Origin of the sequence: Exiguobacterium sp. s160, assembly GCF_018617575.1 — a bacterium.
GTDB classification, from domain to species: Bacteria; Bacillota; Bacilli; order Exiguobacteriales; family Exiguobacteriaceae; genus Exiguobacterium; species Exiguobacterium aestuarii_A.
In genome coordinates this window covers 1-89,665 of sequence record NZ_JACSKK010000009.1, presented here as the reverse complement: position 1 = coordinate 89,665, position 89,665 = coordinate 1, and the positions used below count along the sequence as shown (strand labels likewise).

At 47.0% G+C, this 89,665-nt stretch carries 113 protein-coding genes, 2 tRNA genes, 1 rRNA gene and 1 pseudogene; 81 read left to right on the top strand and 36 right to left on the bottom strand.

Going from position 1 to position 89,665, the window contains the following annotated elements; translation table 11 throughout:
* From rrf to KNO86_RS13455, 4 genes are all read left to right on the top strand, one after another.
* A 5S ribosomal RNA gene (rrf, locus tag KNO86_RS13470) occupies positions 1-87 on the top strand; the annotation flags it as partial.
* Positions 88-189: 102 nt separating this feature from the next.
* Entirely contained in the window at positions 190-1,032 is an 843-nt protein-coding gene (locus tag KNO86_RS13465) for a GNAT family N-acetyltransferase (RefSeq protein WP_214697102.1), read from the top strand.
* Positions 1,032-1,970: a coiled-coil domain-containing protein gene (locus KNO86_RS13460; RefSeq protein ID WP_214697100.1), complete on the top strand. Its 939-nt coding sequence runs from the start codon at positions 1,032-1,034 to the stop codon at positions 1,968-1,970. The genes KNO86_RS13465 and KNO86_RS13460 overlap by 1 nt, the downstream gene beginning before the upstream one ends.
* 81 nt (positions 1,971-2,051) lie before the next feature.
* A complete protein-coding gene (locus KNO86_RS13455) occupies positions 2,052-2,243 on the top strand; it encodes a hypothetical protein (RefSeq protein ID WP_214697098.1) in 192 nt (63 codons plus the stop codon).
* Positions 2,244-2,326: 83 nt separating this feature from the next.
* On the opposite strand, the gene KNO86_RS13450 is transcribed toward KNO86_RS13455, so the two are convergent.
* Positions 2,327-2,704: an HIT family protein gene (locus tag KNO86_RS13450; protein ID WP_214697096.1), complete on the bottom strand. Its 378-nt coding sequence runs from the start codon at positions 2,702-2,704 to the stop codon at positions 2,327-2,329.
* A gap of 50 nt (positions 2,705-2,754) precedes the next feature.
* On the opposite strand from KNO86_RS13450, the gene KNO86_RS13445 reads away from it, so the two are divergent.
* Complete coding sequence (locus tag KNO86_RS13445; RefSeq protein ID WP_214697094.1) at positions 2,755-3,396, top strand: uridine kinase family protein; 642 nt, start codon at positions 2,755-2,757, stop codon at positions 3,394-3,396.
* Here KNO86_RS13445 and KNO86_RS13440 read toward each other — a convergent pair.
* Positions 3,381-4,163, bottom strand: a complete 783-nt coding sequence (locus tag KNO86_RS13440; protein ID WP_214697092.1) for a sporulation protein — start codon at positions 4,161-4,163, stop codon at positions 3,381-3,383. The two genes, KNO86_RS13445 and KNO86_RS13440, sit on opposite strands and share 16 nt — an antisense overlap.
* A gap of 138 nt (positions 4,164-4,301) precedes the next feature.
* Here KNO86_RS13440 and KNO86_RS13435 point away from each other — a divergent pair.
* From KNO86_RS13435 to KNO86_RS13405, 7 genes are all read left to right on the top strand, one after another.
* Positions 4,302-4,378, top strand: a tRNA-Met gene (locus KNO86_RS13435).
* 25 nt (positions 4,379-4,403) lie between these two features.
* Positions 4,404-4,480: transfer RNA gene (locus KNO86_RS13430), tRNA-Met, on the top strand.
* A 103-nt stretch (positions 4,481-4,583) separates the two neighbouring features.
* Entirely contained in the window at positions 4,584-5,033 is a 450-nt protein-coding gene (gene tsaE, locus KNO86_RS13425; RefSeq protein WP_214697091.1) for a tRNA (adenosine(37)-N6)-threonylcarbamoyltransferase complex ATPase subunit type 1 TsaE, read from the top strand.
* Entirely contained in the window at positions 5,030-5,686 is a 657-nt protein-coding gene (gene tsaB / locus KNO86_RS13420) for a tRNA (adenosine(37)-N6)-threonylcarbamoyltransferase complex dimerization subunit type 1 TsaB (protein ID WP_214697083.1), read from the top strand. The genes tsaE and tsaB overlap by 4 nt, the downstream gene beginning before the upstream one ends.
* Positions 5,679-6,140 (top strand): ribosomal protein S18-alanine N-acetyltransferase, encoded by a 462-nt coding sequence (rimI, locus tag KNO86_RS13415; protein ID WP_214697075.1) that lies wholly within the window; start codon positions 5,679-5,681, stop codon positions 6,138-6,140. The genes tsaB and rimI overlap by 8 nt, the downstream gene beginning before the upstream one ends.
* Positions 6,137-7,159, top strand: coding sequence for a tRNA (adenosine(37)-N6)-threonylcarbamoyltransferase complex transferase subunit TsaD (gene tsaD, locus KNO86_RS13410; protein ID WP_214697073.1), 1,023 nt, complete (start codon positions 6,137-6,139; stop codon positions 7,157-7,159). Before rimI ends, tsaD begins: the two co-directional genes overlap by 4 nt.
* Positions 7,160-7,173: 14 nt before the next feature.
* Positions 7,174-7,740, top strand: coding sequence for a hypothetical protein (locus KNO86_RS13405; RefSeq protein WP_214697071.1), 567 nt, complete (start codon positions 7,174-7,176; stop codon positions 7,738-7,740).
* A 42-nt stretch (positions 7,741-7,782) separates the two neighbouring features.
* Here KNO86_RS13405 and KNO86_RS13400 read toward each other — a convergent pair whose 3' ends face one another.
* Positions 7,783-8,766, bottom strand: a complete 984-nt coding sequence (locus tag KNO86_RS13400; RefSeq protein ID WP_214697064.1) for a zinc-binding dehydrogenase — start codon at positions 8,764-8,766, stop codon at positions 7,783-7,785.
* A 113-nt stretch (positions 8,767-8,879) separates the two neighbouring features.
* On the opposite strand from KNO86_RS13400, the gene KNO86_RS13395 reads away from it, so the two are divergent.
* Positions 8,880-9,743 carry a LysR family transcriptional regulator gene (locus KNO86_RS13395; protein ID WP_214697062.1) on the top strand — a complete coding sequence of 288 codons (864 nt, stop codon included), beginning with the start codon at positions 8,880-8,882 and terminating at the stop codon, positions 9,741-9,743.
* 32 nt (positions 9,744-9,775) lie between these two features.
* Here KNO86_RS13395 and KNO86_RS13390 read toward each other — a convergent pair whose 3' ends face one another.
* The 4 genes from KNO86_RS13390 to KNO86_RS13375 all read right to left on the bottom strand — a co-directional run bounded on the left by KNO86_RS13390 (position 9,776) and on the right by KNO86_RS13375 (position 13,276).
* Entirely contained in the window at positions 9,776-10,066 is a 291-nt protein-coding gene (locus tag KNO86_RS13390) for a putative quinol monooxygenase (protein WP_214697060.1), read from the bottom strand.
* An 86-nt stretch (positions 10,067-10,152) separates the two neighbouring features.
* The gene (locus KNO86_RS13385; protein ID WP_214697058.1) at positions 10,153-10,815 is read right to left on the bottom strand and encodes a type 1 glutamine amidotransferase domain-containing protein; all 663 of its coding nucleotides are present in this window, start codon (positions 10,813-10,815) and stop codon (positions 10,153-10,155) included.
* Between the two features lie 155 nt (positions 10,816-10,970).
* Positions 10,971-11,378: a hypothetical protein gene (locus KNO86_RS13380; RefSeq protein WP_214697056.1), complete on the bottom strand. Its 408-nt coding sequence runs from the start codon at positions 11,376-11,378 to the stop codon at positions 10,971-10,973.
* Entirely contained in the window at positions 11,375-13,276 is a 1,902-nt protein-coding gene (locus KNO86_RS13375; RefSeq protein ID WP_214697054.1) for an ABC-F family ATP-binding cassette domain-containing protein, read from the bottom strand. Before KNO86_RS13375 ends, KNO86_RS13380 begins: the two co-directional genes overlap by 4 nt.
* Positions 13,277-13,426: 150 nt before the next feature.
* On the opposite strand from KNO86_RS13375, the gene KNO86_RS13370 reads away from it, so the two are divergent.
* The 5 genes from KNO86_RS13370 to KNO86_RS13350 all read left to right on the top strand — a co-directional run bounded on the left by KNO86_RS13370 (position 13,427) and on the right by KNO86_RS13350 (position 17,366).
* Positions 13,427-14,083 (top strand): redox-sensing transcriptional repressor Rex, encoded by a 657-nt coding sequence (locus tag KNO86_RS13370; RefSeq protein WP_015880579.1) that lies wholly within the window; start codon positions 13,427-13,429, stop codon positions 14,081-14,083.
* Complete coding sequence (gene tatA, locus KNO86_RS13365) at positions 14,083-14,301, top strand: twin-arginine translocase TatA/TatE family subunit (RefSeq protein ID WP_034770678.1); 219 nt, start codon at positions 14,083-14,085, stop codon at positions 14,299-14,301. Before KNO86_RS13370 ends, tatA begins: the two co-directional genes overlap by 1 nt.
* A 3-nt stretch (positions 14,302-14,304) precedes the next feature.
* Positions 14,305-15,093 (top strand): twin-arginine translocase subunit TatC, encoded by a 789-nt coding sequence (gene tatC, locus KNO86_RS13360; protein WP_214697052.1) that lies wholly within the window; start codon positions 14,305-14,307, stop codon positions 15,091-15,093.
* A 462-nt stretch (positions 15,094-15,555) separates the two neighbouring features.
* The gene (locus tag KNO86_RS13355) at positions 15,556-15,846 is read left to right on the top strand and encodes a hypothetical protein (RefSeq protein ID WP_214697050.1); all 291 of its coding nucleotides are present in this window, start codon (positions 15,556-15,558) and stop codon (positions 15,844-15,846) included.
* Between the two features lie 173 nt (positions 15,847-16,019).
* Complete coding sequence (locus tag KNO86_RS13350) at positions 16,020-17,366, top strand: FAD-dependent oxidoreductase (RefSeq protein WP_214697048.1); 1,347 nt, start codon at positions 16,020-16,022, stop codon at positions 17,364-17,366.
* A 36-nt stretch (positions 17,367-17,402) separates the two neighbouring features.
* On the opposite strand, the gene KNO86_RS13345 is transcribed toward KNO86_RS13350, so the two are convergent.
* Both KNO86_RS13345 and KNO86_RS13340 read right to left on the bottom strand, forming a co-directional pair.
* Positions 17,403-17,585 (bottom strand): PspC domain-containing protein, encoded by a 183-nt coding sequence (locus KNO86_RS13345; protein ID WP_214697046.1) that lies wholly within the window; start codon positions 17,583-17,585, stop codon positions 17,403-17,405.
* A gap of 84 nt (positions 17,586-17,669) precedes the next feature.
* Positions 17,670-18,602 carry an ABC transporter substrate-binding protein gene (locus tag KNO86_RS13340; protein ID WP_214697045.1) on the bottom strand — a complete coding sequence of 311 codons (933 nt, stop codon included), beginning with the start codon at positions 18,600-18,602 and terminating at the stop codon, positions 17,670-17,672.
* A 122-nt stretch (positions 18,603-18,724) separates the two neighbouring features.
* Here KNO86_RS13340 and KNO86_RS13335 point away from each other — a divergent pair, with 122 nt between their 5' ends.
* From KNO86_RS13335 to KNO86_RS13315, 5 genes are all read left to right on the top strand, one after another.
* Complete coding sequence (locus KNO86_RS13335) at positions 18,725-19,705, top strand: FecCD family ABC transporter permease (protein ID WP_214697044.1); 981 nt, start codon at positions 18,725-18,727, stop codon at positions 19,703-19,705.
* Positions 19,702-20,748 carry a FecCD family ABC transporter permease gene (locus KNO86_RS13330; protein ID WP_214697043.1) on the top strand — a complete coding sequence of 349 codons (1,047 nt, stop codon included), beginning with the start codon at positions 19,702-19,704 and terminating at the stop codon, positions 20,746-20,748. The genes KNO86_RS13335 and KNO86_RS13330 overlap by 4 nt, the downstream gene beginning before the upstream one ends.
* Positions 20,745-21,551, top strand: coding sequence for an ABC transporter ATP-binding protein (locus tag KNO86_RS13325; protein ID WP_214697042.1), 807 nt, complete (start codon positions 20,745-20,747; stop codon positions 21,549-21,551). Before KNO86_RS13330 ends, KNO86_RS13325 begins: the two co-directional genes overlap by 4 nt.
* A 95-nt stretch (positions 21,552-21,646) precedes the next feature.
* Complete coding sequence (locus KNO86_RS13320) at positions 21,647-22,120, top strand: hypothetical protein (RefSeq protein ID WP_214697041.1); 474 nt, start codon at positions 21,647-21,649, stop codon at positions 22,118-22,120.
* A gap of 3 nt (positions 22,121-22,123) precedes the next feature.
* Positions 22,124-22,702 carry an NADPH-dependent F420 reductase gene (locus KNO86_RS13315; RefSeq protein WP_214697040.1) on the top strand — a complete coding sequence of 193 codons (579 nt, stop codon included), beginning with the start codon at positions 22,124-22,126 and terminating at the stop codon, positions 22,700-22,702.
* 38 nt (positions 22,703-22,740) lie between these two features.
* On the opposite strand, the gene KNO86_RS13310 is transcribed toward KNO86_RS13315, so the two are convergent.
* Positions 22,741-23,076 (bottom strand): TM2 domain-containing protein, encoded by a 336-nt coding sequence (locus KNO86_RS13310; RefSeq protein WP_214697039.1) that lies wholly within the window; start codon positions 23,074-23,076, stop codon positions 22,741-22,743.
* Positions 23,077-23,180: 104 nt separating this feature from the next.
* Between KNO86_RS13310 and KNO86_RS13305 the strand changes: the two genes are divergently transcribed.
* A complete protein-coding gene (locus tag KNO86_RS13305) occupies positions 23,181-23,339 on the top strand; it encodes a hypothetical protein (protein ID WP_015880595.1) in 159 nt (52 codons plus the stop codon).
* The gene (locus KNO86_RS13300; RefSeq protein WP_214697038.1) at positions 23,336-23,734 is read left to right on the top strand and encodes a hypothetical protein; all 399 of its coding nucleotides are present in this window, start codon (positions 23,336-23,338) and stop codon (positions 23,732-23,734) included. The genes KNO86_RS13305 and KNO86_RS13300 overlap by 4 nt, the downstream gene beginning before the upstream one ends.
* Before the next feature lie 36 nt (positions 23,735-23,770).
* Here the strand turns inward: KNO86_RS13300 and KNO86_RS13295 are convergent, their stop codons facing one another.
* Complete coding sequence (locus tag KNO86_RS13295; RefSeq protein ID WP_214697037.1) at positions 23,771-25,006, bottom strand: MDR family MFS transporter; 1,236 nt, start codon at positions 25,004-25,006, stop codon at positions 23,771-23,773.
* 99 nt (positions 25,007-25,105) lie between these two features.
* Here KNO86_RS13295 and KNO86_RS13290 point away from each other — a divergent pair, with 99 nt between their 5' ends.
* Both KNO86_RS13290 and KNO86_RS13285 read left to right on the top strand, forming a co-directional pair.
* Positions 25,106-26,731, top strand: coding sequence for an ABC transporter substrate-binding protein (locus KNO86_RS13290; RefSeq protein ID WP_214697036.1), 1,626 nt, complete (start codon positions 25,106-25,108; stop codon positions 26,729-26,731).
* 11 nt (positions 26,732-26,742) lie between these two features.
* Positions 26,743-27,144 (top strand): hypothetical protein, encoded by a 402-nt coding sequence (locus KNO86_RS13285; protein ID WP_214697035.1) that lies wholly within the window; start codon positions 26,743-26,745, stop codon positions 27,142-27,144.
* A gap of 14 nt (positions 27,145-27,158) precedes the next feature.
* Here KNO86_RS13285 and KNO86_RS13280 read toward each other — a convergent pair whose 3' ends face one another.
* The gene (locus KNO86_RS13280) at positions 27,159-27,368 is read right to left on the bottom strand and encodes a YdiK family protein (RefSeq protein ID WP_214697034.1); all 210 of its coding nucleotides are present in this window, start codon (positions 27,366-27,368) and stop codon (positions 27,159-27,161) included.
* 16 nt (positions 27,369-27,384) lie between these two features.
* Positions 27,385-28,080 (bottom strand): CPBP family intramembrane glutamic endopeptidase, encoded by a 696-nt coding sequence (locus KNO86_RS13275; protein ID WP_084156048.1) that lies wholly within the window; start codon positions 28,078-28,080, stop codon positions 27,385-27,387.
* 213 nt (positions 28,081-28,293) lie between these two features.
* Between KNO86_RS13275 and groES the strand changes: the two genes are divergently transcribed.
* Both groES and groL read left to right on the top strand, forming a co-directional pair.
* Positions 28,294-28,578 (top strand): co-chaperone GroES, encoded by a 285-nt coding sequence (gene groES / locus KNO86_RS13270; RefSeq protein ID WP_074032569.1) that lies wholly within the window; start codon positions 28,294-28,296, stop codon positions 28,576-28,578.
* Between the two features lie 39 nt (positions 28,579-28,617).
* The gene (gene groL / locus KNO86_RS13265) at positions 28,618-30,252 is read left to right on the top strand and encodes a chaperonin GroEL (protein WP_214697033.1); all 1,635 of its coding nucleotides are present in this window, start codon (positions 28,618-28,620) and stop codon (positions 30,250-30,252) included.
* Between the two features lie 115 nt (positions 30,253-30,367).
* Here the strand turns inward: groL and KNO86_RS13260 are convergent, their stop codons facing one another.
* The 3 genes from KNO86_RS13260 to KNO86_RS13250 all read right to left on the bottom strand — a co-directional run bounded on the left by KNO86_RS13260 (position 30,368) and on the right by KNO86_RS13250 (position 33,620).
* Complete coding sequence (locus KNO86_RS13260) at positions 30,368-31,972, bottom strand: ABC1 kinase family protein (protein ID WP_214697032.1); 1,605 nt, start codon at positions 31,970-31,972, stop codon at positions 30,368-30,370.
* A gap of 114 nt (positions 31,973-32,086) precedes the next feature.
* The gene (locus KNO86_RS14850) at positions 32,087-32,422 is read right to left on the bottom strand and encodes a DUF1516 family protein (RefSeq protein ID WP_214697031.1); all 336 of its coding nucleotides are present in this window, start codon (positions 32,420-32,422) and stop codon (positions 32,087-32,089) included.
* A 28-nt stretch (positions 32,423-32,450) separates the two neighbouring features.
* Positions 32,451-33,620 (bottom strand): MFS transporter, encoded by a 1,170-nt coding sequence (locus tag KNO86_RS13250; protein WP_214697030.1) that lies wholly within the window; start codon positions 33,618-33,620, stop codon positions 32,451-32,453.
* A 119-nt stretch (positions 33,621-33,739) separates the two neighbouring features.
* Between KNO86_RS13250 and KNO86_RS13245 the strand changes: the two genes are divergently transcribed.
* The 8 genes from KNO86_RS13245 to KNO86_RS13210 all read left to right on the top strand — a co-directional run bounded on the left by KNO86_RS13245 (position 33,740) and on the right by KNO86_RS13210 (position 40,461).
* Complete coding sequence (locus KNO86_RS13245; RefSeq protein WP_214697028.1) at positions 33,740-34,279, top strand: PadR family transcriptional regulator; 540 nt, start codon at positions 33,740-33,742, stop codon at positions 34,277-34,279.
* Between the two features lie 264 nt (positions 34,280-34,543).
* The gene (locus KNO86_RS13240) at positions 34,544-35,527 is read left to right on the top strand and encodes a DNA/RNA helicase domain-containing protein (protein WP_214697026.1); all 984 of its coding nucleotides are present in this window, start codon (positions 34,544-34,546) and stop codon (positions 35,525-35,527) included.
* Entirely contained in the window at positions 35,514-36,557 is a 1,044-nt protein-coding gene (locus KNO86_RS13235; RefSeq protein ID WP_214697024.1) for a 3'-5' exonuclease, read from the top strand. Before KNO86_RS13240 ends, KNO86_RS13235 begins: the two co-directional genes overlap by 14 nt.
* Before the next feature lie 292 nt (positions 36,558-36,849).
* Positions 36,850-37,797 carry a sugar-binding transcriptional regulator gene (locus KNO86_RS13230; protein WP_214697022.1) on the top strand — a complete coding sequence of 316 codons (948 nt, stop codon included), beginning with the start codon at positions 36,850-36,852 and terminating at the stop codon, positions 37,795-37,797.
* Between the two features lie 4 nt (positions 37,798-37,801).
* A complete protein-coding gene (gene rpiA, locus KNO86_RS13225; protein WP_214697019.1) occupies positions 37,802-38,491 on the top strand; it encodes a ribose 5-phosphate isomerase A in 690 nt (229 codons plus the stop codon).
* Positions 38,488-39,456, top strand: coding sequence for a Gfo/Idh/MocA family protein (locus tag KNO86_RS13220; RefSeq protein ID WP_214697018.1), 969 nt, complete (start codon positions 38,488-38,490; stop codon positions 39,454-39,456). The genes rpiA and KNO86_RS13220 overlap by 4 nt, the downstream gene beginning before the upstream one ends.
* Positions 39,440-39,961 (top strand): VOC family protein, encoded by a 522-nt coding sequence (locus KNO86_RS13215; RefSeq protein ID WP_214697016.1) that lies wholly within the window; start codon positions 39,440-39,442, stop codon positions 39,959-39,961. The genes KNO86_RS13220 and KNO86_RS13215 overlap by 17 nt, the downstream gene beginning before the upstream one ends.
* A gap of 179 nt (positions 39,962-40,140) precedes the next feature.
* A complete protein-coding gene (locus KNO86_RS13210) occupies positions 40,141-40,461 on the top strand; it encodes a nucleotide pyrophosphohydrolase (RefSeq protein ID WP_214697014.1) in 321 nt (106 codons plus the stop codon).
* Positions 40,462-40,659: 198 nt separating this feature from the next.
* Here the strand turns inward: KNO86_RS13210 and KNO86_RS13205 are convergent, their stop codons facing one another.
* Positions 40,660-41,103 (bottom strand): DUF4279 domain-containing protein, encoded by a 444-nt coding sequence (locus KNO86_RS13205; protein ID WP_214697012.1) that lies wholly within the window; start codon positions 41,101-41,103, stop codon positions 40,660-40,662.
* Positions 41,104-41,182: 79 nt separating this feature from the next.
* Here KNO86_RS13205 and KNO86_RS13200 point away from each other — a divergent pair, with 79 nt between their 5' ends.
* Positions 41,183-41,650: a hypothetical protein gene (locus tag KNO86_RS13200; RefSeq protein ID WP_214697010.1), complete on the top strand. Its 468-nt coding sequence runs from the start codon at positions 41,183-41,185 to the stop codon at positions 41,648-41,650.
* A gap of 131 nt (positions 41,651-41,781) precedes the next feature.
* Entirely contained in the window at positions 41,782-42,975 is a 1,194-nt protein-coding gene (locus tag KNO86_RS13195) for an MFS transporter (protein ID WP_214697008.1), read from the top strand.
* Positions 42,976-42,994: 19 nt separating this feature from the next.
* On the opposite strand, the gene KNO86_RS13190 is transcribed toward KNO86_RS13195, so the two are convergent.
* Entirely contained in the window at positions 42,995-43,576 is a 582-nt protein-coding gene (locus tag KNO86_RS13190) for a cysteine hydrolase family protein (protein WP_214697006.1), read from the bottom strand.
* Positions 43,577-43,720: 144 nt separating this feature from the next.
* On the opposite strand from KNO86_RS13190, the gene KNO86_RS13185 reads away from it, so the two are divergent.
* Positions 43,721-44,143: an Lrp/AsnC family transcriptional regulator gene (locus KNO86_RS13185; RefSeq protein ID WP_214697004.1), complete on the top strand. Its 423-nt coding sequence runs from the start codon at positions 43,721-43,723 to the stop codon at positions 44,141-44,143.
* Between the two features lie 88 nt (positions 44,144-44,231).
* A complete protein-coding gene (locus KNO86_RS13180; RefSeq protein ID WP_214697002.1) occupies positions 44,232-44,876 on the top strand; it encodes a DUF3841 domain-containing protein in 645 nt (214 codons plus the stop codon).
* Between the two features lie 25 nt (positions 44,877-44,901).
* Here the strand turns inward: KNO86_RS13180 and KNO86_RS13175 are convergent, their stop codons facing one another.
* Positions 44,902-45,126 (bottom strand): hypothetical protein, encoded by a 225-nt coding sequence (locus KNO86_RS13175; protein WP_214697000.1) that lies wholly within the window; start codon positions 45,124-45,126, stop codon positions 44,902-44,904.
* Positions 45,127-45,253: 127 nt separating this feature from the next.
* Between KNO86_RS13175 and KNO86_RS13170 the strand changes: the two genes are divergently transcribed.
* Together KNO86_RS13170 and KNO86_RS13165 are read left to right on the top strand one after the other, a co-directional pair.
* A complete protein-coding gene (locus KNO86_RS13170) occupies positions 45,254-45,790 on the top strand; it encodes a DUF3841 domain-containing protein (protein WP_214696998.1) in 537 nt (178 codons plus the stop codon).
* Positions 45,787-46,530, top strand: coding sequence for a nucleotidyltransferase domain-containing protein (locus KNO86_RS13165; RefSeq protein WP_214696996.1), 744 nt, complete (start codon positions 45,787-45,789; stop codon positions 46,528-46,530). The genes KNO86_RS13170 and KNO86_RS13165 overlap by 4 nt, the downstream gene beginning before the upstream one ends.
* Here the strand turns inward: KNO86_RS13165 and KNO86_RS13160 are convergent.
* Positions 46,527-46,811: a hypothetical protein gene (locus tag KNO86_RS13160; RefSeq protein ID WP_214696994.1), complete on the bottom strand. Its 285-nt coding sequence runs from the start codon at positions 46,809-46,811 to the stop codon at positions 46,527-46,529. The two genes, KNO86_RS13165 and KNO86_RS13160, sit on opposite strands and share 4 nt — an antisense overlap.
* Before the next feature lie 82 nt (positions 46,812-46,893).
* Here KNO86_RS13160 and KNO86_RS13155 point away from each other — a divergent pair, with 82 nt between their 5' ends.
* From KNO86_RS13155 to KNO86_RS13100, 12 genes are all read left to right on the top strand, one after another.
* On the top strand, positions 46,894-47,922 hold the full coding sequence (locus tag KNO86_RS13155; RefSeq protein WP_214696992.1) for a flavin monoamine oxidase family protein: 1,029 nt from the start codon (positions 46,894-46,896) through the stop codon (positions 47,920-47,922).
* Between the two features lie 107 nt (positions 47,923-48,029).
* The gene (locus KNO86_RS13150; RefSeq protein ID WP_214696990.1) at positions 48,030-48,479 is read left to right on the top strand and encodes a hypothetical protein; all 450 of its coding nucleotides are present in this window, start codon (positions 48,030-48,032) and stop codon (positions 48,477-48,479) included.
* A gap of 13 nt (positions 48,480-48,492) precedes the next feature.
* The gene (locus tag KNO86_RS13145; protein ID WP_214696988.1) at positions 48,493-48,951 is read left to right on the top strand and encodes a hypothetical protein; all 459 of its coding nucleotides are present in this window, start codon (positions 48,493-48,495) and stop codon (positions 48,949-48,951) included.
* Between the two features lie 9 nt (positions 48,952-48,960).
* Positions 48,961-49,137, top strand: coding sequence for a hypothetical protein (locus tag KNO86_RS13140; protein WP_214696986.1), 177 nt, complete (start codon positions 48,961-48,963; stop codon positions 49,135-49,137).
* 323 nt (positions 49,138-49,460) lie between these two features.
* Positions 49,461-49,961, top strand: coding sequence for a hypothetical protein (locus tag KNO86_RS13135; protein WP_214696984.1), 501 nt, complete (start codon positions 49,461-49,463; stop codon positions 49,959-49,961).
* Complete coding sequence (locus tag KNO86_RS13130; RefSeq protein WP_214696982.1) at positions 49,936-50,418, top strand: hypothetical protein; 483 nt, start codon at positions 49,936-49,938, stop codon at positions 50,416-50,418. Before KNO86_RS13135 ends, KNO86_RS13130 begins: the two co-directional genes overlap by 26 nt.
* 107 nt (positions 50,419-50,525) lie before the next feature.
* Positions 50,526-51,464: a DMT family transporter gene (locus tag KNO86_RS13125; RefSeq protein WP_251127021.1), complete on the top strand. Its 939-nt coding sequence runs from the start codon at positions 50,526-50,528 to the stop codon at positions 51,462-51,464.
* Positions 51,465-51,476: 12 nt separating this feature from the next.
* Positions 51,477-51,902, top strand: coding sequence for a DMT family transporter (locus tag KNO86_RS13120; protein WP_214696978.1), 426 nt, complete (start codon positions 51,477-51,479; stop codon positions 51,900-51,902).
* A gap of 12 nt (positions 51,903-51,914) precedes the next feature.
* Positions 51,915-52,574: a Crp/Fnr family transcriptional regulator gene (locus KNO86_RS13115; RefSeq protein WP_214696972.1), complete on the top strand. Its 660-nt coding sequence runs from the start codon at positions 51,915-51,917 to the stop codon at positions 52,572-52,574.
* Positions 52,575-52,586: 12 nt separating this feature from the next.
* Complete coding sequence (locus KNO86_RS13110; protein WP_214696970.1) at positions 52,587-53,060, top strand: DMT family transporter; 474 nt, start codon at positions 52,587-52,589, stop codon at positions 53,058-53,060.
* A 129-nt stretch (positions 53,061-53,189) separates the two neighbouring features.
* The gene (locus KNO86_RS13105) at positions 53,190-53,675 is read left to right on the top strand and encodes a hypothetical protein (protein ID WP_214696968.1); all 486 of its coding nucleotides are present in this window, start codon (positions 53,190-53,192) and stop codon (positions 53,673-53,675) included.
* A complete protein-coding gene (locus KNO86_RS13100; protein WP_214696967.1) occupies positions 53,668-54,132 on the top strand; it encodes a hypothetical protein in 465 nt (154 codons plus the stop codon). The genes KNO86_RS13105 and KNO86_RS13100 overlap by 8 nt, the downstream gene beginning before the upstream one ends.
* A 120-nt stretch (positions 54,133-54,252) precedes the next feature.
* On the opposite strand, the gene KNO86_RS13095 is transcribed toward KNO86_RS13100, so the two are convergent.
* The 3 genes from KNO86_RS13095 to KNO86_RS13085 all read right to left on the bottom strand — a co-directional run bounded on the left by KNO86_RS13095 (position 54,253) and on the right by KNO86_RS13085 (position 57,326).
* Positions 54,253-54,981, bottom strand: a complete 729-nt coding sequence (locus tag KNO86_RS13095; RefSeq protein WP_214696959.1) for an ATP-binding cassette domain-containing protein — start codon at positions 54,979-54,981, stop codon at positions 54,253-54,255.
* A 9-nt stretch (positions 54,982-54,990) separates the two neighbouring features.
* Positions 54,991-55,716 carry a hypothetical protein gene (locus KNO86_RS13090; protein WP_214696958.1) on the bottom strand — a complete coding sequence of 242 codons (726 nt, stop codon included), beginning with the start codon at positions 55,714-55,716 and terminating at the stop codon, positions 54,991-54,993.
* Positions 55,717-55,829: 113 nt separating this feature from the next.
* Entirely contained in the window at positions 55,830-57,326 is a 1,497-nt protein-coding gene (locus tag KNO86_RS13085) for a phytoene desaturase family protein (protein ID WP_214696956.1), read from the bottom strand.
* Between the two features lie 186 nt (positions 57,327-57,512).
* Between KNO86_RS13085 and KNO86_RS13080 the strand changes: the two genes are divergently transcribed.
* The 6 genes from KNO86_RS13080 to KNO86_RS13055 all read left to right on the top strand — a co-directional run bounded on the left by KNO86_RS13080 (position 57,513) and on the right by KNO86_RS13055 (position 62,461).
* Positions 57,513-57,896, top strand: a complete 384-nt coding sequence (locus tag KNO86_RS13080; protein WP_214696954.1) for a hypothetical protein — start codon at positions 57,513-57,515, stop codon at positions 57,894-57,896.
* 92 nt (positions 57,897-57,988) lie between these two features.
* Positions 57,989-58,630 carry an efflux RND transporter periplasmic adaptor subunit gene (locus KNO86_RS13075; protein ID WP_214696952.1) on the top strand — a complete coding sequence of 214 codons (642 nt, stop codon included), beginning with the start codon at positions 57,989-57,991 and terminating at the stop codon, positions 58,628-58,630.
* Positions 58,630-59,316 carry an ABC transporter ATP-binding protein gene (locus tag KNO86_RS13070; protein ID WP_251127020.1) on the top strand — a complete coding sequence of 229 codons (687 nt, stop codon included), beginning with the start codon at positions 58,630-58,632 and terminating at the stop codon, positions 59,314-59,316. Before KNO86_RS13075 ends, KNO86_RS13070 begins: the two co-directional genes overlap by 1 nt.
* On the top strand, positions 59,313-60,467 hold the full coding sequence (locus tag KNO86_RS13065; protein ID WP_214696950.1) for an ABC transporter permease: 1,155 nt from the start codon (positions 59,313-59,315) through the stop codon (positions 60,465-60,467). The genes KNO86_RS13070 and KNO86_RS13065 overlap by 4 nt, the downstream gene beginning before the upstream one ends.
* Positions 60,468-60,491: 24 nt before the next feature.
* Positions 60,492-61,166, top strand: coding sequence for a response regulator transcription factor (locus KNO86_RS13060; RefSeq protein ID WP_214696949.1), 675 nt, complete (start codon positions 60,492-60,494; stop codon positions 61,164-61,166).
* Positions 61,163-62,461 (top strand): HAMP domain-containing sensor histidine kinase, encoded by a 1,299-nt coding sequence (locus KNO86_RS13055; protein WP_214696947.1) that lies wholly within the window; start codon positions 61,163-61,165, stop codon positions 62,459-62,461. The genes KNO86_RS13060 and KNO86_RS13055 overlap by 4 nt, the downstream gene beginning before the upstream one ends.
* An 11-nt stretch (positions 62,462-62,472) precedes the next feature.
* On the opposite strand, the gene KNO86_RS13050 is transcribed toward KNO86_RS13055, so the two are convergent.
* Positions 62,473-63,081, bottom strand: coding sequence for a TetR/AcrR family transcriptional regulator (locus KNO86_RS13050; protein ID WP_214696945.1), 609 nt, complete (start codon positions 63,079-63,081; stop codon positions 62,473-62,475).
* A gap of 171 nt (positions 63,082-63,252) precedes the next feature.
* Between KNO86_RS13050 and KNO86_RS13045 the strand changes: the two genes are divergently transcribed.
* Positions 63,253-63,981 carry an ABC transporter ATP-binding protein gene (locus tag KNO86_RS13045; protein ID WP_214696943.1) on the top strand — a complete coding sequence of 243 codons (729 nt, stop codon included), beginning with the start codon at positions 63,253-63,255 and terminating at the stop codon, positions 63,979-63,981.
* The gene (locus tag KNO86_RS13040; protein WP_214696941.1) at positions 63,974-64,987 is read left to right on the top strand and encodes an ABC transporter permease; all 1,014 of its coding nucleotides are present in this window, start codon (positions 63,974-63,976) and stop codon (positions 64,985-64,987) included. Before KNO86_RS13045 ends, KNO86_RS13040 begins: the two co-directional genes overlap by 8 nt.
* Before the next feature lies 1 nt (position 64,988).
* On the opposite strand, the gene KNO86_RS13035 is transcribed toward KNO86_RS13040, so the two are convergent.
* Positions 64,989-65,462: a DedA family protein gene (locus KNO86_RS13035; protein ID WP_214696939.1), complete on the bottom strand. Its 474-nt coding sequence runs from the start codon at positions 65,460-65,462 to the stop codon at positions 64,989-64,991.
* Positions 65,463-65,627: 165 nt separating this feature from the next.
* On the opposite strand from KNO86_RS13035, the gene KNO86_RS13030 reads away from it, so the two are divergent.
* Positions 65,628-66,320, top strand: a complete 693-nt coding sequence (locus KNO86_RS13030; RefSeq protein WP_214696937.1) for a response regulator transcription factor — start codon at positions 65,628-65,630, stop codon at positions 66,318-66,320.
* Positions 66,317-67,387, top strand: coding sequence for a HAMP domain-containing sensor histidine kinase (locus tag KNO86_RS13025; protein WP_214696935.1), 1,071 nt, complete (start codon positions 66,317-66,319; stop codon positions 67,385-67,387). The genes KNO86_RS13030 and KNO86_RS13025 overlap by 4 nt, the downstream gene beginning before the upstream one ends.
* 237 nt (positions 67,388-67,624) lie before the next feature.
* On the opposite strand, the gene KNO86_RS13020 is transcribed toward KNO86_RS13025, so the two are convergent.
* Complete coding sequence (locus tag KNO86_RS13020; RefSeq protein WP_214696933.1) at positions 67,625-68,248, bottom strand: glucosaminidase domain-containing protein; 624 nt, start codon at positions 68,246-68,248, stop codon at positions 67,625-67,627.
* Between the two features lie 141 nt (positions 68,249-68,389).
* The gene (locus tag KNO86_RS13015) at positions 68,390-69,886 is read right to left on the bottom strand and encodes a DHA2 family efflux MFS transporter permease subunit (RefSeq protein WP_214696931.1); all 1,497 of its coding nucleotides are present in this window, start codon (positions 69,884-69,886) and stop codon (positions 68,390-68,392) included.
* A 164-nt stretch (positions 69,887-70,050) separates the two neighbouring features.
* Between KNO86_RS13015 and KNO86_RS13010 the strand changes: the two genes are divergently transcribed.
* The 8 genes from KNO86_RS13010 to KNO86_RS12975 all read left to right on the top strand — a co-directional run bounded on the left by KNO86_RS13010 (position 70,051) and on the right by KNO86_RS12975 (position 78,439).
* Entirely contained in the window at positions 70,051-70,923 is an 873-nt protein-coding gene (locus KNO86_RS13010; protein WP_214696929.1) for a TetR/AcrR family transcriptional regulator, read from the top strand.
* A gap of 139 nt (positions 70,924-71,062) precedes the next feature.
* Entirely contained in the window at positions 71,063-72,151 is a 1,089-nt protein-coding gene (locus KNO86_RS13005; RefSeq protein ID WP_214696927.1) for a hypothetical protein, read from the top strand.
* 194 nt (positions 72,152-72,345) lie between these two features.
* Positions 72,346-73,359, top strand: a complete 1,014-nt coding sequence (locus KNO86_RS13000; RefSeq protein ID WP_214696925.1) for a LacI family DNA-binding transcriptional regulator — start codon at positions 72,346-72,348, stop codon at positions 73,357-73,359.
* A gap of 169 nt (positions 73,360-73,528) precedes the next feature.
* Complete coding sequence (locus tag KNO86_RS12995) at positions 73,529-74,836, top strand: ABC transporter substrate-binding protein (RefSeq protein WP_214696923.1); 1,308 nt, start codon at positions 73,529-73,531, stop codon at positions 74,834-74,836.
* A gap of 59 nt (positions 74,837-74,895) precedes the next feature.
* Complete coding sequence (locus KNO86_RS12990) at positions 74,896-75,798, top strand: carbohydrate ABC transporter permease (RefSeq protein WP_214696921.1); 903 nt, start codon at positions 74,896-74,898, stop codon at positions 75,796-75,798.
* A gap of 3 nt (positions 75,799-75,801) precedes the next feature.
* Positions 75,802-76,731: a carbohydrate ABC transporter permease gene (locus tag KNO86_RS12985; protein WP_214696919.1), complete on the top strand. Its 930-nt coding sequence runs from the start codon at positions 75,802-75,804 to the stop codon at positions 76,729-76,731.
* A 24-nt stretch (positions 76,732-76,755) separates the two neighbouring features.
* Positions 76,756-78,108, top strand: a complete 1,353-nt coding sequence (locus KNO86_RS12980) for a GH1 family beta-glucosidase (RefSeq protein ID WP_214696917.1) — start codon at positions 76,756-76,758, stop codon at positions 78,106-78,108.
* Positions 78,109-78,193: 85 nt separating this feature from the next.
* Positions 78,194-78,439 (top strand): hypothetical protein, encoded by a 246-nt coding sequence (locus tag KNO86_RS12975; protein WP_214696915.1) that lies wholly within the window; start codon positions 78,194-78,196, stop codon positions 78,437-78,439.
* A gap of 33 nt (positions 78,440-78,472) precedes the next feature.
* Here KNO86_RS12975 and KNO86_RS12970 read toward each other — a convergent pair whose 3' ends face one another.
* The 8 genes from KNO86_RS12970 to KNO86_RS12935 form a co-directional block, all read right to left on the bottom strand.
* Positions 78,473-79,435: a quinone oxidoreductase family protein gene (locus KNO86_RS12970; RefSeq protein WP_214696913.1), complete on the bottom strand. Its 963-nt coding sequence runs from the start codon at positions 79,433-79,435 to the stop codon at positions 78,473-78,475.
* An 86-nt stretch (positions 79,436-79,521) separates the two neighbouring features.
* On the bottom strand, positions 79,522-80,091 hold the full coding sequence (locus tag KNO86_RS12965; protein ID WP_214696912.1) for a hypothetical protein: 570 nt from the start codon (positions 80,089-80,091) through the stop codon (positions 79,522-79,524).
* A complete protein-coding gene (locus tag KNO86_RS12960) occupies positions 80,088-80,414 on the bottom strand; it encodes a hypothetical protein (RefSeq protein WP_214696910.1) in 327 nt (108 codons plus the stop codon). The genes KNO86_RS12965 and KNO86_RS12960 overlap by 4 nt, the downstream gene beginning before the upstream one ends.
* A gap of 74 nt (positions 80,415-80,488) precedes the next feature.
* On the bottom strand, positions 80,489-81,817 hold the full coding sequence (locus KNO86_RS12955; RefSeq protein ID WP_214696903.1) for a PTS sugar transporter subunit IIC: 1,329 nt from the start codon (positions 81,815-81,817) through the stop codon (positions 80,489-80,491).
* Between the two features lie 12 nt (positions 81,818-81,829).
* Complete coding sequence (locus KNO86_RS12950) at positions 81,830-83,236, bottom strand: GH1 family beta-glucosidase (RefSeq protein ID WP_214696901.1); 1,407 nt, start codon at positions 83,234-83,236, stop codon at positions 81,830-81,832.
* 15 nt (positions 83,237-83,251) lie between these two features.
* On the bottom strand, positions 83,252-83,560 hold the full coding sequence (locus KNO86_RS12945) for a PTS sugar transporter subunit IIB (protein WP_015880671.1): 309 nt from the start codon (positions 83,558-83,560) through the stop codon (positions 83,252-83,254).
* Positions 83,557-83,904 (bottom strand): PTS lactose/cellobiose transporter subunit IIA, encoded by a 348-nt coding sequence (locus tag KNO86_RS12940; RefSeq protein ID WP_214696899.1) that lies wholly within the window; start codon positions 83,902-83,904, stop codon positions 83,557-83,559. The genes KNO86_RS12945 and KNO86_RS12940 overlap by 4 nt, the downstream gene beginning before the upstream one ends.
* Before the next feature lie 153 nt (positions 83,905-84,057).
* Positions 84,058-84,768 carry a GntR family transcriptional regulator gene (locus tag KNO86_RS12935; RefSeq protein ID WP_214696897.1) on the bottom strand — a complete coding sequence of 237 codons (711 nt, stop codon included), beginning with the start codon at positions 84,766-84,768 and terminating at the stop codon, positions 84,058-84,060.
* Between the two features lie 205 nt (positions 84,769-84,973).
* On the opposite strand from KNO86_RS12935, the gene KNO86_RS12930 reads away from it, so the two are divergent.
* The 7 genes from KNO86_RS12930 to KNO86_RS12900 are packed head-to-tail and all read left to right on the top strand — an operon-like array spanning position 84,974 to position 88,457.
* Positions 84,974-85,408 (top strand): hypothetical protein, encoded by a 435-nt coding sequence (locus tag KNO86_RS12930; RefSeq protein ID WP_214696895.1) that lies wholly within the window; start codon positions 84,974-84,976, stop codon positions 85,406-85,408.
* A 25-nt stretch (positions 85,409-85,433) separates the two neighbouring features.
* Positions 85,434-85,829, top strand: coding sequence for a hypothetical protein (locus tag KNO86_RS12925; RefSeq protein WP_214696893.1), 396 nt, complete (start codon positions 85,434-85,436; stop codon positions 85,827-85,829).
* Positions 85,830-86,279, top strand: coding sequence for a hypothetical protein (locus tag KNO86_RS12920; RefSeq protein WP_214696891.1), 450 nt, complete (start codon positions 85,830-85,832; stop codon positions 86,277-86,279).
* Positions 86,263-86,733 (top strand): hypothetical protein, encoded by a 471-nt coding sequence (locus tag KNO86_RS12915; protein WP_214696890.1) that lies wholly within the window; start codon positions 86,263-86,265, stop codon positions 86,731-86,733. The genes KNO86_RS12920 and KNO86_RS12915 overlap by 17 nt, the downstream gene beginning before the upstream one ends.
* Positions 86,712-87,230 carry a hypothetical protein gene (locus tag KNO86_RS12910; RefSeq protein WP_214696888.1) on the top strand — a complete coding sequence of 173 codons (519 nt, stop codon included), beginning with the start codon at positions 86,712-86,714 and terminating at the stop codon, positions 87,228-87,230. Before KNO86_RS12915 ends, KNO86_RS12910 begins: the two co-directional genes overlap by 22 nt.
* On the top strand, positions 87,217-87,687 hold the full coding sequence (locus KNO86_RS12905; RefSeq protein WP_214696881.1) for a hypothetical protein: 471 nt from the start codon (positions 87,217-87,219) through the stop codon (positions 87,685-87,687). The genes KNO86_RS12910 and KNO86_RS12905 overlap by 14 nt, the downstream gene beginning before the upstream one ends.
* Positions 87,688-87,713: 26 nt before the next feature.
* Entirely contained in the window at positions 87,714-88,457 is a 744-nt protein-coding gene (locus KNO86_RS12900; RefSeq protein WP_214696879.1) for an endonuclease/exonuclease/phosphatase family protein, read from the top strand.
* A 29-nt stretch (positions 88,458-88,486) separates the two neighbouring features.
* Here the strand turns inward: KNO86_RS12900 and KNO86_RS12895 are convergent, their stop codons facing one another.
* Positions 88,487-88,822 carry a hypothetical protein gene (locus KNO86_RS12895; protein WP_214696877.1) on the bottom strand — a complete coding sequence of 112 codons (336 nt, stop codon included), beginning with the start codon at positions 88,820-88,822 and terminating at the stop codon, positions 88,487-88,489.
* Positions 88,823-89,234: 412 nt separating this feature from the next.
* Between KNO86_RS12895 and KNO86_RS12890 the strand changes: the two are divergent.
* Positions 89,235-89,665 (top strand): annotated as a pseudogene (locus KNO86_RS12890) (glutamine--fructose-6-phosphate transaminase (isomerizing)); the annotation flags it as partial.

Here is an 89,665-nt window from a genome sequence, read left to right as displayed (position 1 = left end):
GTTCCCATGCCGAACACGGAAGTTAAGCGTCTCAGCGCCGAAAGTAGTTGGGGGATCTCCCCCTGTGAGGATAGGACGTTGCCAGGCAACAACAGAGAGGACGACCGAGCATATGCTCGGTCGTTTTTTTATTTCATTGAAACTTAATCCCTTCTTTTTCGTACTAAGTATGAGAAAGAGGGGATTGTTTTGTATATTCGTTTAGCCACTTTAAAGGATATTTCGAGGATTACAGAAGTTTCAACTGCAAGCTTTCGACAAGAGGCAGACACCTTGCAGTTACCAGTAAGAGATTTGAATGTCGAGCCTCCTGGATACGACAATGAACCAATGACACACTATTTGATCGAAGAGTTGACAACCTATGTGACGGAGCAAGACGGTAAACTTGTAGGTGGCATTGTGCTTACATTGACAGGGGAAGACTATGCACGAATCGATCGTGTTTTTGTACATCCTGATGTTCAAGGGCAAGGAATCGGCAAGGCATTGATTCATTACGTGGAAGCTGAGTATCCACATGTACGAATTTGGGAGCTAGAAACATCAACTCATCAAAAGAGAAATATTCGCTTTTATAAACAGTTAGGATTCCAAGTCGTGTATGAGTCGGATGATGAAGTATGTTTTGTCAAACGAACAAAAGCAAAACCGAGTACACATTGCTTTGAAGAACGGTCATGTGAAGGATGGCAGGCGTACGGGGTAAACGCGAGTCATTTGGCAGTGACGAACAGTAACATTTCTTTATTTGATGCGAGTAACTGTAATTTCAGTCAAAGTCGTTTTCGGAACATTAATTTCCGCGACAGTAAGTTCAGTGACTTGAATTTGTCAGGTTCACAATTCAATTTTGTAACGATGCAAGAGAATGAACGTACTATTCAAATGCATCATTCGAATCTGAGAGGTGCTACATTTAATCAATGTGACCTGACGAATGCGACGTTAACAGGATGTGACATCAAAGGTATGAAGATAAATGGTATTTCAATTGACACCTTGATCAGTACAAAGAGAGGAGAAATGTAATGGAAAACCTTGAACAACTCCAATTAGACCTACAACAACGTATCGCCGAACGCGATCGACTTGTTCGCAAACAAAAGACACTTGAAAAACAATTAAAGGAACATGAAGCGGTACGGAAAGAATTGTTGAATACATTTACGAAAGAACAGCGTGATGTTTACGATCTTGAAAATTTTTCGCTCGTCAATACGTGGCGGAAGTTACGAGGCACGTTTGATGAGCAACGCATAAAGGAAGTAGAAGAAGCTGCTCGTGCCGAACTGAAATTGCGCGAACACGAGAAGATGATTGATGAATTGACGCTCGAGCATCGAGATTTACAAGAACAGCTCGAGAGATATGAAAGCATCGATACGGAGTGGGAGACTTTCCTCGAAACAAAAGAAGCTCACCTCACAAAAGATCCAGTTGTTCGCCGAGACCTACATGATCTCACCAATCAACAAGCTAAGACGAATGAACTTCTCATCGAATATCGAGAAGCCATTGTTGCGGGTAAAGCAGCACGAGCAACGATTACGAGGACGCTAAAGCACTTAGACAGCGCCAAAGGTTGGTCGACATATGATACGTTCTTCGGGGGAGGTTTGTTTGCGACGGCAATGAAACATGATGCGCTAGATGCTTCCGAGCAAACGATGCATGAATTACAATCTGCATTAGAACGTTTCTCCCGTGAATTAGCAGATGTCCAAGAAATTGTTCAAGAATTGCATGTCGATCGAGGTTCACTCATTCAGTTCGCAGATTACTTTTTAGATGATATTTTTTCAGAATGGACGATGCATGGGCGAATCAATGATTCATTAGATCAAGTGAACGGACTGGATAAGGAAATCAGTCAGCTGATTGCTCGTATGACGATACAAGTGGAACAGTTAGAACAGAAACTTGAAGAGACTGAAGAAAAAAGAAGACAGCTCATCCTAACGCGATGAGCTGTCTGTCGTAAGAGAACAAACTGAAGAGGTTCATGATGTAGCAGATTCGTTTTCTTACTTGAAAGGAGAAACGCACGGATGAATAAATCAATCGCATTTCTCATTAGAGGAATGGGAATCACAGGTGCCTTACTCGTATTATCGATTCCTTTTTTCTTTAACCCTCCTATATCGACCACACTTAAAGTGGTCAGTCTTGGATTATTGATGATTTTCATCATTTTCGCTGCATCAACCATCAGACTTCGGAAACGGATGGAAGATGAATGACGCGTTCTATCGTTACAGGTGATCCAAAGTAGGCGCGAGCGTTTGATTCACCTACATGAGGTCAGCTAATTCGGAGTGCTCGTTCATTCCGGTCGTTTTAGCCAATGCCGTAGTCCTTTCCCTGCGTGAGGACCTGCCTCATAACGCGGAATGACGTGCAGATGGGCATGAGGAACAGTTTGGTTTGATGCCGTGCCGACGTTCCAACCGAGCGTGTATCCATCAGGTTGAAACGTTTGATCAAGATGTTCCTTCGCCTGATGAAGTAATTCGTATGTATGTTGCCACTCTAAAGGCGTTAAGTCGAATGTCGTCGCGCGGTGTGCTTTCGGGACAATCACACCCGAGCCAACGAGGACATCTTGCTCGTGGTCATGCATAAGAAAGTAACAAGAGTCATTCTCGGCAATAATAGTTTGATGTGGATCTAGTGTCGGGTGACAAAATGGACAAGTAGACATGAGATAGGTGCACTTCCTTTCTATATTAAGTGTACCAAAGGGGGAGAATCATGGAACGACTCATCAATGAAATCGTGCAAAATGTGCAAACAGGAAAACGAACGCTGATTGCGATTTCCGGACATGGGGCAGCAGGAAAATCGACGTTGGCCGAAACATTACGGGAACAACTCGGTGATATAAACCTGCTTCACACAGATCCATACATCATCGATTCACAGTTACGGAAACAAACGATCCTCACATATCAACACGATGGAAAAACCCATCATTATAAGATGACGGCGTGTCATCCGGCTGCGCATCATCTGCTGTCACTCGAGCGTGACGTTCTTATGATTCGAGAGGGAATCGGCTTTTACACCATCGATGTCTCATATTTAGAACGTACGTGGATTGACCCGAAAAAAATGATTACGATTATTGAGGGCATGAGTGTCGCATTTTTGGATCTCTCTTCTTTTGACCAGTCGATTTATCTTTATACGGACGGAGAGACAGAATTTAGACGCAGAGCGAATCGTGATATCCAGGAACGAGGAATGGAAATGGATTACTTACGCGCTTCGCATGACGAGCGACGTCTTCAATATGAGTTGTTCATGCATCCGTATCGACATCACTTCCAAACCATCGTCAATATGAGTGGGAATATGATTCAAATTGAAAAAACCGCTCACGAGGAGCGGTGACTGCGTAGCGTATCTTGAATACCGAGACCGAGCTGTTCTTGCTCACGTTCGAGTTGTTCCCATGTGAGGGAGCGGTGGCGCAATTCGACGTCAGTCGCCATCGACTCGAGCGTTCGCTGTGTTTCGATGTTGTCGAGCCAGTAGTAGAGGTCAATCCCGTCTTCATGCAGACGCCAAAATGATTTGACGACCTCAAACTCATCGGCCCACTCACCGACCGGTTTGAACCCATACTTTTCGACGAACGGATAAGGACGCTCTTCTCCGAGCGGGTCAATCACGTTCCGAACAAACATCGGTTCAAGTCCAGCATGAGCCGTTGCGTCGAGCAATCGTTTCAGTTCAGGTATTGGTTCGATTTCAATATGTTCAATCACGTCAAACCAGACACGTTTCATGTCCTTGTCCCATAACGTCGCTTCCACGCTGTATGGGGCTCCAGCAGACGAAGGGGCATACATCGTCAATTCGAATGAGAACGGAACGTCTTCCTTCGCACCAGGTTCTAGTACGACAGTGAGTGGAATCGGAATTTCTTGAATGTCGGCTTCTCGATTGAATTCATTTCCTTCCATAGTGATGTCTTTAAATGTCGTCAAAAAGTTGAGTGTCAGTTCTTGTAACCGGACGACAGTCGTCGTCGGGTTGGATACGTGCAGGGTCCCGGTCACTACCTGCTTCGGAATGAGTGATGTCGGGTCAAACGTGATGTCGGCTTCGATCTCCGAAAAGAACCATTTCTTGAATCGGTTTCCCCATTTGGACATGGCGGTCGCGCCCCTTTTCTCTAAATTCTATGCTGTTATACCTGTTCCCGATTCTATTTTTCAAAAAACATTGAGAAAAAGGTTGCTTTTTATAACTGTCTCACTTATTATAGAGGATGTCGAAACAATTCAAACCATCGCGGGGTGGAGCAGTCTGGTAGCTCGTCGGGCTCATAACCCGAAGGTCGTCGGTTCAAATCCGGCCCCCGCAACCAATTTTTATTTAATTTCATATGTCGTCGCGGGGTGGAGCAGTCTGGTAGCTCGTCGGGCTCATAACCCGAAGGTCGTTGGTTCAAATCCAGCCCCCGCAACCAATTTTTAAATGAGATAGCGAAACGATAGCGTTTCGTGTTTTTTTTTGCTTAAAATGAAGTGTACAATGAGTACGTATGAGAAGTGATAAAAGGAGAACCATTCATGTATACATTGATTACGCATTCTGCGGTGGAAACGCAGGCAGTGGCAGAACGTTTGGCTACGCTCGTCGAAGCAGGAACGGTCATCACGTTAAACGGTGACCTTGGTGCCGGCAAGACGACGTTCACACAAGGGTTCGCAAAAGGACTCGGTGTCACACGGAACGTCAACAGTCCGACATTCACCATTATGAAACAATACAAAGGGCGCTTGCCGCTCTATCATATGGATGTCTATCGACTCGAGGATACGGGGGATGACATCGGTCTTGAGGAATATATCAACGGTGACGGTGTGGCCATCGTAGAGTGGTCGAACTTGATCGAGTCTTCTCTTCCGGAAGAACGCTTGGCGATTACGATTGAACGAGTCAGTGATGAAGAACGAAAATTGACACTCGCTCCAACGGGTGAGCGTTACGTTCAAATCGCCAAGGAGGTGCTCGCATGAAGCAATTGATGATTGATACCGCGACGACACGTTTATCTGTCGCATTAAGTGAGGCTGGAGAAATTCAAGCCGAAGCGACGGTCATGGTCTCGAAAAACCATGCGGTCACACTCATGCCGATGATTGAACAACTCATGGCAGCTGTGAAATGGACTCCGAATATGCTCGAACGCATCGTTGTCACGACAGGTCCTGGGTCGTACACGGGAATTCGGATCGGGGTGACGACAGCGAAGACACTTGCTTATACGTTGAACATCCCACTAATCGGCGTGTCCGCCCTTCAACTCATGGCAGCAGCCCCGAATACGGACTTGCCCGTCGTCTCGTTGATTGACGCGCGACGCGGCAACGCCTATATCGGATATTATCAACAGAACAAGGCACTGACACACGATCAACATGCGTCTGTCGCCGACTGGCTACGACTGAATATCCAAGGACGTTTCCTCGTCGTTGGAGATGTTGAACCGTTCCGTGACGTGTTGAGTGAATATGAGTATGTCGAAGCGCCGGCTGCACATCGTTACGGCCGCGCGAGTGATTTGGTCGTCTTTAGCGATGAGACGAGCGATGTCCATGCGTTTGAGCCAGAGTATTTGCGACTCGCTGAAGCGGAAGCGAAATGGTTAGAGGGTCAAAACAATGGCTGACGTTAAAATTCGTCGAATGACGTGGCTCGATGTCGAAGAAGTGACGAAAGTCGAAGAAGCGTCGTTCTCCATTCCGTGGACAAAAGAGGCGTTTATGAACGAGATGCTTCGAAATGAACAGGCAATTTATTTTGTCGCGGTCCATGACAAACAGGTCGTCGGTTTTGTCGGAGTATGGCAAATCGTCGACGAAGGACATATCACGAACATTGCTGTCTTACCTGAATTTCGTGGGCAAGGGATCGGTAATCAACTGTTAGCGGAACTTGTCGCGTTTGCCAAGTCAAAGGGGCTTGTCGGATTGACGTTAGAAGTCCGCGTGTCGAATGTCGGGGCGCAAAAACTATATGAACAGTTTGGGTTTATGCAAGCCGGACGAAGAAGACGCTACTATCAGGATAATAATGAAGACGCCTATATTTATTGGGCGAAGTTAGGAAGTGACTCAGAATGAACACATCACTGATTCTCTCAATCGAGTCGAGCTGTGACGAGACGTCTGTTGCGCTCGTCAAAGACGGGAAGACGCTATTGTCGAACGTCGTCTCTTCTCAAATTGAGAGCCATAAACGATTTGGTGGCGTCGTCCCTGAAGTGGCGTCTCGTCATCACGTGGAGCGCATCACGTATGTCATTGACGATGCGTTGAGCGAAGCAGGCGTGACGATGGAAGATGTCGATGCGGTCGCGGTCACACAAGGACCGGGTCTCGTCGGTGCCCTTCTCGTCGGCATCAGTGCGGCCAAAGCATTGGCGTTCGCCCATCAAAAACCGCTCATTGGCGTCCATCATATCGCGGGACATATTTACGCGAACGAACTCGTCGAAGAGATGGAGTTCCCACTCGTCTGTCTCGTTGTCTCAGGTGGACACACGGAGCTCGTCTATATGCCAGAACACGGTGTCTTTGAAGTCATTGGTGAGACACGTGATGACGCGGCGGGTGAAGCGTATGATAAAGTCGCACGCACGCTCAGCCTCCCATATCCGGGTGGTCCGGCAATTGACCGCTTGGCAGCGGTTGGGGAAGATACGTACAACTTCCCACGCGTTCGCCTTGAACCGGGTAGCTTCGACTTCAGTTTTAGTGGATTGAAATCATCGGTCATCAACGCTGTACACAATGCAGAGCAACGCGGGGAGACGGTCATTCCTGAAAACTTGGCAGCGAGTTTTCAAGCAAGTGTTGTCGAAGTGCTTGTTGAGAAAGCGATTCGCGCTGTGAAAGAAAAAGGAGCGAAGCAATTGCTCGTTGCCGGTGGTGTCGCGGCAAACCGTGGACTCCGAGCCGCGCTTCAAGAAGCCACTGCTGCTGAAGGAATTCAACTTGTCATTCCACCACTCGATCTTTGTGGAGACAATGCCGGCATGATTGGGGTCGCGGCACATCACGCGTATGTGCGCGGGAAGCGCGATACACTAGCGATGAATGCGGTTCCTGGGTTATCCTTAGAAGAGAGCATGACAGTCTAGGGGGAAATAGAGACATGACAAAACGCATCATCATTGGAGGACTCATCGTACTACTCGTCGTCGCGACGTTTTTACAAGTACGAGAAATCATCCGCGCTTACAATATCGCCTATCAAGAGGAAATTGTGCCAGAAGAGACACGAGTGAAGTCGTTGACTGGAGAAGAGTCATTAAAGGGTATTGGTCGTGTGACCGGAGAGAATACGCTCATCGAGTCATTGTATGGTTACACAAGTGTCATCGACCAAGAACCAGAGCGTGTGATCGTCGTTGATCGCAATCTCGGTGTTCAGCCAAAAGCGAGCGATGCTTACTATGAAATTGAGCGGGGTCGCGAGGCAACAGAAGAAGAGGCTGCGAAGTTTGATGATTTGATCGATGAGCTCGACGAACAGCAACTGTTCGCACAAGTCATCTCGACACACGAGGCACGCTATGTGACGAATGACGAAAAACCGATGACATTCTATAAAGTGTTCACACGTGACGTCGATACGAACGAGGCGGTCTTCTTTATCGCCGAGGACGGGACGAAGCTCGATTTCCATACGGTGGGATTCCAACCGTTACGATACTTCTAATAAAAAGAGAGGCCAGCGTATTAAACACGCTGACCTCTTTTTTCATGCCTTCAAATTGGCAACGATCTTCCCGACGACATGTCGGTCCGAGAGTTCGACCAACTTCTTCGGGATATCCGCAAATGGAATTGTCTCTTGAATCATCGGTTGAATCTCACCCGCTGCAAGCAGTTCGAGCATGTGCGTACCGATGCGGACGATGTTTGCTTCGCTCACACGGTCTTGTTGATGATGAATCGCATTAAGTGCGACCTCATGGTAGGAGATGACACGTGTGAACGGTTTGATGACACTCATGTCAGGGGCTCCTGCGATATGGGCGATGTGTCCGTTGTAGGCGATGACTTGGAGGGAAGCGGTCGCCGTCTCCCGACCGACGGGATCGATGACAGCATTGACACCGTGACCGCTCGTCAGTTCCATCACCCTTTGTTGCCAGTCTTCTGTATTGTAGTCAATCGCCTCGTCGGCTCCGAGCTGTTTGACCCAGTCATGGTTACGCGCTGAAGCGGTCGTGATGACACGTTTTCCAAGATACTTCGCCAGCTGAATGGCAAAGCCACCGACACCACCGGCACCCGCGTGAATGAGGATTGTATCGATTGCATTCATCGGAAGTTTTTCAAAAATGGCTTGGTACGCTGTGAATCCAGCTGTCGGTAAAGCGACCGAATCAGCGAACGAGATCGATTCTGGAATCGGGACGACCATGTGCGCTTTGGCACGTGTGAACTCGGCGAAGCCACCCCATTCATTCCAGTTGCTGTGGTAGAGGACACGGTCACCGATCTGTACGTTCGTCACGTCATCCGCGACAGCGGCAATCGTACCCGCGACATCGAGCCCGAGGACGTGAGGGTATGACCATTCGGGTTTGCCGTTAGTCGCCGTTTTATAGTCGACGGGGTTGAGCCCTGCATATTCTCCCTCAATCAATACCTCACCGGAACGAAGCGTCGGTGTATCGACCTCCTCGATTTGCATCGTCTGCCATGTGTTCGGTTCATGTAGTAATAAAGCTTTCATCTAACATCCACTCCTTATAAATTTATTTATCGATTGATGATTTAAACGTTATTTGTCTTATGATTTACTGCCTTTTATACTGAAGGTAACGAATACAAAAGGAGTTTACACAGATGATTGATTTTGAATGGTATCGCAGTTTTATCCACGTGTACCAGCAACGTTCCGTGTCGGCAGCGGCGCGTGTTCGCTTTTTGACCCAACCGGCTGTCAGCCAACATATCGCCGCACTCGAAGCAGAACTCGAAACGTCCCTCTTCACACGGGCACCACGTCAGATGATTCCGACGGATGCGGGGAAGGAACTATACACGCAAGTGGTCGGCTTGATCGACCGTCTTGAAGAACTATCGCTTGAGATGAAATATGTCTCAGGGGAGCAACCACGTCCCGTCCTCAAGTTCGGTGGACCGACCGAGTTCGTCACACATGAGATTATACCCGCTTTGCCGCTTGATGCTGCACAGTACATCGCAGATTTTGGAATGACAGCAGATTTAATCAAACGCTTAGCGGACGGGGAGCTCGACTTTGTCATCGCGACGAAGCGAATGGAGGAGCCAGGGATTCAATACGTCCCGATTGCCGACGAATCGTTTTTGTTAGTGGCACCGAACGATTGGGAAATCCCAACCGATGAGTTAAAAGATTGGATGGATCGTCAGCCGTGGATCAGTTATGGATTGGAGCTTCCCATCATCCGTCGTTACTATCAGACGCAGTTCGGGGAACGCCCAGACATCCGTCCGGAGATGATCTTACCAAACGTCGACGCGATTCTTGCGGCAATCGAATCGAAGTGTGGGATTAGTATCTTACCGAACTATTTGATTCGACACGCACTCGAGCGAGGAAGCGTTCAAATCGTAGCACCGGAGCGTTTTGCAACGAACGTCATTTATCTCGCGCATCGGACCGAGTCGAAGCATGACCCCGTCATCAACCAAGTCATCCAAGCGCTACAGGATGCAAAATGAAGTAGGACCCATGAGGGCCCTACTTTTTTCGATTAATGTACATTAAGGTCTTCTAAAAATTGGACATCGCGACTAGCGAGAAGTGCCTCTGCTTCTTTGCGATACGTTTGATAGTGGGGTGAGGCGATATGCGCATCGAATGCCTCCTTGTCGGCCCACTTTTCGTAAAAGACGAATGCGTCCGGGTTGCCTTCGAAACGGTGTAACGTATAGAAGACACAACCTGCCTCCGCGCGTGATGGGGTGACGACTTGACGTAAGTGTGTCTCGAGCGCGGGCCCGAGACCAGGCTTCGCTTGAATCTGAGCTAAGATGGTAATCATCTTCATTCCTCCTCATCTATAAAACCCGCCTGTTCTCAAACAGGCGGGTCGTTCTCTTTCATCGATTGGCAACGAGAAAGAATTGATTAGTTTAACGTGTTGATGACGGCTTTTGCGACAGCAACGGTCGATTGTGGATTTTGGCCTGTTACCAAGTTTCCATCGACTTGAACGTTTTCTGTGAAGTTGTCTGCGAGCACGATGTTCGCACCGAGTTCACGAAGACGCGTTTCAAGTAGGAACGGCATGTAGATATCAAGACCTGTCGCACGTTCTTCTTCATCCGTGAACGTCGCAATCGTTTTACCGTTCACGAGTGGTGTGCCGTCAGACAATGTCGCACCGACAAGACCAGCGGGACCGTGGCAGACGGCAGCAACCGTTTTACCTGCTTCAAATAGTGAACGAATCGCAACATTCAACGCTTCGCTTTGTGGAAGGTCGAACATCGTTCCGTGACCACCTGGCATGAAGATGGCATCAAATTGATTGAAGTTGGTGATTGTCTTCAAATCGATTGTATCTTCGAGAAGGGGAGCCGTCGCTTGAATGTCAGCCGGTACTTCTCCTTCTAAACTGCGTGCGTCGATTGGAGATTGACCACCGTTCGGGCTAGCGACCGTGATGTCATATCCTTGTTGTTTGAACTCGACGTATGCCTCGCCAAACTCGGACAACCAAAGTCCAGTCGTGTGACCGTCCTTCATTTCTTTTGCGTTCGTCACGACCATTAATACATGTTTACTCATCTGTCATTCCTCCTAAGAAATAATCCGTTGTTTCGGTACGTGACTAGAATAACGCGCGCTCTAACGAAAAACAAATTAAGAAAAAACACCTTATCTATAAATAAATTTATACATAAATGAAAAAGCCGTCCCCTTCAAAAAAGAGGACGGACTGTTCAGGCTTTCGGTTGTCGATAATTCTCTCGGTGCCACGTATTGACGCGGCTCACGATGAACACAAGGAGGGCGAGGATCCACATGAAGAGCGTCTCTTCATAGAAGTGGGCCCACACGGATCCCGGCGCATAGAACGTATGAACGGTCACATCGACCGGCCAGACGACGATACGGATGAAGAGTGTACTCATGAGCAGGCCACTGAAAAGGCTGAGTAGAATCCCTGGCCACGTCTGAATGATGAAGCCGATCACGACCGGTAAAAAGTAAAAAAGAATAGAAGGGACGATCGTCGGCTCCCCGCGGATGAGTTCAGATACGAACTCGGTCCCGGTTGGTACGATATAGGCCAGTCCCGTGAGAAACGCTTGAATGAACTCGATTCGCATGGCACGTGTACGCATCATGTATGGAGTTCCTCCCATTCCGCATAAAGTGCGGTGATGGATTCTTTCGCTGCGTCCGATTCGGTCGACAACTCCTGAGCACGGGCGAAGTCGTTGAAGACGTCCGGCTCACAAAGCAACTGTTCAATCTCGTCGAGGCGATTTTCATGTTGCTCGATTGCCAGCTCAATCTCTTCGATGCGCTGTTTGATGCGGCGCTCTTCCCGTTGTTGTTCCTTATCGGCACGCTGTTTTTTCACGACGACCTGCTTCGTCTCTTCACGGGCGAGTCGCGCGAGTTCTTCGAGTTCTTCTTTCTTCTCGACGTAGTACGAATAGTCACCGAGATACTCGTCGATGCCGTTCGGCGTGATTTCTAACACACGCGTCGCGAGACGGTCGATGAAGTAGCGGTCGTGCGAGACGAAGAGAATCGTACCTGGATAGTCGAGAAGGGCGTTCTCTAAGATCATCTTCGAGTCGAGGTCCAAGTGGTTCGTCGGCTCGTCCAGGATGAGGAGGTTCGGTTGCTCGAGCTTCAGCTTGGCCAACGTGAGTCGTGCGCGTTCGCCACCTGATAATTCATGGACACGCTTCATGACGTCATCGCCGCTGAAGAGGAACTGTCCGAGAAGACTCCGCACTTCTTGCTCGCGCATAAGTGGCCAGTCGTTCCAAATCTCGTCGATGACACGGTTCGCGTCCGACAAGTTCTGCTGCTCCTGATCGTAGTAGCCAATCTCGACGCCGGTCCCGTAGCGGATATCACCGGTAAGAGCGGCTTGTTGTTTCGTCAACACTTTGAGGAGGGTCGACTTCCCGACCCCGTTCGGACCGACGAGAGCGACGGATTCCCCGCGCTGTAGCTGGAAACGGAGATTTTGGGCAATCGGTTCTTCATACCCGATGGCGAGGTCACTCGCGCTCAATACATCGTTCCCGCTCTGTCGTTTGATGGAGAACGAGAGGACAGCACTGCGTTCGTCACCGTCCGGAGCATCGAGACGGTCGACTTTCTCCAGACGCTTCCGTACGCTTTGCGCCCGTTTCGTCGTCGTCGCTCGGGCGATGTTTCGCTGAATGAAGTCCTGCATTTTGGCAATCTCTTCTTGCTGCGACTCAAACTGCTTCTTCTCTTGTTCGTAGAGAGCGGCCTTCTGTTCGAGATACTTCGTGTAGTTCCCGACGAAGCGGCGGCTCCGATGACGCGATAACTCATAGACGACCGAGACGACGCGGTCGAGGAAGTAGCGGTCGTGGGAGACGATGAGGACGGCACCTTTATAGCCGCTCAAGTACTTCTCAAGCCAGGCGAGCGTCTCGATGTCCAAATGGTTCGTCGGCTCGTCCAAGATGAGCAGGTCAGGACTTTGAAGGAGCATCTTCGCCAAGGCGAGACGCGTCCGTTGTCCACCAGAGAGCGTGTCGATCCGACGCTCGAAGTCGTCCGGATAGAAGCGCATCCCGTGAAGGACCGAGCGGATCGTCGCTTCATACTGGTAACCGCCGCGCTCTTTAAACGTGTGCTGCTCTTCATCGTAAGAGGAGAGGAGACGTTCGTAAGCCGCAGCGTCATTTAGGATTCGTTTGGAGCCCATGTCAGCTTCCATGCGACGGAGCGTCTTCTCTTGCTCAATCAAGTCCGTGAAAACGGTGAGCATCTCGTTCCAGATCGTCTCGTCGGATTCGAGCCCTGAGTCTTGGGCGAGATAGCCGATGGTGACGTCTTTTGGCTTCATGATGTCCCCGGAGTCATAGTTGTATTCCCCGGCGATGACTTTCAAAAGCGTTGACTTCCCAGCCCCGTTTCGGCCGACGAGGGCGACGCGTTCGCCTTCTTGGATTTCGAGTTTGACGTTTTCTAAAATCGGCTCGACGCCGAAGGATTTGGATAAGTTATTGACTTGCAGTAGGATCAAGTGAAAAAACCCCTTTCTCTCTATTTAGTATACTGTATTTTTCAGCGATTTTAGGTATATTCGTTGAGTGGTCATGTGAATTCGTTTACAATCAAGGTGTATGAAATTCAGATTCGTTTGTAACGTGTCGTAAAAAGGAGGCTCTTTCCGTTGAGTCAAAACGAACCAAAGATTCCACAAGCGACAGCCAAACGGTTGCCACTATACTATCGATTTATTCAAAGCCTGCACGCGTCAGGTAAACAACGTGTCTCTTCAGCAGAACTGAGTGAGGCGGTCAAGGTCGATTCGGCTACGATTCGCCGTGATTTCTCGTACTTCGGTGCGCTCGGTAAAAAGGGATATGGCTATAACGTGCAGTATCTGTTAGACTTTTTCCGAAAGACACTGAATCAGGACGAGATTACGAATGTCGCCTTGGTCGGGGTCGGTCACCTTGGGACGGCATTCGTCAACTATAACTTCCTTAAAAACAATAACACACATATCGTCGTCGGGTTCGACGCAGACGAGACAAAAGTCGGCACGACGATGTCAGGCGTCCCAATTCATCACGTCGATGAGATGGAACAGATTATGAAGCAAAACAAGATTGACGTCGCCATTTTGACGGTACCTTCTGCCTATGCGCAGTCCGTCGCAGACGACTTGGTCCGTTTCGGCATCAAGGGCATCTTGAACTTCACACCGGCACGACTCACCGTACCGGACACGGTTCGCGTCCATCACATCGATTTGTCGATTGAGCTGCAGTCACTCATTTACTTTATGCAACACTATCCAACCGCTGAGGGGGTCCATCAATAATGGAATTACTAGCATCATCACTCGTCGTCGGGATTCCGGGTGGGGCGAGTCTATTCATCATCGCCATCATCGCGCTCATCATCTTCGGACCGAAGAAATTACCGGAGTTTGGTCGCGCGGCCGGACAAACGCTTCGTGAGTTCAAAAATGCAACGAACGGCATGATGAACGAGCACGACGAGAACGACAAGAAAGCTATCGAAAAGAAAGAGCAGTAAGCCATGAATCATCAACCTGATCAAGAGCGGGAACTCACCGATCACTTGACAGAGCTGCGGAGACGACTGATGCTATCTGCATTTGTCGTCTTTGCCTTCTTTTTGATGGCTTTGCCGAGTGTCAAATATGTACTCGCGTACTTGCAAGAAGATCTCGTCGAACGCGGGCTCGAACTGAACGCCTTTGGGGTCGCGGACCCGCTCATGATTTACTTGAACTTGGCGCTCATCATCGGCCTGATTGCGGCGAGCCCATTCCTACTGTATCAAGTGTGGGCGTTTGTCGCACCCGGTCTGCATCCGAATGAACGAAAAGGTACCCTTGCTTATATCCCAATCATCTTCGGATTGTTCTTGCTCGGCCTTGCGTTCGCCTACTACTGGTTATTCCCGCTCGTCCTCGATATCTCGACGGACCTCGGGCAAGACCTCGGACTCGAACAAATCATCGGGGCGAACAATTACTTCACGTTCTTGTTGCAACTGACGATTCCGTTCGGTCTATTGTTCCAATTGCCAGTCGTGACGATGTTCTTGACCCGAATTGGTGTCGTGACACCATACTTCTTATCGAAGATTCGTAAGTATGCGTACTTCGCGCTATTCGTAGTCGCGGCATTCATCACACCACCGGATTTGACGTCGCACCTTATGGTGTCATTGCCACTCTTCTTCCTATATGAAATCAGTTTATCGATTTCACGCGTCGCCTACAAAGGGGTGTTGCGCCGGGAGAAAGAAGCGATGGTGCAAGAACAGATGGATTTAATGAAACAGATGAATGAGAAATAAGCATCGTTCCGTAAATGGGACGATGCTTTTTTTGTCGTTTCAAGCTGATGTCATGCGATATGAGTAATTGAGATAATTTTCCATTTTATGTGTTACAATAAAATGAGTCGCACAGTGAAGAGGGAGACACGATGATTCGAGAGTACAATGGAGAAGTCCTTGTATTGCTAGGCGCTATGACAACCATCCTACTGTTTTTCTTATTTTTCTCTATAAAATCTCGATTACGACGTCAATCCATCGTCTCGTCGTTGCTACTCGTAACTGGCTATATCTTATTTCTTGTCGGAATGAAAATTGTACGTGGTTGGGATGCACTCGGTTGGCTTGCACTAGGGCTGATCTTGTACCTACTTGGTATGATTCTTCACGTTGGCATTGTCATTTATCAGAAGCTGAAAATAAGACGTTAGGGACAGTTTTGAAAGCGTCTTTCCAATCAAGTTATGGAGGTAAATAAGGATGAATGACATCATCATTTTGCTCATACTGCTGTTTGGACTCACACTGGGAGTCATCATTTCAACGTATCAAATAATCCGAACGAAGAAACAAAGGCCTTTTCCATTCATCTTAAATACAGGATTGGCCGTAAGTGGCTATATGCTACTAATTGGTAGTCTGACGTTTGGGTACGGCTGGGGAGCATTGTGGTGGGCGGTCGTCGGGCTCGCTATGAACGTCTTCAGTTTGATCGTACATCTATTTGTAATAAGCTATCATCTATTGAAAAAGCGACGAGTCCGGTCATGAGAATGTGCGGATTTTTTCCTGTTCAAAATTTAGACACTTTTACGTGAAATAGTGAGCATAGTCATTGAACCTTACATTGTGAAATAGTACACTAAGGTCAAGGAATAAATGTGATATTTATCACAATATAAAAATGAAACGTACTGTCTAACATAAAAGGAGAGACGACTCATATGAAAATCGCAGTCATCGGATGTACACACGCAGGAACAGCAGCAGTCAAAGGATTACTCGCCAAGCACGACAATCTCGACATCACCGTTTACGAGCGTAACGACAACGTCAGCTTCCTCTCGTGTGGGATTGCGCTCCACGTCGGTGGGGTCGTCCAACGTGCAGAAGAATTATTCTACTCCTCTCCACGTGAGCTTGAAGAGCTCGGAGCAACCATGCGCATGAAACATGATGTCTTGTCGATTGACGCCGAAGCGAAGACGGTCCACGCCAAAAATCTCGAGACGGGGGAAGACGTGCATGACACGTACGACCGCTTGATCGTTACGACGGGTTCATGGCCAATCGTCCCAACGCTTCCGGGGATCGAGATGAACGGAATCGAGCTCTGTAAAAACTATGCACACGCACAACGCATCATCGAGCGTGCGACAGATGCGACGAAGATTGCCGTCATCGGGGCGGGTTATATCGGAGTCGAACTCGTCGAGGCGTTCGAAGCATACGGTAAACATGTTACGTTCATCGATAGTGCCGACCGCATCTTGAACAAATATCTCGATAAGTCGTTCACGGATCCATTAGAAGCAGACATGACAAGTCGCGGGATCGACCTCGAACTCGGTCAGACGGTCGAAGCATTCCGTGGTACAGAAGGAAACGTCACACATGTCGTGACAGACAAAGGCGAATTCGAGGCGGACCTCGTCATCTTGTGCGTCGGATTCCGTCCGAACACAGGACTCCTCGAAGGGCAGGTCGATATGCTCGGAAATGGTGCAATTATCGTCGACGAATACATGCGCACGAGCAACCCAGACATCTTTGCGGCAGGGGACAGCTGTGCCGTCTACTACAATCCGGCACGCACACATGCCTACATCCCGCTTGCAACGAACGCTGTCCGTATGGGGACACTTGTCGCGGAAAACATGATGCAACCACGTGTCCGCTATCAAGGGACGCAAGGAACGTCAGGACTTCGACTCTATGACTGGAACATTGCGTCGTCTGGTTTGACAGAAGAAGCGGCAGCTCTATTCGGACTCGACGTAGAAAGTGTCGTCATTGAGGATGCGTATCGTCCTGAGTTCATGCCGACCGCCGAGAAAGTCGAATTTAAACTCGTTTATGAGACTGGATCGCATCGGATTGTCGGTGGACAAGTGTTATCAAAAGCGGATTTGACACAAGCGGTCAACACGCTCTCCCTTGCTATCCAAAACGAGATGACGGTAGAAGAACTCGCATACGTCGACTTCTTCTTCCAACCGCACTACAACAAACCATGGCACTTCTTGAACAGCGGAGCGCTTGAAGCGATGAAAGATAAAGTAAATGCCTAACAAAAAACGCGGAAGCTTAACAGCTTTCGCGTTTTCTTATAGATAGCGTGGCGCATCTTTCATGAAATTCGTCAAAATCATGTAAAGAAGGAAACTCCCAGGGAGGATCAAAAAGATGAGTCGAACTCCGATTGAAGAAATACCAAAGTATTCAGCAATCCCACCGCATACTCCAGACAGAGAGCGGTCCGTCGCGGACTTACGAAGTGTACGTTGCATTGCAAAGCTCCTTTTGAGTGGATATGTAAATTTTACCATATGTATGTATGAAAAAGCGCACCAATGCAATTGGCGCGCTACTGATTATTTCAACATGTCGACGAGTTCATCAAGCACTTGGTTGGCAGAAAGGACGCCACCCGATGTGTTCCAGATGTCATCACTGACCTCTGTTACTTCGCCTGCTTTGACGGCATCGAGGTCTTTCCATAACTGGTTCGACTGCCATTCTTCGGCTGTTTTTGATCCGTCTGCTCCACCATAGGTGAAGTAGACAATATGATCGCCAGCCATCTCTGGGATGCGTTCCATCGTGATTTCTTCAGCGAACTCGGTACGATCTTGCGAAGCTGGGCGTTTTACTCCGATATCTCCTAAAATGACACCCGAGAAGCTATCCGTGAAGTAAATGCGTGACGCACCAGGAAGGAAGCGGACGACCGAAAGTTCTTTGTTCACAGCGTCTCCGAGTTCAGACTTTGTGTCTTCGACATGCTGATCGTAAGCTGCCAACACTTCGTCCCCTTCTTCTTCAAGGTTGAGTGCGTTCGCATAAAGGGCGAAGTTTTCTTGCCAATCGCCTTTCAGTGTTTCTGACATGACTGTTGGCGCGATGGCGTTCAATTTGTCGTAGATGTTCTCTTGACGAAGTTTTGTTCCGATGATGAGATCTGGCTTAAGTTTCGCGATAGCCTCTAAGTTGACTTCACTTTCTGTCCCGACTTCCGTTACATCTGTCATTTCAGACTCGATGTGTGGGTACCACGGGTCACCGTTCCAAGATTTGACGGCCCCGACCGGTTTGATGTCAAGGGCGAGAAGGGCCTCTGTCCCTTCGTTCGTCAAGACGACGACACGTTCCGGATTTTCAGGCACATCCGCCGTTCCCATTGCGTGTTCGATTGAGCGAGTTGCCGTCTCTGAACTTGTACCGTTCTCTGTATCCTCTGACCCGCCGCAAGCAGCGAGTACGATGGTTAAGCAAAGCGTCAGTAACGCAAGCATCCACTTTTTCATTTAAAATTCTCCTCTATGTAAGTGATTTTCCTACCTGACTATAAATGATAATGATTCTCACTGTCAACCCCTTTTTATGGAACGCAATATTTGCTATGGTAGGAAAGGAAAGAAGTGAGGACATGAAAAAACCTTGGATCAAATTACTTTTCTTGATCATTTGCTTACCAATTTTAAGTTATGTCAGCTTACGTGTCGGTGTCATCGTAGTCAGTCATGAAGATGTGATGACATTTCAAGCGAATGGTTCATCACAGGCGATGATTGCATTAGCAGACAATCGCATCCCACGTACAATCGTGGCGTTACTCGTTGGCAGTGTGCTCGGTCTCGCCGGTCTCATCTTTCAACTCGTGACGCGTAACCCGCTCGCATCTCCCGATATTTTGGCTGTGAACGCAGGTGCGAGCCTGGCCATCGTGCTCGTGACCCTTTTTGGGTTTAGCAGTATCGCTTCATTCACGACAGCTTCGCTCATCGGAGCGTTTATCGCCGGTGTGATTGTGTATCTGCTAAGTGCGAATGGTGGGAACGTCATGTATATGACACTTGCGGGTGCATCGCTCGCTGCTCTATTCAGCTCATTCACTCAGTCGATTATCGCTTATGAGGAAGGAGCGCTCGATGAGGTACTGTTCTGGTTGACCGGGTCGGTCGCTGGACGTTCGCTCAGTCTTGTCGAGGTCTTATTGCCATGGATGATGGGGGCGGTCGTGCTCGTCCTGCTTCTCAGTAAAGAGCTTGAGACGTTATCGCTCGGAGATCAGGTCGCACGTTCGCTCGGACAAAATGTCGGTGTCATCAAGTTTCTCGCGGTGACACTAGCTGTCGTGCTCTCCGCATTCGGGGTGGCGCTCGCAGGACCGATTGCATTTGTCGGCCTGCTCGCTCCCCATTTGGCGAAATATGTGTTCGGAACGGCCTTTTTCGCTCGTCTCGCAGGCAGTGCCCTGATCGGAAGCGTCCTGTTGCTTGCGGCCGATATTTTAGGACGAGTCATCCTGTTCCCACGTGAAGTGACGGTGGGCGTCGTGCTCGCGGTCGTCGGTGGGGCATTCTTCATCTATCTCGTCAGTGTCAGACAAGGAGTCTTTAAATCATGAAAACATATCGCTTTCGAAAAGGTCCCGTCTCGTTCACGCTCCGAAAGCGTGAAATCGAGTTGACCCTCCTACTGATCACAGGGTTACTCCTGTCAATCTATTTCGGGCTCGCAATCGGCGACACGTTCCTAAGCCCGGCTTCGCTCGCTGCTTTGTTCGTCGGAGCGGGGGATGCGTTCGAACAGCTCGTCGTCTTCGAGTTTCGGATGCCACGCGTGTTGATGGCCATGACTGCCGGTGCGAGTCTCGCCGTCAGTGGCCATTTGTTACAACTGACGATTAAAAATGAATTGGCCTCCCCAGAGATTTTCGGGATTGTCGGTGGCGCCGGAGTTGCGACAGCCACGTTTTTCACCGTCTTCACGGATGAGCGAACGAACCAACTGTCGGTCCCGCTCGCTTATATCCCGATTGCCTCGTTTCTAGGGGCAATCATTGTCGGCATGTTCCTCTTTTATTTATTAAAACGTGGAGTTCCACCCGTCCGTCTTGCCCTCGTCGGGATTGGAATCAGCATCTTCTCGCAAGGGATTGTTCAGTTCATGATGCTCGCCTCGAACGTCTATCGGAAGAACGATATCCAACAATGGCTTACCGGTACTGTGTACGCCGCGACGTGGAATCAATTGAAGATCATGGTGCCGTTCGTGCTCCTCTTTTTATTGGCGGCCTTTTTGATTGAACGTCACGTGCGCCCGCTCCATATCAGTGAGGCGACGGCGACGAGCATCGGCGTTCCGGTACGCGGGATTCAGCGTGGAACGCTATTGCTATCGTGTCTACTCGCCGGGATTGGTGTCGCCTTCGTCGGCGCGATCGGGTTTGTCGGATTGATGGCACCTCATATCGCCCGTCAAGGATTGAAGCTCCCTTACGTCTGGGCGACGCTTCTTGTTGGGTCAACAATCGTGGTGTTGGCGGACGTACTCGCCCGGACTATTTTTTATCCGTACGAGCTACGGACCGGGGTGATGACGGCTGTCATCGGAGCACCGTATTTCTTCTATTTACTTCGACGGATGATGAAAGGAAGCATGAGATGAACACATTTGATTTGAAACAAGTGACCATCGGATATGAACAGAAGACGGTGCTCGATCATTTATCGTTCTCCATTCCCCATGGAAAAATCACCGTTCTTCTCGGGGCGAACGGATGTGGGAAGTCAACGCTCCTCTCGACGCTCGCGCGCCAACGGGATGCATTAAGCGGAGAGATTGCATTTCGGGAAAAACCGCTTGATTCGTATCACGCGAAAGAGGCGGCTCGACTTATGGCATTCATGCCGCAAGTGAACGTGGCACCGGATGGATTGACCGTCGAACAACTCGTCCGATTCGGTCGTTATCCGTATCAGACGTTTTTCAAACGATACTCGGAAGACGATGAACGTGCGGTTGAGCGGGCACTCGCCTTCACGGATACGGTGTCGCTCCGTGACACGCTCGTCAGCAATCTTTCCGGTGGACAAAAGCAACGGGTGTGGATTGCGTTGGCACTTGCCCAAGAGTCGGAGACGATTTTGCTCGATGAACCGACAACATACTTGGATATGTCGCATCAAATCGAGATTTTGGATTTGATGTATCGCTTGAACCGATTGGAAGGAAAGACGATCATCATGGTACTTCATGACCTCCATCTCGCTTGTCGCTATGCCGATCATGTCATCGCACTAGCAGGTGGTAACGTGTATCGAGAAGGCAGTCCGAACGATGTCGTCGACGAGACGTTCATGAAAGACGTATTCGGTCTCAAGGTCGTCGTGACCGAAGACCCGCTATATGGGACACCGCTCTGTGTACCGTATTCGCACTACGAGTTGAATGAAAAACGACCGACCTGAACCTAGTCTATGGACTAGGTTTTTTTACGGAAAAGCAGGGAAAAGAGATAGGGTAAGTGCGCGTCGTATTTTTTACCTTAGAGGAGGAATTTTTCATGGCTAAAAAGGAAAAACAACCGTATCACATCGTCACGTTCACGTTCCCGGAAGAGGCGATCTCGTATCAGGCGTTCAGTAAACTGAAAAAGTACCATTCGGATGGGCTCGTCGGTTTTGAACAATTGGTCGTCATCAAGCGTGAAGAAAACGGGGCGTTCTCGTTTGAGGATGCGGCGCAGCTCGCACCCGTCAACAAATCGACGAAAGGTGCGCTCATCGGGATGGCGGTTGGGATCCTCGGAGGTCCGTTCGGAATCCTGTTCGGAACACTCACAGGTGGTCTCATCGGTGGCACGAAAGACGTGAAGCATATGCAAGGCATTCAAGATACATTCAAACGGACGGTCGGTAATATCGAACCCGGTCAGACAGGTGTCATGGCCATCGGGGAGGAATTCGATCCATCGATTTTAGACGGGCTCGCAGAAGAGTATGGAGGAACGGTCACACGGACAGACGAGGAGTTGTGAGACATGAAACTCGGAATCTTAGGTGCCGGGAAAGTCGGGCGCACGCTCGGGGAGCAATTCGAACAGGCCGGTTATGAGGTGTTGTACGGAACACGTACGGAGCGGGAAGGGACGTTGACGTTACAAGAAGTCGCCTCAGCAAGCGATGTGCTCCTGCTCTGTACGCCTTTTGCGGCAGCGGTCGATCTGCTGCCGACACTTGATGGACTGAATGGGAAAGTGTTGATTGATGTGACGAATCCAATCGCCATCGAGTTTAACGAAGTCGAGCGCCCTGATGGGGTGTCGGGCGCGGAGTATTTGCAGAGACTCGTTCCCGATACGAAAGTCATCAAAGCGTTCAACCAGACGGGTGTCGAGAATTTAGGCAACCCGGACGGTTCTGTCATGTTCGTCGCAGGAGATGATGAAGAAGCGGTACGGATTGTCGTCGAGTTATCGAACAAGATCGGCTTCGATACGCATCCGCTCCATGGGTTGAAGCTTGCCCGTGAACTAGAAGGGTTGGCGTGGCTATGGATTCATTACGCGGTGAAAGAACGGAAGACACGAGATTTTGCATTTTACTTAAAAGAACACTAAAAACGATCGGGGCGAGTAGCCTCGATCGTCTTTTTTGATTAGAACCCTGTGTAGCGGTCAGAGCGTGTTTGCAGTAGCTCGATCGTCTCACGTTCGATTTGTTCGACTTCGCGCTGTTGCCAACCTGGCATGAGAAACGCATCGACGAGTGCCCAGATTCCTGTGATGATGGCACCGAAACCGAGCGTCAAGACGACGAGGAGGACCATCGCAATTCCTGACCCAATCTTTTTGAAATAAAAGCGATGTGCACCGAGTGCACCGAGGAAAAACCAAAGTAAGTACGCGACGAGTAAGCTGCGCTTGCGCTTCTCGACTTCGCTATTGACGAGCTGCATTTCTTCCGTCGTCAAATCCATGCGTGACACATTCATCGGATTTCAACTCCCTATCCATAATTGTTATAATAAGTTCGGACTCTAGTATATCGGAAAATGGATTTGTTTCCATGATTTCCTAAAAAGAAAAGAGGTTTGCTATGCTTTTTCCGATTTTGACGTTCATCGTCGCGTTTGTTCACGTCGTCGGTGGGGCGATTGCGCTGTATCAATATCCACAATATAAACGAATGGCCATCAGTGCCATCGTACTCGGATTCGTCTACGGTGGGTTGACTGTGGCTGTGATCGGGTTATGAAGTGGGGGGCAAATGGACCACTTCGTTCGCGTCTTCACATGCAGAGTGGCTATCAGTTGGGGACATATCTATTTTTAGGTCTCATCATCTTTGATTTACTTTTAGGTGACGTTCCGAGAATCTCATTTGCGATGTATGCCTTGTTCTTTTACTTTTGGCAACGGGAACGTGTCGAGAAAGAAGACAAGGCGTTAGCCGAAAAGATAAAGCGGAAGTCGGATGAATGGACGATCACACTCGTCATCTTGCTTTGCTTCGTAGGCTATGCCGTCTCACTCGGTTTACAAGAACCTTCTATTTCATTGCTCGAGCTGAGCATCTACGGATTCTCGACAATCTTTTGTATCCGGGCGTTGACATTGATTTATGCGATGCACGAAGAACAGCTCGACTAAAACCCATCCCTTCGCATGAGAAAGGATGGGTTTTATTTAAGAAACCGCTCGTCGTAGGACGAGCTTTTCTTTTACATAGATGCCGCTATAGACGAGGAAGCAGCCGAAGCTGACCAACAGTCCGATATAGACGCTCATCATGAACGGTGTGAGAAGCGATCCGATCAAAATCGTCGAACGTGATAAGAAGTCGGCACCGGCGAACGACGTCCCGGCAAATGCTGAATACGCACCACGTCGGTCTTCTGGCATCATGTTCGCCTTCTCCGTATTTAACACCGGAGAGTACAACAATTCTCCGAACGTGGCAATCAGCATGAAGCCGAGGAGGAGCATCATCGAATTCGCGCTCGTGATGACCGCGTAGCCGATTGTGTACAACGCGAGCCCGCCGAGAAGCGTGTGCTTGTTTGAGAGACGGGAGGCGAGACGTTGAATGAAGAACGTCAACGCGACGACGATGAGCGTGTTCTCGATTTGAATGAGACTCATCATCCGCACCCCGTTGATCGTCCATGATTCAATCGAGAGCGGTTCAAATGAATCGGCGAGTCGGACCGCGACATAACTACCCATCGAGAACTCAGCGGCGAGGATACACATCGAGCCGAAGACGACTTTGACGAAAGGACGGTCACGCCAGGCAATTTGATAACTTTGGAACACGTCGACGAAGACGAGGCGAAGCTTTTGAGAGGTCCACGTCCGTTTCGTGTCTTCGAGGAAAATGGCGTACGCGATCGGCAACATGCTCGACGTGAACGTCAAAATCCAAAATAGTAACAGCTGATTGCTGACATAGAGCCAGCCTCCGAGCGCCGTCCCAATAGTGATCGATAAGTTGATCAACCAGTAATCGAGCGCGTATACGGCTTTTCGGTTCTCCGGCGTCGTCGCATCGATGATGATCGCGCTCATCGCCGGCCGACCGAGGTTATTTGTGACCGTGAAGATCGTATAGGCGATCATGAAGACGATCATCTGGTCGAACTGGAGACTGAGTGTCATGACGAGAAACATCGATGCTGTGAGGCTAGCCGTCAACACGAGGAGTCGCTTCCGTGAAAATTTATCAGCGAGGTATCCCCCAATTAACCCGATGACGTATCCGAGACAGACGAGCGAGACTAAGAAGACGCCCGCAATCCATTCGTTAAACGCTTTGACAAAGAGAAGTGCCATGAACGGCATGATGGCGAATGAGACCGAACGATTGAAAAATGATGTCACGAGTCGAACTTTAATTGGCTTAGGTATATCTTTCCATTTCATCTTGTCACCTTCCATTCTGTACCTGTATGATAAACAAGACAATGGATTTGAAAAATGGACGATATGGGGAAAAGATGTCCACTTTTAGGGGGATGCGACGTGGATGCATATTTATTTCGATTGTGGAAAGAGTGTCGGGACGGGGCGTACACGATTTCTGATATGGCGGAAGCTATCCATTTAAGCCCGAAGCAGACGAAGCGTCATTTGGCACGATGGCAAGAGGAAGGATGGCTCACGTATACGAGCGGACGCGGTCGCGGGAATTTGACGCGACTTGAATGGCTGCGACACGTGGAGCGCGACTTGGCGAAACAGCTACTCGAACGCATGGAGAAAGAGTCGGTCGAGGCGGTGACGAGTCAGCTCGAATGGGACTGGTCGCCTGCGCAGGCAGGGCGCTTCATGCGCCAGCTTGAGAAGAAGTTCGGTTACGTCCAAACATCGAGCGATGCGCTCATCATTCCGCGCCGTCGTCACTTTTTAACGACACATCCGCTTGAGGCGGCTGACATTCATAGCGCCCACCTCGTCCAAAACGTATTCAATCGTCTCTTCATGATTGACGCGTCCGGAGAGGTCACAGGAGAGCTCGCCCATCATTACGAATGGCAAGGAAGTACGCTCGTCTTGTTTCTTCGGAAAGGCGTCCGTTTTCATGACGGATCGCTCATGACGAGTAAAGACGTGACGAAGAGTTTACGCACACTCGTTCAGTCGGATGTGTATCGCTATATGTACCGGCACGTCCGGCACATCGCATCGAACGGCACGTATCGCGTCGATGTCACGCTCGACCGGCGCCGAAATTCCTACATCCCGAAACTGTCGATGATTCATACGAGCATCGCGAAAGGGAGCGTCGGGACGGGTCCGTTTCAATTGGATCGCCACGACAAGGAGAAGACGGTCCTTCTCGCCTTTGAGAATTACTTTGGGGTACGGGCGCTCCTGGACCGGGTCGAGTTCATCAAAGTGCCGGACGGATATGACCCGACGTATCGAATCTCGTCGCGGGATTCCAAGGAGACCGGACTGATCTCGACACCGTCCGGATTCGGGCTTGTCATCTTAAACAGTCATCCGCATAGTGTGTTCGCGAATGAAGAGGCGAGGCATTATATGCATCGCTTGATTGCGGAGATTCGTCCGGAAATCGGGACGTTGAATGAGCGAAGAACACCGAACGACAGAGGTTTTCTCGGTTTGCTGAGTGAGACGTATGATGTTCCAAAAGGGGCACCCGTCACGTTCGACCGTCCGATACGAATCAAACAGACGGACTATACGAACGATACGACCGATTGGATTGCCGAGATGTTGACGCGTCATGGGATTGCCTATGAGTTCGTACCCATCAGTTTCAAAGATTCGATTCACGACAAAACGTATTATGAATACGTCGACCTGGTCGTTCACGGGGAAGTGTTCGAACGGAACGTGACGCTCGGGTTCGAACAGTTTATGACGAACGAGTACTCGCCTCCGCATAAAGTGTTCCCTTATATCGAGGGGATGGCGGAACGGATCGAACGGTATGACGACTTGCCGTTTGAGGACTGGTTGCCCCTGCACCGCAAGATTGAGCGCGAGTTGAAAGAAAAGTCGTACTTCATCCCGCTCTATAATGAGGAGCGGACGATTCCGTTCCCGGTCGAGCTAAAGGACGTCTGTGTCGACTTGTTCGGTTATTTTGATTTTGCAAAACTATGGATTCCGTCGTAAGGAGGGGTATGGTGCGTAAGAAGTTACTCATTGGGTTCATGATCTTTTTTGTAGGACTGTTTCTGTTCGCGCTATGGGATGGTGTGTTTCTTAGCATAACAATCGTGGGTCTAGGATTCACAATCTATGGTTATCGACACGAAGAAATTGAAAAGCTTGAGGAAAAGGTGACGAAGAGAATCATGAGACAAGTCGATGCGACACTCATGAGCATCACGATTTACGGTTTGCTGGTCATTGGCGTTATCATCAATTTCTTCATGGATGAACCACAGGTTTCATTGATTGATGCCATTTATGTATTATTAGGTGTGGTGTTCGGTCTGCGTGGACTACTCATTCGGAGTGTCTATCAAGAGGAAATACAGGATCAATCGAAAGTTACAACCATAAGTAAAACCCCGAGCTCGTAAGACTCGGGGTTTCGTTATGCGGATTTGTCCGTGCCTTCTTTTTTGACTTTTCGGGCGAGTGCCAAGATTTGATACACTTTGAAAAAGTCGTAAGCGGCGACGGCGATGATGAAGTACGTCCAGAAGCTGAACCCATACTCTTGTACCGAGAAGTACGCGAGGACGGTGAACAACACACCGAACGAGAGACTAAAGAGCAACATCACTTTTAATTGTCGCGGCATAACTGCCACCTCATTTCTACATTAAAAATAGTACGAGCATCACGAGCGCGTTGTTGAACGCGTGGATGGCGATTGGCACGATTAATCGTCTCGTTTTCGCATACGCGTATGAGAACGCGAAGCTCATCGCGATATACACGAGGAACCGATTGTCTTGGTGGATGAGCGCGAATAGGATCGAACTGACCCCAAAGGCAATCCAAAATCCGAAGCGAGCGTTCAAGTTTCCGAACAAAATATGGCGGAAGAGAATCTCTTCGATAATCGGTCCGAGCAAGACGACCGGCAAAATCATGAGTGGAATGACTTCCACCATCTCGGCAATATTTTGTGTGTTCATCGACTCGACCAGTTCACCAGAGATGGCCGTCTCAATCAAGTTCGCCACGATGACAAGTCCATATTGCATCAAAATCCCGAGGCCGATCCATTTGACCGTGTCGTTCAAGTTCGACTGGATGCCTTGCGCCTTGTATTGTTTCAAGTCCGGCCAGATGAGTAAAATCGACAGAACAATCGTCACACCGAATCCGATGGCGAGCCAGAGCCCGACGAACGTTTCTGTTAACCATTCCGGTCGCACTTCGCTAATCACGAGCGGAAACAGTTGGACGAACGCATATAGTAAAATCGGGGTGAGGTGCCGGAGACGAATGTTAGGCGCCATCGAAAAACGGGTATTTATCGATTGGTTTGAGTTTAATGTAGCCAATTCAACACGTCCTTAATCATAAGAATGAACCTACCTTTTTCTCATTGTAACAAATAAGTTCTCTTGACCGCGAGTAGGAGCATTTTTTGATGTTCCCCACTTGATTTTTTAATCGTCCCATACTACACTTATCAATGTTAGCACTCCTTTTAACTGAGTGCTAAAACCTTACGATACACATTACATCATTCATATTCGGAGGAGGGTTTTTCCATGTTAAAACCACTAGGCGATCGTGTCATCATCGAAGTCGTGGAGAAAGAAGAAAAGACGATCGGGGGCATCGTGCTTCCTGATACGGCGAAAGAAAAGCCGCAACAAGGGAAAGTCATCGCAGTCGGAACGGGCCGCGTGACAGACCAAGGCGAGCGTATCGCTCTCGACGTGAAAGAAAATGATTTGGTCATCTACTCGAAGTACGCAGGTACCGAAGTGAAGCATGATGGAAAAGAGTACTTAATCGTTCGCGAGAGCGACATTCTCGCAATCGTAGGCTAAGCACCATTATTCAAAAACTTTTTTAGGGGGAAATGAACGATGGCAAAAGATATCAAATTCTCAGAAGATGCACGTCACGCGATGCTTCGCGGCGTCGACGCACTCGCTGACGCAGTCAAAGTAACGATTGGACCAAAAGGACGTAACGTCGTCCTCGAGAAGAAATTCGGTTCACCACTCATCACGAACGATGGCGTGACAATCGCGAAAGAAATCGAACTCGAAGACCGATTCGAAAACATGGGTGCGAAACTCGTTGCGGAAGTCGCGTCGAAGACAAACGAAGTCGCAGGGGACGGTACGACAACAGCGACAGTCCTCGCGCAAGCGATGATTCGTGAAGGGCTCAAGAACGTTACAGCGGGCGCGAACCCGATGATCCTTCGTAAAGGAATCGACAAAGCGGTTCGTCGTGCACTCGAAGAATTGAAATTGATTTCAAAACCAATCGAGTCAAAAGAAGCAATCGCACAAGTCGCAGCCATCTCAGCAGCGGACGAAGAAGTCGGCGAATTGATCGCAGAAGCGATGGAGCGCGTCGGTAACGACGGTGTTATCACAATCGAAGAATCACGCGGCTTCACGACAGAACTCGACGTCGTCGAAGGGATGCAGTTCGACCGTGGCTACTTGTCACCATACATGATCTCAGACTCTGACAAGATGGAAGCGTCACTCGACAACCCGTACATCTTGATCACAGACAAGAAGATTTCGAACATTCAAGAGATCATCCCAGTACTCGAGCAAGTCGTGCAACAAGGGAAACCGATCTTGATCGTTGCAGAAGATATCGAAGGCGATGCCCTCGCGACACTCGTCTTGAACAAACTCCGTGGTACGTTCAACGCGGTAGCCGTCAAAGCACCAGGATTCGGTGACCGTCGTAAAGCGATGCTTGAAGACCTCGCGACACTCACAGGTGGTCAAGTCATCACAGAAGACCTCGGTCTCGACCTCAAATCAGCATCACTCGATATGCTCGGTCGCGCATCGAAAGTCGTCGTCACAAAAGACACAACGACTGTCGTCGAAGGTGCAGGGAACGAAGAAACAATCAAAGCACGCGTTCAAACGATCCGCAACCAAATCGAAGAGACAACGTCTGACTTCGACCGTGAAAAACTCCAAGAGCGTCTCGCAAAACTCGCAGGTGGCGTAGCCGTCGTGAAAGTCGGTGCAGCTACGGAGACAGAGCTCAAAGAGCGTAAACTCCGCATCGAAGACGCACTCAACGCGACACGTGCGGCTGTTGAAGAAGGAATCGTTGCGGGTGGTGGTACATCACTCATCAACGTCATCCCAGCTGTTCGTGCGTTGCTTGCAGAAGTGACAGCGGATGAAGCAACTGGTGTCAAACTCGTCCTTCGTGCCCTCGAAGCACCGGTCCGTCAAATCGCGGAAAACGCGGGTGAAGAAGGTTCGGTCATCGTCGAGAAGCTCAAGAACGAGTCAGTCGGTGTCGGATACAACGCGGCAACTGGCGAATACGTCGACATGATCGCACATGGTATCGTCGACCCAGCGAAAGTGACGCGTTCAGCACTTCAAAACGCAGCATCTGTCTCAGCGATGTTCCTCACAACAGAGGCTGTCATCGCAGACAAGCCAGAAAAAGACGCTCCTGCAATGCCTGACATGGGCGGCATGGGTGGAATGGGCGGAATGATGTAAGTCATACGCCTTCACAGAAACCATTCATCAGCAAAATGAACTGCACCCTGCTTGTTAGACACATCTAATAAGCGGAGGTGCAGTTCATTTTATGCTTGGGGGATTAATGATTATCTTACCTATGTTTTCCTACGTACGATATCATCATTCCTACAAATACTAAAGTTACTATCAAACTTGATGTTAGACCGAGCAAAACTGCGTGATCGCCGGATAATAGAGTGCTATTGGTTAACTTTAAGCTTAGAATAATCCCTGTCGAAATAATACTGAAACTTAGTAGAATCAGACCGAATGTAAAGAGATTCATCATTCGATCGATTTTTTTTAATAATGTTTTTTCGGTTTGTACTCGAACTGTCACTGGAGTTGAACCCATAGATAAGTTTTTGACTATACGATGAAGGTGAACAGGTAATTCAGTTAGCATCTGATATATTTCATCTTGATTCACTGATTGTTTTTTTGAAAGAGAAGTAAATCCGTACTTCTCTTTCATCATTTGTTTTCCAAGCGAATGTATCATATCTGCTAAAGTCAATTTAGGGTGTAGCAGCGTAATTGTTCCTTCAGCTTTAGCAAGTACGTTCCCTACTTGAATCATCTCTGGCGGAACATATATGGAGTATTGTTTAAGTAAAGTCATCAAATCTAAAAAAACAGAACCGAGATTTATTTTTTGAATCTGAGATTTCACGTATTTTTCGGAAAATATAGCCAAATCAAGAGTTAGTTTTCTTTTTTCAGCGGGTTCCAATAATATTTCTTCACTTACAACATCTGATAAGCGGTCAAAATCTTCATTCATTAAACTGAAAAGAATTTTGTTCATCCACAGTCTAGTGGGAGCGTACAGATGGCCCATATTACCGAAATCCAAATAGACTAGGTTGCCTTTATGAACTAAAATATTTCCTGGATGAGGATCGCCATGAAAATAACCACTGATGAAAATTTGATGAAATAAGTCTCTAGCAAATTCCATTGCTAGTTGCTGTTTTATATCTGTTGATAAATGAGGGAAATCAGCAATTTTCTCCCCCTTCATGTACTCCATTACCAATACATGGGTGGTGGAAAAGTTATGATAAACCCGAGGTACTTGTATAGTTGATGATTGATTTTGTGCCGCAAACATATCAGCGTAAGAAGCCTCTTGTCTAAAATCTAGTTCCTTTAACAAAGATTCTGAGAAGTCTTCAAGAATCTTCGTAAATGAAAAAGAAGAGGATGGCTTAGTTAAACGTTCTACCCATGCTGTCATAACTTTTAACCGTTTAATGTCGCGAACGATTTCACGATCAATATTCGGTTTTTTAATTTTGATTGCTACTATTTCATTTGAATGTAGTATGCCCCGATAAACTTGACCGATCGAGGCAGTCCCAATTGGCGTAGAATCAATATCTTTTAGCACTTCATGTACAGGTTGTCCCCATTCATTCTCCAAAATAGTAAGCATAGTTTGCATATCTTCTTCTTTACCGTTGTCTTGTAATAACTCTAATTCTTTTCTAACGTTGGTAGAGAAAAAATCTTTTCTTAAACTCATGAATTGTCCCAGTTTAATGAACGCGCCTCCAAGAGATTGGAGCGACTCCCTTAATTTTTCTCCATCTTTAGCCGTTTCTTTTTTGGTAATTATTCTTCTTATAAGAAAGAGCATCACTAAAATTTTTTTGGTATCTCTAAAAATCATTTTCCCCTCACTTTTTTTCATACGTATTCACTACTAATGAACAAATAAGCACGTTAGATTTCTTTTCTTCAAAACATTTTCACAGTCTTATTGAGCCTGTGACATGCTATTGTTGCTTCATAAACTTGACATGAATTATAACGAAATTATATTAAATCCTAGCAATAAAATTACTGTTAGTGTCAAGACGAATATGATCCAGATGAATGTCGTAGATCGATGTCTAATTTTTCTTGCAATCAATAATTCCATTGAAGTTACTAGTAACACCGCAAGCATTCCTTTTACCAAAAAAGTCAAAGGGAAATTCATAAGGTAAAGCATAGATATTCCTGTACCAAGCATGAGTAATGCGAGAGTTCTAAAAATCATTTTTGAAATGTTTCGATTCGTAACAAAATATGTGATGAAAAAACTGATGATTAACAAAAGCCAAACACTTGCATGAATAGAATATAGGGTTTGAAACATAAAAAAATCTCCTTTATATAATTATGGTTTAAGATACTGTAACAAATTGAGAGTTAGATTTTTTATAGTGGACGATTAATATAATACTGACGAACGTAATGAAACTTAAGATAATAAACGTTCCAACTGAATGAATACTAAGTGTCCAAGTGAACAGCAAAGGACCAATGATTCGACCGATACTGTCTAGTGAGTAACTGATTCCGGACGCCACACCTTGACGTGTTCCTGCATGCAAAGTAATCAATGAAATGACACAGGTTCGTACCAATGCATTCCCACCAGTAAATAATGCGAGACACATTCCTGCTGTCCATAGAGAAGATGCAAATGGTATAAGGAACAATGCAATGCCCGATGCGATTTGTCCAAATACCACCCAACGAGATTCATCACCTGGTTTAATTGAAGGTATAATCATACCTTGAACCAACGCATCTACTAACCCGCTGAACATGAATAGTAAACCCATTTGGAGTGGCGAAATTCCAACTCGATCAATTTCATACAGTTGGAATATGGATTCTAATCCGGCCATTAATAAAGTGGCTATGAAGGTGAAGAGAAGGAGTGGAAGAATTTTTACTTGGTTAATCCAAGTCCACTGTTTTCGGACAGAAAATCTTTCTTTCATACTGTCTTGAACATACTCGTGAGATTCCGATAGTCTCGCCCAGGTTAACAAAGTTAGGCATACAAGAATGATTGCAGAAGAAAAAAAAGGCACTGCTAAACCAAAAACACTTAGTAATCCACCTATAGAAGGTCCGAGTATAAAACCTAGACCGATGCTAATGCCGAGAAACCCCATGTATTTCGTTCGATTTTCATAAGTGGTGTGGTCTGCAACATAGGAAATTGTCGCGGTATACAAGGCACTGGAAAAAAAACCACTCATTATTCTTGCAACATATAGTCCAACCAAATGATTGATTGCTAGTCCAAATAAAGTGAAAGAAAATGCGTAACCGATTAAACCGATTATGATTAATCGCTTTCGCCCATACTGATCAGCCATTAAGCCCCAAATCGGTGCTGTTAGAAAAGAAATAAATGAATGAACAGCTAATAAACCACCAAGATGTATGATGTTAACATTCAAATCATCGATCATTTCAGGCATGATAGGAATGATCATTCCAAATCCTAAATAAGTAAAGAGTTGAATGAACATTAATAAAAATATATTTTTTTTCATGAAACCTCCTTATTAAAGTGACATATGTCATTTTTGACATATAGAATATACCTGATTTAAGTAAGATTTTCAATACTATTGAGTCGTAATTTTCTCTCAAGGAAGAAAGGATGATAGAAATGGGTTTAAAATATGCTTTACTAGGTTTAATTTCAAAAAAACCCCAAACAGGATATGAACTATACACGATTTTTAAGGAAAGAATGATTTATTTTTGGAGTTCTACCCATTCTCAGATTTATACAGAACTGAATAAGATGGAGCGTGAAGAATGGATAAGGTCCACTTATATATATCAAGAAGGGAGTCCAAATAAAAAGCTTTACACGATTACTCAAAAAGGTGAAGAACACCTTTTACATTGGCTCTTGAGTGATAAGATTAAACCAGCAAAAATCAAAGATGAATTTTTACTTCGGGCAAGTGCGTTTCATTTACTCTCTGGAAAAGAAATCATACATCTTCTTGATTCTATTATTGAAAGAGAACAAAGAGTTCTTGAAGCCACTCGAAAATGGCAACAGGATAATAATCGAGATGAAGAGTTTCTTATCGGTGACTTTGTAACTGCAGAGTATGGAGTGATGTATGCTGAAATGTATATTATGTGGTGTGAGAAAGTGAAGCTGGAGGTTAGCAGACGATCAAGAGACAATTAACTTATTAAGACAATGCGTTCTCTACGTGTTGTCAATCATCTCTACAGCATTTCAAATCTAAAAATTGTATGCACAATTGACTTACAGTATTTACAACGAGTTTATTCAGAAGAAAATATAAAGTGGCCACAAATCATAGTTATTTAAGTTGTGGATTGTAAGACATCGAGATGATTTCGATGTCTTTATTTATAAAGTAATCAACTAAATTCAAGTTAATGATAGAAAATACCACTCTCAATTATGGTGAAATAAGTATATGAAATGATTGATATGAGAGGTCATTCGCGTCGTGGTGATAATACTCAAGAACGTCGACAATACGAAGATGCGTTGAGAGAACTGTATGCATTTACTTTTCATATTGATTATGAGGGGGAAGAGGAATCCTATCCTGTCGGGAAGTTTGGGGTGGCACATCCAAAATCACCTGAGATTCCATTGGTTCTTGACTGGCGAAGTGAGATGGCGATGCGGGCCTCGATGTTCAATGGGGAAATCATCGAGACATCTGGAGGGCATATTGTTGGAATGACACAATTGCAACTAGATCGACGCCAGCGACGAGTCATTCAAGCGAATCATCAGAAAGCCTCCACGGGACGAGCTAAGAAATTTACACAGCGATTCACCGAACAGATTAAATCTACATTTAAAAAGTCTGAACCCGTTGTTAAATCAGAGGATTTTATGGAGCAGGAGCTTGCGAAGAAACAAAAAGATCGTTCAATCGATGGTTTCATTGCGACGCGACAAACGGAACAGAACCACATTATTCAAGCACCCATCCATACATATATGATTGTCCAAGGAGCTGCAGGAACAGGGAAGTCTTTAACGGCACTTCATCGCATGTCGTATCTGCAGTATCAAGATGAACGTCGCAATATGTTATATTTGGCGCCGAATGAAGCGACAATTCATCAACTATTAAAGGATGCAGATCATCTACAATTGAAATCGGTTTCGACGATGACGTTTGATGACATGCTCAAAACGGTAACAACAAAAGATTTTTCGGCGCGTATTGTTCCTGAACTTTTACCTTTATACGAATCAGATGTATTGTTCTCATGGAAGGAAGCCGCATTGGAAGAGTGGTATGAGGATGTGGCGGTTCTACTCAAACGTTATGAGCCAATACCTTCTCTAGAATCATTGTACCAACGAGTGTTGGCTATATTGGTTTGGACAGGAGAAACCAGGACCTTCTCAATCAGAACAAATCATACAGATGATCCGAAGTGAATCGGAAAGACTTTCTATAGTAAACAAAGAACAGTATCAAAAAGAATATATCGAAGCGATTCAGCATTGGACATCTGAACTAAGTACGATAAAGAGTCGAGAGTTAGAAAAATTGATGCGTGAAAGTATGGATAACCGACTCAATCGTGAAAAACGTGAGCGGCAACAATTTCTCGACTTCTGGAAAAAGACGACGAGGCTTGAGGCGGCATCTATTTGGACAATCTTAAAAAGTCCTGAGAGATTGATGTACTTAAAGAATGGATACTCAGAGGATTTACTTGAGATGTGGCATAAATTAAAACGACCAACACAACTTGATCGTTTCTTTTGGATGTATCTTCACTATGAAACAAATGGGTATCCGGATAAATGGAGTCATTTGTTTGTCGATGAAGCACAGACACTTCGTCCACTTGATTTAATGGTGCTTGAGAAATTGTGTCGAGGCATGACGGTGTTCGGGGACACGCTTCAAAGCTATCAAAGTCTCGAGATGACATCTTGGAAGCCTATACATACTTACGCAAAAGAGAATTGGAAAGTTGAATATTTGACGAAGACATTCCGGACAGCGAAGCCAATTGTCGATTTAGCAAAAGAAATACTCCTAAATACCGGACATGACACAACATGGATTGATCCATTCAATCGTAATGGGAAACCAGTGGAATTTCTGCAAACGAAGAAAAGTCGAGAAATCAAAGATGTGTTAATGCGTTGGCGAAGAGAACGATATTCAATATGTATTATTACATCGACCAAAGAACGAGCAGAATTTTTACACCATAAACTTGCATTATCGACCCAATTCATTCAATCAGAGACGACCAAAGTAGGTGAAGAGATTGTCATTTCAACAATCGATTACTTGCGAGGTATGGAGTTTGATGCAGTTCTACTTATGGATGTAGATGAAACGAATTATCCAGACAGACCAGAAGAGGCAAGACGTTTGTATGTTTCATTAACACGAGCGTTACACGAAGTGGTGTTACACACAAAAGATGAATATTCGACACTACTGTAAGATCATTTGCTTGAAGAATGAAGAAGTAAATTCTAAACATTCGACTTAAATTTTGAACTTTAATTGTACGATTTGCGTGTTCACTTCAAAATAATGGTTTGTGATTAGTAGTAACTCTTTTCTGACACTGACTAAGCGACGAGACTGATTCTTTTCCGTAAATCGTTTGAATACGAGACCCGCGTCACGACATCAATCGTGACGCGTTTTTTGTGTCTTCTTTAAATCAAACATATCCTAATTTGCACAAATGTTCATTTATATGTACATTTGTGCAAAGGGGTGTGACTGAATGTCAGAAGAACTGAAGAGACTTTACGAAGTAGCGCATTTGTATTACGAACAGAATCAAACACAACACCAGATTGCAGAGACACTCGATGTCAATCGGGCCACGGTTAGTCGCATGTTAAAACGCATCCGGGAATTAGGGATTGTGAAGTTCCAAATCGATTATGATCGCTTTCAATCAATTGACGTGGCAGTCCAACTGAAAGAACAGTTCGGTCTAAAGCATGTTATCTTAGTGCCTGAAAAATTAGGACAACGTGAAGAGACGTTACAACGTATGGGGAAAGCGTGCGCAACATACGTCGAGTCGGTGGTGACCGATGACGATGTGATCGGCTTTTCTTGGGGAACAGCACTCGCAGCTGTCGTAGAAGCACTCACACCGAAAGAAGCGTATTCAAATATCCAATGTGTGCCACTCATCGGTGGGCCGGACGGAAAACTCGAAAGTCGTTTTCATGCGAACACGTTAGCGTATGACGCCTCACGAAAATGGCGTGGACGTTCTAAACTAATCGACGTTCCTGCTATTTTACCGAATGCCGCCATCAAACAAGCATTGACGCAGTCAACACATGCTCAGGAAGTCGTGGAGCTGTGGGGGCGGATGAACATCGCCCTCTTCGGAATCGGTTCGGCCCAACTGAACCAGGAATCCAACTGGTTGGCCTTCTATGGTCAAACGTTTACCGACGAAATGAACGAACTCCAAATCATCGGAGATCTTTGCTCGCACTTCTATAATCAAAATGGAGAGACCGTGACCACTTCGCTATCGGATCGAACAGTCCATATTGAGCATCAACAACTCGCAAAGGTGCCACTTAAAATCGGGGTTGCCTATGGAAGTGAGAAAGTAGAGGCGATTCGAGTCGCCGCCGAGCATCGGTTGATTGATGTCATCGTGACAACTGATCGCACGGCCCAACAACTGTTACAGGGGGAATGAACAGATGGACATAAAAGAGAAGTGTGCGGAAGCCGCGCTCCATTGGATTGAATCGGGGATGACAATCGGTCTTGGGGGTGGCAGTACGATTCAACACCTCATCAATATGATTCATGCGAATGAACTGGACGTGACAATCGTAACACCTTCTTTTGTCACACGACGCGCCTGTCTTGAAAAAGGGCTTCGGGTTGTCGAGACGGGGGATGTCTCGCTGATCGACCTTGCTTTTGACGGATGTGACCAAGTCGATACACGACACCACGCCTTGAAGAGTGGAGGCGGGATTCATACGGAAGAAAAACTTATTGCGACCATGGCGAAGCGATACGTATTACTAGTGGATGACTCTAAATTTGTTGAACGATTGACGTTTGATCATCCGATTGTCTTGGAAGTTCTTCCACAAGCATTCACTTATGTGAGCCAGAAAATTCAAGAGTTCCCTTGGGTGACATCTCTACAAGTTCGTCAAAGTTTGAACAGTGACGGGGCCTTGGTGACCGTGAACGGAAACCGATTACTCGACGTGGTCGTCCGTCCGTCTGAAGATCCGATTGAGGTTCACCACCAGTTATCTCAAGTACGTGGCGTGGTTGATACGTCCTTGTTCACAGATGTCGTCACGCACGTCATCGTTGCATCGCATCACGATACAGTCGTCTATTCAACAGAAACGGGGGAAGTGAAATGAAGCGATGGGGAATCATTGGACCAGGTGCGATTGCGACAGAATTCGCTCAAGCACTCGCACAATCAGATGGTATTACCTACGGGGTATGGGGACGAGATGTAGAAAAAGCCGAACAATTCGCGCAAGAATATGGTGTGAGATATGTGTACCAAACGTTAGGGGAGATGTTGTCTTCACCTGACATCGACATCGTCTACGTGGCGACACCTCATCACCTCCATTATTCGATGATGGAACAAGCCATCGCACATGGAAAGCATGTCCTTTGCGAAAAAGCCATCACACTAAACAGTGAAGAGCTGGAGAACATTCAACGTCTGGCTGATGATCAAGGGGTGATTGTGCTCGAAGCAATGACGATTTATCATATGCCGCTCTTTGAAGAATTAAGACGTCGTGTGCAGGCAGGTGCAATCGGACGAGTCAATATGATTCATGTATCGTTCGGCAGTTATAAAGAAGATGATCCGTCTAACCGATTCTTCAATCCAGAATTGGCTGGGGGTGCGATGCTCGATATCGGGACGTACGCCTTATCGTTCGCTAGAAATTTCTTGGACGAAGAAGTGGTGGAAGTGTTGACGACGATGAAGCCATACAAGACCGGGGTCGATGAACAATCGAGTATGATCCTTCGTACAGGTTCTGGTCAAATGGTGAACATTACCCTTGCGATGCGTACGAAGTTACCGAAACAAGGAGTAGTCGCGGGAGAAGAGGGGTACATTACCGTCAATGCGTTTCCTCGTGCAACGGAGGCGACCATCACGTATACGAAAGATGGCTCGGTTGAGACCGTTCAGCTTGGGGAGACGGAGCAGGCATTACGCTATGAAATCGACGCGATGCATCGTGTCATTTCTGGTGAATCTGACGAGACGCGACTTTATTCACGGGATGTTATGACGTGGATGGATCGGATCCGTCAACAATGGAAGGGGACTCATCATGAACAGAGGAATTGATCACATCGGAATGACGGTGCCTTCTATTGAGGAGGCAACTACTTTTTTGAAAGATGCGTTCCACGCTGAGATTTGCTATGACGTGCAACGTCCAGAAGATGAACCGATGGAAGGGAAAGAGGCAGAGCAACAACTGGACTTACCAGACGGACAACAAATTATCCATATGCGGCTGCTCCAAATCAAATCAGGACCGTCTATCGAGTTGTTTCAAGTCTCACGTGTAAATGAAACCGAACCGACAGGAATTTCATCGTACGGTTTACATCATTTCGCGATTTATGTGGATGATATGCAAGAGGCGGCTCAGCGCTTTGAACGTGCAGGTGGGCAGTTGTTGTCGAAACCGCATCCGTTAGCCGGTGTCGAAGACAATGGGAATAACCAAGGTGTATACGGGAAGGCGCCGTGGGGATCGCTCATCGAGCTGATTGCCTATCCGGATGGAATTGATTACCCTGCGTCGAGTGAACAGGAGCGCTGGACACCGGCGGAACATAAATGAGTGTATACGAAAAGAATCGCCCGTTCTCAGGCGATTCTTTTTTAGTCCGTATTATTTGTCATTCACAAGAATTTATTAGGGGCATATGTGAACAGATAAAAGCATAATAAAGTGCCATCTTTTGGTAATATGGAATTATGTTTAATGAGAGCAAAATTGTGAATGAGGACGTGGAGAACATGAACGAAATACAACGATTAATGGACGAGGTCATTAAATTCCGAGATGAGCGCGATTGGGCGTTCCATCATAATCCGAAAGACTTGGCACTTTCGCTGTCGCTCGAGGCGAGTGAGTTACTTGAGGTATTCCAGTGGATCTCGAGTGAAGAAGCGCTTGAGACAAAAAAGATGGAGATGGAAGAAGAGCTTGCTGACGTGTTGATTTACGCGTTGACGTTCGCTCACGCTGCTGGAATCGATGTTTCGAAAGCAATTGAAGACAAGCTCGTGAAAAACGCAGTGAAGTATCCGGTTTTGAATACTGAGGATTCACGATGAAATCGAATCACCGATTACTATTTTTCATGTATCTTGGAGCAGGTATATTGAGTTTGGTTCTCTTTCTTGCGATCCCCTTGTTTTACATAGAACGTTCGAACTGGATGAACGTCATGTTCCCACTGTTGACAATTATTTGGTTTGCGAATGCGCTTGTGCACTGGAGACAGATGAAACGAATTCATGTAGAGTGATGCGTTAAGTTTCATCAAAAAAGTCATCTTCTTCGTAAGGATTCGCATACAAGTCAATATCAAACTCGGCTTGAATTCGGTGAGCAAACTGGATTGTATCCGTATCGATGACTAGCGCTGGAGCCTGTCCATCTTCAATCACGATGACGATGACAAATTTGGCTTGTAGATTTTCATATGTTTGATAGAGTTGGTCTAATATTAGTTCTTTCCCATTTAATGTTTTAATAATTTGTTTTAGCTGATCGTTCACGTCAAATGAAGGTTGATAACCCGTACCAATCATCCATGCGGTAAAGGTAGATGGACGTTTAGAAGGTTCACGTGTCTCGCCCAATTTATAGAATTCGGTTGGGGTTAAATCCAGTAGCCTTGTCACTTCGTCAATCGAAAAATCATCACCGACAAGCTTGAAGTAGACATTTACTTCTGATTTTGTAGTAAACATTTCATTCCTTCTTTCATGCTTAATGATTATGTCCATAGTATCAGTAAAGGTGATATACACAGAAGGAGGGATTCTCTGGATGAATAGTGCTGAGCGATTTTCTCAACTTTACGCATCTGGAAAACGCTCGACCCGTCTTGCAATTCAAGTAGGACTATTGATTACTTTGAGCGGTGCCTTGTTTTACTGGAATGATGATCAGCGGTTAGCCGAAATCACTTGGTTCATCGTCTTATTTCCGGTCACGGCGTGTATCAAGCTTGTGTTTCGAACGAATGTTCTTTTGACATTTAACGAAAGTGTGCGATATCGACGGCTCGTCTGGTCTGAGGGTGCTATAGGTCTTGGAATGATTGTACTATTTACACTATTGAGTATGATAATTTTGTATCGAGAAGGGTACACTTCGGGATTGCTATTGGCTTGTAGTCTCGTTTTATTTGGCATCGTTGCATCCTCGAATCTTGACCGCAAATTGAAGCAAGTCGACGCGTCTCATGTGACCCACCGATTATACAGTCGGGGGAAAGTAGGTCATTTTGATTAAAAGCACTCGAAACATATTGGAAAAGGAGTAGACCATGTACCATTACTTGAACGACATATAACCTTGCATACGTGGACCGCCCTCGGATTTGTCTGTCATGACATCGACAAATCAAATGAGGAGCGGATAAGATGAATCGAAATATATTGGTTTTATTAGTAGTGCGTGTCATCGCGAACTTTGCGGATAGCTTTTATTTTTTGGCGTCGGTCTGGTATGTCAAAGAGACGACGGATGCCTCGGCTTGGATAGGTGTCACCACGTTTGCGGCAATGATACCAGTGGCATTCCAAGTACTTTATGGACCACTCATTGATCGTTATTCAAAAAAGAAGTTATTGCTCGTTGCCATGGCGGTCCAGGCGATGGTTTTGATTATTTTGGCGAGTTTATATGCAGTGGGAGAGTTAACCGTTGGGATTATCATCGCCGGATTGTTCCTCGCGACGTTAGCGAGTGAGCTGAGTTATCCGACAGAATATGCACTCGTTCCAAAACTTGTACGAGAAGCGGACTTACAGAGAGTGAACGCATGGTTCACGTTCACACACCATAGTCTCGATTTGTTGTGTAATGCGATTGCGGGATTCTTGCTGACAATCATCGGTATCGGTCTCATGTTTACGAGTAACGCAGTTCTTTATCTCTTTTTGTTTGCGGTCATCGGTTTCTTCCTTCGAATCAGTGAGACGGTGACTCGTGAATCAGACGATGTGACGTATATGACTGATTTGAAAGTCGGGTTTCGATATGTTTGGAAACTCGGTACGTTTCGGACATTGATTGTTGCATTCACATGCCTTAACTTTATGGTTTCGATTTCACTTGGTGTACTCCCGATACTCGCTACGACTGAGAACATGTATGGCTTATGGCTTGCGGCGATTTCCGTCGGGACGTTAGTGGGAAGCGGTTTGTCTACGCGTTACGGTGGTCGCTCATTGCGTTGGACTTTCGTTTTGGCGACAGGAATTGGAGGGCTTGCTTGGTGTGTATCGGCAATTTGGTTGAATCGAAACGTTGGCGTGACGTTGATCAGTTTTGGGATAGCTTGGATTGCAATCGGTATGATGGGCATTCAGTTTCAGACACTTCTTCAACGTCAAATTCAATCTGAATACCTAGGACGGACGTTGACGGTCGTTTATGCGCTTCAAGGAATGTTGGCCCCATTCGGCTATTTGTTTGGAGGAATGTTTGCGGACTGGATCAATCCCAACCTCCTGTATATGATTGGAGCGTTGACGTTACTCGTTTCAAGTATATATTTTAAGAAAAGTTCTTTTCTCACATCTCATGTTGCCCTTCGAGATCAAGCAGCATGACATCAAAGAAGTACAGCCCTCATGAGAAGGGCTGTACTTCTTTTTGTTGAATGAATTGGAGCGTAGACTCAGTCGTTTGAATCGATGCAAATTCTTCATTTAGACTAGCGAGCGACACGTCATGAATGACCTCTGCGGGAATCCATGCCCCACTGATTGATTGACGATCGAACGTCGCCGTCGCATCGGAGACGACGATTGGATTAAATCCTAAGTTTCCTGCCATCCGTGCGGTCGTCTCGACGCAATGGTTCGTGATTAATCCGGTGATGACGATTTTTGTCGCACCAAGTGCTTCGAGTCGCTCTTGTAAATCCGTTCCGATGAAGGCACTATTCACCTGTTTCGTTAGGATGACATCTTGTTCACGAGGTTGAATGAAGTCTTGGAACAAATGACCGTCTTTTTTGAAATAGAAGAGTGAAGTCGGTACTTGTGTGACATGCTGGACATAGATGATTGGTTGGTCCTGTTCTTCCCATGTCTCGATCAACCGTGCGATATTCTCTTCACATTGCGGATTGTTGCGCTTCCCCCAGCTTGGATCATGAAAGGCTTGTTGGACATCGATGATGAGTAATGGAACGACTATTTTTTGCATGTTGATTCCCCCTTGAATTGGATACTTCAAGTGTATGTAACGGAGGAATACAGATACATAGAGGTTTGACGGAAGTTTCAGCGAATGACTTAAGAAAGAACGGATTATGTACCGTTTCACTTTATTTTGAAAGGTGAATGCCAAATGGATGAAATAGACCGCCATATTCTTGAATTGATGCAACAACAAGCCCGGATCTCGATGACCGAATTAGGACGACAGATTGGATTGTCTACGCCTGCTGCGACCGAACGGGTGAGGCGACTTGAAGAACGCGGAGTCATCATTGGCTATCGGGCCGTCATTAACCCCGAAAAGATGGACAAACACGTAACTGCCTTTATTCTTTATGACACACATCGGTGTGAGGCGTTCCGTGAATTTTGTCGTCAACAGCCGTCCGTGATTGAATGTCATCGTTTAGCCGGACAGTATAGCTACCTTGTCAAAGTCGTGACGGAAAACGTGCGCACGTTAGAGTCGTTTATCGACGAATCAATGGAGTATGGTCGTCCCTCGTCCCTGATTAATCTATCTTCACCCGTATCATTCAGACCCGTCATATAATATGACCTGGTTATTTTTTTTATCGTAGTTCTTCTGCTGAAATCTTTTAAACTAGCTGTAGACGAACGATGGAAGGATGAAAAAGGCATTGGGAATTTATTATACATACCAGCATGAAGCAGCGTGGCACCAGGCTTTAAAGAGGGGATATCTTGAAGCGAGCGGGGAACACGCATTGTTTATGGATCCTGACTATGATGATTTTAAAATATATTATGACTGGATGGTCGAGCAATACGAGAAGCGTACCAACATTTTGATGAATGGGAACTATCCCATTTGGTGTTGGGACGAGTTTCCCGATTTAGGCAGGGATGGACATATTGATCGAGGTGCGAAAGGAATTGTCTTGACGGTTGAGATTCCAGATGAAGCAGTATTGGCATCAGAGTTTCAATACTGGCATATCGTCTTGAATAATGGATATATTTTCGAAAGTTATGATGAGGAGAACGCTGATTATGACGATTCTCACTTTTCAAAAGAAGAAATCCGAAAATCATGGGAGCGCATTTTTGATCGTGCGTGGTGTGAGTCGACCGTAGCGAATCAACCTTCAGTCGGTTTGACATATCAGCATGTCACTCATCGTGTCGATCTCACACAAGTTCGAGCTGTCATGCCTTTTATCGGTCGAGGCAACAGGTTATTAGACCGAGTGAGAGGGATGGGATGGCGCATCGGATTCAAACTCGGACTCATTCGATCTAAACCGTTTAAATGGAAATCGTGATAAGGCGAAACGCAGCTAACCTAAGTCAGCTGCGTTTTGTGTTCGAATCTAATTGTTGTTCGATGTGGTCGAGACGTTCAATCAATACTTGTAACTGCTTCGAGCGTTCACGTTCCATAAAGAGTTGCTCGTCAGCCCGTTTCTCAGAGCGTACGACGACATTACGAATCCACAACATACCGATGATTAGTACGACGATTGGCAAAATCGTGAAGATGAGTCCGAATAATGAAACCATGATGACGTTCATATAGACATTCCTCCCTTTCTACGTCTTCATTATACTTCCAAATACATCCAGATTAAAAGACTGTCATTGGCATTGTATCCTATATGCTCGTTAAACTGAATACAGAGACTTGAAAGGAGTCGATTGAATGGCAATTTATTATACATATCAACATGCAGGTGCGTGGGAAGCCGCTAAGAAGAATGGTTTTTTATTCGGTGACCCGAACTACGGTATGCTTAAAGATGAGGAAGATGCCAATCATCGATCTGCCTACGATTGGTTGGTTGACCAATATGAGAAGCGCACGAAACGATTACTGAATGAGAATGATCCCGTTTGGCTTAGTGATACCCCACCAAATGTAGCGCGTGGAGGTTTTTTAGAGGTTGGGGAGCCGGGTGTCGTATTGACCGTCGAGCTACCTGATGAGGCCGTGTTAGAACTGGAAGCAGGTTACTGGGTGTTTGCCTTAAATCGATGGTTCCTCTCTTTTGAAGACCGTGAGGCAGAGAACGAGGAAGAGCTGTGTACATCGTGGGAGAACATGTTCGACCGTGAATGGTGTGAAGCAATCGTTAAAGAATATCCTGAAACGAATACGAAATATGACTATATCGTCGACCAGATTCATCTTCACCAAGTGCTTGATGTCCAAACGTTCATCGAACAAGGTGTGTCATGATCAAGCCGACCCGACTTGGAGCGGACGAGGCTGGTTACGTCATTAATCAAACATCCATCCATAACGTCCAACCTGAGTTTGAAGTGGTGCTTTTCAAAGCAATCGAATTGGTGAAAGAAGCATTCGATGAACAGCTACACAGCATATATCTATACGGAAGCATCGGTCGCGGGACAGCTGTTGCTGGTGAATCGGATCTAGATTTGACGGTGCTTGTGCATGAGGATGTCGATGCGACGGAATTGATGGAGCAGACGGAGCAATTACTAACGGAACATCGGGAAGTCATCAAAATCGACTACGATATCGGTCGTCTGGATGTGGCACTGGATTCAGCGAACTGTTTTGAATGGGGCTTTTGGCTAAGACATCTCTGTACGTGTGTTTACGGTGAAGATGTTTCGACTCAATTCCCACTCATGAAGCCGGATGCTCGTGTGAGCGAGGAGTTGAACCAGGATTTAGTTTCCACCATTGAAACAGCTAAGTCCAAATTACTTCGTGGACAGATGTCTCATCTAGAGAAGCGCTCCATCGTGAAGCGTGTCATTCGAGGTTGGTATTTGACGATTAACGTAAAGGATGAGAGTTTCGCGACGACTGTAGAAGCGTGCTTAGAGATTCTAAAACTCTATTTCCCGGAAGATCCACGAGTAGAGGAAGGGGAAACACTATTGAGACAAGATGACATCACAAATCAACAGCTTCTAGACTATCTGAATAAAATAGACTGGAATTAACGATGTCTTTCCTCAATCGGGATGTAACCGTTCGGTCGTCTTCGCTTTACGTCCGTCTCAAAGTAGAGTTGGGGCGTGTATAGAGCGCTCATTACGTAAAGGACGATAACAGACTCGACTAAAATCGACCATTGAATGAAATCGAATAAAAATGGAAACCATATAGAGTGTGAAACGAGACATAGCGCCCAAGTCATCCCATTCTCTGTCCGAATAAATCGGTACAGGATGCGCATCAATACGATATAAGGGAAGAAAAGATAATAGAATATATTTTTCAATTGATGTCGTCCTTTCTAGAACAGATCCAATCATCTAACCCAGTATAATCGAGGAGAGACGGACGACAAAGGAGAATTTACAATGAAATCAATCGCCATCATCGGAGCTGGTGTCAGCGGGCTTTATGCCGCACTCCAACTTCAACAAAAAGGATATGACGTCACAGTCTTTGAAGCACGTGAGCGAGTCGGAGGACGCATCTTCACGAAGGATGGCTATGACCTAGGACCGACATGGTATTGGCCGGATACGGAGAAGACGATCTCGGAACTCGTGGATACACTCGGACTCGAGTCTTTCCTTCAACATACGACAGGAGAGATGGTGCTCGAACGCCAGACGACGACTGCGCCGGAACGACATGTGCTGCCGGAGGAAAGCATTGTCCAATCGAAACGTGTAGTCGGTGGGATGACGAGTTTAGTGGAAGCATTATACGCGCATTTGTCCGATGACATCGTACATCTCGGACATCGTCTCACGTCCATCGACCGACAGACAGACCGACTCCAATTGACGTTCCAAAATGGGGCGGTGCATCACACGGATGACGTGATTCTTGCACTTCCTCCACGCCTTGTCGCCAATCTAACAATCGAGCCTGAATTGCCAGCTTCGACACGGAATGCACTCAAAACGACTCCGACTTGGATGGCATCTCAGGCGAAGGCGCTGATTGTATACGAGACACCGTTCTGGCGAGAAGAGGGTCTGTCTGGATTTGGGATGAGTTGGGTCGGTCCACTCCAAGAGATTCATGACGCCTCACCAATGGACGGTCAAGGCGCGCTATTCGGATTCTTCCGTCTGTCACCGGATGAACGTAAAGCGTTGGGAGAAGGGCAAGTGAAGACACGTGTCATTGAGCAACTGGAGAAGTTATACGGTCCGAAAGCGAATGACTTCTTGCGATTTCACTATATGGACTGGTCGACAGAATCTGAGACAGCAACTTCTGACGACCTCATGCCGCTCACGGCATTCCCGGCTTATGGTCCAATCGAGCTCGGAGACCGCCTCCATTTGATCGGTTCGGAGACGGACGCACAGTTCGGGGGTCATATCGAAGGGGCGTTACGTTCTGTCAAGGTGATGCTCCAGAAGTTTTGAAGTGAATCGAAAGTAAAGGAAGGAGGGTTGATCCTTCCTTTTTAATTTGTAAAATAACGGAACTTTTCTCATGCGCATCCCGTATAGTGAAATAAGAGGTGAATGAGATGAACAAGCAAGAACGACTACATACAATCAAACAATCAAATCGGAAGCGACTCCTGCAACGCTTACTCTTAGCGCTTCCGGCAGGTCTTGCGGTTTACTTCCTCATGCGAACGGACGGGAACATTTGGATTGGGTTCACAATCATCGGTGGGGTGTTACTTGCGACGCGTTACTTCTTTTCGAATGAAGCAGAGGCAATCAGTCAATTGTCGGAGCAAGAACAGGTGAAACGTGTCGTGACACTGCAGTATCATCTGGACTTCCTCTTTATCGCATTGCTCGGACTGGTGAATCCGTTGGCCATTCGAATCATGGAGTGGTCTTGGATTCCTACAGTTCTTATCGGTGGGGCATTGCTTTATATCTTTTGGGCTCAAGAGAAGCTCGATCAACAAATTCGCTGGCTCGACCCGGAGCAACCGACACGTCGCGAGATTCGACGATTCTGAAAGGGTGAATGGGATGAATAAACAAGAACGAATCAATACGATTTATCGTTATCAACAGCGTTGGCTCCTGCTGCGCTCAATCCTTGCAATACTGATAGGTGGACTTGTCGTACTCGTGCTTCAATCTAATGGAGAGCCGATGTACACCATTCCATTAGCGTTCACACTCACGATTATGCTTTACATCATCGGACGAGAGCGGCGCTTCGTCAGGAAGTTAACGAATGTGGAACAAGCCAAACGGATCATCGATTGGCAGTATGTATCGGAAATGGGGCTACTCGTCTTATTAGCCATCCTCTTTCCATTCATCGTTCTGATCGGTTGGCCGGGATGGTCGCTCTTCGTTGTCTTCTTAAGTGGAGTCATCTTATTGCATTTCTTACAGAAGATGCTCGACAGACAGATTTCCGAGTACGACGCGGAACAACCGATGCGCCGTGAAATCAAACTCGACTTCGTGAAAGATTGAGGTGACAGCGTGGATAAAGCCGAACGATTTCGACAGATTGAGCAGTTTGAGAAGCGCTTCACCCGTCTGAATATCATCGTAAGTGCAGTCATGTTAGGCGTATCGATTTATTTTCTGTTGACATGGAGTCCGTATAGCATTCTCCTACCAGGTGTCGCACTTCTTTATGCGACATGGCTTGAATGAAACAAGATGAAATTACAGCAATCCTTCAACGAATCGACACGCTATCATCGTCTGCTACGAATGAATTTTACTGTTATGTTAATCAGTCTGATGTGGTTCGTGGTTTTGATTGCGATGCATTTCAACGGAATCGATCTCTTACCGTGGATGAGTTAGACGCTCCTCATCGGCGGACCGTGTTTCATATTGATTCCACGTTGGATTGACCGAAAGCAGTCCGCGCTTGATGAGCACCACGTCACATCAGGCGAATGGACCCGGGCAAACCGTGAGCGTTTGAAACATACGTTAGATGATATTTCAAGGAAAGGTCGTAAAGAGTCATGACGAAACAAGAACGAATTCAATATATCGGCACATATCGCCAATTGCATCAAAATAAGAGCATCTGGCTTACAGCGGCCCTTATTGTCTATAACAGTTTCGTGCTCGGTTTTGACACATGGTGGATATGGGGAATCGGGTCGACGCTAGCAGCGACTGGACTCATGTATCTAACACGTCAAGAAAGTAAACAGTTGCAAACCATGACGTCCGGAAAAGCCCAGTCGCTCACGAAGCGTTTGTATCGCCTCTATTCTTACTGGATTGGAGCAATCACAGGAATGGTCCTTCTCAGTCGCCTTGAGGTTTCATCAATCGGTCTAGGCTTCATTGTCCTGGGCATCATTGGTCTAGGTATCGTCCTGTTAGCATGGACTCACTATCAGACCGTCCGGAAATTACGACAAGCCGACCCGGACCAACCGACACGGGATGAGGTGACGAAGCACTATCGATCTTACGAAGGGAGTACATATGCTGACGAAAGAAAAGCGAATTGAACAGTTGCTCAAACAAGATGACAGTCATTGGCGTTGGCGGTGGGGCGTCGCCATCGCGACCGTCGTGATGACATTCCTCATCGCTGCGCAGTACAGACTGTACGCTCCGCTCATCGTGTTCATCAGTTTTTTTCCATATCTCTGTCTCGAGTGGCGGAAGACAAAACTGCTTCTTACCTTTAACGAGGATGCGCGTTATCAACGTCTGGTGTATACAGACTTTGGAATCCAGTGGCTCTGCTTCGTCTCGACCATCTGCCTACTAGCCGCCTATTATGCTGATTCGTTGTCGCCCGTCGTTGCCATTGCCGTGTTATTCGGGATCGGTGGGCTGTCGATTTTGGCACCATACATCATCAATCAAAAGCTTCACAAGTTCGATGTGCATCACGTACTTGGGAAAGAATTGCGTGAAGCACGCGATCAGCGTTTCCATGAGTCTAAAACGAACACCTGAAAAGGGTTCGTTTTTTTATTTGAGGACATCGGTCCTTTTCTTCTTGGGTGCCGAGGCGTAAGCTGACAATGTATAGAGAACTAGTAGAAGAATCGAGGAAGACAGTCATGTTAGCTATTTTGATTGGATTGACGATTGGGATTTTGCTACCGATGCAGACGAGTGTGAACTCACGCTTGCGCCAAGTGGTCGGCTCCCCGTTCGTCGCATCGTTTTTATCGTTTACTGTCGGGACCATCTTTTTATCTCTGTTACTCCTCTTGACCGGTCAGTCATTCGGGTTTGATAGCTCGGTGATTCAGGAAGGTCCAGGTTGGATGTGGATTGGTGGACTGTTAGGTGTTTTATTTTTAACGGGGAATATCTTGTTGTTCCCGAGGCTCGGAAGTGTCCAGACGGTCATCATGCCGATTTTCGGACAGATTTTGATGGGCTTGTTGATTGACCATTTTGGTTGGTTCAACTCCGTTGAGCATCCCATCACAGCGTTACGCTTGTTCGGGGTCGTGCTCGTCTTACTTGGCGTCATCGGAACGGTCGCCTTATCCGACTGGCTCAACCGCCGAAGAGGCAAGCTGGTCGTCTCCATGGAAACGGACACGGGGAACCTGAATCTTTGGCGACTATTCGGGATTTTCACAGGAATGATGAGTGCCACACAAACGGCCATTAACGGCTATTTGGGTACGGTGCTCGAATCGGCACTGAAAGGAGCATTGGTCTCTTTCATTGTCGGGACGATGGCGCTCTTACTCATTTTACTCGTCTCGCGTCAACCGGTTCCGCTCGGACGATTGAAAGGTCATCCATGGTGGATCTGGCTCGGTGGGATCATTGGGGCGCTCTTCATCGGAGGAAACGTCCTTATCGTTCCGATTGTCGGGACGGGGATTGCTGTCATCATCGTCATTGTCGGACTGTTATGTGGAAGTTTACTGATCGACCGTTTCGGTTGGTTCGGAGCGAAGAAGAACCCGGTCACTGGTGTGCAAATCATCAGTCTGATCGTCATGGTGCTTGGGATTGTATTGATTCGTCTATCTTAAGGGGGGAGAACGATGCGAGGAGTGTTGTTTGCAATCAGCGGAGGCTTCTTTTTGACGTTACAAAGTGTGGCGAATGCGCGAATCAGTTCGCAGATTGGAACGTGGCAAGCGGCGACGTTGACACAGTTCACAGGATTCATCGTCGCGCTCCTCGTCATGTTGGCGTTACGCGACCGCACGTATATCGAGATGCGTCACGTGAACCCGCTCTACTTATCAGGTGGGGCGTTTGCAGCGATCATCTTGTTCAGTAATATGACGGCCGTCCACGAGCTCGGAGTCACGCTCACGATTTCCTTGTTTCTCATCGCGCAGTTGGCGCTCGCGCTCGTCATTGACTGGCGTGGATGGTTCGGGATGGTGCGTCGGAACTTGAACGGGATGCAGTTGTTCGGGGTGTTCATGATGATCGCGGGGGTCTTTTTATTAAAATGGTAGGGGGAAACGTATATGGTTGAGGCGTATGTGAAGCAATTTGAATTAGACGTTTTGCCCGTCGCTGCGCAACAAGAATTGAAGCTTGTCCGATACGAGCCGGGAGACGTCATTTGTACGCAAGCCGATGAAGCGGAGCATCTCCGTTTCTTAGTGAAAGGGAAGATTCGCGTCTCCCATACTTCCGCTGCCGGTAAGCGTCTCGTCCTTTCTTTCAAATATCCACTCGATTTGATTGGGGACATCGAATATATTCAACGGACCCCTTATTTGAATACGGTTGAAGCTGTCACAGAAGTTGAGATGCTCGTCATCCGATTCGAGGATTTAGTACGTCACGCGCACGAAGAAGTCGCCTGGTTACATTATTTATTGGAAGAAATCACGCGAAAGTTCAAACGGAAGTCGCAATCCCTCAGCTTCAATTTGTTCTATCCCGTTGAGGTTCGCTTAGCGAGTTATTTATTGTCGATGACGCCAGATGACCAAACGCTAGGTTCGACGGTCGACCAATTGACGGATATCGCTGATTTGATTGGGACGAGTTATCGTCATGTGAACCGGACGCTTCGGCGTTTCGTCGGAGCCGGTTTAATCGAGCGCAATCGACGGATGATTACCATCATCGACCGGGAAGGGTTGTTGGAGATTGTCGGGGAGAGTATTTATGAATAGGAGGGGAGAACCATGGCGATTGGGATGATGCTTGCTGTCATCGGCGGAATGCTCGTCTGTGTGCAAAACACGTTTAACGCCAACGTCAAGAAACGTGTCGGGGCGTGGGCGACGACGACACTCGTCCTTGGACTCGGATTTTTAGCATCGCTCCTGATCGGTCTATTCCAAGAAGGAAGTGCCTTGTTCCGAGTAGAGGAGATGGAGACATGGTACTGGTTCAGCGGAATCCTCGGCATCGGGGTTGTCATGAGTGTGACGCAAAGTGTCGAGCGGCTCGGACCAAGTTATGCCATCTCGATCATCATGGTGTCTCAAATCTTGTTCGCGCTCCTCTGGGATACGTTAGGATGGTTGGGATTGACGGCCGTTCCGTTCACATGGAAGACGGTCGTCGGGATTGTATTGATTGTTGGTGGGGTGCTCGTGTTTCAGTTGAGTGGGAAGACACCCGTCACATCAGCGAACGTTTCGAAAGCGGGATAACGAAAAGCATCTGATAATCGTCAGATGCTTTTTCCTTTTTAATGGGAAAACCTCGAAAGTTTGCTTATGGATTGTTAAGATAAACATACCGAATGAATTGGATGTTTTTTACTTTTGGAGGGGTGCTGGATGTTGCGTGAAGAACGAATGGAGTATTTGTACGACAAATCATGGACTAAAAAGGGTCCGCTCTTTGTGATGATCATTGGTGTAGTGACAGTGATTTGGTTATTGTTCAATGATTCAAGAATGAGCCTGTCCTTGTTCATCATTTGTGCGGCAGTGTTCATGCCACTTCTGGTTGCGACGTGGCACAAACTTCAGTTGTTTTTAGAATTCAATGACTCATCTACATACCGCAGATTCATCTACTTAAAAGGCACGATACAGTTCGTTCTCTTGACTGGTGTTATGTTTCTCTTGGCCCTATATTCACTAAAGTATGTAGCTTTAGATACTCTAGGCCTCGGATGTGCGCTTCTCGTCGCGAGTTGCCTACTTCTTGAGTCATGGTTGGATTGGAAGATTCTAAAGATTGATGACGAGCACGTGGTCGAGAGTTTATTGGGACTGATGAGTCGGAAGAAACAAAAAAGGAGGAAGGTGAATGGATAAACAACAACGTCTCCCCAAAATGGTCGAACAGGATCTCGACGCGCGAGGGGTCAGCGCGATATTTGGCATCATCGGCCTATTTTTATTTCTAGTCGTTTCAGTCATAAAAGGTGTCACGGTGACGACGGTTGCCTTCTCTTTTCTCGTGACCCAACTGCCGATGCTCTATCAAGCATGGCGACGGATGGAGCTGTTACGTACATTCAACGAAGACGAGGAGTACCAACGCCTTGTCCGCCGAGAATTTCTAATCATCGTTGCCATGTTTGGGTCACTTGGTGTATTTACTTTCCTCACGTGGTTCGTATTCGGTTCGATGCAGGAACTACTCGGTGTCGTATTGATTGGCATCATCCCGCTTCTCATCTTGTACATGACGATGGACCGTAAATTACGTGAAGCGGATCCTGAGCATGTGACCAATCGAGAGTTACGACGCGCACGTCGTGAACAATAAAAATCAGCTCTGACGTGTGTCAGAGCTGATTTTCTTATGAGAACATGGAGATGAGAAAACCGCAGACGACCATGCCGATTGTATAGAATGTGAACCGGTGTCGTTCCCAAAACGAGTCATTCATCGTGTCACCGCCACATCATCAAGTGGTGTGTCGACCATCCGAACGAACGCTTCATCCGGGTCGGTCGTTCCAGATTCTTTGAGCCAGTCCTGGAAGTCCCCTTCATACAAAATACGTCCGCCGTGCAGGAAGATGACGTGGGCATCAAGTTGAGCTAAGTCATGCAACTGATGTGTCGAGATGAGGCATGTTTTACCGTCATCGACGAGTCGCTGCAGGCGACGCATAATTTGAATGCGTGATGCCGGGTCGACCCCGCTCGTCGGTTCGTCAAATAAATAGAAGGAACGCTTGATGGAAGACAAAAGTGTCACGAAGAGCCATTTCTTCTCCCCGACCGACATCTTTCCGATTTTCATCGTCCATAGATGTTCGAACAGTTCTTGTTCTCGGGACGTCGAGAGATTATTTACATAAGACTCGAGTTTCTTAAAGTCGGGGCGCTTTGACAGGCGTCCGATGAAATAGGCGAAGTCTTTTCCTGTTAACTCATGGTGGTTATACATGAGTTGTGTCAAATACAACATGTCCGTTGTTGGGACGAGGTCGAGTGACGCTTTGTCAACGGGAAGGGTACCCGTCATACAATCAAACAGTGTCGTCTTCCCGGCACCGTTTTGTCCGATTAACACGTTCAGCTTATTTGGTTGCAGGGTGAACGAGACACCGTCGAGTACAGGACGTGTCGCTTTTGGATAAAGATACGTGAGTTGGTGTACGTGCATAAGAACCTCCTAGCGTGTGATGAGTGAGACGAGACTGAAGCGTTTCAACGCAATCGCACCGATGATGAAGTAACCGATCACGGCAAGGAATGTCGCCCATACTCCGAACGAGAGATCGACTTGAGTCGTCAGGTGCAGCAACCCGAGCGCGAATTCATGGAGCGCGTAGAACGGGTTGACGAAGCTGAACCATTGATCAGGTGACTTGATTGCCAATAAAAAGAGTGGGAACATCAGAATGTTCGCGAACGTTCCGAGACTCGATACTTTCACTGGAAGCGTCGTGATGGCGACACTGGCAACCGCGAACGGAATACTGCCGATCAATACGAGTAGAGACGTTGCAATCAACTTGAACGAAAAGAACCCGTGTACGAGCGTAACGACCGTTGTGAATAAAAGTAGGCTGATCGAGGCGAATAGAAGTTGCGCCAAGATGACGGCGATGACGTATGTCAGCTTGTTGCCTGAGATCATCACGTACGTTTTCATCAGTCCGTATTCTCGCATGCGGGCGAGTTCGATGCCGACACCGTTCACATATGTAGCAAGAATGATATACACCCAGAAATAAGAGAGTCCTGGGTAGTATTCCGCTGCCGTTGCTTGACGAATATCTGAAAATGATTGTGTCAGAGCAATGACAAGTGGAATCCCGAGTGTCCAGAAAAATGGAACTTTATCTGTGACGACAACTTTGGCATACATAAAGAAATAACTTGTGATTTGATGCATGACTTTCCTCCGATTGTGCGTGTAGTTGTTTGTATCGTAGCACAATATACGGAAGTTTATTGGGAAAAGTTTCAAAAAATAATCCCTCACAGCGAGTGAGGGATGAAAGAACATCATTTTACTTTGTCGCGTTTTGCAATCTTGTCGCTCACTTGCTGACCGCTCAGCGTCACCATCGGCATACCACCGCCCGGGTTGACGGTTCCCCCGACGAAGTAGAGGTTGTGGTAGAGCTCGCTCTGCTTCTTATGCTTGAAGCCACCGTTCCGATTCTTGTCGGCGACCGTTCCATAAATGGCGCCTCGGTCCGAACCATACGTCCGCTCGATATCATGAGGCGTCCATACGTCACGCGTCACCGTATGTTCACGCAGACCATCGAGACCCATGCGTTCTAGCTTATCGAGTACACGCTCTTCAAAAGCGGCGTACTCTTCTTCGGTGAACGGATTGTCTTGGATATACGGGATGTGTGGCAAGATTTTAATGTTCTCATGTCCCGGTGGCGCTTGAGTCGCATCGGTTTTGTTGACGTTGACGAGGTAAATCGTTGGGTCGTCTGGAAGTTCGTGTTTCTCGAAGATTTTGTCCATCTGCTCATGCAAGTTTTCGGAGAAGAAGAAGTTATGGTGTGCGAGCTGAGGGTAGGCTTTCTTCACGCCGAGATGGAGGACGAATCCAGAGCTAGCAGGTTCGTATTTATCGACGAGCTTGTCGACGTACTGTTCGTCCGCGTCGACCATTTTCTGATAGAACGGGATGACTTCCATGTTCGAAACGAAATAATCGGCCGAACGGAGACGTCCATCCTCAAGTTCGATCGCTGTAATCTTTTCATTCACCGTATGGGCACGGACGACGCCCTGACCGGTATGTAGCTTCACACCGATTTCTTCGGCGAGCTTCGTCAATCCTTCTGCGAGCTTGTGGGTCCCACCTTCGACGTACCAACAGCCTTGGGCGTACTGCATGTAAATCATCATGTTTAAGACGGCTGGTGCGTTATATGGAGACGACCCGACATATTTGACGTAATACGACAGCATGTCCCGAAGATGCGGATTACTGATGCGCTTCTTGATGGCGCTATACATGGTCGACGTCAAATCGAACCCAAAGAGCGTTGGGAAGATCCCCGTCTTCATGACAGCTTCTAAAGGTGACTCAAACCCTTCAGCCAAGTAGCCCTTCTCGGTCGTCTTATAAATGCGGGCTGCGTAATTCAACAGTTCACGATATTCTTGCATGTCTTTTCGAGAGAGGGAAGGATTTGCGCGTTGCATCTGTTCGAGGTCATGATAGAGGTCGAGCACGGTCTCGTCCGGGAAGAACGAGCGCCATTCGAGCTCAAGCCGCTGGATGGAAACATAGTCCTCCATCCGTTTGCCGCTTCCGCGGAACAGTTTGTCGAAGATATGGGGCATCGTTAAAATCGAGGGTCCGAGGTCGAAGCCGAATCCGTCTTGTTCGAGACGGTTCACTTTCCCTCCGATGTGGTCGTTCTTTTCGTAGAGTGAGACGTCGTATCCCTTTTGAGCGAGCGAGATGGCCGCTGACAATCCACCGAGCCCTCCGCCGATGACGATGACCGACTTATCCACTGATTGCATATATTCGCCGCCTTTCCGAAGTATTATTTTCAAAAAACAGAATGATTGCTACCTCTTCTATTCCCGTTTCCAAATGAATCGAACATGCTTTTACGGATTTGCCACATCCACAAAGATGTCATCCCTAAATCGGGAAAAGTTTTGTATAGTAAGGGAACAGAGACTGAACGAAAGTAGGAATCTAAGATGATCGTAAAAACAATCACGCTTCACTTTGCGAACGGGGATGAAATCACCATCCCGTTTGATGATATCGAATCGTGTCGGATGCATGATATTCAAGACGGGATGCGTGTTGCGGCGGATGGACAATTGATCAAAGAAAAAGTGATGCATGGACTCGACCTCGTATTAAAGGATTCAGCAAACCAACTGGAATGGGATGGTCCAGGCAGACCGTTTGACCGTATCCTAGGTATGTCGGATTTACAACATCTCGCCTTCGAGTTTGAAGGGATGCGAGGAAAGTCATACCGCATTGCCTGGCATGATTTAGAGGCAGTACAGAACGCATACCAGACGACAACTGAAGCAAATGGGAACTTACACGTGCACGTTCGAGTTTCATAAGTGGACGCCTCTCGTTTATCGCGAGAGGCGTTTATAATTTGTTTACAACTTGTGTTTATCCTTAACGTATCAACAATAAGGAGGAACACAGGATGAACAAAAAAGTGAAATGGGGCATGGGGATCGGAGTGCTCGCCCTTACATTAGGAGCTGGAGTCTTCTTGATGCCGGATACAACTGAATATAAAACGGAAGCCGTCACAGTGGAGACGATTGAAAATCGTTACACGTTTGCGGGACAAGTCACGACAGTCGGAGAAGAATCGACAGGGCGTTTGATGGTAGACGAGCGAGATATCGGAAAAGTGAATGAGGGAGATGACTTGACGATTTATGTGACAGCGCTCGATGCAGAGGTCGAAGGGACAATCGATGTTATCTCAGAGGAGGCAGAACCGATGACAACACCTGGCGCATCCGCTCGCTATGCGATGACCGTGACCCTCCCTGAGACGGACAATTTACGGAATGGGATGACGTTAGAAGGAAGTTTAGTCGTCGAGCGCGCGGAAGATGCAGAGACGTTGTCGCTCGACAGCATCACGTTTGAGGATGAAGATGCATACGTATATGTGCAAGGAGACGAAGGCCCGGTGAAACAACAGGTTGAACTCGGATTGACAGATGGGAGCCGAGTCGAAATCAAAGATGGATTAGACGAGACCGAAGTACTCTTACTCGATGAAGCGACGAGTGGCGGATTGATGCCTCCACGAATCGGAGGTGGGCAATGATGACGACGCTCATCTCGGTCGAACAATTGACCAAATCGTATGGGGAGGGTGACAATCAGCAGACCGTATTACGAGGAATCGATTTAGAAGTGAAAGAAGGAGAGTTCGTCGCCATTTTGGGGCCATCTGGCTCTGGGAAGTCGACACTCATGAACATCCTTGGTTGTCTCGATGGTTATTCGAGCGGTCGTTACCGGTTTGGGAACAAGGATGTGATCGGATTGTCCGAAACGGAGCTCTCTCTTTTTCGGAACGAACGCATCGGGTTTATCTTTCAGCAATTCAATCTACTCCCTCGGTTGAGCGCTCGAGAGAACGTGGAGCTACCGCTCATTTATCAACGATCTTCCAAAACGGAAAGACAGGAACGAACTCGACAGATGTTAACACGTGTCGGATTAGGTGATAAGTTAGATCACCTTCCGAATCAGTTGTCAGGTGGTCAGCAGCAACGTGTCGCCATCGCTCGGGCGCTCGTGACGAATCCATCGCTTCTTCTCGCGGACGAGCCGACGGGTGCGTTAGATCAAACGAACGGTCGTCAAATCATGGCGCTCTTTCACGAGCTACATGCGGAGGGAAAGACGATCATTATGATTACCCATGACATCGATATCGCCAAAGAAGCGACTCGTATCGTACATGTGCGTGACGGGAAGATTGAAAAGGAGGAACGGGTGCGATGATTCGAGAAAATATACGCATGGCTTGGTTGACGGTCATCAGTCACAAGATGCGCTCCTTCTTGACGATTTTAGGGATTGTCATCGGGACGGCTTCGATTATTGCCTTGATGACGATCATTTCCGGTGTGACCGATTCCATCAACGATGAAGTCGCGACGTTTGGAGCCGACCGCATGACCATTCAGATTAGAGAAGATGGGAAGTCTGGTGTCAGTATGGCGGACATGGACCGACTCGAAACCATTGAAGGGGTCGCCTCACTCTCTCCGACGCTGAGTCAAATGACCGATGTATATGTAGCGGGGCAGACGGAACAACAAACCATTCTTGGAAAAAGTGAAGCGTACTTCAAAGATGATTCGCTCGTCGCAACCGGACGCGGATTGACGCCACTCGACGTCGACCAACAGACACGTGTCGCTTTGCTCGGAGAAACGATTGCGAAAGAGGCATTTCCGACCTCCTCTCCTCTCGGGGAAGAGATTTCCGTTGGTGGGATTCGTTACACCGTCGTTGGAACGCTTGCGCCATCATCGGAATTTTCCATGTCAACAGACGAGGCGATTGTCATCCCTGTGACGACTGCACTAACACAGTTTCATCAAGGGACGATTGCCACGTTTGATTTATATACCGAACCGGGTGCATCAGCTGTCGTACAGGATGAAGTGACACAACAGCTGACGATCGCATTCAATGGGCGTGACGCCTTCACGGTAACGAGCTTTGAGGATGCACTCGCTTCCATCGATCAAATCAATGCGCTTCTCAGTATGCTCCTCGTCGGCATCGCTTCGATTTCTTTACTCGTCGGAGGAATCGGAATCATGAACATGATGCTCGTTTCAGTGACCGAACGAACAAGCGAGATCGGACTGCGTAAAGCACTCGGCGCGACGCCTGGTAAGATTCGACAACAGTTCTTGTTTGAGTCCGTCCTGCTTTCGATGCTTGGAGGGCTCGTCGGTGTCTTGATTGGCGGACTTCTCGCCTTCGGACTGACGCTCGTCATGGGCGTACCGTTTACACTGGCAAGTTCAACCGTCGGATTGGCACTCGGTTTCTCTGTCGTAATCGGGGTCGTGTTCGGATACATTCCAGCTCGGAAAGCCTCAAACTTGCAACCGATTGAAGCGTTGCGAAACGTATAAGCCATTAGAAAGAAGGGAAGCAACATGGTCACCATTTTACTCGCAGAAGATGATGAGGCGCTCGGCGGTTTGTTAGTCGATTATTTGACGGTGGCCGGCTATCGCGTCCTTCATGCAAAAGATGGAGAAGAAGCACTCGATTGGCTCGACCGTGAGCCAGTCGATTTGCTCATTACCGATGTAATGATGCCACGATTAGACGGACGTGAACTGACGGGACAATTACGTGACGCCGGATATACGCTCCCGGTGCTCATGCTGACGGTCCTCGATGCGATGAATGACAAAAAGAGAGGGTTTCATGCCGGAGCGGATGACTATGTCGTCAAACCGATTGATCTCGAAGAACTCGAGTTACGAATTGAGGCATTGTTACGTCGGGCCCGTATTCATCATAGTCATCAGATTCAGCTGAGCGACTGTGTACTCGATGAGACGACGATGACCGTACAAACACCGACCGAGACAATCGAAATTCCACGTAAAGAGTTTGAACTTCTCTATTTTTTAGCGACTCATCTCAATCAAGTCTTCACCCGGCAACAATTGTTAGACCGGATTTGGGGATACGAAACAGAGAGTGAGACGAGAACGATTGATGTGCATATCAATCGTCTACGTGCCCGTCTCAAGTCAGTTCAAGCATTTCAAATCAGTACGGTGTGGGGTCTTGGTTACCGATTGGAGCTGAACGAATGAAACGATTCATCAGTACCATTTATGGACGATTCTTAATGATTTTCTTTGGACTCTTGTTGATTCCGATCCTCTTGACCTTCACGATTTTCTTGACCTTTCAGTTCAACACACTGAAGACGCAGGTCGAAGAGATGTTGGTAGAGAGGGCTGGCAGTATACAAAAAGCTTCACAAGAATACAACCTTGCATCTGAAGCGGTCTTAGACCTTTTTGATGATACGACACTAAATGTACAGTCGATACGCTATGATCGCACGGAGTGGAGTGTTGAGGAGCGCGCAAAATTAGAACGAGGCGAGACCATCTCACAGACGGACCGTCTTCCACAAGTCGCTTTTTTACTCGACGAGACCGTTGTCACGTTGTCTTCAAACGCAGAAGAGAATCCGATTTCGATTTTCCGTGACGTGTCGTTACAAACCTTGTTCCTGACAGCACTCATTTCAAGTGGCCTCATTCTGTTCGCCGTTCGCCTGATGACGCGACGGATCGACCGTGTCACGGATGCCGTCAATCGTGTGACCACGGGAGACTTATCCGTACGAATCCATGATGACGCGACAGATGAGATTGGAACACTTGCGAAACAGTTCAACAAAATGACCGAGACGCTTGAGACGAATGAAACGAAAAATGAGGAATTGGCATCCGTCATGGCACATGAATTCAAGACACCTGTCGCTTCGATTTTGGGGTATGCCACGTTATTAAAAAGAGACGGAACTTCTGAAAAGCAAATCGAGTATGCCATGAAAATTGAGCGTGAAGGGAAGCGACTATCGCGTTTGTCACAAGACGTGCTCCGTCTAGCGAAATTGGACCACACGATTGTCGGTCTACATGCGACAGAACTGTCTCTCAGTGAGCAGGTCCGGGAGGCCATCTTATCCTTAGACTCAGAGATGACGCGCAAACGAATGAACCTAGATTTGACTATGGACGAAGTCGTGATGAAGGGGGATGCTTCCCTTCTACAGCAGGTTTGGACGAATCTCCTAAAAAATGCGGTCGAATATGCATATGAAGAAAGTACGCTTCATCTTTTGGTGAAAGAGGATGCGACGCAGATTACGTGTGAGATTCGAGACGAAGGAGAGGGCATGTCACCGGACCAAGTGGACCGGGCGTTTGAACGATTTTATCAGGCCGACACATCTCGTCATCGCAACGGTTCAGGACTAGGGCTCGCTATCGCCCGTCAAATTGTACAGTTACATGGCGGGGAGATTACATTACTGAGTGAGAAACAGATTGGGACAACGGCAAGAGTCGTCTTTCCAAAGGAGGACAGGTAAAACACCTGTCCTTATTTTTGTAGATTCAACCCGCCGGCAACGAGCGGTCCTTCATAGGTGATTGTATAGATGATGCGGGCGATGTCTTCCGCGGTTTCTTCCGAAGATGGATTGTTCAGCCATTCGTAGATGACCCCCATGTGAGCTGATGAGAGATAGGCGACGAGATATGGAGGCGGGACCATCATCTTATCCGGATCAAACAAGGTTACTGGAGAGCGCTGAAACAAGGCAGCTTGCATAAATTTTCGAAGTTTTGCCTGGAACGTCGGGTCTCCGTTCGGTCCGAGGAGCGGTTTCATGATGATTTGATTGTCTTCGATGAAGCGAATAAACGGGACAAGGTAATGATACGAGTTGTCGGTCCGTTCGTCTCCGAAGATGTGTGGCAAGTGATAAATCAATTTCTGTTCGGCTTCCTCAAAAATTTCATCGACGCATTTCTCCATCAACTCGAACTTATCCACATAATGGCTATAAAATGTACCCCGATTGATGCCGGCCCGTTCGGTCAACTGCTTGACGGTGACGGCTTCAAATCCCTGTTCTTCAATGAGGCTGAAGAAGGCATCTTTGATCAACTTCTTCGTCCGGATGACGCGTAAATCGGTTTGTTCCATATTATTTCTCCTTTTCTTCAACACATGAAGTCCATCTGTCGGAAAACCAACACGATGACCGATATTGACGATTGTTGCTACCGTGAACGAGGTCTATACTGAACGTATAAACCAACACGGTGTCGATTATCTTGAGTATACACGATGAGGCGCCGAAAAGGAGTGATAAGCATGAACATTCAACTGCAACACGTCGACAAGTCGTTCGGTGACCAGCTCGCCATCGACAACATCGACTTCACGATTCCGTCCGGTGAGATTTGCTGTTTGCTCGGACCATCTGGATCGGGGAAGACGACGCTCATCCGACTCATGATCGGCGCACTCACACCAGACAAAGGAAGTGTCCATATCGGCGAAACGAAGATGCCGGACATGGGCATGCTCCGACAAATCGGATTTATGCCGCAAAACGATGGGTTGTACGAAGACTTGTCGGCCGAGGCGAACCTCGCTTTCTTCGGTTCAATTTATAAGTTAGGAAAAAAGGCACTCCAAGATCGCATCACAGAAGTACTCGATCTTGTCGATTTGGCGAACGATCGGCATAAACTAGTCCGTAATTTTTCAGGCGGGATGAAAAAACGTCTGTCGCTAGCCATTGCTATCTTGCATAAGCCAGACGTGTTGTTCCTCGATGAACCGACAGTCGGAATTGACCCGATCTTACGTCGTCAAATTTGGGATCAGTTTCAAGTGATTCGGAGAGAAGGTACGACCATCATCGTCTCGACACACGTCATGGATGAAGTGCTCGAGTGCGACCGTGCCGCGCTCGTTTACAATGGACGGTTGATTGCCTATGACCATGTACAGGACTTGCTCGATCAGACCGAGAATGGTCGCGTGGAAGAATTGTTCTTGATTGCTGGAAAAGAGGAGGTGGGTGATCATGCGTAACTTAGCGAAACGTGTCATCTTCCAAACGTTAAATGATAAACGAAGTGTGGCCTTGATTTTGATTGCACCGCTTCTCATTTTAACGCTCGTCTATTTCTTGCTCGGTGACTCGGATTACGTGCCGACTGTCGTCCTTGATGACAACGCACCAGAACAGCTCGTCAATGCGTTTGAAGATGAGACGCTCGAGGTGGAACAAGCAACGTTCGATGATCCGAAAGCATACATCGAAGACAATGAACATGTCGATGCTGTCTTTGAAATGGATCAAGCAGGGACGACCATCACGTTACGTGAACCATCGACGAAGTCGTCGAAGGCGGTTGGTGAGATTCAAGATGCGTTGACGACGCTCAACCCCGCAGCCGAGATTGACACGTTATTTGTCTATGGGGAAGAAGACCAGTCGACGTTCGATTCGTTCGGATTCGTATTCCTCTCTCTCTTCTCGTTCTTCTTCGTGTTCATCTTATCTGCGATGGCGCTCGTCAAAGAACGCAGTGGCGGTACGCTCGAACGGCTTTTGATGACTCCAATCAAGCGAGGGCAAGTCATTTTAGGATATACGCTCGGATACGGGACGTTTGCGGTCGTTCAGTCAATTTTCATCGTACTCTATTCGATTTATGTGCTCGGTTTGTCTTCTCTTGGGAATATGGCGTGGGTCATGTTGACGATGCTACTCATGGCGGGTACGGCGGTGCTCTTCGGAGCGACCATATCGGTGTTTGCCCGTTCTGAATTACAAGTCGTCCAGATGATTCCGTTCACCATCATCCCGCAAGTATTCTTCTCGGGACTCATCCCACTTGACTTGATCCCGTACGGCCTCGGAAACTTGAGTTACGTCATGCCAATCTTCTACGGGGCGACGGCAATCAAGGAAGTCATGATTTACGGAAGTGGTTTCTCGGGAATTTGGATGTATTTACTCGGATTGATTCTCTATGCAGGTGTCTTGTATCTCTTAAATATGCGGGCGCTCGGTAAGTATCGGGGGCATTGAGTTAGAAGGACAACACCCAATCTTGAAACTGTTGAAACGCCGGGATTTGATTGGCCAGTCCGATGACGAGAAACCAAGCACTCGTATAGAGGAAAGCTGAAATCGTTGTGTAGAGCGTATACGTTCGAAGTTTGAGCGACGTGAACCCGGCGATGTAATGGAGCGGATGGCGAAGACCAGGAATAAAATAAGAAATCATGATCGTGCGTGCTCCATACTTTTGATAGAATGCCTCAGCTCTCTTGAGATAACGAGATTCTCGTTGTCGCATGGGTAAAATATGATGAAGTCCTTTCCCGATTAAATAAAACCAGCCGAACGTGAGCGTGAAAAGGATCCAAGTGGAAACAAATAAAAGCCAACCTGGGACGAAGGCATCCGCGACCGTCAGATGCGTGATCATTAAGACATCGTCAGATAATGGGGTAAACATGATACCGATGGCGAGCATGCCATAATGTATGATCATTTCCATAACGTTTCACTCCTTACCTTGTCTAGTATTCACTCGCAAGCGTAAGGAGTTTTTAGTATTCTCTTAAGAAATCTTAAGAAGTTCGTCAGAATGTGTTATTGAGTGGTTTGTTACACTCAATAATAAGATGGATCAATTCCAATATGTAGGACGAGGAGGAAAGGTATGCGATCACAACCCGTCATCTGTATCGCTGACGACGATGAGGCGATTCGAGAATTACTGGCCATTTATTTAAAAAATGAAGGATATGCACTTCGGTTTGCGAAAAATGGGCAAGAAGTGCTCGACCTCGCATCGACCGAAACGATTGATTTACTCATTCTCGATTTGATGATGCCCATCATGGGTGGAATTGAGGCTTGTATTGAAATTCGAAAGACACAGTTTATGCCGATTTTGATGCTGACAGCAAAAACGAGCGATCTAGATTTGATGCAAGGGATTTCTGTCGGAGCTGACGACTATATCAAAAAGCCGTTCAATCCACTTGAAGTGACGCTTCGTGTTAAATCGTTACTCAGACGGTATCGTGATTATGGGGCAGATCGGACCGAGGCACAGACCATGCTCACCCATGAAGAAGTCACACTCGACCTTCAAACGCGACAATGTCGAAAAGGCGAGGCTTTGGTTCGGCTCACACCGAAAGAGTTCGATATTCTTGCCTATTTTATGCGACATCCGAATCAAGTCCTAACTGTCGAACAGATATACGAGGCGGTGTGGGGTGAAGCTGCATTTGAGGTCGACAATACCGTGATGGTCCACATCACAAAAATTCGTGAGAAGTTAGAAGACACACCACGAAAACCAACCATTATCAAGACGGTGTGGGGCGTGGGGTATCGATTATGAAACAGAGGCAATGGGATCGCTTGCTTGTGAAGTTAATCGGTATTATTTTAATTAATGCGTTGATTGCGACGATTGCTTTTTTAATCATGGGCTATTCGATTAGTCTATATTACATTGAAAACGAAATCACACCAGATCCGCTAACAGCTAATTTAGTATTTTTAGGGGTAACATTCATTGTCATACTACTTTTTATTATTGGATTTTCAATCATGATGCGGAAAACACTTCGTAAAATCACGTATCTATCGAGTGAGATTGAACAGATTGCAAACGGAGACCTCGGTCGTACGGTCAAGGTGGAAGGACGAGATGAGCTTGCTTCACTCGGAGAGAGTGTAAATCAGATGTCGAAGCAGCTACGTGAATTGTTTGAGAAGGAACGGGCGCACGAAGAAGAGCGGAACCAACTGTTTTCCAACCTGTCACACGATTTGCGTACTCCGCTCACGAGCATCAAAGGCTATACTCAACTCCTTCAAATGAATCGTGAACTGACAGCTGAAGAAAACAATCATTTTCGTATCTTAAATGAAAAGACGAATCAGCTTGAACATCTACTAGATCAGTTGATGGACGTGAACCGACTCTACGCCCCGAATATGCAACTTAACAAACAGAAACTCAATCTGAGCTTGTTGACGACCCAGCTCATCCACGAGATGGAGCCGTTATTTAAGGAAAGAGGTCATCGATTACACCTGTCGATTCAACCTGACCGATGGATAGAGGCTGATCAAGAACAGCTCATTCGTGTATTTGAAAATCTTTTCTCGAATGCTTGGAAATACGCCGAGCAAACGAGTCCAATCGAGATTAGACTTCAAACGAAAGGACTAAAGATTGAATGGTCTATTTCAAATGCGACAACAGAAGAAACAATTGAAGCCATCCCCCATCTCTTTGATCGCACGTATCGCGTCGATTCGTCGAGAGGGGTCACTCCAGGTGATGGATTGGGTTTATCGATTGCGCGCCAAATCATTTTGTTGCATGGCGGGACGTTGACGGCCGAGCCGATCGAAGATCAGGTCATTTGTTTTCGGGTGTCGTTTCCGATTGCATAAACTGGCTCATCGTATAGCACGTGAGTAAGTAACTGTTCTTCGTTTTGAAAGTCGTGGCTCATAAAATGCTGCGACTTTTTTGTGTTGAGCAAATAAACCCACAAAAAAAGCACTCGGACAACTGCCCGAAATGCTCATTAGCGCTTGAGTAACAACATCACGCCGGTCACGAATAATGCGATTCCGCTCGCGAGTCTAACTTGTTTGCACGTCACGTTCTTTCACCCCTACATTTCTTCATCGTTTTGCTTTAGCGACACGTTTCGGTGTTTTCGACATTTCTTGATAAATCGAAAGAATCTCATTCCCGTAATTTCCTTTTGGCTGCATGGCCCACTTTCGATGCAGTGATGGCCAAGTCGTCGCAGAGCCCCGTTTGACGAGGTGGAAGCGTGGATCGACTTTTGTCATATTCAGCGCATCTTTTGAGGCGTATGCCTTTAGATGCTGAATTTGAGCGGTTACGCCTTGGTGTGGTGAACGGAAAAAGTGTCCTTTCACGCCGTTCCCAGTCGTCCCAATCCCTGAATAGTTATGCTGCTTTGGAAGGACATCGCCGCCATAACGGAAATACCCTGTCTCTTTCAGCGCCTGCGCGAACGCAACATCACCACGGACGCCTTCTTTTGCACCGATGATGACGAAAAGTTTCGCCAAATCTTCGACAGACGTTTTCGCGAGCCGGACATCACGAGGATTCTTTTGTTTTACGTAATCCGCCATTTGTTGCGGAGTCAAAGCCGATACTCCCATGATAGCACGATTCTGCTTCTTTGGGGCCGCCTCAACGATTGATCCAGTCGAGACGAAAGATGAAGTGACCAGAAGAACAACAATGATAAAGCCGAACACTTTTTTCATAATATGTACCCTCCTAAATGAATCCTATCCATTGAGAAATAATACCATATATGTATTAAAATTTAATTTCATATTTACTCATGAAGGAAATGAGAAATTAAAAAGCCGCTCTGAATCGATCGTTCAGAACGGCTTTTTATATTAATTTGCTTGTTTCAATTCTTCAACAGCTTCTACATTATCATCGAACTTCCGTACATCTACGCGTTTCACGAAAAATGCCAATAGGAGTGCCAAAAGATTCATCCCGAGTGCGACGTAAAATGAATATTGAATCCCGGACAAGAGGGCTTGCTGAGTGATGGCACCCATCGAGCTCTCTGTGAGTGTCGCAGGATCGACTCCTGTCATCAATGATTCAGCTTCTGTGCGTGTCACCGAGTTCATGATGGTCACGAGTACTGCCGTACCGATTGCACCGGATACTTGTTGGGCCGTGTTGTTGATGGCCGTTCCGTGCGGGTTGAGGCGAGTTGGCAATTGGTTCAGTCCATTAGTCATGATGGGCATCATAACCATTGACATCCCAAACATACGCAACGTGTACGTTAAGACGATGTATGTGTAGGTCGAGTCAAGTTGGACGTTTGCGAGCATGTACGTCGATACAGCGGTGATTGTCAATCCGGTAAGTGCCAATAGTTTTGGTCCGAATTTATCAAACAGTTTCCCTGTGATTGGCGACATGATTCCCATGATGATCGCACCAGGGAGAAGCATGAGTCCTGAATCGAGTGGGGAGATGCCACGAACGCTTTGGACGTAAGCCGGTGTCAAAATCATACCGGAGAACATCGCGACCGCGTTGACCATCGCAATGACTGACGCGAGTGCGAACATCGGATGTTTGTAAGCGCGCAAGTCGAGCAATGGTTTTTCCATATGGAGCTGACGATAAATGAATGCGATCAACGAGATGGCACCAACGATCATCGTCGCCAAGACGATTGGGTTATCCCAGCCGTCCGAGCTTGCCGAGCTGACACCGTATAAAATCCCGCCAAATCCGAGTGTCGATAAGACGAGTGACAAGTAATCGAGTGACTGATCTTTATTTTGGACCATGACGTTCTCCGCTTTCCAAACAGCGAGCGCGAGACCGATGATGGCGAGCGGTAAAATCATTTCGAATAAGACGCGCCAATCATAGTATTCGACGATATAACCTGAAAGTGTCGGCCCGATTGCAGGTGCCGAGATCATGACGAGCCCGAAGATTCCCATCGCCATCCCCCGTTTTTCACGCGGGAAGCTGACGAGCATGACGTTCATTAAGAGTGGCCCCATCGTGGAGGCTCCGACGGCCTGAATCATCCGACCGCTCAACAACCAACCGAAGTTTGGCGAGAAGGCCGCGATCGCCGTACCGATGGCGAAAATACTCATCGAGGTGATGAACAAGCTTCGGTTAGAAAAACGAGTGATCAAATAGGCGGATGCCGGGACGAGTACACCTGTCACGAGCATAAAGCCTGTCGCAAGCCATTGTACGGTCGAGTAGTCTGCAATCTCGAGATCGACCATGATTGATGGGAGCGCGACATTGAGTAATGAGTTGTTTAAAAATGCGATAAACGCACCCGCAAAGAGGACCGCCAACATGACGTAAGGCGGTTTCTTTTGGAATTCTGGTTTCATATGGATGGCTCCTTTATTTTCTAAATAGTTATGTGTTGGTAAGTGTCGATGAAATGATTTTATACCTGTTGTATAAATAAAGCAACCATTTTGTACTATTAGTCTAAAATGGTTTTCGGTGCTATAGTAAAGGTACAAACCAGACAGAACGGAGTCATGAAAGCATGAAAGAGAAAAAGAGAAAAGTCGCAGACATTGCCATGTCTCTCTTCATCGAAAATGGAGTGCAACACACATCGGTGCAAGAGATCATTGATCGTGCCAACATCTCCAAAGGAACGTTTTATAACTACTTCTCATCGAAGACGGATTGTGTGGCCAGTATCCTCGAAAACTTGCGATATGATGCCGGACAGCGCCGGATCGAGATGCAGATGGGACGTGACAAACGAGATCGTGACGTTTTTATCGAACAGATTTCGATTTTGATTCAATTGAATGAAGAACGGAACTTGCACGCGTTGTTTGAATCGATCATGTCGTCGAACGAGAATGAATTGAAGAAACTCGTGCTACAACACCGCATTTATGAAATCGAATGGATTGCGATGCGCTTGACGGAAATCATCGGAGAGTCTGTGAGACCATATTCGATGGAATTGACGGTGCTCTTTAACGGGATGTTGCAACACATCTTGTTCACGAATCGGATTACGAATGCCGCCTACTCTCCTCAAAAAGTCGTGCGGAGTTTATATACGTATGTCGAGTTGATTGCCGCCCGGATGATGGAGACAGGAGAGCACGTCTTGAACCCGGTCACGGTCGATCAAATGCGTGGAACGACAGATAAGCATCTCATTACAATTGAAGAATTAATCGAGATGGCTGCACGTATCGAAGAGCATGTCGAGATGACGGAAGAGCAACGTGATTTATTTGATGCGATCTCACATGAGTTGAAACAAGATCGTCTTCGAAAAATTGTTCTGGAGCAGTTGTTGAAGCCGTTCCAACGACTATTCAAAGGTGTGACAGGCGAGACAGAAGTACAAAAGTTCACGAATCTTGTGTGGCTGTATACACGGACACATTAAAAATCATCCAACATTTTGGATGATTTTTATTTTTGGGAAGAAAAGATAGAACAAATGTAGGTTCGTATGGGAAATATGGGTAATAATTAATGGTGAGTAATGTTGAACGGAGGATGATTGAAGATAGGAGGAGCTGAATATGCTAGAAAGTGTGATTGCATTTACTGCGATCGCTCTACTAATAGGTGGAGCGGCATATGGTCTCTATTCTGTATTTCGTTATTTTATCAAAAAGGATATCACGCCATTTCCGATTATATTAGGAGGTTCGATTTTTCTCGCGGGTATTTGGTTGATTTTCATACTCGGAATTCTTGAAACAAATAATCAAGAAGCTGTTACTAATTTTGAAGAAGAGAGCACGGTAGCAGTTACAGAGGACGAAAGTGAACCTGAACCGGTAATTGAAGCGGAGGAATCTGAAGAGGTCGAAGAAGTTCAAGAACCTTCTGTGAAAGAGTTTTTACAGGATGTTCAGCCGGAGGACCCACTATCGAACTATGAAGATTACATGGAATTTTATGAATTACAAATTAACCGAGGATACACTGTTTACGGCATGGAGTTTGATGAAGTCACAATCGAGAATCAAAACATAATCGTGGTATATGACGCAGACTCAATTATCGAGGTAGGTGTGAATAAAGATTTAGATCAAGTAAAAAATGATCATGTCAAAAGGGTTCAAGAAGACTTGACGACAACGATAGAAGGTTCATCAGATATGGGGACAGATGCAATTCAACTTGAAAGAGGTTTTGCTGTTGTAGCCAGCACTTACAATGGATCAAGCAACTTTGCAGTGACACTTCAAAATGATCAAGGAGAAATGATTGATTTACTAGTGAATGAAATAGGAAACTATTCAGGAAAGAGTTTTGTTTGGATTGAGGATACAGGGGATTATTACTTAAATATAAATGGCAATCAAGGTAATTGGACAATTAACGTTATGCAATATCGACCACTCGAAATAGAAAGTCTACCAGGTGATATAAAAGGTAAAGGTGACGATGTGGTCTTTTTTGAAATTGATAAAGGGTCTTATCAAATTTCATTTTCACATAATGGGGATTCTAATTTCGCTGTGACCGTTAACAAGGTTGATTTGTTAGTGAACGAAATAGGGAGTTACGAAGGCTCTCAACGTTACTCTTTTGAAGAGTCTAGTGTATATGTGTTTGTTATAACGGCAGATGGAGACTGGAGTATCAACGTTAAAGAATAGTTAAATTAAAAAACTGATAACGAAATAGTTTAACTTGGACATAGGTATGACAAAAATCTTCCCGATACAGTAATATAGAAGAAACAAGGAATGGAAAAAAGAATCAAAAAGTTTCCTCGAAAAAGAATTGATTCCTACGAATTCATGCGCTACAATCAAATTACCGAAAGCGCTTTCGGGAAGAGGAGAATGACATGGGTACGATTTATGATTTAGCCAAAAAAACAGGATTCTCAATCACGACAGTGTCCAAAGCGTTGAACAACTATAAAGACGTGAGTGACAAGACGAGAGCAAAGATTCTTCAAGCCGCTGCTGAGATGGACTACTTGCCGAACGCACATGCCCAGTCGTTATCGACGAAAAAATCATGGGCGATCGGGGTCATGTTCTCAGAGGCGAATGAAGTTGGGATGAAGCACCCGTTCTTCAACGGGATCATCGAAAGTTTTCGTCACGCGACAGAGGAGCAAGGCTATGATTTGATCTTCGCCTCGCGTAACCTGCGCAACCGTGATATGAGTTATCTCGAACACTTCAAACACCGTGCGGTCGACGGCATCGTCGTCATCTGCTCGGACCGAATGGATGAGCAAGTTCAGGAGCTCATGCGAAGCGACATCCCGATCGTCGTCGTCGATATGGACAGCGCCAATTGTAGCGTCGTCTATTCCGACAACATCGAAGGGGCACGTCTCGCTGTGAATTACCTCTATGAACTCGGTCATCGGAAAATTGCCCACATCGCTGGGGATGAGACGATTGACGCTGGAGCGGCACGGATCAAAGGATATGAACTTGCGATGCAAGAGCTGAACCTTCCGATTCGACCAGGCTACCTCGTCAACGCCGGCTTCTTTTCGGTTGAGGAAGGCAAGCAAGCGATGGAACGATTGCTTGAATTAGACGATCAACCGACCGCTGTCTTTGTGGCCGGGGATCAGATGGCAATCGGCGTCATCGAAGCAATTCACGAACACGGTCTTCACGTCCCGAATGACATTTCTGTCATCGGATATGACGACATTGAAATGATCCAATACATTACGCCGAAACTGACCACGATTCGCCAAGATACGGATGAAATCGGGGAAGCGGCAGCAGAACTTTTACTTGAACAAATGACCGCGAAAGAGCGACTCACCGAACGTCGCATCATTCCGGTACGCTTAGTAGAACGGGCATCTTGTGCGCCGGTCAAACAGTGATTTATAGCCAATGATATTTCGAAGTCGCTCTCTTTTCTTCAGCGGATGGAGAGGGGAGCGCGATTTCGAAAGTCATTTTTAGAGAAAATCGAAAGCGCTTTCGATAATTATTCACCTCTTTTTGCAAGCGCTTTCTACTATTACTTATAAAAAAGGATGGGAACAACACATGCGTAAACTTGTTAGCTTACTTACCATTGGAGCACTTTCAGTTGGTGTCTTGAGCGCTTGCTCTGACGGCGGCGAAGGATCATCTTCAGAAGGTTCAAAAGATGATGTCCTAAAAATTTGGTCATTCACAGATGAGTTGAAAGAGCCAATCAAAACGTTCGAAGAGCGTAACGGCGTGAAAGTCGAATTGACAATCGTACCGACGGCTGACTACGCAACGAAGTTGAAGCCAGCTCTTGAAAGTGGCGTCGGCGCACCGGACGTCTTCACGGGTGAAATCGCGTTCCTTAAACAATGGATTGATGCTGGATATTGGGAAAACCTTTCTGAAGAACCATACAACGCAGAAGAAGTTTCTGGAGACATCGTTCCTTACGTCTTCGACCTCGGGAAAGACAAGGGCGGAAACGTTCGTGCCCTTTCATGGCAAACAACTCCAGGTGGGATCTACTACAAACGTAGCATCGCTAAAGAAGCACTCGGTACTGATGACCCGGCTGAAGTCGGCGAAATGATGAGTTCGATGGACGGACTCTTCGAAGTCGGTGAAAAGCTTAAAGATAAAGGCTACAAACTCTTCCCAGACGAAGGTTCAATCCGTTGGTTCGCACAAGGCGATGACCCACAAGCATGGGTAAACGAAGACAATGAACTTGTGTTGACTGAAGGGAAACAAAACTACTTCGACTACGCGAAAGAGCTTCGTGAAAATAACTTGACTGCTCTCGCACCAGAATGGTCACCATCTTGGTTCGAAGGAATGGATAAGCCGATCAAAGTGAAAGAAGGCGGCAAAGAAACGGAAACAGAAGTCTTCTCTTACGTACTTCCAACTTGGGGTCTCCACGCTGTCTTGAAAGAGAACGCGAAAGACACTGCTGGTGACTGGGCTGTTACAAGCGGACCGAGCCCATACTTCTGGGGCGGTACATGGGTCGGGATCTACAAAGACTCTAAACATAAAGAAGAGGCTTACGAATTCATCAAACTCATGACACAAGATGAAGAGTTCTTGACTGAATGGGCGAAAGAGACAGGCGATGTACTTGCTTATAACCCAGTTACAGAAAAAATCAAAACGGACTTCAGCGACGAGTTCCTCGGCGGACAGAACAACTACGAGTTCTTCCTCGGCGAAGCAGAATCGATCAAACCAGGGATCGTTACGAAATACGACCAACAGCTCGACACGCTTTACGGAGCGGCAGTTAACTCTTACGTAGAAGGTAAGAAGTCGAAAGAAGATGCAATCAAAGAGTTCAAGAAACAAGTTAAAAACGCTTATCCAGACATCGTAGTAGACTGACGATGACCAACACGAGGGAGGAATTTCCTCCCTCGGTTCTTATGGAAGGAGAAATATACGTGAAAAAATTAGATCGTTACGGCTATCTGTTCATCGCCCCGTTCTGGGTTGTATTCTTGACGTTTAGCATTTATCCGGTTTTCTTGACGCTTTACTATAGCTTCACGAACTACACCGGTAGCCCAGGAGAAGAGATTGTCGGATTTGCGAACTATACACGGTTGTTGACGGACACATACTTCATCGAAGCGTTTTTCAACACCATCAAGATTTGGGGAGTCAACTTCGCCTTGCAGATGGGAATGGCCCTTTTATTGGCGCTCTTATTCTCTGATCTACGTTTGAAGCTAAAAGGATTAAACTTCTTCCGTTCATTCTTCTATCTTCCAAACTTGATCACAATCAGCTCGGTCGCGCTTTTGTTCGGTATTTTGCTCGACTGGCAGCATGGTTCACTCAACATGGTGTTGATGAAAATCGGTTTGATTTCAAATCCGATCGACTGGTTGGCAGAACCCGTGACGGCTCAACTATCCGTCTCACTCATCTTGACATGGATGTGGTTCGGTCACTCCTTCATCATCGTGATGGCAGGTGTCTCAGGAATCTCGACAGATTACTTTGAAGCCGCTCACATCGACGGTGCGAATCGTTGGCAGATGTTTACGAAAGTGACGTTGCCGCTCTTAAAACCAATCCTTCTCTACATCATGATCACATCGCTCATCGGTGGACTTCAATTGTTCGACCTGCCGATGTTGATTACAGATGGAATCGGTTCACCAGACGGTTCGTTGAACACGATGGTGCTTTACTTGTATAACCAAGCCTTCAAGTACAACAACTACGGCTACGCATCTGCGGTCGCTTACGGCTTATTCTTGATCACGCTCATCTTCTCGGCGATCGTCTTCAAAGGTATGTTCCGCAACGAACGCGCAACACAGAAGAAGGGGGCGTAAGCGATGGAACAAAATGCAGAAACACGGCGAATGCTTCCGGATAGCGAAGCGCAGCCAAAACGTAAAGAAGACCGTCCACTCAAAGTGGCGCCACCTAAAAAAGAAAAGTCGAAATATAGTGATGTTCGAGTCTTGATCTATGCAAGTTTGACTATTCTTGCGATCATCTGCTTCATCCCGTTCTTGATGATGATCATCAACGCGACTCGGACGAATGGAGAAGTCATATCTGGCTTCACCTTGATTCCTGGTACAGCATTGCTCGATAACTACGCTACTCTCAGCGAGTACATCAACATCTGGACCGGCTTTAAAAACAGCTTGATTATCTCGGTGTCGGTAACGGTACTTTCGGGCTACTTCTCAGCCCTTACAGCTTATGGATTCACGTTCTACAACTTCAAAGGGAAGAATGCGATGTTCATCTTCATGCTCGTCATGATGATGGTTCCGGCACAACTTGGACTCATCGGATTCTACGAGATTTCAAAAACGCTCGGTATTCTCGATACGTTCATCCCGTTGATTGTTCCTGCGATTGCAACACCGTTCACGGTCTTCTTCATCCGCCAGTACACGCAAGCGACACTTCACATCAGTTTGATTGAAGCGGCACGGATTGACGGTGCGAGCGAGTTACGTATTTTCCACACAATCGCGCTCCCAATGATGATGCCAGCGATTGCGACGATGTCGATCTTCACGTTCATCGGCTCATGGAACAACTACTTGATGCCACTTGTCCTCTTATTCTCTCCTGAGAAATACACGTTGCCTGTCTTGATGGGCTTCTTGAAAGGATCACAAGTCGCAGAAAACCTTGGCGCGCTTTACCTAGGAATCGCGATCTCGGTCGTACCGATCATGATTGCCTTCTTGTTCCTCTCGAAGTACATCGTCAGCAGTATTTCGGCAGGTGCTGTCAAAGAATAAATATAGAGAAAAGAGGAAAACACTATGCATTTTAAGAAAGACTTCGTATTCGGGACAGCCACGTCCTCGTACCAAATTGAAGGCGCACACAATGAAGGGGGACGTACCCCTTCGATCTGGGATATGTTCTGTGACATCGACGGGCGCGTGTTTGAAAAGCATAACGGCGATGTCGCATGTGACCACTACCATCGTTACGAGGAAGACATTCAGCACATCAAAAAGCTAGGTGTCGACACGTATCGATTCTCCATCGCGTGGCCACGCATCTTCCCTGCCAAGGGAGAGTATAACCCAGAAGGAATGGCGTTCTACAAAAACTTGGCACTACGTCTCCGTGAAGAAGGGATCAAACCAGCCGTCACGATTTACCACTGGGATCTTCCGATGTGGGCTCACGAAGAAGGTGGCTGGGTCAACCGTGAATCAGTCGACTGGTTCCTCGATTATGCGAAAGTCTGTTTTGAAGAGCTTGATGACATCGTCGACTCTTGGATTACCCACAATGAGCCTTGGTGTGCCGGCTTCCTCGGCTACCACGTCGGTGTTCACGCACCGGGTCATCGTGACATGAACGAAGCGGTACGCGCCGTGCACCACATCTTGTTGTCGCACGGAAAAGCGGTCGAATTGTTGAAGCGAGAGATGACATCCACGACCCCAATCGGCATCACGCTCAACTTGTCACCGATGTACGCGAAGACGGATTCGGCGAATGACCGCCTTGCGATGAACAATGCCGACGGGTATTCGAATCGCTGGTTCCTCGATCCGGTCTTCAAAGGCCAGTATCCGGTCGACATGATGAACTTGTTCTCCAAATATGTGCATAACTTCGATTTCATCCAATCGGGTGATATGGAGACGATCTCGACAGCTTGCGATTTCTTCGGAATCAACTTTTACAGCCGTGGCATTGTCGAGTTCAACGCAGCAAACGATTTCTTGAAGGCAGACGCTTACTCGGACTATGAGAAGACGGGCATGGGCTGGGATATCGCCCCGAACGAATTCAAAGACCTGATCCGTCGTTTACGCGCCGAGTATACTGACCTTCCCATCTACATCACAGAGAACGGTGCCGCATTTGACGACGTGCTGGAAAATGGCGAAGTCCATGATGATAATCGGATCGACTACGTCCGCCAGCACCTCGAAGCCGTCTCTGACTTGAACGATGAAGGCATGAACATTCAAGGCTACTACCTTTGGTCGCTCATGGATAACTTCGAATGGAGCTTCGGATACGAGAAGCGCTTCGGAATCCTCTATGTCGACTTTGAGACACAAGAGCGTATCTGGAAAGATAGCGCGAAGTGGTATGCCGGTGTCATCGCCGACCATAAAGCCGAACACGCGGATAGCGTCGAGGCGTAACATGCATCCATCCCTGCCGCTACGGGGATGGATTTTTTGTGTGCATTTTATCTGTTACGGGAACTGTAAGAGGGGAGGGATATTCATGAAACGAGAATTTTCGACATACGAAGTAACAGGCTATGACGACCAAGGGAAGATCAAGTTCGTTCATTTGAGAGAAGGGGAGTTCGTGTTACCGGTTGAGATTAAAGGAGACGACTTACGAAAAATCAAGAAGATGATGGAACTGAATCCCGGGGTGACTGTGATTATTCATGCGGCGGTCGAACAGAAACGGATGCGGCTGCTTGAGGTGGACGGATATTCACTCCGAAAAGAGGATACGTAAAACGCCAGCACCGAAAAGGGGCTGGCGCTTTGTTTATGGAATTAAAAGTATTTTCCCTTGGCTCTTCCGACTTTCTAAAAAGGCATGGGCCGATGCACCATCTGACAAGGCGAACGTTGTCGGTGATGGAATGATGAGTGAACCGTCCTCGATCCAACTGAACAATTCGTGCGACCGACGAATGCGTTCCTCCTTTGAGGTGAGGACGTTCCATAAGTCGCCACCCGTCAATGTCTTCGATGTGTCCATGAGCATACGCGGATCGACCGGTTTTGGATCGCCGCCGGCCATGCCGTAGAAGACGACCGTTCCACCGATACGAGTCGCTTCAAAGCTGTTTTCTAATGTCGCACCGACTGAATCATAAATGACATCGGCACCGCGACCGTCCGTGGCATTACGAATCTCTTCGACCCATGCTTCATCATAGCGATAGGCACGGGCACCATGTGTTTGAATAGTGGTCACTTTTTCGGCTGTGGACGTGAGACCGATGACCTGTCCGCCGAGACGCTGAATCATTTGCGTCAACAATTGACCGACACCGCCAGCGGCTGCATGTACGACCGCGACATCATCGGCCTGAATCCGATAGCTGTCGTGGACGAGGTAATGGGCCGTCAATCCTTGAAGCATGGTCGATGCGGCTGCTTCGAATGAAATGGCATCTGGAAGAGGAATCGCCTTGTCGAGCGGAACGGCAACAAATTCTGCGTTGGCGTGCGGGACATCGGCAAAGGCGATGCGGTCCCCGACTTGAAGCGAGGTGATGTTCGCCCCGACCGCTTCGATGACACCGGCTCCTTCATATCCCAGAATGTATGGAGGTTCTCCGACGAGATGATAGTTGCCTTTCCGGCGATACACATCGGCATAGTTCAATCCAATGGCTTTTGTGCGTACCAATACTTCATCAACTTGTGGCATCGGTGTCGGGACTTCTTCATATGTTAAAACATCAGGACCACCGAACTGATGGAAGACGAGTGCCTTCATGCTGATCACTTCCTTCGTTAGACTCACTAAAACTATAGCATACGGCTCGCGATTCACTCGTGATGACGCACAAAAGTCACCGGCCATTAAGTAGGTTCGGTGACTTCGGTAGATTGACTGATACGTTTGACTCGCTTTAATACGTCCCGCTTCGGTAAATTCGGATATTCACTCTGAATGCGTTCGACACAGGACACGATTGTCTCCGTGCGTAACAGATGAACGATCTGTTGATCGATGGAATCGAGTTCGAGTGGCGTCTTTTCTTTCAAATCCTCCCGATTTAGCCAAAACGATGCACCGAATAAGTGAACGAATATAATCGCCATGACGGTGAACGTCGATAAATCGATAGATGAGAAGAAGGAAAGCGCAACGTATAGACTGATTCCACTCACGATTCCGTGAAGGATTGTATCGAGTAGGCGCGGTGCGTTCACACGAAAAAATGAGCGTAGCGCTCCCGTTATACCATCGACAAAGAAGCTCAAGGTAGTCGATAGCAGATAGAAACAACCGAGCATAGCGAGTGTCGATAGGACTGGGAACGATGTGTCTTCAAGTAAATAGATGAGAATCAAATCGACGGCAAGTAGCGGGGCGAGGGCGAGAGTTAGAATCAGTGCACCCCAACCGAGGCCTGTCACAACCTTCATGAGATGTGAGCCCGATACCGTCCGAGCGCGATGAATGCAGCAATCAGACAGACCATATGTAGCACAACCCCGATGAGCATGGCGTACGGGATGATGGACTGGAAGCCAAGACCGAATGCGAGGGCGGCACTCGATAAGATGATGAAGCTCGCTGTATAATTTCGTACGGTTCTTTTCTGCTTATTCGCATGTGCCACGGAGTATCCGGCAATGAGTAGAAAGACGGGAAACAACATGATGGGGTAGATCGATTGAAACATCAGTCCGAGTAATCCGGTCAGACCCGCAAGGACAGCGAATATAGAAGGATAGTGGGCTTTCAAATTTCCAACTCCTTAACTCTTTTCCCTAAATATAACAGCCCTCCTCATTGCTGAGAAGGGCTGTCGTTTTTGTTTCAGGCTGACGCTTTATCTGCTTCTTCTTGTGCTTTCAATTCTTCACCATACGAAACGCGGTCTTGAATGCGAACGAATGGAAGGTAAACCGCAACGGCCATAGCAATCGTTGCAATCTGTAAGAGCGCAGCACGCCATCCACCAATCAAGAATCCAGAGATGACTGGAGGTGTCGTCCATGGTACTTGAAGGGCATTGAACGGCTCGACCCAACCCCAAAGGATGGCGAAGTAAACCATGAATGAAGCGATGGCTGGCACGACAACGAATGGGACGAACATGATCGGGTTGAAGACGATTGGCATCCCGAAGATGACCGGCTCATTGATGTTGAAGATACTTGGCGCAAGTGACAACTTACCGAGCTGTTTCAAGTGTGCCGAACGTGCGACAATCAGTGTCGCGATGATGAAACCGATTGTGATTCCTGATCCACCGAGTTTCGTGAACACATCAAGGAACTGGATTGTAACGATTTTTGCGTTCTCACCAGCGACAAGCGTACCACCAGCATCGATGATCGCTTGGTTTTGAAGCGCGTTCGCTGTGAGAAGTGGTCCCATGATTCCCATAAGGATTGCGGCACCGTGAATCCCACACCACCACATGACAGACATGAGCACCATGATGATAACGGCTCCAGCGAGTGTGTCTGTCAAGTTTTGAAGTGGTGCTTGAAGCACATCATAGATGACTTCTGTGAACGTACGCTCTGCAACCGCTTGGAAAATCGCAAACGTTGCAACGGCGAGCGAGATGATTGCCAAACCAGGAACAAGTGCAGAGAATGAGTTCGATACGCCTGGCGGTACACCGTCTGGCATTTTAATGCTGATCCCACGTTTGATGAACTGCGAGTAGATGAATCCAACTGTCAATCCGACGATGATGGCAGCGAGGACACCTTGTCCACCTGTCCATACTTTTGGAATGACGCCACCGACGAATTCCCCAGATTCAGACAAGACAGAAGCTTGTGTGATGATGAGGAACGAGATGATTCCGAGAATACCAGCCGGTACCCCTTCGATCTTTTCGTTCTTGACGTATGAGTAAGCGATTCCAAAAACACCGATTAAAGCAAGGATGTCAAACGTCGCACCGACGACTTGCGTGAGCGGGAGTGACCAGTCTGCCCCGAATAGGCCTGACATGAAGTCAGCCCAACCTGGAATCGGTAACGCCAGGATGAGAAGGAACAGCGACCCGATGATGGTCATCGGCATCGTGAGGATGAACCCGTCCTTAATCGCAAGGACGGGCTTGGCGTTCGCGAAGCGAACAAAAGCAGGGGTGAACTTTTCAAATACTCTTTCTAAGCGGCTCATAGGGGAACCTCCTTATAGGTCTTCAGCGCGCGTGGCGATGATCTCTTTATACCAGTGGAACGACTGTTTCTTCTTCCGTGCGAGACCGTTGTTGTGGTCGACGTAGATGAAGCCGTATTGTTTCTTATAACCGTTCAACCAACTGAGAAGGTCAATTGCAGACCAAGCATAGTAACCGGCAACGTTGATGCCTTGTTGAACAGCATGTTTGACTGCACGAAGGTGACCTTCGATGTACTCGATTCGTGGCGTGTCCATGATTTCACCGTCGACGATCGGGTCGACATCACCGAGACCGTTCTCTGTGATATAGATTTTGACGTCGCCGTAACGATCTTTTAACATGTGCATCCCATCGAGGAACGCTTCCGGTGAGATTTCCCAATCCCATTTCGTGTACACTTTGTCGTCCATCTTGACTGTCTTATAGACGCCATCGAACGATGGGTTACCAGGGCGACCTGTCGAGTTCTCACGTCCACCAGCCATGACGAGCGCTGAGTCATTTTTCATGACGCGCTGCGGGCTGTAGTAGTTGAGACCGATAAAGTCGTTCATCGGAGCGGTACGTTTCAAGACGTCGAGTTCTTCCTCTGTCATTTCAGGGAGAAGACCTTGTTCGTTCAGACCGTTCACGACGTACTCTGGATATTCACCTTTTAAGATCGGGTCGTAGAACCAATGTGTCGCATAAGCGTTCGCATGCATTTCGGCAAACTTGTTCTCTTCTGCGTCATCGATACTGAACGCCGGGTTGAACACGTGCGTGATCCCGATTTCGCCAGTGTGACCGTTTTGTTTGAAGAGCTCGACGGCACGGGCGTGAGCGACGAAGACGTTATGCGTCGTTTGGAAATAACCTTTGACGTCGCCTTCGATACCTGGCGGGTGTGCGCCTGTTAAGTATCCAAGTGAGCAGAAGATGACCGCTTCGTTGAATGTGATCCAGTGGTTGACACGGTCACCGAACGATTGGAAGCAAGTATCCGCGAAACGGACGAATGCGTCAACCGTCTCTTTGTTCTTCCATCCGCCTTTTTCTTCAAGTGCTTGTGGAAGGTCCCAATGGTAAAGCGTGACGAATGGGACGATGTCGTGTTTCAAACATTCGTCGATCAGATTGTTATAGAACTCAAGTCCTTTTTCGTTCACTTCACCCGTACCGTTCGGGAAGACGCGTGGCCATGAGATCGAGAAGCGATATGATTCGAGTCCCATCTCCGCCATGAGCGCGATGTCTTCTTTATAACGATGGTAATGGTCGACTGCGACGTCGCCGTTTGTGTTTTCAAATGTCTTACCAGGAATTTTCGAGAAGACGTCCCAGTTCGAGAGGCCTTTCCCGTCCTCGTTCCATGCGCCTTCGACCTGATAAGAGGCCGAAGCGGCGCCGAACAAGAAATCTTTAGGCATTTTCAAAGTCATCACCTCAGTTTATTTATTTACAAGTTTCAATGAGTGGTCTAATACTTTCGCACCGTTCATCATGCCGTAGTCGACTGTGTTGATGACGTCGATTGGAACACCTTTTGGTTCACAGATTTGCTTCCCTTTTGAAAGAAGATATTTCACTTGTGGTCCGAGAAGCGCAACGTCGATGTTGTCGACGTATGTCTCCATCTCTGATTCTGGGTAAGCTGCGATTTCAGCTTCGATACCGCGCTCAGAGGCAACCGCTTTCATTTTTTCTACTAACATACTTGTTGACATACCTGCCGCACAGAAGAGTCCGATTTTAATCATTTTTGATCCATTCCTTTCAATTCGTTGATTTCGTTTTGCATGTTCATCATATATCCAAGCATTTCTTTAACGAGAATTGTGTTCATCAAGTGATCTTGCGCGTGCACCATGAGGACACCGACTGTTGCCGATTTACCTTGTGCTTCGAGCGTGACGAATTTCGTTTGAATCGCATGTGCTTCTTTTAATGTTGCGTCACCAGCAACGACTGCTGCCTCGGCTTCTTCTTTTTTTCCTTCTTGCATGAGGAGCATCGCTTGATGGTAGCTCGCTTTGGCGTCACCCGAGAGGGCGATGAGACCGAAAATATCTTCCGGTGAGATTTCGATTGTTTCAGAAACCATAGTATCTCTCCTTTTTGTATGGATAACTAAAATTCATAGGTACAAATATTTTCTACACGTTGATAGTAGCACGAAAGCGTTTTCGTGTAAACCCTTACTTTTCGAAAAAAATGCATAAAAAATGCGCACGAGAAAAGCATCTCTCGGGCGCGTTTAGGACTTGATGTTCGAGACTTTGAGCATTTTGACATGTTTAAAATGATGGATGGAACGAGAGACGTCGAAGATTTGACCATTTGTTAAATAGACGGTGTTATCGACAATCAAGGCTGGGTCATTCTCGTTCAAGTCGAGCAGATCGGCGGACTCAGAATCTAAAAAGTCTGCGTAAATGACTCGGTCGGCGAATCCGATGGCAAGTTTTTGGTCACTTCGTAAATACGTATAAATCGACTTTTGGACGATGTTCTCGTCTAAGTAGATGACGAGCTCTTTTCGGAAGTATGAATCTTCCACCGAGAACGGATGGTCATCGACGAGACGTAGACGCTTCACGAAGTAGACGGGTGTCCCAATCGGGCACTTCATACGTTCTGCGACTTCATCGTTTGCAACCGTCTGTTCGAAATGTAAGACGCGTGTTTCGACTTTCCGACCACTGAAGTCACTTGTGAGACCTTGAAGCTTTTCAAGGTTGATGTAATCGCTATTGTAATGGTCGCGGACGAAGACACCGCTCCCTTGGACTTGATAGACGTATCCTTTGTTGACGAGGATCTCGATCGCTTTTCGGACCGTATTGCGACTGACACCATATTTATTGGCGTACTCATCTTCGGTCAATAATTTATTCGTATGTTGGTAGACGTGATTGACAATGTCTGATTCAATCTGGCTCGCAACTTGCTTGTACTTCGGAGACATACAGTTCTACACCTTTCAAAAAAATTTGTGGGAATGAATTTGCTAACAGTATAGCAGATAAACTTTGTAAGCGGATACGTTTCATTTATCAATTGTTGAAAAAAGTCGAACGATTCATTGCGGGAATATTCGGAAAATGTGAAACAATATAAAAGGAGATTGCGTATAAGAAAGGTAGATCCTGTAAAGAAAGGGTGTTTGTTAAGTGAACAATCAAAATCGATTTGTACAAGGAGATACATGGTGGAAGTCACCACTTCGAATAAAATATACCTCGTTTGCGTTCATATTCATGGCGCTTACAGTGTCATACTTCGAAGGTAATGTATGGCTGACAGTTCCACTCATTGTTGTCGGAATCGCGATGATTGGGATAGATGTTAGCAAGTATCATAAACATCGTACGCATGAAAGCGAAAAAATTAAAGTGAAGTCTCTAAAATGGGAACTCATATACGATTTAGTGGATTTAGCAATCCTCATTGTGATCACGGTGGCGCTTCTCTTTATGCAAGTTGACACATTGACAATTTTTGTTGTTCTCACCTTGTGGATGGTGTTCGGTCAGACTTTCCAAAAACAATTCGGAGAACGCATGCCTTTGGTGGATCAATCCGAGAAACAACGGTTGAAGAGATGAATGAACGCATAACGCAAGAGAAGGCATGGGTTTATTCGACCAATGGATCTTCGGCATATTTGGAACATTGGTGGTACTCATGGTTCCCATCAGTCTATGGACGGATGACCTTACATGGGGCGTGTTGTATATCGCCTGTACACTCATTCCGTTGAACATCTTATATGTGAAGCGTTATCGGATGCGCTTGTCATTTCAACCAGAATTGAAAGGGTTATATCGTCGTCAGTTTGCTCGGGACGGGATCAACAGTGTTGCCTTCTTTCTCGCATTGAATCATCAATTATTGTTCACATCAAACGTGGCGTATGTATGTGTCACGGTGTTCATCGCAGGCGCGATGTTATGGACATGGAACGTGGAGACGCAGACAAAACGACAAGATGTAGAGTGTATCAACTTTAACAAGGAGGCGATATAAGTGGAGCAAGACATAAAGTGGATGCAACGGATGCGAGGTTATGCCGTACCCGTCATGATTCTATATGTCACAGCCGTCATTGTCGCCCTCTTGTTAGAGAAAATGTGGTTGATTCCCATTATGGGGTCGGTCTCAGTGATTATCGTCGTGATGGGCTATCAAGAAATGCGCATCATGTGGCGAATGACCAAGCATCCAAAGGCGCATCGAATTCTCATTATTCAATACGTATTCGAATGGGTGGACGCGATTTTGTTGACGACACTCATGGTGACCCTGCTGACCGCAGAAGAATTTGGTCTCATGATTGGTCTCTTTTTCGGGATATGGGGAGTACTTAGTCCGCTTCGGCAGAAGTGGTTCACAAATCAACTCCAACATATTGAACCAGGGCTTCCGACGTATGAAGAGGTGATTGAAGGGAAGGTCTCGCATGAATCGTCCATTTGAACTCACAGTAACGCATGCCAAACAGTTCGAGCGGTTCTTTGGTTGGCCCGTACTCGTCATTTTCTTGATTTCGTTCATCGTGATGTTGCGGACACAGGCGATGTGGGTCATCCCGGTCATGTTGGTCGTAGCCATGGGTATGGCTTATAAAGGATACATGGAATATCGAGTCATTCGCCATTTTGCCGAACATCGAGCGGTCGCTCGCGTGTTACGATATCGACTCATTGACTGTTGGATTGGTGCCGTTTCTTTATTTGCGCTCTTCATCCCGATGTATGTAAACGAAGATGCTTTCATCCTCGCCGGTGGGGTAGTGGCCCTTTGGGGGTTGACGAAATCGTATCGAGAGAAGAAGTGGGAAGAGCGCATCCATGCACATCAGTCAAGGCTACCGACGTATGAAGAGGTGTTAGAAGGAGGAGAGGACGTATGGAACTATCACCAAAAGTAAAGTCGCAAATCGATACGATTTTAAAAGTAGACCGTTTGACGAAATGGGGTGTCGGCATCATCGGAATCGGGCTTGTCGTCAGTTTTTTGATTTACGCCTCGTATTGGACACTCTCGGACGGCGTTGTTACAGGCACATTATATGCCGTGCTCGCCGCAATCTTGACGGGTATTTTTATTCAATATCGGATGTGGCTACGCTTTGTGACGAATCAAACGGCACGTAACCTCTTATCAATCAAAATGATGGCACACACGCTTGCTTTGACCGGTATCGGGATTTACGGACTCTTTTACTTTACGAGTGAAACGACGGGCACACAATCGTTCCGCATGTTCCTCCTTTCCCAGCTGACGTTTTTCGGAATTGAATACTTGGCGAAACGATTCGATCGCGTCATTCAGTCTTATGATGAGAACTATTTGACGGATCAAGATTTAAAAGAAATTCGTGAAGTCCGTGAATACGAAAAGGAGCAGCGTCGTGAACAAACGTGATCAGATGAGAGAGTTGACGGCATTTGATGAAACGGGAAAGTGGACTGTTAGTATGATGAGCGTGGCACTCGCACTTATGCTTTTCTTTGCCGTGGAAAAAGGGTGGATATCGTTAGTAGGCGTGTTGTTGATTTCAAAAATCGCTGCCTTACCTGCATGGAAGAAAACGTGGAGTCGGGAGTCGATTAAAAAACGTTATTTACTATCGAGAGAAGCGAAACGACTCGCGCATTGGAACTCGATCACCGGTTTGACTGCGTACCCGTTTGTAATTGTTTTTCTGTATTTCACGGTTACAGGGCAGATTTCGACGCTTGCTTTTTTTGTTACGAGTGCATTGCTCATCCTGAGTTTTGTGATGATGCATCGATTGTACGAACATCATATGGTTCGTCTCGACGAGAACTATGTCACGGAACGAGAGTTAAAAGAAGAACAAAAATGGGGGAGCGCGTGACTCACTCGAGAAAGTAGGAAGATGAAGTGAGGATTGCGACATATAATATTTGGAACCATGAAACGTCATGGCAAAAACGACTCGATGCGATTTGCCAAGAAGTGAAACGAATCGACGCGGACCTGGTTGCCCTGCAAGAAGTCCGTTCTTATGAGCAGGGGAGTGTGGCGCATGACATTGCAGAAGCGACAGGCTATCCGTTCTGCGTATTTCATCCTTATCCTGACTCACCGGACGAAGGACTCGCTTTTTTGAGCAAGGTTCCTTTGGGTTCAGTTGAAGCGATTTGGGAAAGTGACGTGGAAGAGTCTAACTTTTGTGCAACCCGAGTGACGCTTACGTTCGGCGGTCAGGAATGGGGACTCACGAACGTACATCTGAATTGGCGTTCCGTGTCGATTCGAGAACGTCAGATGGCAACGGTGCGAAATTGGCTACACAAAGGACGTCAAAAATCGGTCGAGGTGTTATGTGGGGATTTCAATGACCATCCTCAATCTTCTATTTATCATGATGTATCGGAGACAGGTTGGCTGGACGTGACGACGTTTGTTGCGGAAGAGCCACGGGCGACGCTAGACGTAAAGCACAACCCGTACCTACAATCCTCTCATCTCGAGCAGTCTGAACGATACGATTGGATTTTGATCCGTTCCGAGTGGAAAGACGTTGAGGTTCAGCATATCGATGTATTCGGCGACATGCGAACGAGTAGGGATGTTGTACCGAGTGATCATTACGGTGTGATGGTCGACTTTACCGTGAAATAATGGGAGGATGTGCTGCGGCGCGTCCTTTTTTATTTGAACAACCGAGCGATGAACCCCACACATGCCGCAAAGGGAAGAAGGAGAAGAAGCCCGAGCCATTGATCACGCCAGACGACAAACCAGAAAGCGGCTTGCAGACACAGGATGCCAACTGCGGCAAAGATCACGAATAAGAATGCTTTCTTACGGGTGGAGCGGTCGTCCCACCATTCTTTAAAGTAAGGAAAACTGCAGAAGAATGCCATGGCCATAAAGAAAATCGCAGGAAACAACATGACATCCCCTAACGTGCTATTCCCTTCAAATTCTAGCCACCTGGATAAGACAGATAACAGTATGCCAATCAACAGGAAGATGCCGCCCATGTGTTTCCCCTCATTTCTTTACTCGTTACTTGTATCATGCCCGTTCTCTCCCTAGTCGAAAACCTGAAGGAGTGATGGCTTTTTAGTGAAAGTGGTGACTTTTACATGAACGGTAAAAAAGTATTCGGCGACATTTTTTCGAATTGCTCTATCCAATTCTTTTTATACTCGATAGCATGAAAGCGTATCTGGAGAAACGGCTGGATATGAAATAGAAGCGCCAGAACTCTATAGAGTTGACGAGGACGAAGGTGATCGAGATTTCGGCGGATGCCTTCCAGTCGCGTGTCACGACTGAGAGGGTCTCGATAAAGCGTTCGGGTGATCGGACGGACAAAGCGAGACTTGATGACATCACTCTAAAAAGCCCGTTTCCTTTTTCGAGAAATCGAAGAATAGAGGAGATTTGTTTATGTGTGGAATCGTAGGAATGATCGGACAAGTTGGAACGAAAGAGATTTTATTAAAAGGGCTTGAAAAGCTCGAGTATCGCGGCTACGACTCGGCAGGGATTGCCTTGGTCGGTGAGGACGTTCGTACATTCAAAGAAGTGGGACGAATCCAAGCACTCCGTGACATCGTACCGGCTGACGCTGAAGGAACCATCGGAATCGGTCACACGCGTTGGGCGACACACGGGGTACCGAGCGTACCGAACGCCCACCCGCACCAAAGTACGACAGGACGTTTCACCCTCGTGCACAACGGCGTGATCGAGAACGATGAACAATTGAAAGCCACACTTGATGTACCCTTCCTCTCGGAGACGGACACGGAAGTCATCGTCCAGCTCATGGAGAAGCACTTCGTCGAGCTCGGTGATGTCGAGGCGGCGTTCCGCAA

Coding starts and splice junctions, on each gene's coding strand:
- KNO86_RS13000 (WP_214696925.1), top strand. CDS start 72,346: ATGGGTACGATTTATGATTTAGCCAAAAAAACAGGATTCTCAATCACG.
- tsaB (WP_214697083.1), top strand. CDS start 5,030: ATGAAGCAATTGATGATTGATACCGCGACGACACGTTTATCTGTCGCA.
- KNO86_RS12935 (WP_214696897.1), bottom strand. CDS start 84,768: ATGTCTCCGAAGTACAAGCAAGTTGCGAGCCAGATTGAATCAGACATT.
- KNO86_RS12955 (WP_214696903.1), bottom strand. CDS start 81,817: ATGAGCCGCTTAGAAAGAGTATTTGAAAAGTTCACCCCTGCTTTTGTT.
- KNO86_RS13015 (WP_214696931.1), bottom strand. CDS start 69,886: ATGAAACCAGAATTCCAAAAGAAACCGCCTTACGTCATGTTGGCGGTC.
- KNO86_RS13200 (WP_214697010.1), top strand. CDS start 41,183: ATGAATAGTGCTGAGCGATTTTCTCAACTTTACGCATCTGGAAAACGC.
- KNO86_RS13280 (WP_214697034.1), bottom strand. CDS start 27,368: ATGCCGCGACAATTAAAAGTGATGTTGCTCTTTAGTCTCTCGTTCGGT.
- KNO86_RS13205 (WP_214697012.1), bottom strand. CDS start 41,103: ATGTTTACTACAAAATCAGAAGTAAATGTCTACTTCAAGCTTGTCGGT.
- KNO86_RS12910 (WP_214696888.1), top strand. CDS start 86,712: ATGGAACTATCACCAAAAGTAAAGTCGCAAATCGATACGATTTTAAAA.
- KNO86_RS13020 (WP_214696933.1), bottom strand. CDS start 68,248: ATGAAAAAAGTGTTCGGCTTTATCATTGTTGTTCTTCTGGTCACTTCA.
- KNO86_RS13155 (WP_214696992.1), top strand. CDS start 46,894: ATGAAATCAATCGCCATCATCGGAGCTGGTGTCAGCGGGCTTTATGCC.
- tatA (WP_034770678.1), top strand. CDS start 14,083: ATGGAATTACTAGCATCATCACTCGTCGTCGGGATTCCGGGTGGGGCG.
- KNO86_RS13150 (WP_214696990.1), top strand. CDS start 48,030: ATGAACAAGCAAGAACGACTACATACAATCAAACAATCAAATCGGAAG.
- KNO86_RS13320 (WP_214697041.1), top strand. CDS start 21,647: ATGGCTAAAAAGGAAAAACAACCGTATCACATCGTCACGTTCACGTTC.
- KNO86_RS12895 (WP_214696877.1), bottom strand. CDS start 88,822: ATGGGCGGCATCTTCCTGTTGATTGGCATACTGTTATCTGTCTTATCC.
- KNO86_RS12965 (WP_214696912.1), bottom strand. CDS start 80,091: ATGAAGGTTGTGACAGGCCTCGGTTGGGGTGCACTGATTCTAACTCTC.
- rpiA (WP_214697019.1), top strand. CDS start 37,802: ATGGACATAAAAGAGAAGTGTGCGGAAGCCGCGCTCCATTGGATTGAA.
- KNO86_RS13040 (WP_214696941.1), top strand. CDS start 63,974: ATGCGTAACTTAGCGAAACGTGTCATCTTCCAAACGTTAAATGATAAA.
- KNO86_RS13095 (WP_214696959.1), bottom strand. CDS start 54,981: ATGCACGTACACCAACTCACGTATCTTTATCCAAAAGCGACACGTCCT.
- KNO86_RS13295 (WP_214697037.1), bottom strand. CDS start 25,006: ATGAAATGGAAAGATATACCTAAGCCAATTAAAGTTCGACTCGTGACA.
- KNO86_RS13245 (WP_214697028.1), top strand. CDS start 33,740: ATGGGTTTAAAATATGCTTTACTAGGTTTAATTTCAAAAAAACCCCAA.
- KNO86_RS13215 (WP_214697016.1), top strand. CDS start 39,440: ATGAACAGAGGAATTGATCACATCGGAATGACGGTGCCTTCTATTGAG.
- KNO86_RS13135 (WP_214696984.1), top strand. CDS start 49,461: ATGACGAAACAAGAACGAATTCAATATATCGGCACATATCGCCAATTG.
- KNO86_RS13300 (WP_214697038.1), top strand. CDS start 23,336: ATGAAGTGGGGGGCAAATGGACCACTTCGTTCGCGTCTTCACATGCAG.
- tatC (WP_214697052.1), top strand. CDS start 14,305: ATGAATCATCAACCTGATCAAGAGCGGGAACTCACCGATCACTTGACA.
- KNO86_RS12975 (WP_214696915.1), top strand. CDS start 78,194: ATGAAACGAGAATTTTCGACATACGAAGTAACAGGCTATGACGACCAA.
- KNO86_RS13050 (WP_214696945.1), bottom strand. CDS start 63,081: ATGGAACAAACCGATTTACGCGTCATCCGGACGAAGAAGTTGATCAAA.
- groL (WP_214697033.1), top strand. CDS start 28,618: ATGGCAAAAGATATCAAATTCTCAGAAGATGCACGTCACGCGATGCTT.
- KNO86_RS13345 (WP_214697046.1), bottom strand. CDS start 17,585: ATGCAACGTACACTTCGTAAGTCCGCGACGGACCGCTCTCTGTCTGGA.
- KNO86_RS13080 (WP_214696954.1), top strand. CDS start 57,513: ATGATCGTAAAAACAATCACGCTTCACTTTGCGAACGGGGATGAAATC.
- tsaD (WP_214697073.1), top strand. CDS start 6,137: ATGAACACATCACTGATTCTCTCAATCGAGTCGAGCTGTGACGAGACG.
- KNO86_RS12980 (WP_214696917.1), top strand. CDS start 76,756: ATGCATTTTAAGAAAGACTTCGTATTCGGGACAGCCACGTCCTCGTAC.
- KNO86_RS13175 (WP_214697000.1), bottom strand. CDS start 45,126: ATGAACGTCATCATGGTTTCATTATTCGGACTCATCTTCACGATTTTG.
- KNO86_RS13165 (WP_214696996.1), top strand. CDS start 45,787: ATGATCAAGCCGACCCGACTTGGAGCGGACGAGGCTGGTTACGTCATT.
- KNO86_RS13100 (WP_214696967.1), top strand. CDS start 53,668: ATGGATAAACAACAACGTCTCCCCAAAATGGTCGAACAGGATCTCGAC.
- KNO86_RS13120 (WP_214696978.1), top strand. CDS start 51,477: ATGCGAGGAGTGTTGTTTGCAATCAGCGGAGGCTTCTTTTTGACGTTA.
- KNO86_RS13070 (WP_251127020.1), top strand. CDS start 58,630: ATGACGACGCTCATCTCGGTCGAACAATTGACCAAATCGTATGGGGAG.
- KNO86_RS13390 (WP_214697060.1), bottom strand. CDS start 10,066: ATGATTACCATCTTAGCTCAGATTCAAGCGAAGCCTGGTCTCGGGCCC.
- KNO86_RS13335 (WP_214697044.1), top strand. CDS start 18,725: ATGAAAAAACCTTGGATCAAATTACTTTTCTTGATCATTTGCTTACCA.
- KNO86_RS13110 (WP_214696970.1), top strand. CDS start 52,587: ATGGCGATTGGGATGATGCTTGCTGTCATCGGCGGAATGCTCGTCTGT.
- KNO86_RS13045 (WP_214696943.1), top strand. CDS start 63,253: ATGAACATTCAACTGCAACACGTCGACAAGTCGTTCGGTGACCAGCTC.
- KNO86_RS14850 (WP_214697031.1), bottom strand. CDS start 32,422: ATGTTTCAAACCCTATATTCTATTCATGCAAGTGTTTGGCTTTTGTTA.
- KNO86_RS12995 (WP_214696923.1), top strand. CDS start 73,529: ATGCGTAAACTTGTTAGCTTACTTACCATTGGAGCACTTTCAGTTGGT.
- KNO86_RS13440 (WP_214697092.1), bottom strand. CDS start 4,163: ATGTCCAAATGGGGAAACCGATTCAAGAAATGGTTCTTTTCGGAGATC.
- KNO86_RS13170 (WP_214696998.1), top strand. CDS start 45,254: ATGGCAATTTATTATACATATCAACATGCAGGTGCGTGGGAAGCCGCT.
- KNO86_RS13305 (WP_015880595.1), top strand. CDS start 23,181: ATGCTTTTTCCGATTTTGACGTTCATCGTCGCGTTTGTTCACGTCGTC.
- KNO86_RS13190 (WP_214697006.1), bottom strand. CDS start 43,576: ATGCAAAAAATAGTCGTTCCATTACTCATCATCGATGTCCAACAAGCC.
- KNO86_RS13460 (WP_214697100.1), top strand. CDS start 1,032: ATGGAAAACCTTGAACAACTCCAATTAGACCTACAACAACGTATCGCC.
- KNO86_RS13235 (WP_214697024.1), top strand. CDS start 35,514: ATGATCCGAAGTGAATCGGAAAGACTTTCTATAGTAAACAAAGAACAG.
- KNO86_RS13395 (WP_214697062.1), top strand. CDS start 8,880: ATGATTGATTTTGAATGGTATCGCAGTTTTATCCACGTGTACCAGCAA.
- KNO86_RS13010 (WP_214696929.1), top strand. CDS start 70,051: ATGAAAGAGAAAAAGAGAAAAGTCGCAGACATTGCCATGTCTCTCTTC.
- KNO86_RS13125 (WP_251127021.1), top strand. CDS start 50,526: ATGTTAGCTATTTTGATTGGATTGACGATTGGGATTTTGCTACCGATG.
- KNO86_RS13030 (WP_214696937.1), top strand. CDS start 65,628: ATGCGATCACAACCCGTCATCTGTATCGCTGACGACGATGAGGCGATT.
- KNO86_RS13195 (WP_214697008.1), top strand. CDS start 41,782: ATGAATCGAAATATATTGGTTTTATTAGTAGTGCGTGTCATCGCGAAC.
- KNO86_RS13355 (WP_214697050.1), top strand. CDS start 15,556: ATGAATGACATCATCATTTTGCTCATACTGCTGTTTGGACTCACACTG.
- KNO86_RS13310 (WP_214697039.1), bottom strand. CDS start 23,076: ATGAATGTGTCACGCATGGATTTGACGACGGAAGAAATGCAGCTCGTC.
- KNO86_RS13055 (WP_214696947.1), top strand. CDS start 61,163: ATGAAACGATTCATCAGTACCATTTATGGACGATTCTTAATGATTTTC.
- KNO86_RS12985 (WP_214696919.1), top strand. CDS start 75,802: ATGGAACAAAATGCAGAAACACGGCGAATGCTTCCGGATAGCGAAGCG.
- KNO86_RS12940 (WP_214696899.1), bottom strand. CDS start 83,904: ATGGTTTCTGAAACAATCGAAATCTCACCGGAAGATATTTTCGGTCTC.
- tsaE (WP_214697091.1), top strand. CDS start 4,584: ATGTATACATTGATTACGCATTCTGCGGTGGAAACGCAGGCAGTGGCA.
- KNO86_RS13075 (WP_214696952.1), top strand. CDS start 57,989: ATGAACAAAAAAGTGAAATGGGGCATGGGGATCGGAGTGCTCGCCCTT.
- KNO86_RS13325 (WP_214697042.1), top strand. CDS start 20,745: ATGAACACATTTGATTTGAAACAAGTGACCATCGGATATGAACAGAAG.
- KNO86_RS13455 (WP_214697098.1), top strand. CDS start 2,052: ATGAATAAATCAATCGCATTTCTCATTAGAGGAATGGGAATCACAGGT.
- KNO86_RS12915 (WP_214696890.1), top strand. CDS start 86,263: ATGAATCGTCCATTTGAACTCACAGTAACGCATGCCAAACAGTTCGAG.
- KNO86_RS13145 (WP_214696988.1), top strand. CDS start 48,493: ATGAATAAACAAGAACGAATCAATACGATTTATCGTTATCAACAGCGT.
- KNO86_RS13405 (WP_214697071.1), top strand. CDS start 7,174: ATGACAAAACGCATCATCATTGGAGGACTCATCGTACTACTCGTCGTC.
- KNO86_RS13400 (WP_214697064.1), bottom strand. CDS start 8,766: ATGAAAGCTTTATTACTACATGAACCGAACACATGGCAGACGATGCAA.
- KNO86_RS13350 (WP_214697048.1), top strand. CDS start 16,020: ATGAAAATCGCAGTCATCGGATGTACACACGCAGGAACAGCAGCAGTC.
- groES (WP_074032569.1), top strand. CDS start 28,294: ATGTTAAAACCACTAGGCGATCGTGTCATCATCGAAGTCGTGGAGAAA.
- KNO86_RS13230 (WP_214697022.1), top strand. CDS start 36,850: ATGTCAGAAGAACTGAAGAGACTTTACGAAGTAGCGCATTTGTATTAC.
- KNO86_RS13115 (WP_214696972.1), top strand. CDS start 51,915: ATGGTTGAGGCGTATGTGAAGCAATTTGAATTAGACGTTTTGCCCGTC.
- KNO86_RS13330 (WP_214697043.1), top strand. CDS start 19,702: ATGAAAACATATCGCTTTCGAAAAGGTCCCGTCTCGTTCACGCTCCGA.
- KNO86_RS13260 (WP_214697032.1), bottom strand. CDS start 31,972: ATGAAAAAAAGTGAGGGGAAAATGATTTTTAGAGATACCAAAAAAATT.
- KNO86_RS13380 (WP_214697056.1), bottom strand. CDS start 11,378: ATGATGCGTACACGTGCCATGCGAATCGAGTTCATTCAAGCGTTTCTC.
- KNO86_RS13025 (WP_214696935.1), top strand. CDS start 66,317: ATGAAACAGAGGCAATGGGATCGCTTGCTTGTGAAGTTAATCGGTATT.
- KNO86_RS13185 (WP_214697004.1), top strand. CDS start 43,721: ATGGATGAAATAGACCGCCATATTCTTGAATTGATGCAACAACAAGCC.
- KNO86_RS12925 (WP_214696893.1), top strand. CDS start 85,434: ATGGGTTTATTCGACCAATGGATCTTCGGCATATTTGGAACATTGGTG.
- KNO86_RS13060 (WP_214696949.1), top strand. CDS start 60,492: ATGGTCACCATTTTACTCGCAGAAGATGATGAGGCGCTCGGCGGTTTG.
- KNO86_RS13090 (WP_214696958.1), bottom strand. CDS start 55,716: ATGCATCAAATCACAAGTTATTTCTTTATGTATGCCAAAGTTGTCGTC.
- KNO86_RS13035 (WP_214696939.1), bottom strand. CDS start 65,462: ATGGAAATGATCATACATTATGGCATGCTCGCCATCGGTATCATGTTT.
- KNO86_RS13385 (WP_214697058.1), bottom strand. CDS start 10,815: ATGAGTAAACATGTATTAATGGTCGTGACGAACGCAAAAGAAATGAAG.
- KNO86_RS13065 (WP_214696950.1), top strand. CDS start 59,313: ATGATTCGAGAAAATATACGCATGGCTTGGTTGACGGTCATCAGTCAC.
- rimI (WP_214697075.1), top strand. CDS start 5,679: ATGGCTGACGTTAAAATTCGTCGAATGACGTGGCTCGATGTCGAAGAA.
- KNO86_RS13005 (WP_214696927.1), top strand. CDS start 71,063: ATGCTAGAAAGTGTGATTGCATTTACTGCGATCGCTCTACTAATAGGT.
- KNO86_RS13450 (WP_214697096.1), bottom strand. CDS start 2,704: ATGTCTACTTGTCCATTTTGTCACCCGACACTAGATCCACATCAAACT.
- KNO86_RS12945 (WP_015880671.1), bottom strand. CDS start 83,560: ATGATTAAAATCGGACTCTTCTGTGCGGCAGGTATGTCAACAAGTATG.
- KNO86_RS13085 (WP_214696956.1), bottom strand. CDS start 57,326: ATGCAATCAGTGGATAAGTCGGTCATCGTCATCGGCGGAGGGCTCGGT.
- KNO86_RS13210 (WP_214697014.1), top strand. CDS start 40,141: ATGAACGAAATACAACGATTAATGGACGAGGTCATTAAATTCCGAGAT.
- KNO86_RS13250 (WP_214697030.1), bottom strand. CDS start 33,620: ATGAAAAAAAATATATTTTTATTAATGTTCATTCAACTCTTTACTTAT.
- KNO86_RS13315 (WP_214697040.1), top strand. CDS start 22,124: ATGAAACTCGGAATCTTAGGTGCCGGGAAAGTCGGGCGCACGCTCGGG.
- KNO86_RS13130 (WP_214696982.1), top strand. CDS start 49,936: ATGCTGACGAAAGAAAAGCGAATTGAACAGTTGCTCAAACAAGATGAC.
- KNO86_RS13445 (WP_214697094.1), top strand. CDS start 2,755: ATGGAACGACTCATCAATGAAATCGTGCAAAATGTGCAAACAGGAAAA.
- KNO86_RS13105 (WP_214696968.1), top strand. CDS start 53,190: ATGTTGCGTGAAGAACGAATGGAGTATTTGTACGACAAATCATGGACT.
- KNO86_RS13340 (WP_214697045.1), bottom strand. CDS start 18,602: ATGAAAAAGTGGATGCTTGCGTTACTGACGCTTTGCTTAACCATCGTA.
- KNO86_RS12970 (WP_214696913.1), bottom strand. CDS start 79,435: ATGAAGGCACTCGTCTTCCATCAGTTCGGTGGTCCTGATGTTTTAACA.
- KNO86_RS13240 (WP_214697026.1), top strand. CDS start 34,544: ATGATTGATATGAGAGGTCATTCGCGTCGTGGTGATAATACTCAAGAA.
- KNO86_RS13220 (WP_214697018.1), top strand. CDS start 38,488: ATGAAGCGATGGGGAATCATTGGACCAGGTGCGATTGCGACAGAATTC.